The organism is Neotabrizicola shimadae, from assembly GCF_019623905.1.
In the GTDB taxonomy this organism is placed as follows: domain Bacteria; phylum Pseudomonadota; class Alphaproteobacteria; order Rhodobacterales; family Rhodobacteraceae; genus Neotabrizicola; species Neotabrizicola shimadae.
This window is the reverse complement of record NZ_CP069370.1, coordinates 1456112-1569086: the sequence shown is the minus strand read 5'-3', so window position 1 is coordinate 1569086 and position 112975 is coordinate 1456112. Positions and strand designations below refer to the sequence as shown.

The following is a 112975-nucleotide window of genomic DNA, read 5'->3' as shown; positions in this document are numbered from 1 at the left end:
GTCGGTCCTTGGTAGCCGCCAACTGCCGCGCACCGCAACCGTGCAAGACGCCAGCCCCTGCAAAGGTGGGCTGGCGATCATGCGCCGCCTTCGGTCAGGCGAACTGGCGGGCGAGCCATTTCTCCAGCCAGTGGATGTTGTAGTCCCCCGACAGGATGTCCGGTTCCTCCAGGAGCGCATTGAACAGCGGCACGGTCGTGTCGACCCCGTCCACGATCAGCTCGCCAAGTGCGCGCTTCAGCCGGGACAGAGCTTCAGGCCGGTCGCGGCCATGCACGATCAGCTTGCCGATCAGGCTGTCGTAATAGGGCGGGATCGAATAGCCGCCATACAGCGCCGAATCCATCCGTACCCCAAGGCCACCGGGGGCATGGAACACCCGCACCTTGCCGGGGCAGGGCGAGAAGGAGGGCAGCTTCTCGGCGTTGATGCGCACTTCTATGGCGTGGCCGTTGATCTCCAGCTCGTCCTGCGTGAACGACAGGTCCATACCAGAGGCCACGCGGATCTGCTCGCGCACAAGGTCCACGCCGAAGATGTACTCGGTCACCGGATGTTCCACCTGCAACCGGGTGTTCATCTCGATGAAATAGAACTTCCCATCCTCGTAAAGGAATTCGATCGTGCCGGCGCCGATGTAGTTGATCTTGGCCACCGCCTCGGCGCAGATCGTGCCGATTTCGGACCGCATCTTCGGCGTGATCGCCGGGCCGGGCGCTTCCTCGAACACCTTCTGGTGGCGGCGCTGCAGCGAACAGTCGCGCTCTCCCAGGTGCACGGCCTTGCCCTTGCCGTCGCCGAACACCTGAATCTCGATGTGCCGCGGCTTCTGCAGGTATTTCTCGATATAGACTTCGTCGTTGCCAAAGGCGGCCTTGGCCTCGCTGCGCGCGGTGCGGAAGGCGATCTCCAGTTCCTTGGCGTCTTTCGCCACCTTCATGCCGCGCCCGCCGCCGCCGGCGGTGGCCTTGATGATGACCGGATAGCCGATCTCGGCCGCCACGACTTGCGCCGTCTCGTAATCCGGCACGCCACCGTCCGACCCCGGCACCACCGGAATGCCAAGCGCCTTGGCGGTTTCCTTGGCGGTGATCTTGTCGCCCATGATGCGGATATGCTCCGCATTCGGGCCGATGAAGGTGATGCCGTGGTCTTCCAGAGCCTGCGCGAAGCTCGCGTTCTCGCTCAGGAAGCCATAGCCAGGGTGCACGGCCTGTGCCCCGGTGATCTCGCAGGCCGAAATGATGGCCGCCTTGTTCAGATAGCTCTGCGACGAAGGCGCAGGTCCGATGCAGACGCTTTCATCCGCCATGCGCACATGCATCGCATCGGCATCGGCAGTGGAATGGACGGCGACGGACTTGATCCCCATTTCGCGGCAGGCGCGAATCACGCGCAGCGCGATCTCGCCGCGGTTGGCGATCAGGACCTTGTCGAAGATGGGCGTGGTCGGCTTGGGCGTGCTCATGGCGGCGCGCCCTCACTCGATGATCATCAGGGGGGCACCGTATTCCACGGGCGTGCCATCCTCCACCAGGATGCGGCGCACCGTGCCCGCGCGCGGCGCGGGGATGTGGTTCATCGTCTTCATCGCCTCGATGATCAGCACGGTCTGGCCTTCGGCCACCGTTGCGCCCACCGTCACGAAGGGCGTGGCGCCGGGTTCGGCGGCCAGGTAGCAGGTGCCGACCATGGGCGAGGTCACGGCACCGGGATGCTGCGCGGGATCTTCCGGCGCGGCAGGCGCCGCGGCCGAATGGGATGCCGCAGGTGCTGCGGCAATCGCCGGGGCAGGGGCCGCAGCATAGCTCGCCGGGGCGGCAACCGTGACCACCGTGGATTGCTTCACCACTTTCACGTCCAGCGAGTCGTTCTCGCCGTACTCGCGTTTCACCGACAACTCGGTCAGCTCGTTCCGGTTCAGAAGCTCGGCCAGCGCCGAGATGAAGGCGACATCCGCGTCGGTGGAATGCTTGCTCATGGACTTCCTCTGCTGGCCTGCCTGGGTGGCCTTATCCTGTGGCGCATCAAGGCGCCTTGACCGCGAACCTATAGGCCAAGGCGCGTCCGGTGGGAAGCGGGGAGTCGCCCGATCCGGACGGAACCGCGGCCGAGGACAAGCGACCCCGGCAACAGCCCGTCGCTCCCGCGGGCAAGTTCCGGCGAACCATGCAATCGCCGAAGGCAAACCTCTGACCTGGCCGGCCGGGTCAGACAGAGATGGTCTGCCGAAACGGCGTTGCAGATCGCCGTCCGGACGTGGACCACCAGCCGCCAGCCCATACTCACGCCGGGCTGGACGGCCCGTACCGAAGCCGAGGCACACAAAACCAGCCAGGTTTCGCGGCGCACCGTCACCGAGATCATCTCGACTGCCGTTCCGGCGCCCCGGAAGCGTCCGCTCACTCTTCAGGCCGTCCGCCGCTTTTCTGTGCGATCACGGAACTTATATACCACCATGATCCGTGGCCAGCTTCCCTTCGGCCTGCATCAGATGCCGCTGCATCGCCCGCATCCGTGTGGCCGTCGGTTTGGTCATCGCCGGAAGCAGCTTTTCGATGATTGCCGCATTCTCGGCGGGCGTATTCATCCTTCGGAAAGGCAGGGGAGGGATGATGACCTTGGCGGGCTTCGTCATTCCAAGGCCGCTCGAAAGCCATTCCACATCTTCGGCGAACCGGGCGCTCAGACGCTCCTGCATCGCCTCGGGGAAGAAGGATTCCGCGCGCTTGATCTTGGATTCATGAATGACGGTTTCGACCGCCTTGACGACATTGCGGTAGGTTTCGTCGTCAATCTTGCGCCGGGTCAACTGGCGCAGAAACAGAACCGTCGCTTCATTCGGCGTCGGGCGGGAGTGGAACTCTTGCTCAATCGTGTTTGGAATGCCGATCAGATCGAAGAAGCCGCCAAGAACAGTGTGACCGTTGTTCCAAAGATCCTTCATCCAGAACGGCTTGACCTCACCGGGCTGGACCGTGTCGATCAGACTCTTGATGATCCTCTCGAAGCCGCCATTCATGTAGCGCTTTGCAACATGGAAGGCTTGCGCAGGGATGGAAAGGCGCTCCACCCCCAGAACACCCGTCGCATACAGGCTGTGCAGAAGCTCTTCTGGATGGCGAAGGCCGAATGCGAGGGTGCGCTCCATGCCGTCGAACAAGGAAAGGAGCTCGTAGAGATTCATGTCTTCGTGCTGGAAGAAGACCGTTTCGGCCGAAATAATGATGGTATGCTCGGGTCCGTCCCGAAACTCCTTGATAAGCGACTTCCACTCGGCAAGATTGCTGTCCAGTTTCTCCCGTTCTTGGAAAGTGGGGTGCAGCCGCTTCTGAAATGACCAGAAAAGCGGCAGGTGAGAGATCATGCTGTGTTCGAAAACGTCGCCCTGCTGATCTTCGGTATACAGCTTGTTGCGGCGCCCCGGATAAGCTGGCGTCCTGAATACGGGATAGAAAATCCCTTCCTTCCGAAGTTCGTGACGGCGTCTCACACAGGCGACCTGCAACGATGTCGTTGCGGTTTTTGGCGCTCCGACGTGAAATACGACCCGTTTTTTCATATGTGGAAATCCCTGAAGCATAGTTGTGCGGACCCTAGGGGCTGGCCTGTGCAGTGTCAACTTGGGGCCGCCCGCGCCAGCAGCGCACCGCAGGCGGCCGCGGTGCCCGCAAATTGGGCAGAGGTCCACGGGGCCGCGACCTTCGGCGACCGTCAGATAATTTACCACTTGATAAAATTTCGGCCTGTGTCAGCCTCTTTCCAACAACAAGGACCAAGGGAGGTCTGACCCATGACGAACAGCCCGCTGACGCCGGGGATCGTGCCCGCGCGTCTGCCAGCCGAAACCCTGGCCGGGAACTTCAGCGACCACGAACCGCCCTTCGATGCCCATGAGGCGCGGGTGGCGGCGGATCGCTGCTATTTCTGCTTCGACGCGCCCTGCATGACGGCCTGCCCCACGACCATCGACATCCCGCTCTTCATCCGCCAGATCGCCACGGGCACGCCCGAGGCGGCGGCAAGGACGATCCTCAGCCAGAACATCCTGGGCGGCATGTGTGCCCGCGTCTGCCCGACCGAGACGCTGTGCGAAGAGGCCTGCGTTCGCGAAGCGGCCGAAGGCAAGCCGGTCGAGATCGGGCGCCTGCAACGCTATGCCACCGACACGCTTATGGCAGAGGGCGTACATCCCTTCACCCGCGCCGCATCCACCGGAAAGTCGGTCGCCGTGGTGGGGGCCGGTCCCGCGGGCCTTGCCTGCGCGCACCGTCTGGCGATGCACGGCCACGATGTCGTGGTCTACGATGCCCGGCCCAAGGCGGGCGGCCTCAACGAGTACGGCATCGCCGCCTACAAGGCCGCGGGCAGCTTTGCCCAGGACGAGGTGGCCTGGCTTCTCAAGATCGGCGGCATCCGCATCGAGCCCGGTCGCGCGCTTGGCCGCGACATCACGCTCGACGGGCTGAAAGCTGCACATGACGCCGTGTTCCTGGGCCTTGGCCTTGCCGGCGTCAACGCGCTGCGCGCCGAGGGCGAGGACCGCGCCGGCGTCCAGGACGCGGTGGAGTTCATCGCGGGCCTGCGCCAGTCCGACAAGTCGCAGGTCGCCGTGGGCCGCGACGTGGTGGTGGTCGGCGGCGGCATGACGGCGGTGGACGCCGCCGTGCAGTCGAAACTCCTTGGCGCCGAGAACGTCACCATCGTGTACCGCCGCGGGCAAGGGAAGATGTCGGCGTCCGGATACGAACAGGAACATGCCGCCACCGCCGGGGTGAAGATCGTGACCGGCGCCGCGCCCATTGCCGTCCATGGCAACGGCTCGGTCGCCGAGGTCGAGTTCGGCTATGTCATCGACGCCCCCGACGGCCTGCGTCCCACGGGCGAGACGTTCCGGCTCAAGGCCGACCAGGTGTTCCGCGCCATCGGTCAGCGCCTTCAGGGCGTGCCCGAAGGCCTGGCGCTCGATGGCGGCAAGATCGCCGTCACCGGGCCGGGCCGCACCTCGCTTTCCGGCGTCTGGGCCGGCGGCGACTGTGCCGCCGGCGGCGATGACCTGACCGTCACCGCGGTCAAGGAAGGCCGCGACGCCGCCGAAGACATCCACCGGGCGCTGACGGCGGCGTGAATGGCCCAGACCGCCCGGCCTTTACCTTCCCGCTCCGCAACCCCAGATGGGGCCAAGGCGGCAGGAGAACACAGTGGACGGCATCGCAGATTGGGTCATCGGCTTCCTTCAGGATTACGGAGCCTTCGCGCCCCTGATCATGCTGATCTTCGCGGCGGCCGAGACGACGGCCTTCCTGTCGATCCTCATCCCCTCCACCGCGGTCCTCGCCGCCGTGGGCGCGCTGACGGCAACGGGCGCCATCGCCTTCGGGCCGCTCTGGGTCGGGGCCTCGGCCGGGGCGCTGATCGGTTCGACCTTCTCCTGGTGGCTGGGGCACCGCTACGGCGGCCATGTGCTGGGTCTCTACCCCTTGCGAGATCACCCCGAACTGGTGGAGCGTACGCGCGCGGCCTTCGCGAAATACGGCCCCGCCACGGTGTTCATTGGCCATTTTGTCGGCCCGCTGCGCCCCGTGGTCTTCCTCTTCGCGGGGATGAGCGGGATGCGCTTCGCCCGCTTCCAGCTCTACAACGTCGCCGGTGCCCTCGCCTGGGCCTGGGCGATCCCAAAGCTCGGCCAGGTCGGGGGCGATCTCCTCGGCTGGCTCTGGCAGTTCCTGCCCTTCTGACCCTTCCGCCCGCCCGGCCAAAGACCGGCGCCAGCCCTTTCGGAGGATGACATGGCGAACCTTTCCTCGAACTTCATCGGCATCAAGTCGCCCAACCCGTTCTGGCTCGCCTCGGCGCCGCCCACGGACAAGAAATACAACGTCGAACGCGCCTTCGAGGCCGGCTGGGGCGGCGTGGTCTGGAAGACGCTTGGCGCCGAAGGCCCGCCCATCGTCAATGTCTCGGGCCCGCGCTATGGCGCGATCTGGGGCGCTGACCGCCGCCTTCTGGGCCTGAACAACATCGAACTCATCACCGACCGCCCGCTCGAGGTGAACCTTCAGGAAATCAAGGAGGTCAAGCGCAAGTGGCGCGACCGCGCCCTTGTCATCAGCCTGATGGTCCCCTGCGACGAGGAAAGCTGGAAGGACATTCTCAAGCGCATCGAGGATACCGAGGCCGACGGCGTCGAACTCAACTTCGGCTGCCCGCATGGCATGGCCGAACGCGGCATGGGCTCGGCCGTGGGCCAGGTGCCCGAATACATCGAGATGGTCACCCGCTGGGTCAAGCAGTACAGCCGGATGCCCTGCATCGTGAAGCTGACCCCCAACGTCACCTCGATCCTGCCGCCCGCCATGGCGGCGCACCGGGGTGGGGCGGATGCGGTCAGCCTCATCAACACGGTGAAATCCATCACCAATGTCGATCTCGACCATTTCTCGCCCTTCCCGATGATCGACGGACGCGGCTCGCACGGCGGCTATTGCGGCCCGGCGGTGAAGCCCATCGCGCTGAACATGGTGGCCGAAATCGCCCGCCATCCCGAAACCCACGGCATGCCCATCAGCGGCATCGGCGGCGTCACCACCTGGCGCGACGCAGCCGAATTCATGGCACTTGGCGCGGGCAACGTGCAGGTCTGCACGGCCGCCATGACCTATGGCTTCAAGATCGTTCAGGAAATGATCTCGGGCCTGTCGCAGTACCTCGATGAAAAGCAGATGTCGCTCGACAGCCTGATCGGCCGCGCTGTGCCGAACTTCGTGGAATGGCAGCACCTGAACCTGAACTATGTCACCAAGGCACAGATCGACCAGGACGCCTGCATCAAATGCGGCCGCTGCTATGCGGCTTGCGAGGATACCAGCCACCAGGCCATAGCCATGGGACCGGGCCGCACCTTTGCCGTGAAAGACGAGGAATGCGTGGCCTGCAACCTCTGCGTCAACGTCTGCCCGGTGGAAGACTGCATCACCATGGTGGAACTGCCCAAGGGCCAGGTCGATCCGCGCACCGGACGCAAGGTTGGCGATTACGCCGACTGGACGACGCACCCCAACAACCCGATGGCGGCGCAGGCGGCCGAATAGGGCCACCCCTTCCGCTAAACCTCAAGGCCGGGGCGCGCCGCCCCGGCCAGACCGCCGCCGATGATCGCAAAGGCGCTCGCCAGGGCCTCACAGATACCAGTCATATTCCCGCGGCAGCACATCGGCGAGGAAGGCCTCGAACTCCGACCGCTTGATCGCCGCATAGGCCGCCGGATAGCGCGCGCCCAGATACTCGGCCATCAGCGCCGATCCCTCCAGCCGGTCCAGCCCCGTCCACAGTTTCAGCGGCATCGCCGGATCCGCCTCTTCCCCGGCATTGCCGGTGGAGGGCGGCGAGGGCTCCAGCCCCTGCGCCAGCCCGTGATGCACCCCCGCCAGGATCGCCGCCATCACGAGGTAGGGGTTCGCCTCCGCCCCCGCGATGCGATGCTCGATCCGCCGCGCTGCCCCGCCCCCCGCCGGCACGCGAAAGCTTACCGAGCGGTTGTTGAACCCCCAGGAGGTGTTCACCGGCACGAACTGGTTCGGCGCAAAGCGGCGATAGGCGTTCAGGTTCGGCGCAAAGATCGCCATGGCGTCATAGGTCGTGGCTTGCAGACCCGCGATGGCATGGCCCAGCATCCGGTCGCCTTGCGCCGTCCGCTCGTCAAAGACGTTGCGGCCCTCGGCATCTACCAGGCTCAGATGTACATGCAGCCCCGATCCCGACTGGTCGGCAAAGGGCTTTGACATGAAGGTCGCCTCCAGCCCGTGCCGGCCCGCCACGCCTTTCACGATCCGCCGCAGCATCAGCGCATGGTCGCAGGCCAGGACCGGATCATCCACATGGCCGAGGTTCACCTCGAACTGCGCCCCGCCATATTCCGCCGTCGCCGCCCCCGCCGGCACGCCCTGCGCGATGCAGGCCGCGTCGATCTCGGCCAGGATCGCCGCCCATTCGTCCAGCTTGTCGAAGGCCAGTACCCGCGGCGCCTCCGGCGCGCGCCCCGACCGCGCCGGCCGCGCCGGCGACACCCGGCCATGCGCATCCCGCGCCGGGTCCACCAGGTAGAACTCCAGCTCGCAAGCCACCACCGGCCGCAGGCCCAACGCGCCAAACCGCGCCACCACGCCCGCGAGGATCGCCCGCGGATCGAACCACCACCCCGCCTCGCCCTCCGGCGGGGCCGGGGCGATCAGCACCTGCGCCGTGTCCGCCGCCCAGGGCACCGGCACCAGCGTGCCCGGCACCGGGTAGGACGTTGCATCCGGATCGCCATCCGAGAACCCGATCCCGTTCACATCCCAGCAGGCGCCAAGCGCATCCAGCGTGGTGATGCCCGCGCAGAAGGCCACGCCCGAGGACCAGATCTTGCCTGCATCCCGCACCGGATAACGCTTGCCGATCGCCGTGCCGCACAGGTCGAACAGCACGGCATCGACAAACCTCGTGGCTGGGTGCGCCGCAAGATAGGCCGCCAGCTCGGCGGGCAGGGCGTCTTTCGAAGCAGCAGTCATGACAAAGCCTGTTGGAACATCGTCCAACAGGCTAGGTCAGGCCGCGCGGCCCCGCAAGGCGTTTGATCAAATCCCGCAAGCGCCTCAGAAGAACGCCTGCAACCCCGTCACCGCCCGCCCCAGGATCAGCGCATGAACGTCATGCGTGCCCTCATAGGTGTTCACCGTCTCCAGGTTCACCATGTGGCGCATGACCTGGAAATCCTCCTGGATGCCGTTGCCGCCATGCATGTCGCGCGCCCACCGCGCGATCTCCAGCGCCTTGCCGCAGTTGTTGCGCTTGATGATGGAAATCATCTCCGGCGCCGCATTGGCCTCGTCCAGCAGACGCCCCACCCGCAGGCAGGCCTGCAACCCCAGCGAGATCTCGGTCAGCATGTTGGCCAGCTTCAGCTGGTACAGCTGCGTCTGCGCCAAGGGCCGGCCGAACTGCTTGCGGTCCAGCCCATAGCCCCGCGCCGCATGCATGCAGAACTCGGCCGCCCCCATCACGCCCCAGGCAATGCCATAGCGCGCCCGGTTCAAACAGCCGAACGGCCCCTTCAGCCCCTCGACATTCGGCAGCAGGGCATCCTCGCCCACTTCCACATTGTCCAGCACGATCTCGCCGGTCACCGAGGCGCGGAGTGAGAGCTTGCCCCCCACCTTCGGTGCCGACAGACCTTTCGTGCCCTTCTCAAGCACGAAACCCTTGATCTTGCCGCCATGCGCTTCCGACTTCGCCCAGACCACGAAGACATCGGCGATGGGCGCGTTGGAAATCCACATCTTCGTGCCCGTAAGCACATAGCCGCCCGCGGTCTTCTTCGCCGTGGTCTTCATGCCGGCCGGGTCAGAGCCCGCATCCGGCTCGGTCAGGCCAAAGCAGCCGATCCATTCGCCCGCCGCCAGCTTCGGCAGGTACTTCTTGCGCTGCTCTTCCGTGCCATAGGCATAGATCGGATACATCACCAGGCTGGACTGCACCGACATCATGCTGCGATAGCCCGAATCCACCCGCTCCACTTCCCGGGCGATCAGACCATAGGCCACGTAAGACGACCCCAGCCCGCCGTACTCCTCGGGGATGGTCGCGCCCAGAAGGCCCATCTCGCCCATCTCGGCAAAGATCGCCGGGTCGGTCTTTTCTTCGCGATAGGCAGCGATCACGCGCGACTGCAGCTTTTCCTGCGCATAGGCGCGGGCCGCATCGCGCAGCATCCGCTCTTCCTCGGTCAGTTGGTCGTTCAGGCGGAACGGGTCTTCCCAGTCGAACCGGCCCAGATCGGGGGCATCCTTGGGCTTCAGCTTGGTCATGTCACGCTCTCCGGAAGGGCAGGGGATCAGGCCGCATGTTGCACGGAATTGCTCATGCAGCTATCGACTTCTTCTCTCAGGTTGATGAGTGTTCCTCATGATCTCGCCCCGCCGCCTCTTGCCCTCCACCCCCGCGCTCCTGGCATTGGAGGCGCTCGACCGCCTCGGCACCGCCTCGGCCGCCGCCGCGGAGCTGAACCTTACGCAGGGCGCCATCTCGCGCCAGTTGCAGGCGCTCGAAGGCCAGTTGGGCACGCCCCTCGCCCGGCGCGAAAAGCAGCGCCTCATCCTTACCCCCGCCGCGCAGGATTATGCCGCCGAGGTCCGCGCCGCGCTGACCCAGATCGCCCGCGCCGGCCAGCGGCTCACGCAGAACCCGGACGGCGGGCGGCTCGCGCTCGCCATCCTGCCCGCCTTTGGCGTCCATTGGCTCGCCCCACGGCTGGCCGATTTCGCGGCCCGCCACCCCGAGGTCTCGCTCACCCTTTCCACGCGGCTGCGCCCCTTCGATTTCGCCGACGAGGATTTCGACGCCGCCATCCATTTCGGCCGCGCCGATTGGCCGGGGGCCGAACACCTGCACCTCCTGGCCGAGGATGTGCAGGCCGTGGCCGCCCCCGCGCTGCTCGCCGACCCGCCGCAGACACCGGCGGACCTGCTGACCTGCCCGCTTCTCCAGATCGAAAGCCGCCTCAGCGGATGGAGCCGCTGGTTCGATGCCCACGGCCTGCCGGGCCAGCGCGTGACCGGCATGGTCTTCGACCAGTTCGCCACCATGAAGGAAGCCGCAATCCACGGCCTCGGCCTTGCGCTGCTGCCCAGCTTCCTCATTGGACCGGAACTGGCCGATGGCCGCCTCGTCCCGGCCTGGGGAGCGGCCGTGCCGGGGCAGGGCAGCTACTGGCTCGTCTGGCCCGATACCCGCAAACCCCGCCCCCCGCTCACCGCCTTCCGCGACTGGCTGGCAGAGCAGACGGCCTGACACGGCCCGGCTTGTCGCCACAGGCGCGTCAGACCGGCTAGGCGGCCCAGACCTGCCGTCCGTCCATCCAGGTTTCCAGAACCCGGATGTCCTTGATCTTCTCCACAGGCACCCGGCGCGGATCGGCCTCCAGAATCACCAGATCGGCCAGCTTGCCCGCTTCCAGGCTTCCGACCTCGTGGTCCGAGCCCAGTTGCCAGGCCGCTTCCCGCGTGACGGCCGCAATCGCCTCGTCCACCGAAATCCGCTCGGACGGGTTCAGCACGAATCCCGGCTCCGCCCATGTCTCGCGCGTCACGGCCATCTGGATCATGTGCAGCGGATCGGGGTCCGTCACCATGAAATCGGAATGCAGGGACAGGCTCAGCCCCGCCGCCTTCACGCTGGCCGCCCGGCACAGGTGCATCACCCGGTCCGGCCCGAAGACCCGGTCGCGCATCCAGACACCCCAGTAGTAGACATGGCCGATCAACATGCTGGCCGAAACGCCCAGATCCTGCATCCGTGCGATCTGGTCGTCGTGCAGCATCGAACAATGTTCGATCCGCGCGCGCACGGCCCCCATGTCGGCGCCGCTCGCCTGCACCGCCGCCAGCGCATCCAGCACGGTGTCGATGCCGGCATCGCCATTGCCATGAATGGCCAGCGGCCAGCCCTTGCCTGCCCGCTCCACTGCCTCTTCCGCCATGTCGGCGGGCGTCATGTAGGCCACACCGACACTGTCGGTCCCGACATAGGGTTCGCGTTGCAGCCCGGTAAATCCCTGGTTCGACCCGTCCGCCACCAACTTGTATCCGGCGATCCTCGCAAGCGCGTCGCCCTGGCCCGGCCTTACCCCCGCGGCATCCCATGCCGCGCCGCCGATCGTGTAGAAGGGATAGGCCCGCACACGCGCCGCCAGGCGGCCCGAAGCCCCCGCCGCGAACAGGATCTGCGCATCCTCAGGCGATTGCGTCAGCGATCCCAGCGACAACTCGCTCACCGTGGTCAGCCCCAGACGGCTCCAGCCCTGCAACATCGCGATCAGCGCCTCGACCGGCTGTAGGCGGCTCATCTGCGGTGCGGCCGAGGCAATCTGCAGGAAGGCCACATTGTTCTTCATCACGCCGGTCAGGGCGCCGCTGTCGTCGCGCACGAATTCCGCGCCGGGCGGGTTCTCGATGTCTTCCGGGATGCCCGCCGCACGGAAGGCCGCGCGGTTGGCATAGGCCAGATGCCCCGAGGAATTCATCACGAAGACCGGCACCGTCGCCGACACCTTGTCGAGTTCCTCGAACGAAAGCGCATCCGGCCCTGCCTGCAAGGCAGGATCATAGTTTCGCGCCAGCACCCAGTCGCCTTCGGGCGTGGCGGCCACACGCTCGGCCAGATGCGTCAGCACATCCGCCGCCGTGGCGAAATAGGGCGCGCCGACATTGGCCATGATCGCATCGACCGCCGACCCGGCGATCACATGGGCATGAGGCTCCACAAAGCCCGGCAGCACGACGTGGCCCTTCAGGTCGATCTCCTCGGCGCCCGGCCCCGCAGCCGCGCGCGCCTCCTCCAGCGTCCCCACGGCCAGTATCGCGTTGCCCCGGATCGCCAGAGCCTCGGCCACGCTGAACCGGGCGTCCACCGTCAGGATCGTGCCGCCGTGAAAGAGCCGCACCGGCGGCTCTTCTGCCACCACATGCCCCGGCATGGCCATCAGCCCGCCTGCCAGCGCCGATCCGGCCAGAAAGCCCCGGCGGCTGACGCCGGCAGGCTCTTGCCACTCGGGCGACCCGGCCCTGCGCGCCGCCTTCAGGAACCCATCGAACGCCCCGCCGCAACAGGGGCAGGCGTGAAACGCGCCGGCCATGCAGTCCTCCCCCTCATCCCCGCGGTCGCAGAGTTGCGCAGGGCGTCGATTCCGGCAAGCGCGGTCGCAGACCCGGACAAGTGTTAAGTCCAAGTTAAATCGAACCAGTAACCCATTGATTTCATGGTTTTGGTTCAAGCGTCCGAGCTCGGACGCCCCCCTCAGGCCCGCTGCAGCTTCACCGCCTCGGTCCGGGCCAGACGCAGGAAATGGGCCATGTAGGGCCGGGCGGCATCCTCGACCCGAGTGGCCGCATAGAGCCGCTTGGTCACCGGCCCCGGCCCCAGCGGCCGGGTGGCATAGTCCGGGTTCCCCTTGACCTCCCGCAGCACCCAGTCCGGCAGCACCGACACCCCCCGGTTCGACCCCACCAGCATCAGGATCACCGCCGTCAGCTCGGCCGTCCGCTGCGCCCGCGGCTCCACCCTGGCCGGGGTCAGCAGTTCCGTGAACACATCCAGCCGGTCCCGCCCCACCGGATAGGTGATCAGCACCTGGTCCCGAAAGTCCTCCGCCCCGATCACCGCCTTCTGGGCCAGCGGATTGTCCTTCGAGGCCACGAAGGTCGGGTGGTAGTCGAAGAGCGGGTTGAAGGTCAGCCCCACCAGGTCCACCGGGTTGGATGAGATCACCAGGTCCACCTCCTCGCGGTCCAGCGCGGGAAGCGCATCGAAGGCCAGCCCGGCCCGGATATCCACATCCACCTCCGGCCAGGCATGGCGGAACTGCTCCAGCACCGGGAACAGCCAGTCGAAACAGGCGTGGCATTCCAGCGTGATGTGCAGCCGCCCGGTCTTGCCCGACCGCAGTGCCCGGAATTCCTCCTCCAGCGCGTCGATCTCCGGCAGGATCCGCTCCGCCGCCCGCAGCATCCTCAACCCCGCCGCCGACAGCCGCATCGGACGCGCGCGGCGCACGAACAACTCCACCCCCGCCTGATCCTCGATCCCCTTCACCTGATGCGACAACGCCGACTGCGTGGTGTTCAGTATCTCCGCCGCCCGCGCCAGCCCGCCGGAGTGGTGGATGGCCCGAATGGTGCGGAGGTGGCGGAGGTCGATATACATGAGCCAGGCCTCAAGTTGATCTTGAAGATTATGAATTGGTCTCACGTCGCATGCCATGGCACAAGAGGCGCAACAACGGAGAAGACCATGGCTCTGAAGCGCATCTCGTATGAATTCTTCCCGCCGCAGTCGCTGGACGCCTCGTTCCGGCTTTGGGAGACGGTGCAGGCGCTGGCGCCAATGCGGCCGGATTTCGTGAGCGTGACCTATGGTGCGGGCGGCACCACCCGGAAGCTGACGCATGAGGCGGTGGCGACGATCCGCCGGAACTACGGGCTGAACGTGGCGGCCCATCTGACTTGTGTGGGAGCCTCCAAGGCCGAGACGCTGGCCATCGCCGACAGCTATGCTGCGGCCGGGGTGACCGAGATCGTGGCGCTGCGCGGCGATCCGCCCAAGGAGGCTGGCCGGTTCGTGCCGCATGCCGAGGGCTTTGCCAATTCGGTGGAGTTGGTCGAGGCGCTCAGCCCCCGCTTCAAGGTGCGGGTCGGCGCCTATCCCGAACGCCACCCCGAGGCGGCCGATGCCAGGGCCGATGTGCGCTGGCTGAAGCGGAAGCTGGAGGCCGGGGCGGTTTCGGCCATCACCCAGTTCTTCTTCGAGGCCGAGACCTTCCTTCGGTTCCGCGACCTCTGCGCGAAGGAGGGCATCACCGCCCCCATCGTGCCGGGCATCCTGCCGATCCAGTCCTGGGAGGGGGTGAAGCGGTTTGCCCTGCGCTGCGGGACCTCGGTGCCGGGACGGCTGGACGAGGGGTTCCAGATCGCGGCCCGCGACGGGCGCGAGGAGCTTCTGGCCCTGACCCAGTGCACCACCCTCTGCGACCGCCTCATCTCGGAGGGGGTGGAGGACCTGCACTTCTATACCCTGAACCGGCCCCACCTGACCCGCGAGGTCTGCCGTGCCCTGGGCGTGGCGCCCGAGGTGGCGCTGGAAAAGGTGGCCTGACTTCCGGCGGCGGGACGGCTCTCCCTGGGCCGCACCGGCGCGAAACTGAGGGGGGCTCTGCCCCCCTTTTCTTTACGGTCCCGATGGGGCGTCCGAGCTCGGACGCTTCGTCGAGTTGAATGATTGCAATGGGTTGCGCGGTCGTCTTAACTTGGACTTAAGAATTGTCCGAGTTGTACGCGCCATGAGGCCAGCAGTCCACGGGCGCCCTTGGGATCGCCGTCCAGGTCGGCCCGGCCTCGGCGCCCCTCGCAGGCGCGGAGGCTATGGACCCTTATCGCGATGGCTTCCAGGTTGCAGCGGCGGGGTTGGACGCGTCCGGGTTCGGAATCCGGGTGAACCATGCCCAGGCAATGGGTCATGCGCGGGAGTTACCGTGTCGGCAAGGAATGGGGGCCCGGCATGTCATCATGGCCGGCCATGTCCGGGCGCCGAAAATCCCTCCGGCCCCTTTGCGATGGTTGCGCCGGCAAGAGCAAACACCGGTTCAGCGTCGGGGGAGTGAGTTCACGCTGCCGTCGTTTCTGGTGGGACGTCGTTTGAGGTGGGAGTCGGGATGAACCCCGACCTAAGGCTTGCTGAAGCTCCGTCACGAAACCCATGGGCCGGGAAGTGGTGGGTTTCACCCACCCTTGTCTCTTGCCGTTTTGCGATAATGTGGCTGGCAGACGAGACCCCGACCCACCCTTGGGCCTTTGAGCCCGTCGCGTAGCTTGGGGCTCGTCTGCCGACCGACTTCAAACCTGAACAGTTGCATGGGAGGGCCGCACCACCGGCCGATCCCGCAGATCAAGGACAGGCCCCATGACCTTGCCACAAGACTGCATCGGCGTCGATATCGCCAAGGACTGGATCGACGTCTTCCACCTCTCCACTGGCCACCGTGAGCGGATTGCCACGACAAAACAGGCGCTTGCCCGCTTTGCCAAGACGGCTGGGGACGCGCTCGTGGTACTGGAGGCCTCCGGCGGTTACGAGCGTCCGGTCACCGAGGCGCTGGCCAAGGCGGACGTGGACTTTGCCCGCGTCAACCCCCGCCAGGCGCGCGAGTTTGCGCGTGCGAAGGGCCGCCTGGCCAAGACCGACCGTGTCGATGCCGAGGTGCTGGCGCAGATGGGCAAGGCGCTGGAGCTGGCGCCGACCCCGCCCGCCGATCCCGACCGGCAGCGGCTGGCCGATCTGGTGGCACGGCGCGAGGTGCTGGTCGGCATGATCCGGGCCGAGAAGAACCGCGCGGGCACCACCCGCGACACCTGGCTCTCGCGGGAAATCGCGTTGTCTGTCCGCGTGTTGCAGGATCATCTTTCCGCTGTCGAGGAGCAGATCGCCGTCCTTGTCGAGACCCGCGACCGGCTGGCCGTGCAGGCCCGACGCCTGCGCTCGGTGCCCGGCATCGGGCCGGCCGTGGCCGCGGTCCTGCTGGCGCGCCTGCCCGAACTCGGCAGCCTCGAGGCCCGGCAGATCGCCGCCTTGGCCGGGCTGGCCCCCCATGCCTGCGATTCCGGCCTGTCGCGCGGCAAGCGCCACATCTGGGGCGGCCGCGCCGGCGTCCGCCGCGCGCTCTACCTCGCAGGCTTCGTTGCGTCCCGCTACGATCCCGTCCTCAAGGCCTTCCGACAACGCCTCCAAGACGCCGGAAAACCCACCAAGGTCGCCCTCACCGCCTGTGCCCGGAAGCTCCTCACCATCCTCAACGCGATGATGCGCGACGGGAGGGACTACGGGAAACAGGCGGGCTGAAAGACAGTTGCTACGCTCGCTCAATGCCCTTCGAAGGCGCAGAGGCAGTGGACCTCCATCCCCATGGCTTCCAGCTTGCGGCGGCCGCCGAGGTCGGGGAGGTCGATGACGAAGGCGCAGCCCACGACCTCGCCACCGAGGCGTTCGATCAGGCGGATGCCGGCCTCGGCGGTGCCGCCGGTGGCAAGGAGGTCATCGACGAGAAGCACCTTCTCTCCGGGCAGTAGGGCATCGTCGTGCACCTCCATCACCGCCTCGCCATATTCCAGCGTGTAGCCCTGCGCGATGGTGCGGCCGGGCAGCTTGCCCTTCTTGCGGATCGGCACGAAGCCGGTGGAGAGCTGGTGCGCCACCGCGCCGCCCAGGATGAAGCCCCGCGCTTCCAGCCCCGCCACCTTGTCGATGCGCATCCCGGCATAGGGGTTCAGAAGCTGGTCGATCGCCATGCGGAACCCGCGCGCATCGGCGAAGAGCGTGGTCACATCGCGGAACAGGATCCCCTCATGCGGGAAATCCACGATGGTGCGGATGTAGTCCTTGACGGTCTTGGACATGGAAACCTCGGGCGGTCGGGGGAAAAGGTCAGGGGAGGACGCGGCCAGCCACGGCATCCAACTTCGCCAGAAGCTCGGGGTCGCGCTTGTCGGGGGCGGTCATGATCGCGGTGTCGAGCGCGCGGTCGCAGCCGTGGGGGCAGGGGGCGCGGTCCTGGCCGAGGAGGGCGGGCAGGCGGGCGACGAGGCCGCGGGCGTGGCCGGCGTTTTGCGTCAGGGTGCGGATGACCATCGCCACGTCCACGCTGTCGTGGTCGGGGTGCCAGCAGTCGTAATCCGTGACCATGGCCACGCAGGCATAGCAAAGCTCGGCCTCGCGGGCGAGCTTTGCCTCTGGCATCCCGGTCATGCCGATCACGTCGGCACCCCAGGAGCGGTAGAGGCGGCTTTCGGCAAGGGTGGAGAATTGCGGGCCTTCCATCGCCACATAGGTCGCGCCGCGATGGACCGTCACGCCCTGGGCCAGGGCGGCCTCGGCGCAGGTGTCGGAGAGGCGGGGGCAAGTGGGATGGGCAAAGCCCACATGGCCCACCAGACCGGGGCCGAAGAAGGATTTCTCCCGCGCGAAGGTGCGGTCGATGTACTGGTCGACCAGGACGAAATCGCCGGGCCGGTAGTCCTCGCGCAGCGAGCCCACGGCGGAGACGGCCACCACATCGGTGCAGCCGAGCCGCTTCAGCGCGTCGATGTTGGCGCGGTAGTTGATGGAGGAGGGCGTCTGGACATGGCCGCGGCCATGGCGTGGCAGGAAGGCCATCGGCACACCGTCGAGCCGGCCCACCAGAAGCTCGTCCGAGGGCTGGCCCCAGGGGGTTTCGACCTGGACCCAGGAGGCGCCTTCCAGCCCCTCGATCTGGTACAGGCCCGATCCGCCGATCACCCCGATCATGGTCTGCATGGACGTCTCCTTCCGGTTGCGCGGCAGATTAGGCCGCGCGTCACGGGGACCGCAAGCGCGACAGTCCGTTCCCGGCATCGCGATTGCGCTTTGGCTGGCGGGTTCCTAGGGTGGCGCCGGATCGCAAGGGGTTTGAATGGGCCGGCTACTTCGTGCCTTCCGGGGGCAGGGTCTGTTTGAGCGCGCGATGCGCGGATCGGCGGTGACGGCCATCGCCTTCGTGCTGGCGCAGGTGCTGCGGCTGGCGTCGAACCTGATCCTGACGCGGTTGCTGGCGCCCGAGGCCTTTGGCCTGATGGCGCTGGTGTCGATGGTTCTGATCGGGCTGGCGCTGTTTTCGGACATGGGCATCGGGCCGTCCATCGCGCAGCACAAGCGGGGCGACGATCCTGATTACCTGAACACGGCCTGGACGATCGGGGTGATCCGGGGCGCGCTTCTGTTCGTGGTGGCCTCGGCGCTGGCTTGGCCGGCGGCCTGGTTCTATGACGCGCCGCAGCTTGTCTATCTGTTGCCGGTGGGGGCGTTCGGGCTGCTGATCGGGGGCTTCACGCCGACACGGGTGGACAGCGCCAACCGCCACCTGATGCTGGAGCGGGTGGTGTTCCTGGACCTTTTCGTGCAGGTGGCCACCCTTGCCGCGATGATCCTGGTGGCCTGGGCGACCGGATCGGTCTGGGCGCTGGTCATCGGCGGGCTGCTGACGCCGATGCTGCGAATTCCGCTGGTGCTGCGGTTCCTGCCGGGCGAGGTCAACCGCTTCCGGTGGGAGCGCGCGGCGGCGCATGACCTGATCCATTTCGGCAAGTGGATTTTCCTGTCCACCGTGGGCGGATTCTTCCTGCTGCAGGGCGACCGGGCTATTCTGGGGGCGCATCTGACGCTGAGCGAGTTGGGCGTCTACAACATCGGCGCTTTCCTGGCGACCTTTCCCATCCTTCTGGGCCAGGCGGTCACGGGGCGCGTGCTGATCCCGCTGTATCGCGAGGCGCGCGAGCCTGTGGGCGGGGATGCCGTGCGGGCGCGGATGCGGCGGCTGCGCTATGGCTTGACGGCGGTGCTGGTGGCGCTGCTGGCGGTCTTTGCCTTTGGCGGCGTGCCCATCGTGGGGCTTTTGTACAGCCCGGCCTATCAGGAGGCGGGCGCCATCGCGGTGGCGCTGTCCTGCGTGCTGATGCCCCAGGCGATTGGCCTGAGCTATGACCAGGCGGCGCTGGCCGCGGGGGATTCGCGGCGGTTCTTCCTGGTCACCTTCGCACGGGCGGTGTTGCAGACGGGGCTGTTCCTGATCGGGGCGAGCCTGGGCGGGCTGGCGGGCGCGCTGATCGGACAGGCGGTGGCGATCCTTCTGGCGCATCCTTTCCTGGTCTGGCTGGCCTGGCGCAATGGCGTCTGGGATGCACGCCATGACGCCCTGTTCTTCGTTGTCGTGCTGGTCCTGATCGTGCTGGCGATGGGGTTGAACGCTGAGGCTTTGTCGAGCCTCTGGCTGGATCACGCCTGACGGTCGTCGGGCCGGAGCCTTTCGAACACTTCCCGCACCACGGTGTAGTCGCGATAGCCCATGCGGGCGACGGGGCGGAAGCGGGTCACGTCGAAGCGGCCGTCCACCAGGCAATCGTCGCGCAGGTGGATGCCCGTCACCTCGCCGATCACCAGCACGTTGTCACGGCCAAGGAGCATGACCTCCTGCACCAGCCGGCATTCGAGGACAGCCGGCGCGCCTTCGACGCGGGGGCAGGGAATGGTGACGCAGGGCACGCGGCGGACGCCGGCGCGGTCGAACTCGTCCACCTCGCGCGGGAGTTGCTCGGACGTGGCGTTCATCGCGTCCAGCATCACCTCTTCCACGATGTTCACGGCGAAAAAGCCGGTATCCAGCACGTTGCGCAGGGAATCCTTCACCCCGGTCGAGGCGAAGGTGACCTGCGGCGGGGTGTAGGCGGCGGCGTTGAAGAAGGAATAGGGGGCGAGGTTGTCGCCGAAGGGGCCGGTCGAGGAGATCCAGCCGATGGGGCGCGGCGTGACGATGGCGTTGAACGGGTTGTGGCGCAGCCCGTGTCCTTCGGACGGTCGGTAGAACATCTTTGTCCCTCGCGGTTTGAACCTGACCTAGGGCCATGCTACCCGGCGCGCCAGAGGGATTCGCGCAGGCAGGGTCATGGCCTACAGGCTGGAGGAAGAGACCGAGGCCGACTGGTGGGAGGTGGAGGCGCTTTACGACCTCTGCTTCGCGCCGGGCCGAACCGCGCTGTCCTCGTACCGGCTGCGCGACGGTGTGCCGCCGGTGAAGGACCTGTGCACCGTGGCGCGCGACAGCGATGGAACCCTGGCCGGGGTGATCCGCTACTGGCCGGTGCAGGTTGGCGGCAAGCCCGTGCTTCTGCTGGGGCCGGTGGCGGTGCACCCGACGCGGCAGGGCGAGGGGCTGGGGGCCCTTCTGATCCACGAGACGCTGGCCGAGGCGCGGCGGCTTGGCTGGGAGCGGGTGATGCTGGTGGGCGACGCGCCCTATTACCGCCGCTTCGGTTTCCGCAAGCTGGACGCGGTGGAGATGCCCCCGCCCACCAACCCCGAGCGGGTGCTTGGCATGGAAATCCAGCGTGGCGCCTGGGACGGTGTGGCGGGCCGGGTGGAGAAGGCGGGCTGAAGCCGGGGACTTGTGCAGGGGCGGGGGTCTTCCCATTTGCTTGGGATGGAACAGACCGTGCTTGCCACTACGCCTGCGCTTCCCGTGCCCTTTGCTGACCCCGCTCCGGAAATCGCGGCGCTGGCCGAGGCGTGGCGGCGCGCGAACGGACCCGTGATGTCGCTGGCGAACCGGCTTGGCGGCGATCTGGAGAAGGCGCAAGGCGCCCTGCCGGTGGCTTTGCGCAACCGGATCGACCGCATCACCGCAAGTGCTTTGGAAACGGCGATGTCGGCGGCTGCCGTGGGCGACCGCGCGCCGCGCCTTGGCCGCCGCGGCCCGATGGCGGCGGTGCTGGTCAGTGGGGCGGCGGGCGGGGCCGGGGGTCTTGCCACAGCGATTGCCGAACTGCCGGTCACGGTGACGGTGCTGCTGCACGCCATCCGGAGCGAGGCACGGGCGGCAGGCTATGACCCCGACGATCCGGCGATCCGGGCCGAATGTCTGAAGGCCTTTGCCGCCGGGAGCCCCTTGGCGGCGGATGACGGGGTCAACACCTCGTTCCTTTCGGCGCGCCTGACCCTGACGGGGCCCGCGCTGCAGAAGGTCATTGCCACGGTCGCGCCGCGTCTAGGCATCAGCCTGGGCCAGAAGCTTGCCGCGCAGTCGGTGCCGGTGCTGGGGGCGCTGGCCGGTGCGGCGCTGAACGCGGCGTATCTGAACTACTACCGCGAGATCGCCCGCATCCGCTTTGCGCTTCTCCGCCTGTCCGAGGCTCATGGCGCGGCGCCGGTTCTGGCGGCCTTTGGCCAAGCTGCGGCTCGCCCGGCGGTGGCCCGCGCCTGAGCGGAGGGGCTGGCGAGGCCGGTTCGATCCGGGCTGGTTATCCCTGACGCCAGAGGCCCAGGGCGGAGAGGCGGGCGCGCTTCTTGTCTTGGTGGCGGTCCATCCGCATCAGGATGTCGCGCAGGAAGGACACGGCTTCGGCCTGGTGTGCGCCCTTGTTCAGCATGACGCATTCGGCGCGCTGGCTCATGGCGGCGTCGGTGATCTCGGCCCGGCTGGCCTGGCCTTCCTTGACCATGCCTTCCAGCACCTGCGTCGCCCAGACGACCGGCACCTGCGCTGCCTCGCAAAGCCAGAGCACCTCTTCCTGGATTTCCGACAGACGGTCGAAGCCGATCTCGACCGCGAGATCGCCACGCGCGATCATCACGCCGACGGGGACGCGGCCGCCGGCCTCGACGATCAGGTCGGGCAGGTTGCGCAGGGCAAGCGGGGTCTCGATCTTCAGAAGCACCGCCGGAAGCCGCAGGCCGCCGGCGCGTTCTTCCATCGCGTCGATCAGGCCGCGCACATCCGCGGGCGTCTGGACGAAGGAGAAGGCCACGATGTCTGCCAGCGGCACAACCACGTCCAGCGCCGCGCGGTCCTCGGCCGTGAGCGCGGGCACGTCGAGGTCGATCCCCGGCAGGTTGACGCCCTTGCCGGGCTTCAGGCGCAGGCCGGCATCTGGCGCGCGGGTCACCACAAGCTCGGCCGCGCCGCCGCGCCGCGCCGTGACCTCGGCCCAAAGCTTGCCGTCATCCAGCGAAACGAGCGCCCCGATCCCGAGCGCCTGGACCAGAGCGGGGTCGCTGAGCTGGGCGGCCGGAAGCTTGCCGGGCAGGTCGCGGGGCGAGAGCACAAGCGCGAAGCGGTCGCCCTGTCCAAGGCGGAGCTTTTCCGGGCCCCAGACCCGGGCCACGCGAAACTTTGGTCCGCCAAGATCCATCGAGATCGGCAGTCTGCGCCCCAGTCGCGCGCCGGTGTCGCGGATGTGGCGGATCATCTCGCGCCATTCGCCGGGGCCGTCATGGGCGCAGTTGATGCGGAAACAGTCGGCACCGGCCGCTGCCAGATCAGCGATCCGGCCGGAGGTGAGAGCGGTTTCACCGGCCAGCGTCACCATGATGCGCGTCTCGGGTCCGGTGCCCTCGGGGCGGTCGCCGAAGAGGCGGGAGCGGCGTTCCGCCAGCAGCGCGGCACCGCCAGAAATTGCCGAGGGGTCGGGGAACACCGCCTCGGGCTCGCCCGCGATCAGCGACAGGGCCGCGATCACCGCGTCGAGCGAAGGGCGGACATGGCCGTCAAGCCGGCCAAGCGAGGACAGGCCAAGCTGGCCAAGGGCAGGCTGGACCGGGGTGAGGTCGGTCTCGCGCAGGGCGAGCCAGTCCGCCAGATTCTCGACCGAGGACAGGAATTCGGTGCGGCGGACAAGCGGCGCCCAGTCCGACATGCGGCGCGTGGCGCGGTGCGCGATTTCGGCGCGCAGTTCTGTCAGCCGGTCCAGAAGCTGGCGGGCGGCAATGTCCTGGCCTTCGGTCATGCGGACCACGGCTGCGATCTGCCGGCCAGCCTCTTGCGAGCGTTCGGCGCTGGTGCCGTCCATCGGCGCTCTCCTCATGTTGCGCCGCGCCTAGCAGGGAATCACGACAGTCTCGTGTCAGCCTTGCCCTTGCGCCCCCCCGCCCCTCCGCATAAAGGAACGCCCGATGTTCGGGGCCGTGGGGGGTATCCATGCCGCTTCTGGTGATGAAATTCGGCGGCACTTCGGTGGCCGACCTTTCGCGCATCGAGAATGCCGCGAATAAGGTCCGGAAAGAGGTGGAGCGCGGCTATGACGTGATCGTCATCGTCAGCGCCATGTCGGGCAAGACCAACGAGCTGGTGGGCTGGGTCGAGGGCACCTCGAAGCTGTATGACGCGCGCGAATACGATGCTGTCGTGGCGAGCGGGGAAAATGTGACCGCCGGGTTGATGGCGCTGCGCCTGCAGGAGATGGGCGTGCCCGCCCGGTCCTGGCAGGGCTGGCAGGTGCCGATCAACACCACTTCGGCGCATGGCTCGGCGCGGTTCGTGTCGATCCCGCGCGACAACATCGACGCCAAGTTCGCCGAGGGCTTCAAGGTCGCGGTGGTGGCGGGCTTCCAGGGCGTGTCGGCCGAGGGCCGCATCACCACGCTCGGCCGGGGCGGCAGCGACACCACCGCCGTGGCCTTTGCCGCCGCCTTCGGCGCCGAACGCTGCGACATCTACACCGACGTTGACGGCGTCTATACCACCGACCCGCGCATCACTGACAAGGCGCGCAAGCTGGACAAGATCGCCTTCGAGGAGATGCTGGAACTGGCCTCTCTGGGTGCCAAGGTGCTGCAGACGCGGTCGGTCGAACTGGCGATGCGCTACAAGGTGCGGCTGCGCGTGCTGTCCTCGTTCGAGGACACCGACGAGACTTCTGGAACGCTGGTCTGCGACGAGGATGAAATCATGGAATCGAAAGTGGTCTCTGGCGTCGCCTATTCGCGCGACGAGGCGAAGATGACTCTGATCGCCGTGGCCGACCGGCCGGGCGTGGCAGCTGCGATCTTTGGGCCGCTGGCCGATGCGGGCGTGAACGTGGACATGATCGTCCAGAACATCTCGGACCATGCCGGCAAGGATGGCGGGCCTGTCACCGACATGACCTTCTCTTGCCCGACGAACCAGGTGGCCCGTGCCCAGAAGGCGATGGAGGACGCGCGCGCCGCGGGCCTGATCGCCTATGAGGGTCATGTGGTGGACAGCGACGTGGCCAAGGTCTCGGTCGTGGGCATCGGGATGCGCAGCCATGCGGGCGTGGCCGCGACGATGTTCAAGGCGCTGGCGGCCGAGAACGTGAACATCAAGGTCATCGCCACGTCCGAGATCAAGATCTCGGTTCTGATCGACCGCAAGTACATGGAACTGGCGGTGCAGGCGCTGCACGACGCCTTCGGCCTCGACAAGGTGTCGTGAGCCGGGCCGGCGCACGCCGGGCCGAGATCCTGGATCGGCTGGCCGATTTCGTGCTGGCCGAGGGGCTTGTGTCTGCAAGCCTGCGCCCGCTGGCGCAGGCGGCTGGCCTGAGCGACCGGATGCTCCTTTATTACTTTGCCGACAAGTCCGCTGTGCTGTCTGCAACGCTGGAAACCGTGGTCGCCCGCCTGACCCTGGGCATGGAGCGGTTGCCGGCGGAGCCGCGCCCGGCGGAGGCGCTGTGGCGAGACCTGCTGGCCTTCTCGATGGACCCCGAGGTCTGGCCCTATCTTCGGCTTTGGCTGGAGATCGCCGTGCTGGCTGCCCGGGGCGATCCGTTCTGGCGCGCCCGGGGCGAGGCGATCGGGCTGGGGTTCCTGGACTGGGTGGTGGCGCGGCTTGACGGCCCCTCGGTGGAGGCGCGGCGGATCGAGGCGGCGCGGTTGCTCGCGCGGCTGGATGGCGTGGTGGTGCTTCGGGCGGTCGGGCTGGACGGTGCGGTGCCGGGCGCCTTTACCGAGCTTCCCGGAGCTGGCTGATCAGCGCCAGGACAAGACCCACGGCGCCGCCCCACAGGATGAAGGCGGCGGCGTGCAACTGGCCTTCGGTGTCGGGGGCGTAGATCCAGGGCATCCAGCCGAAGACGATCCCGTCCAGCACGAGCGCGGCTGCCGTCACCACGCCGACCGCGGCAAGGATTCCGCCGCGCGAGACATGGGCGAGACGTCTGGTCAGCCAGATTGCCGGCAGCGTGCCGGGCACGAGGAGCGCATAGGACAGCGCGCGCCATGTGCCGCTCAGCGCTCCGAGGGGCTCGATGATCCTCACGATGACCACCCCGGTCAGCCAGAAGCCGGCGCCGAGAAGGATGAGAAGGCCAAGCTGGCCTGCGGAGGCGGGGGTTGATGTGCGGGTGGGCAAGGGAATCTCCGTAGCGGGTGCTACACGACCCTAAGCCGAATGTAGCGGGCGCTACAAGTCTTGCGGGGGGCGGATGGCCCGACCATCCTGGTGTTCCTCTCAGGAGAACCGTGGCGACGAAATCCAGGGTCAGCGGGCCATTCGCGGCCCGCTGAAGGCTTTGGGTCCGCTCAGGCGTGGGGCGCCTTGTAGGCACCGGTGGCCTTGCCCGCCATCTCCATGGCGGCCATCGCATCGGCCGAGGTCATGAGCTTCACCGTGGATGATTTCGAGACCGTCCCGGCCGAGGCGACCGCCGCCGCGCCGGCCATCATCATCTTGTCGTCGGGGCCTTCGATCAGGCAGATGACATCGTATTCCCCGAAGGCAAAGAAGAGGTGATGCAGCTTCCCGCCAAGTGCCTCGATAAGCTTGCGGGCGGCGGCTTCCCGATCGCTTGGAGTGGCGACCATCGACCTCACTGCTTCCCTAGAATAGCTGATTTGATAGAGATAGAACGACATGTTCCGTCCTTTCGCTGATCAGGGCCCCCGCCAAAGCGGCGTTGGCCCGATGAGCATGCGCCTGTTTGCCACGTCCGTCGATCATTCAGACTCAGGGCCGCCCGGGCTGGCCGAACCTGTCCCCGCCGCAAGGGCCATGCCGCGCTGCGGGGCTGCGGCTTGGCCCTTGGCGTCATCGGGCTGCCTTTCCGAGCCTTGCGGCACCGGTCCACACGACGCTTATCCTGAAGGCACCTGTCATCCACCCTCGCTTGCCCGGTCGTCCGGGGCTGCGGCCATGGCCTAAACCGTTGTCACTTCCTTCCCGGTTGTGGTCTAAGGGGCGCAAAGGGGACAGGACGGAATGGGCGAACGGACCGAAAGCGATAGCCGCAAGTTGTTGCGCCGCCTGCGCGACACGCTGGCCCAGCCCGGTCAGGGCCAGGAACGGCTGGACCGCATCGTCCGGCTGATCGCCGATTCTATCGGCACCGAGGTGTGCTCGATCTACCTGTTCCGTGACGGCGAAACGCTGGAGCTGTGCGCGACCGAGGGCTTGCGTGCGGAATCGGTGCACCAGACCCGCATGAAGATCGGCGAGGGGCTGGTGGGTCGCGTGGCGCGGACCGGCCTGCCGGTCAACACGGCCAATGCGCCGCAGGAAAAGGGCTTCCGTTACATGCCCGAGACGGGGGAGGAGCTCTATTCCTCGTTCCTGGGCGTGCCGGTGCAGCGCGTGGGCGAGAAGCTGGGTGTGCTGGTGGTGCAGTCGCGCCAGGCGCGGCTGTTCTCGGACGACGAAATCTATGCGCTGGAAGTCGTGGCCATGGTTCTGGCCGAGATGACAGAGTTGGGCGCGTTTTCGGGCGACAATGGCGCGGTGCGCCACCTGCATCGTCAGCCGGTGATGTTCCGCGGCGGCACCGGGCAGGAGGGCACGGCCGAAGGCCATGTCTGGCTGCACGAGCCGCGCGTGGTGGTCACGAACCCGGTGGCCGACGACCCGCTGACCGAGATCGAGCGCATCCGCGATGCCGTGGGCAAGCTGCGGGTTTCGGTAGATGACCTGTTGTCCGTCGAAAGCCTGGACAAGGACCAGAAGCAGGTTCTGGAGGCGTATCGCATGTTCGCCCATTCGCGCGGCTGGCTGCGCCGGATGGAGGAAGACATCGCCCGCGGCCTTTCGGCCGAGGCGGCGGTGGAGAAAGAGCAATCGGCGGCGCGTGCCCGGCTGGAGCAGGTGCCCGATGCCTATCTGCGCGACCGGCTGCACGATCTGGACGATCTGGCGAACCGCCTGCTTCGCATCCTGACGGGGCAGGGGCACGACACCGGCGCGCAGATGCCGGACGACCCGATCCTGATCGCGCGCAACATCGGCCCGGCGGAATTGCTGGACTATGGCCGCAAGCTGCGCGGCGTGGTGCTGGAGGAAGGTTCGGTCGGCAGCCATGCCGCCATCGTGGCGCGTGCGCTGGCCATTCCGCTGGTGATCCATGCCGGCAACATCACCACCGAGGCGCTGAACGGCGATCATGTGCTGGTCGATGGCGACCAGGGCATCGTCCACCTGCGTCCCGAGGATTCGGTCGCGCGCGCCTTCCGCGACAAGATCGCCATGCAGGCCGAGGCGCAGAAGCGCTATGCCAGCCTGCGCGGCCTGCCGGCGCAGGCGATGTGCGGCACGACGGTTGGGCTGCACATGAACGCGGGCCTGATGGCGGATCTGCCGAGCCTGGAAGGCTCGGGCGCCGAGGGGGTTGGCCTCTTCCGCACCGAATTGCAGTTCCTGGTCCGCAACCAGATGCCCCGCCGGGCAGAGCTTGCCGCGATCTATGCCCGCGTGATGGATGCGGCCCGCGGCCGCCGCGTGGCCTTCCGCACGCTGGACATCGGGTCCGACAAGGTGCTGCCCTACATGAAGCCGCAGGACGAGCCGAACCCGGCCATGGGCTGGCGCGCGATCCGTGTGGGCCTCGACAAACCCGGCGTGCTGCGGATGCAGTTGCAGGCGCTGATCCGCGCGGCGGACGGCCGGCCGCTGAGCGTGATGTTCCCCTTCATCGCCGAACGGGCCGAGTTCGCCTCGGCTCGGGCGACGGTTCTGAACGAGTTGGACCGCGAGCGCGCGCTTGGCCGCAGGGTGCCCGAGAAGGTGGAAATCGGCGCCATGCTGGAAACGCCGAGCCTGGCCTTCGCGCCCGACAGCTTTTTCCGCGAGGCGGATTTCGTGTCGATCGGTGGCAATGACCTGAAGCAGTTCTTCTTCGCCGCCGACCGCGAGAACGAAAGGGTCCGCCGGCGGTATGACACGTTGAACGTGTCGTTCCTGACCTTCCTGGAACAGATCGTCGCGCGTTGCGCCGCAGCGGGCACGCCGCTGTCCTTCTGCGGCGAGGATGCCGGGCGGCCCATCGAGGCGGTGGCCTTTGCCGCCATGGGCCTCAGGATGCTGTCGATGCGGCCGGCCTCCATCGGCCCGGTCAAGGCGCTGATCCGCCAGGTCGATCTGCGCGAGGTGCGTGCCGTGATCGACCGCGCCCGCGCCGAGGGGGCCGAAACCGTGCGCCCGGCCCTGATGGACTGGCTGAGCCGGCAGGGCGGCTGAGCCGTCAGTCCAGACGGAAGTTCACCGGGCGCAGCGGTTCGGGCGCGGGCTCGCCCAGATGTGGGGCCAGCGAGATCTCGGCAGACCGGCAGATGGCGTCCAGCGCCAGTGCGTTCGGTGTGGCGCCGAAGGGATGCGCCAGTTCCTCGGTCACTTCGGCCAGGCCGAAGAACACATAGGCGATGATCGCGGCGAAGAGCGGGGTCAGCCAGCCGGCGGGCTCCAAGAGCGCGAGCGGCACAAGCAGGCAGTAGAGATAGCTCGTCCGGTACACGAGCAGGGAATAGACGTAAGGCAGGGGTGTGCCGGCGATGCGTTCGCAGCCGGCCTGCTGCAGGGCGAGGCTGTCCAGACGTGCCGACAGGGCCCGCGCGCCGAACCCGTCCAGCGTGCCTGCCGACCGCGCATTCGCCAGCCCGGCGGTTATGGCATCCAGCGCGGCGCAGGGCGGGTGCGGGGCGGTGGCGAGCGCGGCATTGTCACCCAGGGCTCGGGCGGCGGCGGCGTCCACCGGCAGGCGGCGCAGGTTCAGGCGGTGCAGGTGCAGGAGGGCCAGTGCCAGCCGAAGCTGCTGGTGCCGCTGCTGCGTATCCGGCAGGAACATTTCCAGCGCGCGCGCATAGCTGCGCAGGTCGGCCAGAAGCCCGCCCCAAAGCTTGCGCGCCTCCCACCAGCGGTCATAGGCGGCGTTGTTGCGGAAACCCAGGAACAGCGACAGCGCGATGCCAAAGACGGCAAAGGGCGTGGCGCTGAGGTGGGGCAGGGGCTGGACATGGCGGTCCAGCCAGACCAGTGCCGCGGCCAGTGCCGTCACCAGCGCCAGTTCGCCCGCGATATGCGGCAGCACAGAGCCCCGCACCGCAAACAGAAGCTGGAGAGGGCCGGGCTTTTCGCGGACGATCACTTCAGCGCACGCCACCCGATGTCGGACCGGCAGAAGCCTTCGGGCCAGCGGATATGGTCGATCATCGCATAGGCGCGGTTGCGGGCGTCGGACAGCGTGTCGCCGCGCGCGGTGACGTTCAGGACGCGGCCGCCGGTGGCGGTGATCTCGCCCTCGTTCAACGCGGTGCCGGCGTGGAACACCATGTGGCGGCTGTCTTCGGGGCAGCGGTCCAGCCCGCGGATGACCGTGCCCTTGGCATAGGCTCCGGGATAGCCCCTGGCCGCCATCACCACGGTCAGTGCATGGTCGTCGGCCCAGTCGATGCGCGCCTCGGCCAGCCGGCCCTCGGCGCAGGCCAGAAGCGCATCCAGCGCCTGCGCGCCAAGGCGCATCATCAGCACCTGGCATTCCGGATCGCCGAAGCGGACGTTGTATTCCACCAGCCGCGCGCGGCCATTCTCGATCATCAGCCCGGCGTACAGCACGCCCTGGAACGGCGTGCCGCGCGCCGCCATCTCGCGCACGGTGGGCAGGACGATCTGATCCAGCGCCTGTTGCTGGATCGCGGGCGTCAGAACCGGGGCGGGGGAATAGGCGCCCATCCCGCCCGTGTTCGGGCCGGTGTCGCCGTCGCCCACGCGCTTGTGGTCCTGCGCGGTGCCAATGGGCAGAACGTTGACGCCATCGGTCAGCACGAAGAAGCTCGCTTCCTCGCCCGACATGAATTCCTCGATCACCACTTCGGCACCGGCTGCGCCGAAAGCGCCGCCCAGCATGTCGTCCACCGCGGCCAGCGCCTCGTCCAGCGTCATGGCCACGACCACGCCCTTGCCGGCGGCCAGGCCATCGGCCTTCACCACGATGGGCGCGCCTTGGGCACGGATGTGGTCCTTTGCCGGCCCGGCCTCGGTGAACCGGGCGTAGCCAGCGGTCGGTGCGCCGCAGGCATCGCAGATTTCCTTGGTGAAGGCCTTCGACGCCTCCAGCCGCGCGGCGGCGGCCGAGGGCCCGAAGGTCAGGATGCCCGCCGCCCGCGCGGCATCGGCCACGCCCGCCGCCAGGGGCGCCTCTGGCCCGACGATCAGGAATTCGATGGCCTGTTCGGCGCAGAACTCCACCACCGCGGCGCCATCCATGATGTCGAGGTCGGCACATTCCGCCACGCCGGCGATGCCCGCATTGCCCGGCGCCACGATCAGCCGGTCGCATTTCGGGTTCTGCGCCACGGCCCAGGCCAGGGCATGTTCGCGCCCGCCGGAGCCGAGGATGAGGATGTTCATGGGCTGCCCCCGCTGCTGATACGGTCTCGCGAGGCGCATACCCGCCGCGACCGCCCGGCACAAGCAAGCAGAGCGGCCAGATGCTGACGGGCAGGGGCGAGGGCCTGCCGAAAAACGAAACGGGGGGCGCGAGGCCCCCCGAAACCTTCCCCGCGGGGAAGGTTCACTTCAGCGCGGCGGTGACGATGACCTCGACCTTGTAGTCCGGCGCGGCCAGCTTCGCCTCGCCGGTGGCGCGGGCGGGCGTGTGGCCCTGGGGCACCCAGGCGTCCCAGACGGCGTTCATATCGGCAAAGGTTGCGATGTCAGCCAGCCAGATCTGCGCCGACAGGATGCGGGTCTTGTCGGTGCCGGCCTCGGCCAGGATACGGTCCACCTCGGCCAGGCATTGCCGGGTCTGGTCGGCGACCGAGTCGCCGGGGTTGCCCACCTGGCCCGCCACCCAGACGATGCCGTTGTAGCAGACCGCCTCGCTCATGCGGGCGCCGGTGCCGATACGCTTGATGTCGCTGTTCATGGTTGTCCCTCTCGCTTTCGGATGCGGCCTCCCTATCGGGTCCGACGGTCAAGGGGAAGGGAGGGGGATGGAGCGGGTGAAGGGAATCGAACCCTCGTATTCAGCTTGGGAAGCTGCTGCTCTGCCATTGAGCTACACCCGCGATGACCTTCACATAGCTGCCCCTTGGCCGGGGTTCAAGCATCAAGAAACGGCTGGCAGGACGCGGGTCGAAAGGACGAGGGGCCCTGCCGTTCGCCTGAGGGGCGGCGCAGCAGGGCCCCACCCGGACGGGGGGACACTCATCCGGGATGGCGCGTCACATGGCCAGTTACATGGCCAGTCACATGGCCGGCAGCAGCACGGTGTCGATGACGTGGATCACGCCGTTCGACTGCACGACATCGGCGATGGTGACGGTGGCCACGTTGCCCTGGCCGTCCTTGATCTTGACGGCGCCGTCTTCGACCATGGCGGTGAACTCGCAGCCGCCCACCGTCTTGATGACATGCGCGCCGCCGTCATCGGCCACCATCTTCTGCACGTCCGCCGCGAGCGCCTTGGTCGGCACGACATGGCAGGTCAGGATCCTGGTCAATTGGTCCTTGTTTTCGGGCATCAGCAGGGTTTCGACCGTTCCCGCCGGCAGCTTGGCGAAGGCGTCGTTCGTGGGCGCGAAAACGGTGAAGGGGCCGGGGCCGGACAGCGTTTCCACGAGGCCCGCGGCCTGGACGGCGGCAACCAGCGTGGTGTGGTCGGCCGAGTTCACGGCGTTCTCGACGATGGTCTTGGTGTCATACATCGGCGCGCCGCCGACCATCGGATTGTCCACGGCAAGTGCGGGCAGGGCGGTCAGCGACAGCAGGGCAGCGGCGAGGCGAAGGGTTTTCATCGGTCTTGCTCTCTGATGGCGACAACGGGACCATCCCGCTGTCCTGCCCGGAGCTACGAGACGCGCCGATGGAAGTTGCAGCGATCACGCATCCGTGATCAGGACCGGATCTCGGCAGTGGCCAGCACCGGCCCGGTGGGGGCACCGGTGGGCGAACCGCCGGCCGGTTCCAGGCTGATCGCCAGGACCCAGCCTTCCGGCGGAATCGGATAGTCGATTTCCAGCGGCGCATCCCCCAGAAGGCCAAGCGAGACCGGCGCCTGGTCGGGCGCGATGATCCACAGCTCGTGCACCTCGGCCGCGGGGGCTGCTGCGCCTTCGGACCGGCGCACGACCAGCCGGGTGCCGTCAAACCGCGCCTCGTACTGGAAAGCGGCGTTGGCTGCGACGATCTCTGTCACCAGTGCCGGTTGACCGATCGGCAGGGCAAGGGAGACCAGCACCACAAGCGCGGCGGCAGAGGCCGCGCCGGAGAGCCAGCCGAGCCAGCCAAAACGCCTGGGCTTGGGGGGCGGGGCAGGGAAGAGCCGCGCCTCTATCGCCGGCAGCAGGTCGGGAGCCGGGGCCTCGGCGTAATCGTCGTTCAGGGCGGCGAAACGGTCCTCCCAGGCACGGACCGCAGCCGCGAAGGCCGGGTCCTGGCCGATGCGGCGCGCGGCGGCCGTGCGGTCCTCCAGCGGCAGCGTGCCAAGGACATATTCCGCGGCGGTCTGGTCGTCGTCTTCGTGCAGTGGCGTGGTCATTGATCCATGCACTCCCGCAATCGCGACAGGCCGCGGCGAAGCCAGCTGCGCAGGGTATTCAGCGGAATGGCGTGACGCTCGGACAGTTCAGAGTAGGACAGGCCTTCCAGATAGGCGCCGCGCAGTGCCGTGGCCCGCGCCGGTTCCAGCGTATCGAGGCAATGGTTCAGCCGCGCCACTTCCGACCGCGCGACGATGCGCCCCTCGGCCGAGGCCACCGCGGCATGAAGCGTGTCGTCATAGCTGTCGGGCGCGGTGTCGGGGCGCTGGCGCAGGCGGTCGATGGCGTGGTTGCGCGCCACCGAGATCAGCCATGTCATGCCCCGGCCCCGCGCCTCGTCGAAGCGATGGGCGCGCAGCCAGACGCGGGTGTAGACTTCCTGCAAGGCATCCTCCGCCTCGGACCGTTCGCCGAGGATACGCAGAAGCACGCCCATAAGTTTCGCCGAGGTCGCGCGATAGAGCTCGCGTAGGGCAGACCGGTCGCCGGCGGCGCAGCGCTGCAGCAGGTCTGCGACCGGATCGTTCATGCCGCCAAGCTAGACGCGGCCCCGGCGAAATCAAGCATCAACCGCGCCGCCGCCGCCGTCCGCCATCGCCGCCGCCGCCGGTGTTGAACGACACGTCGGGCAGCGTCACCACCGTGGCCAGGTTCGGGAAGGGCTCGACTGCGTTCGGGATCGCGCTGGCGTTCACGAAATGCTCCTGGAAGCGCGGCTCGATGGCGGTTTCGACCTTGTGGATGTGCCGCACCACTTCCTCGATCTGGTTGCGGGCGGCCACGTTGCACAGCGCGATCCGCGCCCCGGTGCCAGCCGCGTTGCCGGCACTGACGACCTTCTCAAGCGGCACGTCCGGGATCATGCCCAGGATCATCGCGTGTTTCGGGCTGATGTGCGCGCCGAAGGCGCCGGCCAGCGTCACACGATCCACCGTGTCCACGCCCATCTCGTCCATCAGGAGCCGCGCCCCGGCGTAAAGCGCGGACTTCGCCAGCTGGATCGCGCGGATATCGCCCTGCGTCACCAGGATGCGTGGCCCGCCCTCGGCGCTCGCGTCGTGCAGGAGGTAGGAAAACGTCCGCCCCTCGGGCAGGCAGCGGGCGGTTCCCACCTGGTCCGGCCCGCCGATCAGCCCGCCCGCATCCAGGATGCCGGCGGCGCGCATTTCGGCCACCACCTCGATGATGCCCGATCCGCAGATGCCGGTGACGCCGGTGGCTTTCGTCGCCTCGGCAAAGCCGGGATCGTCGGACCAGAGGTCGCTGCCGATGACGCGGAAGCGCGGCTCTTTCGTTACTGGGTCGATTTCCACTCGCTCGATGGCGCCCGGCGCCGCGCGCTGGCCGCTGGAGATCTGCGCACCCTCGAAAGCGGGGCCGGTGGGCGAGGAACAGGCGAGCACCCGTGTTTCGTTGCCCAGAAGGATCTCGGCATTGGTGCCGACATCAACAACCAGAACCATGTCCTTGGACTTGTTCGGTTCTTCGGAAAGCGCCACCGCGGCGCAATCCGCGCCCACATGGCCTGCGATGCAGGGCAGCACATAGGTCCGCGCCGCCGGGTTGATCGCCGTCAGGTCCAGGTCGCGCGCGGGGAAGGAAAGCGAGGACGAGGTCGCCAGCGCAAAGGGCGCCTGGCCCAGTTCCACCGGGTCGATGCCCAGAAGCAGGTGGTGCATCACCGGGTTGCAGACAAAGACCGTCTCGTAGATCTGTTCAGGCGGAACCTGAGCTTCGGTCGCCAGGGCCTTGGCCAGCGTGTTCATTGCCTCGCGCACGGCGCGCGTCATCTCGACATCGCCGCCGGGGTTCATCATGGCATAGCTGACCCGGCTCATCAGGTCTTCGCCAAAGCGGATCTGCGGGTTCATCAGGCCCGAAGACGCCAGCACCCGACCGTCGCGCAGGTCGCACAGATGCGCGGCGATGGTGGTGGAGCCAAGGTCGATGGCCAGCCCCAGAAGCGGGCGTTCGTCAAAGCCGGGGAAGATGTCCAGAAGCCGGTGGCGGGCATCGTGGTTGCACTTGTTCAGGACGACCGTGACCTTCCATTCACCCTTGCGCAGCACCGGTTGCAGCCGGCGCAGCAGGGTGAGGTCGGCTTCTACGTCCTCGATCTGCCACTGGTCCTTCAGCGCCTGCGCCAGCCGTTCGAAATCGCCCGAAGGTTCGTGCATGTCGGGCTCGGCCACCTCGACGTAAACGGCGCGCGTGGCCGGGTCCATCTCGATCACCCGGTCGGTGGCCGACTTGCGGATCACCTGCTTGTGGACCTGGCTTTCCGGCGGCACGTCGATCACGACATCGCCCATCACCTTGGCCTGGCAGCCCAGGCGGCGCCCATCGATCAGCCCACGGATGCGCTTGTAGCGGTCCTCGACCGCGTTCCACTCCGACAGGGCGTCGGCGGCGACAGTCAGGCCGTGCTTCGGAAACTCGCCATAGCCGGGCGTGATCTGGCACTTGGAACAGATGCCGCGCCCGCCGCAGACGGAATCAAGGTCCACCCCCAGTTGGCGGGCGGCCTGCAGCACGGGTGTGCCCAAGGGGAACCGCCCCCGCTTGCCCGAGGGGGTGAAGATCACCAGTGCATCGTCAGTCATGGGTCTGCTCCTGTCGCGCCCTTGGTTCTAGGGCGCGCGGAGCCGGGATGACAGACCGATTCCGGCGGTTTCGCGTCAGCCTGCGGCGTCCAGCCAGCCCAGGATGGCCTCGCGGTCTGCATCCAGCAGGGGAGCAGGGCCGCGGGCCTGCCGGTCTGGCAGGGTGGACATCTTGATCGGGTTGCCCGCCGCCTTGAAGGACGGCCCGCCCTCGCGCTGTTCCACCGGCACCACCATGTTCCGTGCCTTGACCTGAGGATCCTCGATCGCCTCGGCCATGTTCTGCACCCGCGCCGTGGGCACGCCTGCCGATTCCATAAGCGCGATCCAGTGGTCGCGCGGCTTTTCCAGCGTGATCGCCTCGATCAGCCGTTTCAGCATGTGGACGTTCTCGCACCGGGCGCCGTTGCTGGCAAAGCGCGGGTCCGTAACCCAATCCGGGCAACCAAGCCCCTGCGCCAGTTTTGCGAACAGCGCATCGTTGCCCGCCGCGATGACAAAGAAGCCGTCGCTGGCGCGATAGGTCGAAAAGGGCGTGATGGAGGGATGCCGCGCGCCGGTCGGGCCGGGCGGCACCCCTGTCGCGGTGGTGGTGGCCAGCGAGTGCTCCTGGATTGCCAGCTGCGAATCCAGCATGGCGATATCGACCTTCGCGCCCTCGCCGGTGCGCCCGCGCTGCACAAGTGCCGCGAGGATTCCCTGCGCCAGATACATGCCGGCCACGATGTCGCCCACGCTTGCTCCCACGCGCACCGGAGGCCCGCCTTCCGGCCCTGTGATCGACATCACGCCGCCCCGCGCCTGCACCACCATGTCATAGGCGGGTTTTCCCGCCTCTGGCCCGGTATGGCCGAAGCCCGACACCGCACCGTAGATCAGCCGGGGATGGGTCTTGCGCAAATCCTCGAAGCCATAGCCCAGGCGCTCCATCACGCCGGGGCGGTAGTTTTCCAGCACCACGTCGGCCCGATCCAGCAGCCGCTCGAATATGGCACGGTCCGCAGGCGCCTTCAGGTCCAGCGCGATGGACTGCTTGCCCGCGTTCAGCGCCGCGAAATAGGCGCTTTCCCCCTGCTTGAAGGGCGGGAACTCGCGCGTGTCGTCGCCCAGAACCGGGCGTTCGATCTTGATCACGCGCGCCCCCAGGTCGCCCAGGATGGTCGAGCAGAAGGGTCCGGCCAGCACATGGGTCAGGTCAAGCACGATGATGCCGTCGAGGGGGGTGGTCATGTCGATCTCCATAATGGGTGGATGCAGGGCATCCCGCTCATGTTCCCGGACGCCCGCCTTGAAGCCACGCTGCCCAAGGTTCCGCCGCTTGTCACGTTGGCCCCCGCAGGAAGCTTGCCAGATGGCACGGCTGCGGTAGAGCTTGTGGCATGAGGGATTCTCCGACCCCGAAGCCCCTTCCGCCCGGTGCGAACAGCCCGGCCAGCCCCCGCGGCGAGCGGCCGGGGCTGGATCAGGTCACTGCCGACCACCGCGCCGAGATCGTCGAGCGGCTGTACGAGGTCGCGCTGGACCCGATCCGGCTGGAAGATCTGATGGAGGTCTGGGAGGGCCGGCTTGGCCCGATGCGCGTGGGGCCGGTCGACGCCGCCGTCCTGCTGGACGATCCCGAGATCGAGGCCCATGCCCGCCGGGCCTCGGTGTTCCTCGACCGGTTCGAGGCGACACGGGGCGAGGCTGGCTGGAACTCGGTGCTGCAGGACTATCCGCGCACCGCCGCCTTCATCACCGATGGCGGCGCCTTCATCACCGCGGCCAACCCGCCCGCCGCCACCGCCTTCGGCCTGCGCGAGGACAGTTCGCTGAACGACCTGCCCTTCGGCCCGGACGAGGTGAGCGAACTTCGCGATGCGATCCGCCGCTGCACCCAGGGGCGCGACGAACGGCCCGTGCTGTTGCGCCTGCGCTCGGCCCGGACCGACAGCCCGGTGATCCTGCGCGTGTCGCCCTTGCAGGGCGCGCGGGGCCGGCCGATGGCCCTGGTGACCTCGACCGAACTGGTCTGGCCCGAGGGTTTTGAAGACGTGGCCCAGGACGCTTTCGGTCTGACTGCCGCCGAGGTGGAAATCGTGCGCGGTCTGACGCTTGGCCAGCAGGTGCGCGAGATCGCCGAAAGTCGGGGCCGGTCGGCGGACACGGTGCGCACCCAGTTGAAGTCGATCCACGCCAAGACCGAAACACACGGCCAGGCGGAACTTGTGCGTCTGGTCCTTGGGCTGATGGATGTGGCGGCGGTGCAGGGCGAGGGGACCTCGACCCCCGCGCCCCGAGGCGGGCTGGAGCCGCGGCCCTTCCAGTCGATCACGCTTGCCGATGGCCGCCGGCTGGAATGGATCGAGTTCGGCGCGCCCGACGGTGCGCCCGTGCTGTTCACCCATCTCGACTATGGTTTGATCCGCTGGCCCGCCCCGGCCGAGGCCGCGGCCCGCGCCATCGGCCTGCGCATCGTGGTGCCGGTGCGGGCGGGCTATGGGCGGTCGGACCTTCATGCCCGCGGCACCGATCATCTGACGGGCGTGACGCTGGACTACGCCGCCGTGCTGGACCACCTGCGCCTGCGCGACGTGGCCGTCATCGCCCTGGGCGCCGACCTGCGCTTTGCCGTCAACCTGTCGATCCTGCGCCCCGACCTGGTGACCGGCATCCTGGGCTGCGCCGCGCAACTGCCCCTGCGCACGGCCGCGCAGTACGAACGCATGGACAAGTGGCAACGCTTCATCCTCGCCAATGCCCGCTACGCGCCCAAGGTCCTGCCCTTCCTGGTTCAGGCCGGTTTCTCGCTGGCCCGCCGGCTTGGCAAGGAAGCCTTCTTCACCCAGGTGAACGGCGGGTCTGTCGCCGACATGGAAACCTTCGCCCGACCCGACGTGCGCGATGCCATGCTGGAAGGCTCGGAGGTTTGCATGACCCGCAAGTGGTCGGCGCACGAGGCCTTCACCCGCGAGGCGATCGGTTCCGAGCGCGACTGGAGCGGCGTGCTGCGCAACTGTCGGGTTCCGGTGATTCTCTTGCAAGGCGACCAGGACCCCCAGACCCCGGTGAAAACCATCGAGGAACTGGCGCCCGAATACCCAAACCTGCGCATCCGCTTCATTCCGAACGCCGGACAACTGCTGTTCTTCGCCCACTGGCGTCTGGCGCTGGTCGAGGTTCAACGCTTCGTTGTGCGCGAAGCCAGGAATCCTGCGCGTATACCCTGATTGGGGTATGCGCGGCCCCGAAGGCCGACGTAGGGTCGCCTCACTTAGTGACACTTTGTTCTAACCGACTGTTCTTCAAAATCCTTTTCCCCCAAAGAGGCAGACACGGCAGGGCGTCCCCCCTGCCGTGTCTGTCATTTCAGCCTGACGCTTCGCTTTCCTTGATGCGGATCAAATGGTGCAGCAGGAAAGCGTGATAACGGCGGCGTGATAGCAAGGGGACAGCCAGATGACAGAGATTTCCGCCGCGACCGACACGTCCGTTTCCGCCCCCGAACCGCAGGCGAATGGCGCGGCGGTCGATGCCATGCCGGCGATGCCCCCGGCGGAACCCGCCGGCCCCCGCCGCTTTCCGGCCGCGGGCGAGGACCAGATCCGCGAAGCCTTCGAATCCGGCCGCTATCCCTATGCCCGGCCGATGGGCACGCGGCCTTACGAGGCCGAAAAGCTGAAACTGCAGGCCGAGCTTCTGAAGGTGCAGATCTGGGCGCAAGAGACCGGGCAGAAATTCGTGATCCTGATGGAAGGTCGCGATGCCGCCGGCAAGGGCGGCACGATCAAGCGGTTCATGGAACATCTGAACCCGCGCTATGCACGCACTGTCGCCCTGACCAAACCTTCGGACGTGGAAAAGGGGCAGTGGTTCTTCCAGCGCTACATCGCGCATCTGCCCACGGCGGGCGAAATGGTGTTCTACGACCGTTCCTGGTACAACCGCGCCGGGGTGGAACGGGTGATGGGCTTCTGCTCTCCGTCCGAGTACCTGGAGTTCATGCGCCAGGCACCCGAGTTCGAACGGATGCTCGTCCGCTCGGGCATCCGGCTTTACAAGTACTGGTTCTCGGTCACGCGCGACGAACAGCGCCGCCGCTTCATCGCGCGCGAAACCGATCCGCTGAAGATGTGGAAACTCAGCCCCATCGACAAGGCGAGCCTCGATAAGTGGGATGACTACACCGAGGCGAAAGAGGCGATGTTCTTCTACACCGACACCGCCGATGCGCCCTGGACCATCGTGAAATCCAACGACAAGAAGCGCGCCCGGCTGAACTGCATGAGGCATTTCCTGGCCTCGGTGGACTATCCCGGAAAGGATTGGGAGGTGATCGGCCATCCCGATCCGCTGATCGTGGGCCGGGCCAGCCAGGTGTTGCAGGGCGCGGGCCATATCCTGGACACGGCGATGCATCCGGCCCTGCGGTCATAAGCGGCGTTCACATCCTGCCTGCCGGGCGGGCAGGGTGCCTTGAAATGATGCGGAAATAGCTCGCGCGGCGGATTTCCGGACTTGCCGCCGCCCGCTGCCCGGTCTAAGGCAGGGCCATGACGACATCGCTGTCCCTTCCCGCCCACGCGCGTGCGACGCTCGTGCTGGGTCTGCCGCTGATCGGCAGCCATCTCGCGCAGATGGCGCTGCATGTCACGGATACCGTGATCATGGGCTGGTATGGCGTGACCGAACTGGCGGCGCTGGTCCTGGGGACCACCACCTTTTTCGTGGTCTTCATCCTTGGCTCGGGCTTCGCCCAGGCCGTGATGCCTCTGGTGGCCGCTGCCCGCGGCAGCGGCGACGAGACGCGCATCCGCCGCGACACCCGCATGGGGCTGTGGCTGTCCATCCTCTACGGGATCCTGGTCTATCCGGTGTTCTGGTTTTCGGGCCCGATCCTGCTGGCACTTGGACAAAAGCCCGAAGTCGCGATGCATGGCCAGGATTTCCTGCGGATCGCCGGGCTTGGCATGGTGCCGGCGCTTCTGATCATGGCATTCAAGAGCTTCCTCGCCGCGCTGGAGCGTACCCAGGTCGTGCTGTGGAGCACGCTGGCCGGCGTCTTCGTCAATGCCGTGCTGTGCTGGGTGCTGGTCTTCGGCCGGTGGGGCGCCCCCGAGCTTGGGGTCGAAGGCGCGGCGCTGGCCTCTCTGGCGGTTCAGACGCTGAACTTCCTGATCCTGGCCGTCTATGCCGTGACCCAGCCGCAGCTGCGCAAGCTGCGACTGCTGACGCGGTTCTGGCGGGCCGATCCGCCCGCGCTGAAGGCGGTGTTCCGCCTTGGCTGGCCGATCGGCGTGACCGGGCTGGCGGAAAGCGGGCTGTTCTCGGCCGCCTCGGTGATGATGGGCTGGATCGGCACGGTGGAACTTGCAGCCCACGGCATCGCGATGGAAGCGGCCGCGCTGACCTTCATGCTTCACCTTGGCCTGTCCAACGCGGCGACGGTGAGGCTGGGGCAGTCCGACGGGGCCGGGGATGCGCGGGCGCTGCGCGACGGGGCCAAGGCGGCGCTTCTGTTGTCGCTGGCGGTGGCAGCGGTGGTGATTACCGTCTTCCTCACATGGCCGGAGCAGATCATCGGTGTCTTTACCGACCGGACAAAGCCGGAAAGCGCGCAGATCATCGCCTATGGCACGACGCTGCTGGCGATGGCGGCGCTCTTCCAGCTGGGCGACGCGATGCAAGTCATGGCGCTTGGCTTCCTGCGGGCCCTGCAGGACACGAAGGTGCCGATGATCCTTGCGGCGATCAGCTACTGGGTGATCGGCATCCCTTCGGCCTATGTGCTGGCCTTCCCGATGGGCTTCGGTGGCATCGGGCTGTGGTTGGGGCTGACCATCGGTCTGGCCGCCGCCTCGGTCAGCCTGATGATCCGGTTCTGGACCCATGCGCCGAAGGTTGCCGCCGGGTCCGGCCTCGCACCGGCCTGAGCCGGCCTATTCCGCCGCCTCGCCCTTCATCAGCCGTTCCGACTTGCGCCGCACCAGCACGGTGCGCAGGTCGTGCATTGCCAGCAGCAGCGCGTCCGTCACCTCTTCCAGCTCGTCGTCCCCGGCCTTCGACTGCGCCCATTGCGCCGTCAGGTTCAGGTGATCGACCGTGCGCAGGATGTCGTCGATGTCGCGCCGCGCCAGCAGCGCCACCCGCGCCTCCAGCCAAGCGCGGATCGCCGCAACTTCCTCGTCGCTCAGCTTGCGGTCGCCATGCGGGCGGATGTTGCCGTTCTTGACGTTGACGGTGGCGATCTCGTCCATCTCGATGCGGCGGTTGCGGTTCTCCGTATCCACCCGGAAAACCGCCGCGCCGTTGTCGCGGATGCGGAAATAGAACTCCGGCAGATCGCCCGACATCGTCTCTCCGACCTTGCGCCTCAGATCAGCTCGGCGCAGAACCGCTGGATGCGCGCGCAGGCCTCTGCCAGCACCGCATCGGAGGTAGCGTAGCTGACGCGGAAGTTCGGCGAAAGCCCGAAGGCCGCCCCGAACACCACCGCCACGCCGGTTTCCTCCAGCAGAGCCGTGGCAAAGATCTCGTCATTGGTGATGACCGTGCCTTTGGGCGTGGCCTTGCCGATCAGCCCCGAGATGTCGGGATAGACGTAAAACGCCCCCTCGGGGCGCGGGCAGGTGATGCCCTTGGCCTGGTTCAGCATGGAAACCACCAGATCACGCCGCGCCTGGAACAGCTTGCGGTTGGGCGCCAGAAAGTCCTGCGGCCCCGTCAGCGCCTCCAGCGCGGCATACTGGCTGACCGAGCAGGGGTTGGAGGTCGACTGCGACTGGATCGTCCCCATCGCCTTGATCAGCGCCACCGGCCCCGCGCCATAGCCAATGCGCCAGCCGGTCATCGCATAGGACTTGCTGACGCCGTTGGTGGTCAGCGTTCGGTCATAAAGGCCCGGCTCGATTTCGGCCGGGGTGACAAAACGGAAGTCGTCGAACACCAGATGCTCGTACATATCGTCCGACAGGATCCAGACATGGGGATGCCGCATCAGCACATCGGTCAGCTTCTTCAACTCGTCACGCGAATAGCCCGCGCCCGTCGGGTTCGACGGCGAGTTGAAGATGAACCACTTGGTCTTCGGGGTGATCGCCGCCTCCAGCTGCTCGGCGGTGATCTTGAAGGCGTTTTCCAGCGTGGCCACCACCGGCACCGGCGTGCCGCCGGCCAGCATCACCATGTCGGGATAGCTCACCCAGTACGGCGCCGGAATGATGACCTCGTCGCCGGGGTTCAGCGTGGCCATCAGCGCGTTGTACAAGACCTGCTTGCCGCCCGTGCCCACCGTCACCTGTGCCGCGGTATAGGTCAGCCCGTTCTCGCGAAGGAACTTGGCGCAGATCGCCTGCTTCAGCTCGGGGATGCCGTCCACTGCGGTGTATTTGGTCTTGCCCTCGTCGATGGCACGCTTGGCGGCATCCTTGATGTTCTGCGGCGTGTCGAAGTCCGGCTCGCCCGCGCCCAGGCCAATCACGTCGCGCCCCTCGGCCTTCAGCTGGGCCGCCTTGGTCGTCACCGCGATGGTGGGCGAGGGTTTCACGCGGGCAAGCGTATCGGACAGGAAGGGCATCGCGGTCTCCATCGCCGGACAGGGTCCGGTCAGTTGCATCGGCTGCCCGGTCTTAGGGGGGCCGCCGCGCCGGATCAAGCGGGCAGGCTGCGGCGCCATGCCCACCGGCAAGGGCGGGCCGATGCCTTGCGCGTCCGACCGGTTTCGGCGAAGGGAAGGCCACATGACCGGAAGGAGAGGCGCGATGGCGGGCGAAACACCTGAAGCGCGGCTGAAGCGGATGCGGATGCGGTCCTGGCGGCGCGGGACCAAGGAGATGGACCTGATCCTCGGCCCCTATGCCGATGCGCAACTGGCTGGCATGGCGCCCGAAACGCTGGACCTTTACGACTCGCTTCTGGAAGAGAACGATCAGGACCTTCTGCCCTGGGTCATGGGCCAGCGCCCGGCGCCGGATCGCTTTGCAACCCTGCTGGCCGAGATCGCAGGCTTCGCCCGCGCCCGGCTGGCCTCCGGCAGTGGTCAGTAGATATACCGGATCTGCTCCGTCCAGAACCGTTCCAGCCGCTTCAGGAGCTGGTTCGCATCCTCCATCGCTAAGATGTCCACCAGACCGCGCTTCATCAGGGCCTCTGACTGGCGGGCAAAAAGCTGCGCCAGCGTCACGCGCATCCGCCGGCCCTTTTCCGTCAGCCGCACTCGCACTGACCGGCGATCCACTTCCGACCGCTGGTGGTGCATGTAGCCCAGATCGACCAGCTTCTTCAGGTTGTAGCTGACGTTCGAGCCCTGGTAATAGCCGCGGCTCTTCAACTCGCCCGCGGAAACCTCGTTCTCGCCGATGTTGAACAGCAAGAGCGCCTGCACCGGGTTGATCTCATAGACGTCCAGCCGCTCGAACTCGTCCTTGATCACGTCCAGAAGCAGGCGGTGCAGCCGCTCGATCAGGGACAGGTTTTCCAGATAGCCGACAAGATAGGCCTTGTCCGACCCGTCCAGCAGCGGCGCTTCGGGGGGGGCTGTGGAAAGCATGGAACCTCCGGAGATGGATGACAGGGGCAGAGTCGGGCAAAACTTGAAACAAAGCGTGAATCATCGCAGGTGCCTTCACCTTGATCCCGCCGGCGCGCTTGGGTAGGAAGCGGCTCCCATCCGGCATAGCGAGAACCCCATGTCCGACCTGACCGATGCCGCCGCCGTCACCGCAGACGAGCTGCGCCAGTTCATCGAGCGCTTTGAACAGCTGGAAGCCGAAAAGAAGGATGTGGCCGACCAGCAGAAGGAACTGATGGCCGAAGCCAAGGGCCGCGGCTACGACACCAAGGTGATGCGCAAGATTGTCGCCATCCGCAAGCGCAAGCCCGACGATCTGGCCGAGGAAGAGGCGATCCTCGAGGTCTACAAATCCGCCCTCGGCATGGCCTGACAGGCCGTTCCGTTTCAGGCGCTCAGGCTTCCAGGAAGGTGACCCCAGGCATGGCGGCAATCGCCGCCGCGTCGGCCTCATAGGTCCGCGTCATGCGTTCCACCGCGTCCTCCGTCCAGCCCGGCAGATCGACCTCCATGTCGATCATGTCGGGGACGGCGAACTTGTCCAGAAACGCCGAGACGATGCGCCGGCGCTGCTGCACGGTCGCAGGCGGGTGCGTTTCCAGATAGCTTTGCATCCGCGTCAGCCCGTCATCGGTCATCAGCCGGCGCAACAGCTCGTTCAGGTCAGCCATCCGCGTGCCCGGCCGGTGGCCCGATACGGCCTGGATCACCTCTGGCCAGATCAGCGGCGTGTCCTCATCGCACCAGACGGTCAGCGGGACGCCCGGGTTCTGGGTCAGGATATCGCGGATCGTGTCCGACCAGTGCAGGTCCTCGGGTTGTGTTCCGTCCAGAAACGCCTCGAAGCTGCTGTCCTTTCGCCGCAGGAACAGGTCGGGCAGGAAGGTCGCCGGGTTGCGGATCGCCAGGTGAAACTCGGCCTCGATCTGGGGAAAGATCTGGGTAAAGGCCCGGATCCGCTCGCCGGCCGACGGATAAAGCATCCCCCTCACCACCCATTTCGGAAAGCTCAGGAAGTTCTCCCAGGACAGCACCAGCCGGTCGGCCTGATCCTCGTCCATGATCTGGTCCAGCACGATCGCCTGGGTTTCCAGCGAGGCGGGCTGCCCCTTCAGGGCGATGGCCGTGTCGCGCAGAAGATTGCGATATCGGGCCGGGTCGGGCACCACGATGCTTTGTTCGGCAAGGACACCCCTGTTCTTCAACATGCAGCGAAGCAGGCGCTCATTGTCGGTGCAGTGGGCGCCAAGGTGGTAGACGATCCGCATTTCTGGTCCGTTTCTTGCCTGCCGCGGACTATAAAGGCTTTTCTGGACAGGGAAACGGCTTTCCTGTAGCGCCTTCGCCATGGCCGAGCAAAACAGTCAAGTTCCCCTCGCCGCCCGTATGCCGCGCCCGGATGGCTGGATGTTCGGGTCGCTGGTCATCGGCGCCGTCGTCCTGGCGCCGATGCTGTCGGTCCTGTGGCTCGCGCTCACGCCGTCCGAAAACATCTGGCCCCACCTGATGGCCACGGTCCTGCCGCGCTATCTGCGCACCACGTTCGAGATGATGCTGGGCGTCGGTCTCCTGACCGCGGTGGTGGGCACGGGCACGGCCTGGCTGGTCTCGATGTACGACTTCCCGGGCCGGCGCTGGATGTCCACCGCGCTGCTGTTTCCGATGGCGATCCCGGCCTATGTCGGGGCTTATGCGCTGGTGGATTTCCTGGATTATGCCGGGCCGCTGCAAACCGCGCTGCGCGCCACCTTCGGCTGGACCTCGGCGCGCGACTACTGGTTTCCCTCCGCGCGCTCCACCGGCTTTGCCATCCTTGTCCTGGCGGCCGCGTTTTACCCCTACGTCTACCTTCTGGCCCGCGCCGCCTTCCGCGAACAGTCGGGCTGCGCCTACGAGGTGGCCCGCGCGCTTGGCTGCGGGCCCTGGGGCGTGTTCCGCCGCGTGGGCCTGCCACTGGCACGCCCCGCCATCGCGGTCGGCGTGACGCTGGTGCTGATGGAGACGGTGGCCGACTATGGCACGGTCAGCTACTTCTCGGTCCAGACCCTGACGACGGGCGTGTTCTCGACCTGGCTGAACGGCGGCAATGCCGGTGGTGCGGCGCAGATCGCGGGGGTCATCCTGTTCCTCGTCTTCGCGCTGGTCGGGGTCGAGCGCTTGTCGCGCCGCAACGCCCGCTTTCACCGTCTCAGCCGCTCCGCCCGTCCGGTCGAGCCGCACCGGCTGACCGGACCCGGCGCCTGGGGCGCCAGCCTCGCCTGCTTCCTGCCCTTCGCCGCGGGGTTCCTGCTGCCCGTGGGCGTGATGGGCTGGCACGCCCTTCGCAATCCCCAGGTCTGGCTGGCCCCCGGCCTTGGCCAGGCGCTGATCAGCACGCTGACCGTGGGCGGTTCGGCCGCCGTCATCACGGTCGCGGCGGCCCTGTTCCTCGTCTATGGCGTCCGCCTGTCGGGCAGCGCGCTCGTGCGGCTCGCGCTGCCCGCCACGACGCTGGGCTATGCCATGCCCGGCGCGGTGCTGGCCGTGGGCATCCTGATCCCACTCGCCGCGCTGGACCACCGTTTCGCCGACCTGGTGCTGTCGCTCACCGGCCACGACCCCGGCCTTGTGATGACCGGCACCGCCGGCGCCCTCGTGCTGGCCTATGTCGTGCGCTTCTTCGGCATCGCGCAGGGCACGGTCGATGCGGCCTTCGGGCGCGTCTCGCCCAACCTACCGCTCGCCGCCCGCTCGCTTGGCCGCACGCGCGGCGGGGCGCTTTCAGCCATCTACCTGCCGCTCATGCGCGGATCGGTCGCCACCGCCTTGCTCATGGTCTTCGTGGACTGCGTGAAGGAACTGCCCGCCACGTTGCTTCTGCGCCCCTTCAACTTCAACACCCTCTCCACCCGCACCTTCGAACTGGCCAGCCTGGAAAAACTGGGCGAGGCCGCGCCGGCCGCGCTTCTGGTCATGGCCGTGGGTCTGGCGGCGGTGGCCGTCATCGCCCGCACCGGCCGGCATTAGGGCCGGCACTAGGGCCGGCACTGACCCCTAGCGCCGCAGCGGTGCCAGCGGCACCGGGATCGCCCGCGCCCCAGTCAGCACGGCCAGGCCCCCCGGCGCCATCAGCCCCGCCAGGGCCGGATCGTCGGGCCGCATTCCCCCGGTATAGGCGCCGAAAGCCGGCAGGATCGCCCGCGCCCCGTCGATCAGGAAGGCCCGGTGGCTGCGCCCGGCCAGCACCACCTTGGGGTGGAAATGCCCCGCCAGCTCGCCCACGGCGCCCGCCTGCGGGATATGCCGCAACACCAGCGGCCCAAGCCCCACCTCGGCCCGGTGGGAGCCACCAATCTCGACCGGCCCCGCATCGTGGTTGCCCTCGATCCAGACCCAGTCGCGCCCCGCCATCAGCCGCGCCAGCCACAGCCGTTCGGCCTCGTCCAGGCTGCCCACGGCAGCCAGGTCGTCGAAACTGTCGCCCAGGCAGATCACGCGGGCCGGTCGCGTGGCCTCGATCTCGCCATCCAGCCGCGCCAGCGTCTCGCGCGTCTCATAGGGCGGCAACAGCGCGCCCCCGCGCCGCGCCAGCCGCTCCGACCGGCCCAGATGCAGGTCGCTCACCACCAGAAGCCGCGATTCCTCGTGCCACAGCGCCCCCGAAGCACGGGCTTCAAGCGCCACGCCAAGCAGGCGGAACGGATGATGTGTGCTCATCCCAACCCCGCCTCGGCCATCAGCCGCTCGGCCGTGGCCGCCACCAGCCGCTCGCGGCCCGCACCCTCCACCGGCACCTTGCCGGGTTCCAGGAACAGGGGCGCCGCCAGCGGAGTCAGGCGGGACAGGCGCAACAGGTCGATCCGCCCGCCGGTGCGCGCCAGCATGTCCTCGACCCGCCCAAAGTCCACCAGCCCCCGCAGCGCCTCTTCCCGCGTGATCTGCAGCATCAGATGGCCGGGGTCATGCCGGCGCAACGTGTCGTACAGGATGTCCGACGAAAAGCTCGCCTGCCGCCCGGTCTTGCGCCGCCCCTGGTTGTTTCGCTCGATGAGCCCCGCAATGATGGCCGAATTCCGGAACGTTCGCTTCATAACCGCATTGCCAGCCAGCCAATGCTCCAGCCCCTCGCGAAGCGTCGTGGCATCGAACAGGGGGGCCGCGTCCACCACCGGCTCCAGCCCCCAGATCAGCGTGGCATAATCGGTGGCAACAAAGCCTAGGGGCGCCAGCCCCATCGCTTCCATCTGCTTGGTGATCAGCAGGCCAAGCGTTTGCTGGCCGTTGCGGCCCGCAAAGCCGTATATGCACAGATGTTCATATCCGTCATGCGGAAAACTCTCGCACAGAAGCCGGTCGGGCGAAGGCAGGCGCGACAGCTCGCGCTGCAAGGCCAGCCAGCGCGCGGTATGGGCGGGCAACTCGGGCCAGCGCTCCTGCTGCAACATCCCCATGATGCGATGGGTCAGCAGGGTCGAGGTCGAGAACTTCGTGCCGTTGAACACCGCGACCTTCGGCGCGCGGCCCGGTGCGCGGCTCACCTCCACCGTCAATTCGCGCAATCCGTCAAAGCGCACCACCTCACCGCCAATCAGGAAAGTGTCGCCGGGGGTAAGGGTTGCGGCGAAATCCTCTTCCACTTCGCCAAGCGGAAGGCCGCGCCCGCGCAGCCGCACCGACAGCGTCTCGGTGCCGACGATGGTGCCCAGGTTCTGCCGGATCACGCTTGCCGCGCGCGGATCGCGCAGGTGCCAGTGCCCCCCGGTCTGCTTCAGCCGCTGCCAGCGGTCATAGGCGCGCAGGGCATAGCCGCCAGTCGCCGCGAAATCCAGGCAGGCGTCGAACTCCGCCCTTGTGAGGTCGCTGTAGGGTCCGGCGCCAAGCACTTCAAGATAAAGCTCTTCCGCCAGGAACGGCCCGGCGCAGGCGCGGGCCAGGATATGCTGGCACAGCACGTCGCGGGGGCCGCGCCCGCGCGGCTCGCCGTCCAGATCCCTCTCGCGCACCGCCGCCAGTGCCGCCTGGCATTCCACCACTTCCCAACGGTTAGCGGGCAGGATCAGCGCCTTGGAGGGCGCGTTGTAGCGGTGGTTGGCGCGTCCGATGCGCTGCACCAAGCGCTTCACGTTCTTCGGCGCGCCCACCTGAATCACCAGATCCACGTCGCCCCAGTCGATGCCCAGATCCAGAGTGCCGGTGCAGACCACGGCGCGCAGCGCGCCCTCGGCCATCGCCGCCTCGACCTTCTGGCGCTGTTCGCGCGCCAGGCTGCCGTGGTGGATGGCGACAGGCAGGTTGTCCTCATTGGCCAGCCACAGGTCGCGGAAGAACAGCTCCGCCTGCGCCCGCGTGTTGTGAAAGATCAGCGTCGTCCGGTGGCGCCGGATCTCCTCCAGGATCGCGGGAATGGCATAACGCCCGCCACCGCCCGCCCAGGGCGGCGCCTCGTCGGTGTCCAGCATGGTGATGTCGGGGTCGGGGCCGGGATCGGCCACCAGCACGCCGCATCCCGCCGGGGCCAGATAGCGCGCCAGTGCCGGAGGGTCCTCGACCGTGGCCGACAGGCCCACCACCCGCAGCCCCGGCGCCAGCGCCTTCAGGCGCGAAATCCCCAGCATCAACTGGTCGCCGCGCTTCGATTCCGCCAGAGCGTGCAATTCGTCCACCACCGCGCGACGCAAACCGCCAAAGAGCCGCGGCGCATCCTCGTAACTCAGCATCAAGGCCAGGCTTTCCGGCGTCGTCAGCAGGATATGCGGCGGGTCCGCCCGCTGCCGCCGCCGCGTGTGGGTCGAGGTGTCGCCGGTCCGGTCCTCGATGCGGATCTTCAGCCCCGCGCCTTCGACCGGGCGGCCAAGGTTGCGCCGGATATCCGCCGTCAGCGCCTTCAGGGGAGAGACATAAAGCGTGTGCAATCCCGCCGCCGGGGTCTCTCCCAGTTCCGCAAGGCTGGGCAGAAACCCGGCCAGAGTCTTGCCCCCGCCCGTGGGCGCGATCAGCAGCGTCGCCGCCTCATCGGTCCGGGACAGCATCTCCATCTGGTGCGGGTGAAGGGTCCAGCCCTGTACGGCAAACCAGTCTGTCAGGCGGGGGGGAAGCGCGGGCATGGGCCGAAGGATAGGGCGGCCGGGTCCGGTGGGAAAGGGGCAGGGGAAAGGGCGCGCTTGACCCTGCCGGTCGCCCCCCGCAAGGTCACGCCGCAATCGGGGAGGGGTGGAATGGCAAGGATCGTCATCATCGGCGGCGCGGGGCATGTGGGCACCTACCTTGTGCCGCGTCTTGTCGAGGCTGGTCACCAGGTGGTCAACGTCACGCGCGGCCTGTCGCGCCCCTGGCTGCCTCATGCGGCCTGGGCTCAGGTGGAAACCGTGGTGATGGACCGCACCGCCGAAGAAGCTGCAGGCCGTTTCGGTGCCGCCATCGCGGGCCTGACTCCCGACATCGTCATCGACATGATCTGCTTCACCCCCGAAAGCGCCGCCCATCTGGCTGATGCGCTGGAGGGCAGGGTGCAGCATTTCCTGCATGTGGGCACCATCTGGGTGCACGGGACCCTGACCACGGTTCCCGCGCGCGAGGAAGACCCGCGCAGCCCCTTCGGCCAATATGGCATCGACAAGTCGCGCATCGAGGACATGCTTCTGGACCGCGCCCGCCGCGGCCGCCTGCCCGCCACCGTGGTGCGCCCCGGCCATATCGTCGGGCCGGGTTGGGCGCCCCTGAACCCGGCCGGCCATTTCAACCCGCAGGTCATCCGAGACATCCGTGACGGCAAGACCCTGGCCCTGCCGAACTTCGGGCTGGAAACCGTGCACCATGTCCATGCCGAAGACGTGGCACAGGTCCTGGCCCTGGCCATCGACAACCGCTCAGCCTCGGTGGGAGAGGCGTTCAACGCCGTCTCGCCCGCCGCGGTCACGCTGCGCGGCTATGCCGAGGCGATGTTCCGCTGGTTCGGCCATGCCCCCGCGCTGACCTTCCAGCCCTTCGACGACTGGAAAGAGGGTGTTGCTCCCGAGGATGCCCAGGCCACCTTGGACCACATCATCCGCAGTCCCAGCCACTCCATCGCCAAGGCCGAACGCCTGCTGGGTTACCGCCCGCGCTGGACCAGCCTTCAGGCCGTTCAGGACAGCGTGGCGCACCTCCTGTCCTAAGCGTCGGTTTCCGGCTTGCCGCCGCCCGCACGGCGGCGTAGGGGCTTGGTTCATGCGGATCCTGTTTCTTGGCGATGTGATGGGCCGCGCCGGTCGCACGGCGCTGGCTGAACGGCTGCCGGCCCTGCGCGCGGCCTGGGGCCTCGATTTCGTGGTGGTCAACGGCGAAAACGCCAGCTCCGGCGTGGGCCTCACCGCCGAACACGCCCGCCTGATCCTGCAGGCCGGGGCCGATTGCATTACGCTTGGCGACCATGCCTTCGACCAGAAGGACATGCTGTCCTTCATCGAGACCGAGCCGCGCATCCTACGCCCGCTGAACTTCTCCAAGGTCGCCCCCGGCCGGGGGGCCCGCGTGTTCGAGGCAACGCAGGGCCGCCGCGTGCTGGTCACGCAGGTCCTGGGCCAGGTCTTCATGAAGCGCCCCTTCGACGACCCGTTCTCCGCCGTCGAAGCCGTGCTCAAGACCCACCCGCTCGGCGGCGCCGTTCAGGCCACCGTGGTGGACGTCCATGCCGAGGCGACAAGCGAAAAGATGGGCATGGGCCACTGGTGCGACGGCCAGGCGAGCCTGGTGGTCGGCACCCACACCCATGTCCCCACTTCCGACGCGATGATCCTGAAGGGCGGCACCGCCTACCAGACAGATGCCGGCATGTGCGGCGACTACGACAGCGTCATCGGCATGGAGAAGATGGAGCCCCTGCGCCGCTTCATCACCGGCATGTCCAAGACCCGGTTCGAACCCGCCGAGGGCCCTGCCACCCTGTCGGGCGTCTATGTGGAAACCGACGACCGCACCGGCCGCGCCACCCGTGTGCGCATGATCCGCCAGGGCGGCCGCCTGGAAGAGGCCGCGCCATGATCAGCCGCCGCAGGGCGGTGGCAGCGCTCCTCTGGCTTGGGTTCGGCTGGGGCCTCTCGCATCCCCTGGGCAAGATCGCCACCGAAACCGGCCACCCGCCCTTCGGCCTGATCTTCTGGCAACTCGTGATCTGCGTCCTCGTCCTCGGCACCATCGCGCTGGTGCGCCGCAAGCCGCTGCCGCTCGACGCCACCTCGCTGCGCTTCTACACGCTGGTCGCGATCCTTGGCACGCTGGTCCCGAACTTCACCTTCTACCTCTCGGTCAGCCGCCTGCCCGCCGGCATCATGTCCATCGTCATCTCGATGGTGCCGCTGATCTCCTTTCCCATCGCGCTCATGGTCGGCAACGACCGCTTCGCCTGGGGGCGGCTGGTCGGTCTGCTGCTCGGCCTTGCCGGCGTCGCGCTCATCGCCCTGCCCAAGTCCAGCCTGCCCGATCCCGCCATGGCCGCCTTCCTGCCGCTCGCGCTGATCGGACCGCTCTTCTATGCGATGGAGGCGAACTATGTCGCCTGGAGCGGGCGGGCCAGCGCCGACCCGCTCTCGGCCATGCTGGGCGCCTCGCTGGTGGGCATGGCGCTCTGCCTGCCGCTCACCCTCGCCTTCGGCCAGTGGATCAGCCCGCTGCAGCCCTGGGGCCGGCCGGAATGGGCGCTCATCGTGTCATCGGCGATGCACGCGCTCCTCTACACCTCCTATGTCTGGCTCGCCGCTGCCGCGGGCGCGGTCTTCGCCGCGCAATCCTCCTACCTCGTCACGGCCAGCGGCATGGTCTCGGCCATGGTGCTTCTGGGCGAACGCTTTTCGCCGCTCGTCTGGGCGGCCATGGCGGTGATGCTGGCGGGCGTCGCGCTGGTGCAGCCAAGGCCACGCCCCTCGACCGCCGCGACTGCCTGATTCTTGTGCAACAGAACGAATCTCGCGCAGCCGGGCATCAAGACGGTTTGAATCTTCCATAATCCCGTCTAGAAGCGTCGTGATTTTCCCCGGACGGAGTCCCCGATGCTTGGCCTCGACATTCCCCAGACCTGGCAGGCGATCATCGCCCTTCTGATCCTCGCGGGGATGTTCGTCATGTTCCTGAAAGAGATCTACCCGGTTGAGGTCGTGGCCATCGGCGGGGCCGTGCTGATGCTGATTCTGGGCATCCTGCCCATGGAAGACGTGCCCTCGGTCCTGTCCAACAACGCGCCATGGACCATCGCGGCCATGTTCATCATCGTGGGCGCCCTGGTGCGCACCGGGGCGCTGGAAATCGTCACCTCGGCGGTGTCGCGCAATGCCGAAAGGGCACCGGCCCGCACCCTTACCGCTCTCGGGTTCGGCGTCACCGGGGCCTCGGCCTTCTTGAACAATACGCCGCTCGTCGTGGTGATGATGCCGGTCTTCGTGCGCCTCGGCAAACAGCTGGGCATCGCGGCCTCGAAGCTCCTGATCCCGCTCAGCTACATGACCATTCTCGGCGGCACGATCACGCTGGTCGGCACCTCGACCAACCTTGTCGTCGATGGCGTGGCGCGCAAGCAGGGGCTGGAACCCTTCGGCATCTTCGAAATGACGCCCATCGGCATCGTCGTGGCCATCGCGGGCCTGATCTACATCGCCACCTTCGCCAACCGTCTGCTTCCGGTGCGCGAGTCGATGTCGTCACTGTTGTCAGACCGCAAGGGCATGAAGTTCTTCACCGAGGTGGCCATCCCCGAGGGGTCCTCCCTCATCGGGCGCAAGGTGCAAGAGGTCGAACTGTTCAAGCGCGGCAATGCACGGGTGATCGACGTGCTGCGCGGCGATACCTCGCTGCGGCGGGGCGACATGGCGGCCGTGGTGCTGGAACCCGGCGACCGCGTCGTGCTGCGGACGGCCATGTCCGAAATTCTGGGTCTCAAGGACCACAAGGATCTGGACATGCGAGAGGTGGACAAGCTCTCCTCGGTCCAGACTGCCACGGTCGAGGTGCTCATTTCGCCCGGCTGCCGCATGATCGGCCGCACATTGGGCGAAATGCGTCTTCGCCGCAGGTACGGCATCTATGTGCTGGCGGCGCACCGTCGCAACCAGAACATCGGCCGGCAGCTCGACGACCTTCTGGTGCAGGTCGGCGACACCCTCCTTCTCGAAGGCGCGATGGAAGACATCCAGCGGCTCGCCGCCGACATGGAGCTTGTCGACATCTCGCACCCGACAGAACGGGCCTACCGGCGCAAACACGCCCCCATCGTCATCGCCGTGCTGGTGGCTGTGGTCGGGCTCGCGGCCCTGAATGTCGCACCGATCCAGTATCTCGCCTTCGCCGGGGTCGGCATCGTTCTGGTGACACGCTGCATCGACAGTGATGAGGCGCTGGCCTCGGTGGATGGAAGCCTGATGGCCCTCCTGTTCGGGATGCTGGGGGTGGGCGCGGGTCTTGAACATTCCGGCGCGGTCGAGATGGTGGTCGGCTGGCTTGCTCCCTGGCTTCAGGGGCTGGCACCCTGGATTCTGGTCTTCGCCGTATATGCGCTGACCTCCTTCCTGACCGAGATCGTCTCGAACAACGCGGTGGCGGTGATCTGCACCCCGATCATCATCCAGTTGGCACACACGCTTGGCGTGGACCCCCGGCCCCTCGTCGTGGTCGTGATGATCGGCGCTTCGGCCAGCTTTGCCACGCCCATCGGCTACCAGACCAACACGCTTGTCTATGGACCCGGCGGCTACAATTTCCAGGATTTCCTGCGTTTCGGCGTGCCGTTGAACGTGATCTCGGCGATCGTGGTCACCATCTTCGTGCCGCTTCTGTACAACTTCTGACCGGTATCGCCGGATGCTTCCCGCATCACCCGGCTCCGTGGCGCCCCCGCGGGCACAATGCGCCTCCCTCTCCCCTTGCGGGAGAGGGATGGGGTGAGGGGGCACCCGCATGGCACGCGCGCAGGGGGCCGGGGTTGCGGCCCCCCATGGCGCGCGTGTATAGGACGCCATCACCGAAAAGGGACTTGGGGAAAAGGTCATGGCAGGCCATTCGAAATGGGCGAACATCCAGCACCGCAAGGGCAAGCAGGATTCGATGCGCTCGAAGATGTTCTCGAAGCTGTCGAAGGAAATCACCGTCGCGGCCAAGATGGGGATGCCCGACCCGGACATGAACCCGCGCCTGCGTCTGGCGGTAAAGGCGGCCAAGGCCCAATCCATGCCCAAGGACGTGATCGACCGCGCGATCAAGAAATCGCAGATGGGCGACGCGGCCGATTACACCGAAATCCGCTATGAAGGCTACGGCGCCGGCGGCATCGCCATCATCGTCGAGGCGCTGACCGACAACCTGAACCGCACTGCCTCCAACGTGCGCTCCTATTTCTCCAAGGCCGGCGGCAACCTTGGCCAGACCGGGTCGGTCAGCCATTCCTTCGACCGGATGGGCGAAATCTCCTATCCCGCCTCGGCCGGATCGGCCGATGACGTGATGATGGCCGCGCTCGAGGCCGGGGCGGACGACGTGGAATCCGACGAGGAAGGCCACTGGATCTATTGCGCGGTCGAGAACCTCTCCGAAGTCTCGGACGCGCTGGAAAAGGCGCTTGGCGAGTCGACCGAGTCCAAGCTCGTCTGGCGCCCCCAGTCGCGGACCGAGGTGGACCTCGACACCGCACAAAAGTTGATGCGCCTCATCGACCTTCTGGAAGAAGACGATGACGTGCAGGCCGTGACCCACAACTTCGACGTGCCCGAAGACGTGGCGGCCCAGCTCGGCTGATCCGGCGGCCCTCGGACAAGTGTTAAGTCCAAGTTAAAGCGGACTTGTAACGTATTGATTTTGCAGGACTGGAGGGGGCGTCCGAGCTCGGACGCCCTGGGCCTGGGGGCAGGGCATGACCGGCGAGCGCGACTTGAAGCGGCTGATCGAGGGCATGAGGCCCCTGCTCGACCCCCTTGACTGGGCCTATGCCCTGGCCCCCGCCGGCACGGTGGTCCCCGAAGCCTGGGCCACAATCCGCGAGGCCGAGGGGGTCACGGTCATCGCCCCCTGGTCCGAGCTTCAGGGCAGGGGCTGGCCACTCTCCGGCCCCTGGGCCCGCATCACCCTGACCATCCACTCCTCCCTCGACGCCGTCGGCCTGACCGCCGCCGTCTCCGACGCCCTCGCCCAGGCCGGCATCCCCGCCAACCTCATTGCCGGCTGGCATCACGACCATATCTTCCTCCCCAGGGACCACGCCGACGCAGCCATGGCGGCCCTGCAGACCCTGGCCGGCCCCGCGTGACGGGGGCCGGTCCAGGCCATAGGTCGCGCCAAGGGGGGGCAGCATGACCGCCACGACCGACCGCCCCATAGCGGGGATTGCCTGGAGCCTGGTCGCCGGTCTGCTCACCGTGGCGACCAATGCCCTGATCCACGCCGTCGGCCCCGCCGTCCCGGCCGTGCAGGCCGCCTTCATCCGCTTCGCCCTCGGCGCCCTGGTCCTCGCGCCGGTCCTGGTCCTGGTGGTCCGCCGCGGCTTGCCCGAAGGGGTGGCCCGCCCGCTGGCCCTGCGCGCCGTGGTCCACGCCCTCGCCGTGGCCGCCTGGTTCTACGCGCTGGCCCGGCTGACCCCCGCGGAATCCACCGCCATCGGCTACCTCTTCCCGGTGGCCATGATGGCCGGCGGCGTGATCTTCCTTGGCGAACGCCTGACGCGGGTGCGCCTCTGGGCCGTGATCATCGCCCTGGCGGGGGCTGTCGTGATCCTGCGCCCCGGCTTCGCCCCGATCTCGGCCGCGCACCTGTCCATGGTCGCCGCCGCCCTGATCTTCGCCGTCAGCTACCTGATCGCCAAGGTGCTGGTCCGCCGGCTCGAGCCCATGGTCGTCGTGGCCCTTCTGTCCGCCAGCGTGGCGCTGTGTCTTCTGCCCTTTGCGGCGCTGGCCTGGATACCCGTCGGCGGCCGCGACCTTGCCCTCATTGCCGCCTCGGCCGCCACCGCCACGATCGGCCAGCTGTGCATGACCCGTGCCCTGAAGCTTGCCCCCGTGGCCGTCCTGCAACCCGTCGCGTTTTTCCAGATCATCTGGGCGACGGCGGCGACGGTCATGATATTCGATGAACCGGTGAACGCTGCCGTGCTGGTGGGTGCCGCGATGATCGTCGCGGCCGTTGCCTGGGCGGCGCGGGTCGAGGCACAAGCGAGGTCGTGATGGGTGAACGTGTTCTGGTGACGGGCGGCGCAGGCTACATCGGCAGTCACGCCTGCAAAGCGCTGAAGCGGGCCGGGTTCGAGCCGGTCACCTTTGACAACCTGAATACCGGTTGGGCCGAAGCGGTGAAGTTCGGCCCCTTCGTCCAAGGCGACCTGATGGACCGCGCGGCCATCGACGCGGCGCTGGCCGAATGGAAGCCAGTAGCCGTCATGCACTTTGCGGCCCTGTCGCTTGTGGGCGAGTCGATGAAGGACCCGGCCAAGTACTGGCGGGTCAACGTGAATGGCGGGCTGAACCTGATCGAGGCCACGGTGGCCGCCGGCATACGCAACTTTGTCTTCTCTTCCACCTGTGCGACCTTCGGCGATCAGGATGGCGTGGTGCTCAACGAGGATACGCCCCAGAAGCCGATCAATGCCTATGGCGCCTCGAAGAAGGCGATCGAGGACATTCTCTTCAATTTCCGGGATGCCTTTGGCCTGAACCACGTGATCTTCCGGTACTTCAATGTGGCGGGCGCCGATCCGGAAGGCGAAGTGGGCGAACAGCACGAGCCCGAGACACATCTGATCCCGATCCTGCTGGATGCGATCGACGGCAAGCGCCCGGCACTGACCGTGTTCGGCACCGATTACCCCACGCCGGACGGCACCTGCATCCGCGACTATGTGCATGTCATGGATCTGGTCGAGGCTCATGTGCTGGGTCTGCGCTGGCTTCTGGAGGGCAAGGGAAGCCGCGTGTTCAACCTGGGCACCGGCAAGGGCTTCTCGGTGCGTGAGGTGATCGACCAAGCGCGGCTGGTGACCAACCGCGAAGTGCCGGTGGTCTTTGGCGACCGACGTCCTGGAGATGCGACGGCGCTAGTGTCCGGCTCGGCGCGGGCAGTGGAGGATCTGGGCTGGATGCCAGAGCGCTCCACCATGCCGCAGATGATCCGGGATGCGTGGGGATGGACCAGGCAACCTCGGTTCACTGAGTGAGCATCGACCTGTAACCGGTTGATCCGGTTACATGACTGCGCCGATTTGCCAGGGCACGAACTCTGCTCCGCCAAAGCCGAGTTCTTCGGACTTGGTCTTCTTGCCGGATGCGACAGCGACGATCTCTTCCAGGATCTCGCGGCCCTTGGCTTCAATGCTGACCCCGTCGAGGATGTCGCCGCAGTTGATGTCCATGTCTTCCTTCATGCGGCCATACATCTCGGAGTTGGTAGCGAGCTTGATGCAAGGCGAGGGCTTGTAGCCCGAGACGGAACCCCGGCCGGTGGTGAACACGATCATCGTGGCGCCCGAGGCGATCTGGCCGGTCACAGAGGCCGGATCGTAGCCGGGGCTGTCCATGTAGGTGAATCCGCGTTCGGTAATGGGCTCGGCAAACTTGTAGACCTGGGTCAGCGGTGCGGTGCCCCCCTTGGCGACGGCGCCAAGCGACTTTTCGAGGATGGTGGTCAGGCCACCCCGCTTGTTGCCGGGCGAGGGATTGTTGTCCATCTCGCCGTCGTTGCGTGCGGTGTAATCCTCCCACCAGCGGATCCGCTCCAAGAGGCGCTCGCCCACTTCACGGCTGACGGCGCGACGCGTGAGAAGATGCTCGGCACCATAGATTTCGGGCGTTTCGGAAAGGATCGTGGTGCCTCCCATGCGGACCAGCAGATCGGAGGCGTGGCCAAGCGCCGGGTTTGCCGTGATGCCAGAGTACCCATCGGAGCCGCCGCACTGCAGGCCCACCACCAGGTGGGAAACCGGGGCAGGGGCGCGTACAGCTTTTCCTGCGATTTCAGCCATTTCGCGCAGGGTCTTCAGGGCTCGGTCAATGGTGGCACGGGTGCCGCCTTCGCCCTGGATCGTCATGTAGCGGAAGTTGCCGTCCGGGCGCAGACGTCCCTGGCCGACGAGGTCCGGAACCTGCATGACCTCACAACCCAGGCCAACCAGCAGGATGCCGCCGAAGTTCGGATTGCGGGCATACCCCTTCAAAGTGCGCATCAGGGTCTGGTAGCCTTCATTCGTGCCCGACATGCCGCAACCGGTGCCGTGGACAATGGGAACGATGCCATCGAGGCCCGGCATGGCATTCAACTCGGCGTCTTTCTCGGCAGCTTCGGCAATGAAGCGCGCGACCGAACCCGAGCAGTTCACCGAGGTCAGGATGCCCAGGTAGTTCCGCGTGCCGACCGAGCCATCGGGGCGGTGATAGCCCATGAAACTCATGGGCTCCAACGGCGGCAGGGGCCGGCTTTCGCTGCCGATGGCATAATCGGTGGAATGGGGACCCATGCCCAGGTTGTGGCTGTGAACATGGGCACCGGCGGCAATGTCCTCGGTCGCCTGGCCGATGATCTGGCCGTAGCGGATGATGTTCTCGCCCTTCGCAATGGCGCGCAGGGCGATCTTGTGGCCACGGGGGACCGCGCCTGGAAGTGTCATGCCACCGGCGCTTGCCCCCTTGGAAAGATCGGAAAGCGCAATGGCGACGTTGTCGCTGTCGTGCAGCCGGATGATGCCTTCGGCCATGGATCCTCTCTGCTTTGGCTTGCCCCTGGCGGGTGCCTTCGCTAGCATGTTAGCATGTTACCCGAGGCTGAGTTGTCGCCACAAGACCAAAGCGCCGAAACCCGGCTGCTGTCTCTGGACCGGTTTCAGGGCTCGCTTGGACAACGCGTGTACCAGTGCCTGCGGACCGCGATCCTTGCGCTGACCTACCGTCCCGGCGAGATCCTTCGGAAGCCCGAGATTTGCGCCGCCTTGGGCGTATCGCGCAGCCCTGTTTCGGATGCGGTGGCGAGGTTGGCTGCCGAAGGGCTTGTCGAGGTTGTACCGCAGGCAGGCACCTTCGTGGCGCGGTTCTCGATGGAGGAGATCCGCGAGGGGGCTTTCATCCGCGAGGCGATCGAGGTAGCGGCGGCCGAACGGGTTGCAGAAACGATCACCGAGTCCCAACTGGTGCTTCTTCGCCGCAATCTTGTGGTGCAGGCGGCGCTATTGAAGGATGGCGACACGGCCGGCTTTCACAAGACCGATGCCGAGATGCACGAGCTGATCCTGGGATTCACCGGGCTCCGGCATCTGGCGCAGGTGTCGGACACGGTTTGGCTTCACGTCAACCGCGCGCGGCGGCTGATCCTGCCGGTGCCGGGCCGGCCGGCGCAGACGCTGGACGAACACCGCGCTATCCTTGCGGCGCTGGAGGCGCACGACCCGGTGGCGGCGCGGGCAGCGGTGCAGCGCCACCTGCGGCAGTTGCTGCACTACCTGGAACCGCTGGAGCGGGAGCGGCCCGAATTGTTCGGGCCGCGCTGAAGTCAATTGCCCAGAATGCCCGGCAGGCGCAGACCGTGTTCGCGCGCGCAGTCCAGCGCAATGTCATAGCCCGCATCGGCGTGGCGCATGACCCCTGTGGCCGGGTCGTTCCAAAGCACACGTTCCAGCCGCCTTGCCGCTTCGGGCGTGCCGTCGGCCACGACGACCATGCCGGAATGCTGGCTGAAGCCCATCCCCACGCCACCGCCGTGGTGAAGCGAAACCCAGGTTGCGCCCGAGGCGCAGTTCAAAAGCGCGTTCAGAAGCGGCCAGTCGGACACGGCATCCGATCCGTCCTTCATCGCTTCGGTCTCGCGGTTGGGCGAGGCCACGGAGCCCGAGTCCAGATGGTCGCGACCGATGACGATGGGGGCCTTGAGTTCGCCCGAGGCGACCATCTCGTTGAACATGAGCCCGGCGCGGTGGCGGTCGCCGAGACCGATCCAGCAGATGCGCGCGGGCAGGCCCTGGAAAGCGATGCGTTCACGCGCCATGTCAAGCCAGCGATGCAGGTGCTTGTTTTCCGGGAAGAGTTTCTTCATCGCGGCGTCGGTCTTGGCGATATCCTCCGGGTCACCCGACAGTGCGCACCAGCGGAACGGGCCGATGCCCTTGCAGAACAGCGGCCGTATATAGGCGGGCACGAAGCCGGGGAAGGCGAAGGCGTTTTCGAGGCCCTCGTCCAGCGCGACCTGGCGGATATTATTGCCGTAGTCGAGCGTCGGCACGCCGGCGTTCCAGAAATCCACCATGGCCGCAACATGGGCCTTCATGCTGGCCCGGGCGGCGGCTTCCACTGCCTTCGGATCGGTCTCCTGCCTGGCGCGCCATTCGGCGACGGTCCAGCCGGCGGGGCAGTAGCCATGTAGCGGATCGTGGGCCGAGGTCTGGTCGGTCACGATGTCGGGCCGGCCATTCGGCACGCCTGCGCCACCCGCCTTCATGCGGGCGACCAGTTCGGGGAAGACCTCGGCGGCGTTGCCCACCAGGCCGACCGATTTGGCCTCACCCTTCGCCGTCCAGTCTGCGATGAGGGCCAGGGCTTCATCCAGCGTGTGAGCCTTGGCGTCCAGATACCGGGTGCGGATGCGGAAATCGACGCGGGTTTCGTCCACCTCGACAGCCAGGCAGCAGGCGCCGGCCATCACGGCAGCCAGCGGCTGCGCGCCGCCCATGCCGCCAAGCCCGCCGGTCAGGATCCACTTGCCGGTCAGATCGCCGGCATAGTGCTGGCGACCGGCTTCGGCAAAGGTCTCGTAGGTGCCCTGCACGATGCCCTGGGTGCCAATGTAGATCCAGGACCCCGCGGTCATCTGGCCGTACATCATCAGGCCCTGGCGATCGAGATGGTTGAAATGGTCCCAGGTTGCCCAGTGCGGCACGAGGTTGGAATTGGCGATCAGCACGCGGGGCGCGTCGGCATGGGTACGGAACACGCCCACCGGCTTGCCGGACTGCACCACCAGCGTCTCGTCGTCGTTCAGCGTCTTCAGCGCGGCGACGATGCGGTCGAAATCCTCCCAGGTGCGGGCGGCCCGGCCGATTCCGCCGTAGACGACCAATTCGTGCGGGTTTTCGGCCACGTCGGGATGCAGGTTGTTCATCAGCATCCGCATCGGTGCCTCTGTCAGCCAGCTCTTCGCGGTGATTTCGGGGCCGGTCGGCGGGAAGATGTCGCGCAGGTTGTGGCGGGGATTGGTCATGGGTCAGCCTCTGGGTGGGACAGAAAGGCCATGGGCGTTGCCCCGGGCCTCCGGAGTGTTTCAGCCAAGATGAAGCGCGGGCAGGGCGATGCCGGCAGCCCCGGCCAGTGCGCCATTGGCGACAAGCGCAGCCGCATGGGCCAGGTCAGGGGCAAGGAAGCGGTCTTCGGTGATGCGCGGAATGTCGGCGCGCAACCGCGCGAGGACGGATTGCAGCGGCACGGAAGTGGCGAGCGGCGCGCGGAACTCCACACCTTGCGCGGCGCACAGAGCCTCGACACCCAGGATGACGTTGAGGTTCTCGGTCATCCGGCCCAGTCGGCGGGCGCCGTGGGCGGCCATCGAGACGTGATCCTCCTGGTTGGCCGATGTGGGGGTGCTGTCGGTCACTGTGGCATGAGCGAGGTGCTTGTTCTCGCTCATCAGGGCGGCGGTCGTCACTTCGGCGATCATCAGACCGGAGTTGAGGCCGGGGTCGGGGGTGAGGAACGGCGGCAGGTCGAAGCTTAGCGTCGGGTCCACCATAAGCGCCACGCGGCGTTGCGCGATGGCGCCGATCTCGGCCACTGCCATGGCGATCATGTCGGCAGCGAAGCCTACCGGCTCGGCGTGGAAGTTGCCGCCCGAAACGATCTGGCCGTCGGCCAACACAAGGGGGTTGTCGGTGGCGGCATTGGCTTCCACCTCCAGCGTGCGGGCGGCCATGCGCAGCACGTCCATCGCTGCGCCGGTGACCTGCGGCTGGCAGCGGATGCAATAGGGGTCCTGCACCCGGCTGTCGCCCTCGCGATGGCTTTCGCGGATGACCGAGCCGTCCAGAAGGGCGCGCATCAGTGCGGCAGCCTCGATCTGGCCGGCATGGCCGCGCAGGGCATGGATCTGGGGATGCAGGGGGGCGGTCGAGCCCATGATGGCATCGGTCGACAGGGCCGAGATCACCAGCGCCGATTGCGCGGCGCGCCAGGCCTGGAACAGGCCCGCCAGCGCGTAAGCCGTGGAGAACTGGGTGCCGTTGATCAGCGCCAGACCCTCCTTGGGGCCGAGCGCGATGGGGGAAAGGCCTGCCATCGCCAGTGCATCGGCGGCGGGAAGGCGGGTGCCGTCGATCTCGACCAGCCCTTCGCCCAGCATGGCGGCGGTCATGTGGGCCAGTGGCGCGAGGTCTCCGCTTGCGCCGACCGAGCCCTGGGCCGGGATCACCGGGGTCACGCCGCAGGCCAGCATGTCCTGCAGAAGTTGCACCACCTCCCACCGCACGCCGGACGCGCCGCGACCAAGGGAGAGGAGCTTCAGCGCCATCATCAGCCGGGCGGTGGCGCGGGGCATCGGCTCGCCCACGCCGCAGGAATGGCTGAGGATCAGGTTGCGCTGCAGTGTGGCCGTGTCCTTCGCCGCGATCTTCAGCGAGGCGAGCTTGCCGAAGCCGGTGTTCACGCCATAGACCGGCGCCTCGCCCGCGGCGGCGGCGGCGATGCGGGCGGCGGCGGCCTCGATGGCGGGGCGGGAGGTGGGGGCAAGTTCCGCCGGGGCCTCGTCGCGCCAGAGGCGTTCCAGCTGGGCGAGGGTGGTTTCGCCGGGGATCAGGATTTCAGGCGTCAAGATGGCCTCCGAAGATGCGGGCGTGGAGGCGCGGGCCCCCGATGAGATAGCTGAGTTCCGAAGGGTGGTCTGCGTCCCAAAGGCAAAGGTCGGCGCGCAATCCGGCTGCGATGCGGCCCCGGTCGGTGAGGCCAAGCGCGCGAGCGGCATGGACGGTTGTGCCGAGGAGCGCCTCTTCCGGGGTCATGCGGAACAGGGTGCACGCCATGTTCATGGCCAGCGGCAAAGAGGCCAGCGGCGAAGTGCCCGGGTTGAGATCTGTTGCCACCGCCATGGGCACGCCCGCCGCACGCAGTTCAGCGGTCGGGGGCAACTTCGTCTCGCGCAGCGTGTAGAAGGCGCCCGGCAGAATCACCGCGACCGTTCCAGAGGCGGCCATCGCCGCGATACCATCTAGCCCGAGGTATTCCAGGTGGTCGGCAGACAGGGCGCCCATTCGGGCAGCAAGGGCCGCGCCATGAAGATTGGAGAGTTGTTCGGCATGGAGTTTAAGGGGCAGACCCAGTCCCTGCGCATAAGTGAACAGATGTTCCACGTCTTCTGGCGAGAATGCGATGCCTTCGCAGAAGGCGTCCACTGCATCCGCAAGGCCATCCGCCTTGGCTTGCCAAAGCGACGGAATCGCCACCTCGTCGATATAGGCCATCGCCCGGCCCTTGTATTCGGGCGGAATCGAATGGGCGGCAAGATGCGTGGTGCGTATCTCGACATCGCGCAGGCGGCCCAGACTGCGTGCGGCGCGGAGCAGCTTCAACTCGTCTGCCACGGTCAGGCCATAGCCCGACTTCACTTCGACCGTCGTCGCGCCCGAGGCGATAAGCGCGTCCAGGCGCGGCAGGGACTGCGCCACGATCTCGTCTTCTGTGGCAGCCCGGGTTGCCGAAACCGTGGAAAGGATTCCGCCTCCGGCACGGGCGATCTCTTCGTAGCTTGCGCCCTGAAGGCGCATCTCGAACTCGCGGGCGCGGCTGCCCGCATAGGTCACATGGGTATGGCAGTCGATCAGCCCAGGGGTGACCAGGCGGCCCTCGGCATCGTGATGAGACAGGTTGGATAGCCCCGCAGGCAGCGCGGCGATTGGGCCGGCCCAGAGGATTGCGTCACCCTCGATGACAACAGCGCCGCGCGGGACGAGGCCGTAGCCGCCCTCCATCGTCGCCAGCGTCGCATTGTGCAGGAGAATCGCCATGAGGCTTGCCTTTTGTCTGCGCTTGAGCGTAATATGTCTACACATAATAGCTCCTGTCAAGCGAGGTTCGTGATGCTGATCCATGCCGGGATGGCGCTTCTGCCCGAAGGATGGGCAAGAGACGTGGCGGTGGAACTTCGCGACGGGCGCATCCACCGCATCACACCGGATGCGGCAACTGCGGGGGAGCGGGTCGAAGTCCTGCTGCCCGCCCCTGTGAACCTGCACTCGCATGTCTTTCAGCGCGCCATGGCCGGGCTGACGGAGTTTCGCGGCGCGGGGCAGGACAGTTTCTGGACCTGGCGAAGCCTGATGTATCGGTTTCTCGACCGGCTGACGCCCGAGGATGTCGGGGCGATCGCCGCACAAGTGATGGTGGAAAGTGCCGAAGCCGGGTTCGCAGGTTTGGCCGAATTCCACTATCTGCACCACGCGCCAGGCGGCATGGCCTATGAAGACCCGGCGGAAATGGCGGGTCGTGTTGTGCTGGCGGCGCAGGAGACTGGGCTGGGGCTTACGCTCTTGCCGGTGATGTACCAGCGCGGCGGCTGTGACGGGCGGGCGCTTGCCGGGGGGCAGTTGCGCTTTGGCAATAGTACCGACCGTTTCGCGCGACTCTGGCTGGCGGCGGCCGCCCATCTGGCGGGGCTTGCTCCCGACGCGCGCATTGGCGTGGCGCCGCATTCGCTGCGCGCAGTGGACGAAGCCGGGCTGAAGGCCGCGCTGCAGATCGCGCCCGAGGGACCGATTCACATTCACGTCGCCGAGCAACTGGCTGAAGTTGCGGAGGTTCAGGCCCATCTGGGGGCTCGGCCGGTTGAGTGGCTCATGCACCGGATGCCGGTCGATCCCCGCTGGTGCCTGATCCATGCGACACAGATGGCCCCGCACGAGACGCTGGACCTTGCGGTCTCGGGCGCGGTGGCAGGGCTTTGCCCGATCACCGAGGCAAACTTAGGCGACGGGGTTTTCGATGCGCCACGGTATCTGGCCTCCAGTGGAGCCTTTGGTGTTGGATCGGACAGCAACGTGCTGATTTCGCTTCGGGAAGAGCTGAGGACGCTGGAGTATTCGCAACGGCTGGCCCGGCGGGGTCGGGCCGTTCTGGCCACCGACGGCCGCTCGACCGGACGTGTGTTGTGGGAGGGCGCGGCGCAGGGCGGTGCCAGGGCGGCGGGGCGTGCCTCTGGCGCCATTGCGGAAGGCCTGTGGGGCGACCTCGTTGCTTTGTCTTTGTCGGATGTGCCGGGACGGACGGGCGATGCGGTGCTGGACACTCTGCTGTTCACCAATGCGGGCCGGGTGGACGGACTTTGGTCGGCCGGACGGCACATCGTCCGTGACGGGCGCCACATTGCGCGCGAGCCCGTTGCGGCGCGGTTCCGCGCTGTGATGGCCCGGTTGGGAGCGGCGCTGTGATCCAGGGCTGGGAAGCGATCCGCGACGAGGCGCTTCGGCGCATCCGGACGAGGGAATGGTCACCGGGCGAGACCATCCCGAACGAGGAAGATCTGGCGCGGGAATTCGGCTGCGCCCGGGCCACGGTGAACCGTGCGCTGCGTGACTTGGCCGAGGCAGGTTTCCTGGAGCGCCGGCGCAAGGCCGGAACAAGGGTCACGGTCCTTCCGGTGCGCAAGGCCACGCTGGAGATACCCGTCATCCGCCGCGAGGTGGAAGCGCGGGGGGCCGTCCATTCGCACCGCGTGTTGTCGGCGAACCGGGTCGTGCCGCCACCCCCGGTCGCTTCGCGGCTGAACCACGCTGCGGAGTTGCTGTTGGTCGAGACACTGCATCTGGCCGACGGTCGCCCCTTCGCGCTTGAAACCCGTTGGCTGAACACGGCGATCCTGCCTCCCTTGCCCGATCCAGACCGCGTGTCCCTGAACGAATGGCTGGTCGGCAACGTTCCCTACGCCAGCGGCGATATCGAGTTCAGCGCGGAGGCGGCCGATTCGCGTGAGGCAGCCGCCCTTGGCCTTGTCGAGGGGGCGGCACTGTTCATCACCGAAAGACGCACGTTCGCGCCAGACGGTCCGATAACATTGGTTCGGCTGGCCCATGCGCCGGGATACCGGCTCAGAACCGAGGTCTGAAGGCACGGTCGGGATGCTCTTGCATCCGGGCTTGGATGCTATATATGCAAACATGTGAATGTATAGCCGCCTCCGGTCGCCAGGACCGGCAGCCAACCGGAGTCTGCCCATGCGACCTGCCTCGCACGCCCGTGCCGCCGTTTTCGGACTGGCCCTGACCGCCGCTTCCATTTTGCCCGCGTTCGCCGAGCCGCTGGCACCGATACCGGTGACCGAATGGAAGGCGGTCTATGGCCGCATCGAGGCGCGCGACCGCATACCGGCTCGCGCACGCCTTGGAGGAACCCTTGTTTCGGTGAGCGTGGTCGAAGGCGACACCGTGACCGAGGGCCAGGTCATCGCCGAGGTGGTGGACGAGAAGCTGGGCTTCCAGTTGAAGGCGACCGATGGCCAGCTTGACGCGTTGCAGGCTCAACTGGAAAACGCGAAGTCAGAACTGGCGCGTGGTGAAGAGCTTCTCTCGCGCGGCGTTGCCACTGCACAGCGGCTGGATGCGCTGCGGGCGCAGGTCGATGCTCTGACGGGCCAGATCGAGGCGACACGGGCACAGCGCCGGGTGATCGAACAGCAAGCCGCCGAAGGCTCGGTCCTGTCGCCCGTCGCCGGGCGGGTTCTGGACGTGCCGGTGGCGGCCGGAGCCGTGATCATGCCGGGAGAGCCGGTGGCCGAGATCGGCGGCGGCGGTGTGTTCCTTCGCCTCGCCGTCCCCGAGCGTCATGCCACCGCGCTGAAGGAAGGCGATACGATCGAAATCGAGGAAGCGGCGGGCAAGCGGGAGGGCAAGCTGGCCCGGATCTATCCCCTGATCGAGAACGGCCGCGTGGTGGCAGATGTCGAGGTGCAAAACCTTCCTGAAGGCTTCTTTGACGCCCGGGTGCTGGTGCGCCTGCCGGTCGGACAGCGGCTGGCACTGATGGTGCCGGCCGAAGCCATACATACGCAATCCGGGCTCGATTTCGTGGCGGTGCGTTCGGGAGACAAGACCGTGATGCGCGCCGTGGTGCCAGGCCAGCATCAGGAAGTCGACGGAAGGGCAATGGTCGAGATCATCTCGGGACTGGCCGCCGGTGACGACGTTCTGGAAGGGGCTAATCATGAGTGATCGTGAATCCGGCCCCGTCCTGCCGGTGCATGAGCAATCGCTTGGTATTGCCGGCCGTCTGACGCAGGCGTTCATCCAGTCGGCCCTGACACCGCTATTCATTCTTGCCGCGCTTGCAGCCGGCCTTGTTGCCCTGACCTCGCTGCCACGAGAAGAAGAGCCGCAAATCTCGGTGCCGCTGGTGGACATCACGATTCAGGCGCCGGGCCTGCGCGCGGAAGACGCGGTGAAGCTGGTCACAGAGCCGCTGGAGGTCATCGTCAAGGGCATCAACGATGTCGAGCATGTCTATTCGCAGACCAGCGACGATCAGGTGATGGTGACCGCCCGCTTTGTGGTGGGCACCGAGGCCGAAGACGCGATCCTGCGCGTGCATGACAAGGTGCGCGCAAACATGAGCAAGATTCCTGTCGGCATCCCCGAACCGCTGATCGTCGGACGCGGGATCGACGATGTGGCGATCCTCACGCTGACGCTGACGGCCGAGCCGGGTTCGGACGTGTCGGCCGGGGAATTGACCCGGATCGCGCGCGAACTTCAGGCCGAGGTCACGAAATCAGATGATGTGGGCCTCACCTACCTGGTGGGGGACGCCCAGGACGCAATCCGCATCGCGCCTGACCCCGACCGGCTGGCCCTGTACGGCGTTACGTTGCAGCAGTTGCAGGGCAAGGTCGCGCAGGCAAACCGCGCCTTCTCGACGGGGCTCTTGCGCGACAAGGGCGAAGAAGTGGCCCTTGTCGCGGGCGAGACGCTGGTAGCGCCGTCCCAGGTCATGAACCTGCTTCTGACCACACGCGACGGTCGTCCGGTCTATGTTTCGGATGTCTCTGAAGTGTCCTATGTGGCCGATACGTCGGATCATATCGTTGCCACGGTGACGCGCGGCGAGGCGGGGTTGGAACGGACCCCCGCGGTGACGCTGGCGGTGGCCAAGCGCGCCGGCGCCAATGCCGTGATCGTCGCCGAGGACGTGCTGCACCGGGTCGAGGCGCTGGAGGGTCGCGTGATCCCCGAGGGCGTCACCGTCACCGTGACGCGCGACTATGGCGAGACGGCGAACGAGAAGGCCAACGAGCTTCTGTTCCATCTGGGGTTGGCAACGGTCTCGATCATCGCCCTGGTCTGGCTGGCCATCGGCTGGCGCGAGGCGGTGGTGGTGGCCATCGTGATCCCGGTGACGATCCTTCTGACGCTCTTTGCCAGCTGGATCATGGGCTACACCCTGAACCGCGTCAGCCTCTTCGCGCTGATCTTCTCGATCGGCATCCTGGTCGATGACGCCATCGTGGTGATCGAGAACATCGCCCGCCACTGGGGCATGAACGACGGGCGCGACCGCGTGCGCGCGGCAGTTGATGCGGTGGCCGAGGTGGGCAACCCCACCATTGTGGCCACTCTGACTGTGGTGGCGGCGCTTCTGCCCATGCTGTTCGTCAGCGGCCTGATGGGCCCCTACATGTCGCCCATCCCCGCCAATGCGTCGGCGGCGATGATCTTCTCCTTCTTCGTGGCCGTCATCATAACGCCCTGGCTGATGGTGAAGATCGCGGGCCGGGCGAACATGGCGGCGCATGGCCATGACGACACCTACGGCGGCCATCCTGGCGGCACCCTGGGCAAGCTTTACGCCCGAGTGGCGCGGCCGGTGCTTCGGACCCGGTGGGGGGCGCTGACCTTCCTTCTTGGGGCGGCGGCGATCTCGTTCGGCTCGCTTGGGCTTGTCTACACCAAGGACGTCACGGTGAAGCTTCTGCCGTTCGACAACAAGTCGGAGCTTTCGGTGATGATCGACCTGCCCGAAGGCGCCTCGACCGAGGCGACCGACCGGGTGGCGCAGGATGTGGCCGCGGCGGTGCTGGACCTGCCGGAGGTGGTGGCGGTGCAGACTCATGCCGGAACGGCCGCGCCCTTCAACTTCAACGGCCTCGTGCGGCACTACTTCCTGCGCCAGCAGCCGCATATGGGCGAGGTGGCGCTGGTCCTGTCGCCCAAGACCGAACGCGAGCGGACGAGCCATGACATCGCGCTGGACATCCGCGAGCGGCTGAAGGCCATTCCGGTGCCGGAAGGCACCAGCCTGAAGACGGTAGAGCCGCCGCCCGGCCCACCGGTGATCGCCACTCTATTGGCCGAGATCTATGGGCCCGATGCCAAGACCCGCCGTGAGACTGCCGCCAAGGTGCGGCAGGCCTTCGAGAGCGTGCCCTTCGTGGTGGACGTGGACGACAGCTATGGCGTGCCGCCGCGCAAGCTCAGGGCCTCGATCTCGACCGACGATCTGGAGTTCTTCGGGGTCGAGGAGAAGGACGTGTTCGACACGCTGGCCATCCTGAACGGCGAGCAGGTCGTGGGCTACTCACACCGGGGCGAGGGGCGCTATCCCATCCCGCTGCAGATCGCTCGGGACAAGGGCGACCGGGTGCTGGACGAACGCTTCCTGTCCACGCCGATCCCGGCCAACGTGCTGCCGGGCGCGCGGGGGGTGGTGGAACTGGGCGATGTGATCCGGGTCACCGAGGAGCGGGCGAGCTTTCCGGTGTTCCGCCACAATGGCCGGGCGGCCGAGATGGTGACGGCGGAACTGGCCGGGAACTTCGAGGCGCCGCTCTACGGGATGCTTGCGGTGCAGGAGGCGCTGGACCGGATGGACTGGCCGGAAGGCACCAAGCCGGTGATCGCGTTGAACGGGCAGCCCACCGACGAGACGGGGGTGACGCTGCTCTGGGACGGGGAGTGGGAGGTGACTTGGGTCACGTTCCGAGACATGGGGGCGGCTTTTGGCGTGGCTCTGCTGGGGATCTATATCCTGGTGGTCGCCCAGTTCGGGTCGTTCAAGCTGCCGCTGGTGATCCTGACTCCGATCCCGCTGACCTTCCTGGGCATCATGCTGGGGCACTGGATGTTCCACGCGCCGTTCTCGGCGACCTCGATGATCGGGTTCATTGCCCTGGCGGGGATCATTGTCCGGAATTCGATCCTGCTGGTCGATTTCATCCGGGCCTCGGGGGAGAAGCGGCCGACGGTCGAGACGCTGATCGAGGCGGGGGCGATCCGGTTCAAGCCGATCCTTCTGACCGCCATCGCGGCGATGATCGGGGCGGTGGTGATCCTGGCGGACCCGATCTTCCAGGGGCTGGCGATCTCGCTTCTCTTCGGGCTTCTGTCCTCGACGGCGCTGACCGTGCTGGTGATCCCGGCGATCTATCGGGTGTTCCGGCCGGCGGCCTGAGGGCGTCCGAGCTCGGACGCTTGGTCGGACAAAGGAAAATCAATGGGTTGCGCGTCCGAATTAACTTGGACTTAAGACTTGGCCGGGGCAGGGGGTGAGGGCCTTCCTGCCCCGGTTTCACTCGACCAAGTCTCATTCGCTGTCGTCGGATCGCCCGCCCAGCTTGCGCAGAACGACGCGCAACAGGCGGCGGTGGACCGGGGCGATGCGGTGGCGGATGTGGAGCGCGGCATAGACCGGCTGGCGCATCACCGGGGCATCGGCCACGCGGGTGACGCGACCGGATTTCACCAGCTCGTCCGCCGTGCGTTCCAGCACATAGCCCGAGCCCCCCATCGCCATCAGGAGCGAGACGACCGAGCCGCTTTGCCCGACCGAGACCGGCGCGGCGGCGAGGTCGGGGGTGAGTTGCCGGTGCATTTCCTCGAAGGCGGGGGAGAAATGGGCAAAGATGAAGCGGGCGGGGGTGACTTCGGCCATCGTTCCGGCCTCGGTCGAGACCATGTGATAGGCGACATCGCCCAGGCTTTCGAAATGCAGGTCGGGGTGCGGCTTGGGCGAGAACATCACCGCGAAATCGAGCACGCCGGTCAGAAGGTCGGCGCACATCTGGTTGGAATAATCCGGCTCGATGTAGAAGGCGGTATCCGGCAGGGCGCGGCGGAAGCCCGCCACCCATTCGCCAAGATAGACGGCGGCAAGGTCGTTCTGGATGCCGAGCCGCACCAGATGGGCTGCTGCCTGCGGCACCTGGATGCGGCGGCGCGCTTCGTTCCATTCGTGGCGGAGCGCCCGGGCGTGCGGCTCGAACCGCTTGCCTTCCTGGGTGAGGTCCGTTCCGGCGCGCGAGCGGTCGAAGAGGCGCGAGCCGACGGCGGATTCGAGCGCGGCGAGGCGGGCCGAGACGGTGGACTGGGTGATGCCCAACCGTTCCGAGGTGCGGTGGAAGCTGCGTGTTTCGGCCAGGTCGAGGAAGGTGTCGAGGAGGTCGATCTGCATGGGAGGCGCGGTCCTTTGGCGGAGAGCGCCGGGGGGTTTCACACCCCCCGGACCCCCCGTGGGATATTTTGGAACGGAAGAAGCATGGGGCACGCCAGCTCTGATCGGTCTTTTCGATCAATAGCCGGGTTCTGTCCGAATTGAAAGCAACCCTTTGCGGCGCGATAGTGGCCGCGGAATTTCAGGGGGTGGGCATGGCTCTTCCGTCATCGGCGCGTGTTGTCATCATCGGCGGGGGGGCGGTCGGGGCCTCGGCGCTGTATCACCTGGCCAAGGCGGGCTGGACGGACTGCGTTCTGCTGGAAAAGAACGAACTGACCGCCGGATCGACCTGGCATGCGGCGGGGAACGTGCCGACCTTTTCCTCGTCCTGGTCGATCATGAACATGCAGCGCTATTCGGCCGAACTGTATCGTGGCCTGGGCGCGGCGGTGGACTATCCGATGAACTACCATGTCACCGGATCGGTGCGCCTGGGCCATACCAAGGAGCGGTTGCAGGAGTTCAAGCGCGTCGTGGGCATGGGGCGCTATCAGGGCATGGACCTGGATATCCTGGGGCCTGACGAGATTCGCTCGCGCTATCCCTTTGTTCAGACGCATGACCTGGTGGGCGCGCTGTATGACCCCTATGACGGCGACATCGACCCGGCGCAGTTGACCCAGGCCCTGGCCAAGGGCGCGCGGGCCATGGGGGCGCATATCGAACGCTTCTGCCCGGTGACGGGCGTTCGGCGCGAACGCGGCGAATGGGTGCTGAACACGCCGCAGGGCGAGATTCGCTGCGAGATCGTGGTGAATGCGGCGGGCTATTATGCGCGCGAGGTGGGCCGGATGTTCGGCCGCGACCTGCCGATGATGGTGATGAGCCACCAGTACATGCTGTTCGACACCATTCCCGAGCTGGAAGCCTGGACGAAGGAAGTGGGCCACAAGCTGCCGCTGCTGCGCGATGTGGATTCGTCCTACTACCTGCGGCAGGAGAAGAACGGCTTCAACCTGGGGCCGTATGAGGGCAATTGCCGCGCGCATTGGGCGACCCCCGACGATCCTTTCCCGCAGGATTTCAGTTTCCAGCTGTTCCCTGACGATCTGGAGCGGCTGGAATGGCATATCGCCGATGCCATGGCGCGGGTGCCCCTCCTGGAAAAGGCCGCACTGACCAAGGTCATCAACGGGCCGATCCCCTATGCGCCCGATGGCAACCCGCTGATCGGACCGATGCCGGGCGTGCCCAATGCCTTTGAGGCCTGCGTCTTCACCTTCGGCATCTGCCAGGCGGGCGGGGCGGGCAAGGTGCTGGCGGAATGGGTGACGGAGGGCGCGACCGAATGGGACATGTGGTCTTGCGATCCGCGCCGCTTCACCGGCTTCGAGGATGAAGATTACTGCGTGAAGAAGGGGATGGAGGTCTATGGCCACGAATATGCCATCCACTTCCCGCATCACGCCTGGCCGGAAGGCCGGATGAAGAAGCTTGGCGCCGTGCATGACCGCACGGCGGCCCTGGGCGCGCAGTTCGGGCCCTACAATGGCTGGGAGCGGGCGCTGTGGTATGCGCGGCCGGGCGACGATGTAAGCGAGGCGGCGCAGCGCACCTGGGACCGCGAAGGCCCCTGGTTTGGCGCGGTGAAGGCGGAATGCGAGGCGGTGCGCGATGCGGCGGGGATCCTGGACCTGCCGGGTTTCTCGCGCTTCCGCGTGACGGGGCCGGGGACGGTGGCCTGGCTGGGTGAGCAGATCACCGGCAAGGTGCCATCGGTCGACCGGCTTGGCCTGGCCTATTTCGCCGATGACAAGGGGCGGATCGTCACCGAGATGTCGGTGGCGCGCGTTGCCGAGGATGAGGTGGTGCTGATCACCGCCGCCACGGCGCAATCCCATGACAAGGAATGGCTGCTGCGGCATCTGGCACCGGGATTGGTTCTGGCGGACGAGACGCTGGACTGGTCCACCCAGATTCTGACCGGGCCGAAGTCGCGCGAGATCCTGGCCGCCGTGTCGGATGCGGATCTGGCGAAGGGTTGGCTGACCTGGCAGCGGGCCACGGTGGCCGGGCGACCCGCCGTTCTGATGCGGGTGAGCTTCGCGGGCGAACTTGGCTGGGAGATCCATTCGCGCGTGGCGGACACGCCGGCGATCTGGGATGCGGTGATGGCGGCGGGTGCACCCCTGGGGCTGAAACCCTTTGGCATGTTTGCGCTGAACAGCCTGCGCATCGAGAAGGGCTACCGTGCCTGGAAGGGTGATTTGTCCACCGACTACACGGTGTTGCAGGGCGGGCTGGAACGGTTTGTCGATTGGGCCAAGCCCGCCTTCCGGGGCAAGGCGGCGCTGGAGGCGGAAAAGCAGCGGGGTGTGATGAAGCGCTTCTGTACGCTGGTGATCGAGGCGGGCGAGCAGGACCCGCCCTACATGTCGACGATCTGGAACGGCGAGGAGGTCGTGGGCGAACTGACCTCTGGCTACTGGGGCCACCGGGTGGGCGCCTGCATTGGCCTGGGGATGCTGAAGGCCGGGCTGAATGTGCCGGGCACGAAGGTCGAGGTGGAGATCTTCGGGGTGAGATACCCGGCGGTGGTGCAGGCGGATCAGCCGCTGTGGGACGCGAAGAACGAGCGCATCCGCGCGTGAGGACGCGCGGGGCCGGAATGTTTGGGGAAAGACAATGAGCAGGATTCCGGATCGGGCGCGGGCCGTGGTGATCGGCGGGGGGGTGTCGGGCTGTTCGGTGGCCTATCACCTGGCCAAGGCCGGCTGGACCGATGTGGTGCTTCTGGAGCGCAAGCAGCTGACCTGCGGCACGACCTGGCACGCGGCGGGGCTGATCGGGCAGCTGCGCGGGTCGCAGAACATGACCCGGCTGGCGAAGTATTCGGCCGATCTTTACGTGAAGCTGGAAGCCGAGACGGGCGTGGCCACGGGGATGCGGCAGGTGGGGTCGATCTCGGTCGCGCTGACGAAGGAGCGGCACGAGGAGCTGTTGCGGCAGGCGACGGTGGCGCGGATCTTCGACGTGGAGGTCCACGAGATCTCGCCGGCCGAGGTGAAGGCGCGCTATCCGCATCTGGAGGTGGGTGATGTGGTGGGCGCGGTGGCGCTGCCGCTGGACGGGCAGTGCGACCCGGCCAACATCGCGATGGCGCTGGCCAAGGGCGCGCGGATGCGGGGGGCGGGGATCTTCGAGGGCGTGAAGGTGACGCGCGTCACCACCGCCGGGGGCCGCGTGAGCGGGGTGGATTACGAGGGCGCCGAGGGGCCGGGGCATATTGCGGCGGACGTGGTGATCAACTGCGGCGGCATGTGGGGGCGGGACCTGGCCGCGCAGAACGGCGTGACGCTGCCGCTTCATGCCTGCGAGCACTTCTACCTTGTCACGGAACCGATTGACGGGCTTTGTCAATTGCCGGTTCTTCGTGTGCCGGACGAATGTGCCTATTACAAGCAGGACGCGGGCAAGATGATGCTGGGGGCGTTTGAGCCCAAGGCCAAGCCCTGGGGGATGGAGGGCATCCGCGAGGATTTCTGCTTTGACACGCTGCCCGAGGATTTCGACCATTTCCAGCCGATCCTGGAAGCGGCGATGCACCGGATGCCGCTGTTCCAGTCGGCGGGGATCCATACCTTCTTCAACGGGCCGGAGAGCTTTACGCCCGACGACCGCTATTACCTGGGCGAGGCGCCCGAGGTGAAGGGCTACTGGATTGCGGCCGGCTACAACTCGATCGGGATCGTGTCTTCGGGCGGGGCCGGCATGGCGCTGGCGCATTGGATCACGGAAGGCGAGCCGCCGTTCGATCTGTGGGAAGTGGATATCCGGCGCGCGCAGCCGTTCCAGAAGAACCGCCGCTATCTGAAGGAAAGGGTTACGGAAACCCTGGGCCTGCTTTACGCCGACCACTTCCCCTATCGCCAGGTCGTCACCGCGCGGGGTGTGCGCCGGTCGCCCATTCACGAGCATCTGAAGGCGCGTGGCGCGGTGTTCGGCGAGGTGGCGGGATGGGAGCGGGCGAACTGGTTCGCGGACCCGGGGCAAGAGCGGGAATACCGCTACAGCTGGAAGCGGCAGAACTGGTTCGACAACCAGAAGGCCGAACACATGGCGGTGCGCACCGGCGTAGGCCTCTTCGACATGACCTCGTTCGGCAAGATCCGGGTCGAGGGGCCGGGTGCGCTGGCCTTCCTGAACCGGATTTCCTCGGCGCAGATGGACGTGGAGCCGGGGCGCATCGTCTACACCATGTTCCTGAACGAGCGCGGCGGGATCGAAGCCGACCTGACCGTGACGCGGCTGTCCGAGACCGCTTTCCTGGCCGTGGTGCCGGGGGCCACGCTGACGCGCAACCTTGCCTGGATGCGGGCGAACCTGGGCGATGATTTCGCGGTCATCACCGATGTCACGGCGGCGGAATCGGTGCTGTGCGTGATGGGGCCGAAATCGCGGGAGCTTTTGTCGAAAGTCTCGCCCAACGACTTTGGCAATGCCTCGCATCCCTTTGGCACGGCGCGGGAAATCGAGATCGGCCTGGGCTTGGCCCGGGCGCATCGCGTCACATATGTCGGCGAGCTTGGCTGGGAGCTTTACGTCAGCGCCGACCAGACGGCCCATGTCTTCGAGGCCCTGGAAGAGGCGGGCGCCGAGGTCGGGCTGAAGCTGTGCGGGCTGCACACGCTGGACAGCTGCCGGATCGAGAAGGCCTATCGCCACTGGGGCCATGACATCACCGACGAGGATCATGTGCTGGAAGCGGGCCTTGGCTTCACCGTAAGCCGCAAGAAGCCGGCGTTCCTTGGCCGTGAGGCGGTGCTGCGCAAGCAGGAGGCGGGCCTGAGCCGCCGCATGGTCCAGTTCCGGCTGGAGGACCCCGAGCCGCTTCTGTTCCATAATGAAGCGGTGGTGCGCGATGGCCGGATCGTGGGGCCGGTGACCAGCGGGAACTATGGCCATTTCCTCGGCGGTGCCGTCGGCATGGGCTATGTTCCGTGTGCGGGCCAGAGCGAGGCGGAGGTTCTGGGCTCGACCTACGAGATCGAAGTCGCGGGGGTTCGGCACAGGGCGGTGGCGTCGCTTGTGCCGATGCATGACCCGAAATCGGAGCGGGTGCGCGGGTGACGGGCGGCGAGGCGGGGGTTTTCCACCCCCGCACTCCCGGAGGATACTTGGGAACAGAAGAAAGAGATCTGGCTTGAAGCTTTCCGACCGTCACAAGGCCTTTGCGGCGCTGCATGAAAGCGGTTGCTTCGTCATCCCGAACCCCTGGGATGCCGGGTCGGCGCGCATGATGGCGGCCTTGGGGGCCAAGGCGCTGGCGACGTCCTCGGCGGCGCATGCCTTCACTTTGGGCCGGCCCGATATGGGCGGGGTCAGCCGCGACGAGGCGCTGGCCCATGCAGCGGACCTGATGGAAGCCACCGACCTGCCGGTATCCGGCGACTTCGAAGACGGCTTCGGTCCCGCGCCGGAAGATGTGGCCGAGACGGTGAGGCTGGCGGGCGAGGTGGGGCTTTCGGGCTGTTCCATTGAGGATACGGTGATGGCACCGGGCAGCCCGGCGCATGGGTTCGAGGCGGCGGTGGAGCGGGTGCGCGCCGGGGTGGCCGCGGCGCGCGCGCTTGGCCGGCCCTTCGTGTTCTGCGCGCGTGCCGATGGCGTGATGAACGGGGCCTATGACCTGGCCGAGGGTATCCGGCGCTTGCAGGCCTTCGAGGCGGCGGGGGCGGACCTTTTGTACCTGCCGGTCCCGCCGGGGCGCGCGGAACTGGCGCAGGTGCTGGCCGCGGTTCGCAAGCCGGTGAACGCGCTGGCGGCGGGTCCGCTGAAGGCGATGAGCGTGGCGGAGCTGGCGGCCATGGGGGTGCGGCGCATCTCGACCGGGAGCCAGATCGCGCGGGTGACCCATGCCGCGATCCGCGAGGCGATGACGGCGATGCTGGACGAGGGGTCTTTCGCGCCGCTGATGCGGGCCGCGGCGGGTGACGAGATCGACGCGCTGTTGCAGCGCGGTGCCGGGATGGAATGACAGGGTCCGGGCGCAATGCCACGGATTTCAACGGAAAACGGGAGATGACGATGGCTGGTGAAGCTCTGGAAGTTGGCGAAACCTGCGAACCGGCACGGGCCCGTCGGCCGGGCGGGCGGGCGGCGCGGGTGGCGATGCGCGCCGCGCCCCTGGCCGAGGATGTGCGCCCCGTGCGTCCGGGGATGCCGGGCGGGCAGTACAACCCGCTGAGCCAGGCCGGGATGGAGCAGATCCACCAATCCGCGCTGGAGGCGCTGGAGGTGATCGGCTTGTCCAATGCCCCGGCCTCGGGCGTGGAGATCCTGACCGGTGCCGGGGCGGTGCTGGGCGATGACGGGCGCATCCGCTTTCCGCGCGCGCTGGTCGAGGACATGCTGACCAAGGCCGCGCGCAACATCACGCTTCATGCGCGCGACCCGAAGCACGATCTGCATCTTTCCGGAACGAATGTTCACTTTGGGACCGCCGGGGCGGCGGTGCATGTGGTGGACCCGGTGACGCTGGAGTACCGCGATTCGACCGCGCAGGATCTGTATGACGCGGCGCGGCTGGTGGACAACCTGGACAACATCCATTTCTATCAGCGCACCATGGTCTGCCGCGATGTGGTGGACAACAAGGAGATGGATCTCAACACGCTTTATGCCTGCCTGGCGGGCACGAGGAAGCATGTGGGAACCTCGTTCTTTGACCCGAGCCATGTCGCGGATTGTTTCGACGTGCTGTATACGGTCGCAGGCAGCGAGGAAGCCTGGCGCGAGCGGCCTTTCGTGAGCAATTCCAACTGCTTCGTCGTGCCTCCCATGAAGTTTGCCGAAGAGTCCTGCAAGGTGATGGAGGATTGCGTCCGGCGGGGGATGCCGATGCTGTTGCTGTCTGCCGGGCAGGCGGGGGCGACGGCGCCGGCGCCGATTGCGCTGGCCATCGTGCAGGCCGTGGCGGAATGCCTGGCGGGCGTGGTCTATGTGAACGCGATCCGCCCCGGTGCACCGGCGATCTTTGGCACATGGCCTTTCGTGTCGGACCTGCGGACGGGAGCGATGTCGGGTGGCAGCGCCGAGCAGGCGCTGCTGACCGCGGGCTGTGCGCAGATGCACCGGTTCTATGGCCTGCCCGGCGGCGCGGCATCCGGGATTTCGGATTCGAAGCTGCCCGACATGCAGGCCGGCTGGGAGCAGGGCATCACGAATGCGCTGGCGGGGCTGGCCGGGCTGAACATGTGCTATGAGGCGGTGGGGATGCACGCCTCGCTTCTGGGGTTCTGCCTGGAGAGCCTTGTGTTGGGCGACGACCTCTTGGGCCAGGTGATGCGGCTGGTGCGGGGCATCGACGTGACCCCGGATTCGACCTCGATCGAGGCGATGAAGGAGGTCTGCCTGGGCGGGCCGGGGCATTACCTTGGGTCCGACCAGACGCTGAAGCTGATGCAGACCGAATACATCTATCCGAACGTGGGCAACCGGATGAGCCCGAAGGAATGGAACGAGGCGGGCAAGCCGATCCTTCTGGACAAGGCGATCGAGCGGAAGAACGAGATCCTGTCGCGGGCGGGTTGCGTGATCGAGCCGGAGATCGACCAGGCGATCCGGGCGCGGTTCAACATCTATTTCCGCTGAGGGGGTGGGGATGAAGTACGGCTATGTGGGGCTGGGGAACCTGGGCGGGCATATCGCTGCCAGCCTGATCCGGGCGGGGCATCAGGTGACGGTGTATGACCGCGACCCGGCGCTGGCGGCGCGGCACAGGGAGAAGGGGGCCAGGGTCGCGGGCAGCGCGGCAGAGGTGGCGGCGGCTTCGGACCATGTGTTCACCTGCCTTCCGTCGCCCGCGGTGTCCGAGGCGGTGCTAGCGCAGATGCTGCCCGAGATGAAGGCGGGCGCGACCTGGATCGAGAACTCGACGCTTGGCCGGGACGATGTGCTGCGGCTGGCGGGGCTGGCGCAGGTGGGCGAGGTGCGGATGCTGGAGGCGCCGGTCACCGGGGGCGTTCACCTGGCGGCTCGGGGAGAGATCACGGTGCTGGTGGGGGGCGAGCAGGACCTGTTCGACCTGCACCGGCCCGCGCTGGAGGCCATCGGGAACCGGCTGTTCCACATGGGCCCCCTGGGCAGCGCCTCGATCATCAAGGTCATCACCAACATGCTGGCCTTTATCCATCTGAAGGCCACGTCAGAGGCGTTGATGCTGGCCAAGCGGGGCGGGCTGGATCTGGGGCAGGCGTGGCATGCGATCCGGGCCTCGTCCGGCAATTCCTTTGTCCACGAGACCGAGGGGGCGCTGATCCTGAACGGGTCCTATGACATCGCCTTCTCGGTCGATCTGGCGCTGAAGGACCTGGGGTTTGCCTTGGGATTTGGCCGGGAGTTCGGGGTGCCGCTGGAGCTGGCCGCGATGACCGAGCAGACCTATGTGGCGGCACGGGCGGCCTATGGGGGGGCGGCGCAGTCGCCGATGATTGCCAAGCTCCTGGAGGACATGCTGGCGACGGACCTGCGGGCCGAGGGGTTCCCGGCGCGGCTGGAATGAGGCGTCCGAGCTCGGACGCCTTTCCGGTTGCAGCAATATCAAGGTGTTGCGTGGGCGTCTTAACTTGGACTTAAGGATTGTCCGAGGGGCCGCGCGGCCCCTTGGTCAATCCAGCGCGGCGTGCAGGGCGGTTGCGAGCGCCTCGGGGTCGGGCACCACGGCGAAGCTGGCGAGCATCGAAGGCTCGGCGAAGCCCTGCGCCACGACATGGTGCAGGAGGGCGACGAGCGGCTGCCAGTAGCCATTGGTGTCGAGCAGATAGATCGGCTTGCTGTGCAGGCCGATCTGCGCCCAGGTCAGAACCTCGAAAAACTCGTCCAGCGACCCTGCGCCGCCGGGCAGGACCACGACGGCGTCGGAATTCATGAACATCACCTTCTTGCGTTCGTGCATGTCCTCGGTGACGACGAAGGTGGACAGGTCGCGCCGGCCTTTCTCGCGCTTGAGAAGATGGACCGGAATCACGCCCATGGCGCTGGCGCCGGCGGATTCTGCGGCGCGGGCAACCTCGCCCATCAGGCCCACGTCGCCCGCCCCGTAGACGAGCCGCCAGCCGGCAGCGGCGATCGCCTGACCGGTGCCGCGCGCGGCTTGGGCATAGGCCGGATCGACGCCGCTGCGCGACCCGCAGAACACGCAGACGGAACGGAGTGTGGTCATGGGGCTTGCTCTTGCGAAATATGGTTGCTTTGAGCGCAGATATCGGGGTTTTGTGAAGCAACGGCAAGCGCCGGGGGGCAAAGGATGGCCGGCAAACGGCCCCGCCCTCACGAACGGCGACCGGGGGACGACGGGGGAACGATGGCCAGATGGTCAGAAATGGGATCGGGCGCGCGCGCGGGCCTGATTTCGGGGGGCGTGGCGGTGGCCGCGGTGGCGGGGGCGCTGGTCTGGTACGCGTCGCGACCCTTGCCCGAAGTGACGGAAGTTCCGGCGCAAAGCCAGGTGGCCGCGACGGCAGAGCCGGCTGCGACGCCCGCACCTGCAGCAGAGACGGAACCAAAGGCGGAGGCTGCGGCAGAGCCCGCGCCCGAGGCCCCGGCGGCGACACCCGCCGCGCCCGAACTGCCGACGGTGGATGTGGTGCGGATCGAGCCGGACGGCGCGGCGCTTGTGGCGGGCCAGGCGGCAGCGGAGGCGACCGTTGCCGTGCTGGTGGACGGGACGGAAGCCGTCAGCACCCAGGCGGATGGCTCGGGCAAGTTCGTGGCGATGTTCACGTTGCCACCTTCGCAGGCGGCGCGGCTTCTGACCCTGGTGATGCGGCTGGCCGATGGCACCGAGGTGCCGGGCAAGGAAAGCATCGCGGTCGCCCCGACCGAGGCGCCCGAAGTGGCTGTGGCGGCGGCAGAGCCCGCAGCGCCGATTGAACCCGCAGGTGAAGCTGAAGCAAAACCGGCAGAAGAGCCGGCCGCAGCGCCCGAGCCGGAGGCGCCGGCCGCCCTGCTGGTGACCGAGGATGAGGTGAAGGTGATCCAGGGCGGCGATGCCGCCGGAATCCCGCCCGAGGAGGTGGTGATCGATTCCATCGCCTACGAGGCCGAGGGGGCGGTGCGAATCTCGGGCCGGGGCATGGGCGGCGCGACAGTGCGTCTGTACCTGGACGATGCGTTCCTGGCCGAGACGCCGGTTGCCGCGGATGGGCAGTGGTCGGTGGTGCCCGAGGGGGTGAGCCCCGGCCTGCACCGGTTGCGCGCTGACCAGTTGGATGGCACGGGCAAGGTGATTTCGCGCTTCGAGACACCGTTCAAGCGCGAAGATCCGGCGGCGCTGGAGGCCGCGATGGCGGAACCTGCGGAACCGTCAGCGGAGCCTGCGCCGGAACCAGCGGCACCGGAATCGGCGGCGCCCGAACCGGCGGCGACTGAACCGGCGGCACCGGAGCCCGCAGCAGTTGCGCAGGTGCCCGAGGCGCCAGAGGAAGAGCCCCCGGCGGCGGTAGCCGAGGCGACGCAAGAGCCTGCCGTGCCAGCGGTTGCTGAACCGGCGGCGGCCCCGGCGGCGGAACCCGCTGCCCCTGCCGCCGCCGAACCGGCGACGCCCGTGGCGACGGCTGAAGCCGAGGCTGCGCCCCCGGCGCAGGAAATGGTGACGATCACCGTTCAGCCGGGCAACACCCTTTGGAAGATCGCCCGCGACAACTTTGGCGAAGGTGTTCTTTATGTTCAGCTCTTCGAGGCGAACAAGGACCAGATCCGCGACCCGGACCTGATCTATCCGGGCCAGGTGTTCACCGTTCCGGCGCTGAAGCCGTGATTTCGGTGGTCTGTGCGGCGGCCTGATCCCGTTCGGAGAGCGGGACTGACGCCTCGTCAGCGCAGCAGGCGCGGACCTTGGCGTTGCCGAAGCAGCAATCGTTCAGCAGATAGCCGATGGTGCGGCCGATGCCTTCGGCATCGACGGAATAGAACACGTTGCGCGCGACCTTGCGTGACCGGATCAGGCCCGCCTGTTCCATCTGGGCCAGGTGGAAGGACAGCCGCGAGGCGGACAGCCCAAGGCTGCGCGCAATCTCGCCCGCCGGCAAGCCTTCCTCGCCCCGCGGCATCAGGAGCCGCAAGAGATCGAGCCGCTGGTCGTTGGCCAGGGCGGAGAGCGCGGAGAGGGCTTGTCCTTTCTGCATCCTTCAAATACTCATGAACTGTTGAATCATCATTAGCCGCAAGCCGCGCGCGGATCAACCTTTCCTGCTGCGGCCAGCCAGAGGCGCCCCGGACATGAGCAATTCCTCGACAGACCCGCACGCTCCGCAGGCAGCGAGCGGATGGCAGACGATCCGGCGCGTGGCGCCCTATCTCTGGCCCGAGGGCGAGACCTGGGTGAAGCGGCGGGTCGTGATGTCGCTTCTGTTCCTGCTGGCGGCCAAGGTGATCTCTGTCTCGACGCCGTTCCTGTACAAGGAGGCGGTGGACGCGCTGGCGGGCGACGCGCCGGGGGTGGCGACGTTTCTGGCGCTTGGCGCGGTGGGTCTGACGGTGGCCTATGGGCTGGCGCGGCTTGGCGGGGTGCTGTTCGGCGAATTGCGCGATGCGGTCTTCGTCCGGGTGGGCCAGCGTGCCATGCGCAAGCTGGCGCTTGAGACCTTCGAGCACATCCACCGGCTGTCGATGCGCTATCACATCACGCGGCGCACCGGAGGCCTGAGCCGGGTCATCGAGCGTGGCGTGAAGGGCGTGGATTTCCTTCTGCGCTTCCTTCTTCTGTCCATCGGGCCCCTGATCCTGGAACTGACCATGGTTGCGGTCATCTTCGCCGTGGTCTTCGGCTGGACCTATTCGGCCGTCGTGGTGACGACGGTGGCGCTTTATGTGCTGTTCACCTTCCGCGTGACGGAATGGCGGGTGCAGATCCGGCGCGAGATGAACGACCAGGATACCGATGCCAACCAGAAGGCCATCGATTCGCTGCTGAATTACGAGACGGTGAAGTACTTCGGCGCTGAGGGCTGGGAGGCCGCGCGCTATGACCGGGCGATGCAACGCTATGAAGTGGCGGCGGTGCGCACGGGGCTTTCGCTGAGCTTCCTGAACGCAGGGCAGGCCTTCATCATCACCACAGGGCTGGTGATCGTGATGGTGATGGCGGCCTTTGGCGTGGAGGCCAAGACGCTGACCGTGGGCGATTTCGTGATGGTCAACGCCTATATGATCCAGATCACCATGCCGCTTGGCTTCCTGGGCACGGTGTACCGCGAAATCCGCCAGTCGCTGGTGGACATGGGCGAGATGTTCGGGCTTCTGTCGCAGCCGGCCGAGATCGTGGACAGGCCCGATGCGGCGGAGCTGAAAGTGGCGGGCGGGGCCATCGTCTTCGACGATGTGCGCTTTGCCTATGAGCCTTCGCGCCCGATCCTGAAGGGGATTTCGCTGGAGGTGGGCGCGGGGCAGCGGGTGGCCTTGGTGGGCCATTCGGGTTCCGGCAAATCGACCATCGGGCGGCTCTTGTTCCGGTTCTATGACGTGACGGGGGGCGCGATCCGCATCGACGGGCAGGATCTGCGCGAGGTGACGCAGGAGTCGCTGCACCGGGCCATCGGGGTGGTGCCGCAGGACACGGTGCTGTTCAACGACACGGTCTATTACAACATCGCCTATGGCCGGCCTGGCGCCACCCGCGAGGAGGTGGAGGCGGCGGCGCGGGCGGCGAAGATCCACGATTTCATCCTGTCGCTGCCCGAGGGGTATGAAACTACGGTGGGCGAACGGGGGCTGAAGCTTTCGGGTGGCGAGAAACAACGGGTGGGGATCGCGCGGACGCTGTTGAAGGACCCGCCGATCCTGGTGCTGGACGAGGCGACCTCGGCGCTGGACACCCAGACCGAGCGGGACATCCAGGAGTCCTTGCGCGAGATGGGGCAGGGGCGGACGGTGGTGACCATCGCGCACCGGCTGTCGACCATCGCGGACAGCGACCTGATCGTGGTGATGGAAGAGGGCCGCATCCTGGAGCGCGGCACGCACGAGGCGCTTCTGGAGGCGGGCGGGCGCTATGCCGCGATGTGGGCGCGGCAGTCGGCGGAAGAGGAAGAGGCGCTGGCGGCGGAGTGAGGCCGGCGGCGCCCGGCAGGGCTTGGCTTATCCGGGCCAAGCCGTGTAAGACGAGCGCGCGACGCCAAGGAGATGCCCGTGCATAACCCCGACAGCTTCATCGAGGAAGTGACCGAAGAGGTCCGGCGCGACCGGCTGTTTGCCGCCTTCCGCAAGTATGGCTGGATCGGCGGGCTGGTTGTGGTGGCCATCGTCGGCGGCACGGCCTGGATCGAGTGGACCGCCGCGCGTGAGGCGGCGCGGGCGGAAGCCTTTGGCGATGCGGTGCTGGATTCGCTGGACATGGGCGGCACCGAAGAGCGCCGCGCGGCGCTGTCCGCGATTCCCGCGGAGGGTAGCCAGAAGGCGGTGATCGACCTTCTGCTGGCCTCGGACCCGTCCGAGGACAAGGCGGCGACGCTGGCCGCGCTGGACCGGCTGATCGCCGATCAGACGCAGCCGCAAAGCCTGCGCGACCTTGCGGTGCTGCGCCGGGTGATCGTGGCGGGTGCCGAGATGCCGCTGGCGGACCGGCAGATGGCACTGGACGGCATTGCCCAGCCGGGCCGCGCCTTCCGCACCCTGGCCGAGGAACAGCTGGCCTATCTGCTGATCGAGGCGGGTGACACCGCAGCGGCGATCACCGCGCTTCAGGCGCTGACCGTGGACCAGGAGGCCTCGGCACCCTTGCGGTCGCGGGCGGGGCAGGTGATCACCGCGCTTGGCGGTGACCCCGCCGCGGATGCAGGCTGACGGCAGGATCTGGACAGATGGCAGCTTCGGGGCGGATGGCTTGGCATGACGGACGCCGCAACGCTTTGGCGGCATTGGTCGTGCTGGCAACGGTGGCGGGCTGCGCGGAAAAGGAGCTGATCCTTCCCGGCCCGCGCTATCCGCTGGACACCGATCTGGCGACGGTCGAGGTGGATGCTTCGGGGCAGGTCGCGCCACCCGCGCAGCCGGCGAACAGATCGGTGCCGATCTCGGTACCCGCGGGCGAAGCCAATGCGAGCTGGACGCAGCGCGGCGGCAACGTGCGCCATGTCTCGCCGGTTGGGCGTCTGTCGGCGCAGCCTGTCATGGTCTGGTCGGCGCCGATCGGCGAGGGCAACTCGCGCCGCGCCCGCATCCAGGCCTCGCCCGTGGCGGGCGACGGGCTGATCTTTGCCATGGATTCCGGCACGCAGCTTGTGGCGGTGAGCGCGGCGAGCGGGCAGGCGGTCTGGGCAAGGAACCTCGCGGCGGGGTTTGACCGGGGTGGCGGCCCGGCCGGGGCGGGCATGGCCTATGACCGCGGCCGGCTCTACGTTTCCACCGTGTCGGGCGAGTTGGTCGTGCTGGACGCCAGAACCGGCGGGACGGTCTGGACGAAGCGTTTGGACGTACCGGCCGCGGGCGCACCTGCCGTGGATGGCGACATGGTCTTTGTCGTGCTGCGCAACGGCACGGCGCTGGCGATGAGCACGGCGGATGGCAAGATCCTGTGGTCGGGCATGGGCTCGGCCAACCGGTCTGGGACAATGGGCGGCGGCGCGCCGGCCGTGGCCGGAGACCGGGTGCTGATTCCCTATGAAAGCGGCGATGTCTCGGCCTATCTGAAGCGGTCGGGCCACCAGCTTTGGGCCTCGGGCGTGGGCGGCCAACGGGTCGGTCGGCCCTATGCCTCGTTCTCGGAAGTGACGGCCGATCCGGTGATCCTGGGGGGCACGGCGATTGTCGGCACCTCGGGCGGGCGGACGGCGGCGCTGGACATGGAGACCGGCGAGGTGCGGTGGTCCGCCGGCGAGGGCGCGCTGAACCCGGTGATGCCGGTGGGCGGATCGCTGTTCCAGGTGACCGATGACGGGCATCTGGTGAGGATCAATGCTGGCGACGGCGCGGTGATCTGGTCGGTTCCGCTGCCCTATTTCGTTGAGCAGAAGCCGAAGAAGCAGCAGGCGATCTATGCCCATTACGGCCCCGTGGCCGCAGGCGGGCGGATCATCGTGGCATCTTCAGACGGCTACCTGCGCGTGTTCGACCCGCGCGACGGGCGACTTGTGACCACGGCGGTGATTCCGGGAGGCGCCTCCTCGGCCCCTATCCTGACCAATTCGATGCTTTACGTCATGGGCGGCGACGGGCAACTTCACGCTTTCCGCTGAGGCGCCGGCCATGTAAGGCATCCGCTTCGGGACCTGCGGGCCCCGGTGTTTGCGGAGGTGTTTGCCATGTCCTTCACGCTGGCCATTGTCGGGCGCCCGAATGTGGGCAAGTCGACCCTGTTCAACCGCCTGGTCGGGCGGCGGCTTGCGCTGGTCGATGACCAGCCCGGCGTCACGCGCGACCTGCGCGAGGGCGATGCGCGGCTGATGGACCTGCGCTTTACTGTGATCGACACGGCCGGGCTGGAAGATGTGACCGACGACAGCCTGCAGGGCCGGATGCGGCGCCTGACCGAGCGTGCGGTGGACATGGCCGACATCAGCCTGTTCCTGGTGGACGGCCGCGCCGGCCTGACCGCGACGGACCGGGTCTTTGCCGACATCCTGCGGCGCAAGGGCGGGAAGGTCATTCTGGCGGTGAACAAGGCGGAAGGCTCTGCCGCCGATGCGGGCGCGCTGGAAGCCTGGGAGTTGGGCCTGGGCGAGCCGGTGCGGATTTCGGCCGAACATGGCGAGGGGATGGAAGACCTCTATCACCTGCTGCGCCCGCTGGCCGCGGAATACGACGAGCGCGAGGCCGAGACCGCCCCGGCGGTGGAGGTGGACCTTTCCGAGGCCGAGGGCGAGGAAGAGGCCGATCCGCTGGCGCATCGCCCGACGGCGGCCAAGCCGTTGCAGATTGCCGTGATCGGCCGGCCCAATGCCGGGAAATCGACCCTGATCAACAAGATCCTCGGGACCGACCGTCTGCTGACCGGGCCGGAGGCGGGGATCACCCGCGACGCGATCTCGCTGCGGTCGGACTGGATGGGCACGCCGATCCGCATCTGGGACACGGCGGGGATGCGCAAGAAGGCGCGCGTCGTCGAGAAGCTGGAGAAGCTGTCGGTCGCCGACGGGTTGCGCGCCGTGCGCTTTGCCGAGGTGGTGGTGGTTCTGCTGGACGTGGAGATCCCGTTCGAGACCCAGGACCTGCGCATCGCCGATTTCGCCGAGACCGAGGGGCGCGCGGTCGTGGTGGCGGCGAACAAGTGGGACCTGGAGGACGAGAAGCAGGAAAAGCTCGCAGATCTGAAGGAGATGTTCGAGCGCCTGCTGCCGCAGCTGAAAGGCGCGCCGCTGGTCACGGTTTCGGCCAAGACGGGGCGGGGGCTGGACCGTCTGCACGATGCCATCGTGCGGGTGCATGACATCTGGAACAAGCGGATCACCACGGCCAAGCTGAACAGCTGGCTCGGGGCGATGACCGAGGCGCATCCGCCGCCCGCACCGGGGGGCCACCGCATCAAGCTGCGCTACATGACCCAGGTGAAGACCCGGCCCCCGGGTTTCGTGGTGATGTGCAGCCACCCCGACCTGATGCCCGACAGCTACAAGCGGTACCTCGTGAACGGGCTGCGCGAACATTTCGAGATGCCGGGCACGCCGATCCGGCTGACGTTCCGCAGCCAGGGCGACAAGAACCCCTGGAAGGAGCGCAAGTTCCACACGCCAAGCCGGTTGCGCAAGCACATCGACCGGAAGGGGTCGAAGGAGGATTGAGCGCAGCGCGGGCCTTGAGCCCGCGCTGACTTTGGGGGGCGTCGCTTTCGGGGAAAGCCTATGTCGCTTTTTGCCTTCAAGGGGCGGTTTCGGGGAGAGGCTGCGCGGGGCTTGGCGGCATAAGGGCCGGGAACAGCGCGGGAGAGAAGCGATGAGCGACACGGGCGGACGGCGGGCGCGGGGCGGCGGGGCGGCGCGGCGGGCGGAACGCAGCGCGGTGAGCTTTGAGACTGCGCGGTTCATCGAGCGCAACATCCCGAATTTCGAGGTGCTGACGGCCGAGGCCATCGAGATCATTGAGCACAATGCCGAGAAGGTGCTGGAAGAGATCGGCGTGAACTTCGTCGAGAACCCGGCGGCGCTGGAACGCTGGCGGCAGGCGGGCGCCGATGTGCGCGGCGAGCGGGTGCATATTCCGCGCGGGCTGGCGCGCAAGCTGTGTTCCACCGCGCCGAAGAGCTTTGTCCAGCACGCGCGCAACCCCGAGCGCAATGTGGACATCGGTGGGCGCAACCTGGTGCTGGCGCCGGTCTATGGCCCGCCCTTCGTGCGCGATGCCGATGGCGGGCGGCGCTATGCCACGATCGAGGATTTCCGCAACTTCGTGAAGCTCGGCTACATGTCCAAGTGGCTGCACCATTCGGGCGGCACGGTCTGCGAGCCCACGGATATCGCGGTGAACAAGCGCCACCTGGACATGCTGCTGGCGCATATGACGCTGTCGGACAAGCCCTACATGGGGTCGGTGACGGCGCCAGAACGGGCGGCGGATTCGGTTGCGATGTCGAAGATCCTGTTCGGCGACGATTTCGTGGACCAGAACACGGTGATGACGAGCCTCGTCAACATCAACTCGCCCATGACCTTCGACGGGATCATGATGGGCGCGCTGGAGGTCTATGCGGTGGCGAACCAGGCGGCCATCGTGTCGCCGTTCATCGTGGGCGGGGCCATGGCGCCGGTGACGGTGGCGGGGACGCTGACGCAGGTGCTGGCCGAGATTCTGGCGGGCGTCAGCTATTCGCAGCTGGTGCGGCCCGGTGCGCCGGTGATCGCCGGGGCCTTCGTGACCTCGATCGACATGAACTCGGGCGCGCCGACCTTCGGCACGCCGGAAGCGAGCCTCATCACCTATGGCGCGGGGCAGCTGGTGCGGCGGCTTGGGTTGCCCTATCGCTCGGCCGGCGCGTTCTGCGGGTCGAAGCTGCCGGATGCGCAGGCGGCCTATGAAAGCGCGAACAGCCTGAACATGGGGCTGCTGGCGGGCGTGAACTTCATGCTGCACGCTTGCGGCTGGCTGGAGGGCGGGCTGGTGTCCAGCTACGAGAAGTTCGTGATGGATGCCGACCAGTTGGGTGCGCTGCACGGTCTGGCCAGGGGCGTGAGCGTGGACGAGAATGCGCAGGCGCTGGATGCGATTGCCGAGGTGGGGCCGGGCGGGCATTACCTGGGTTGCGCGCATACCCAAGCGAATTTCAAGTCGGCGTTCTGGCGGTCGGATCTTCTGGACTACAAGCCCTTCGAGACCTGGGCCGACGAGGGTAGCCGGGACACCCAGGCGCTGGCGGGCGAGCGGGTGAAGAAGCTGCTGGCCGATTACCAGGCACCGGATCTGGACGAGGGCAAGCGCGAGGCGCTGGAAGCCTTTGTCGCCAAGCGCAAGGAAGAGATGCCCGACGCCTTCGTCTGAGATCGGCGGGACAGGTGCGCCGGGCCGGGCGGCAACGCCCGGCCCCTTGCGTTTCAGACCCGAGCGGCGGGCAGGAGGCGGGCTTCTGCAATGAGGGCCGACAGAACCTCGATGTGACGCATGGCCGAATAGGCGGCATCGCCGGCGCGGCGGGTTTCTTCAAGCCGCTCTTCCTCGGTCATCAGGCGCGGTACGGCGCGTTCGGGCGGAAGGGCATCGTCGATCAGCCGGCGCAGGTCGCGGTCGCGGCGATAGCTGGCCAGGCCATGCCGGGCCGCATTCACCAGAAGCCGCGGGCGGCGCAGGTCGGCAAGGGCACTGTGGGGGTGGGTCATCGGAGCCTCCATCTGGAACACGCCGATCCTGCAACAATACAACCTGGCGTTGCGTATTGGCCCGTTCGAGCGAACGCCGGCTTTGCCCAAGTTTAGGTTCTGGCAACAATTATGGCCGAAGCCGAGGAAGTTAACCGTCGGGTAACCAATGCAACCCACGGTGGAGGTGCCCCTGTGGATATGTGGATAACTTGCGGGGGCGTCAGGGACGAAGAGATGAGCGACACCGCATTGCCGCAGCGCCACAGACCCGACTGGTTGCCCGAGGGTGTGAGGCTGTATCTCGATCATGTGGCCTCTGGCCTGACGCTGCGGGAATTGGCGCGGCGGGAAGGGCGGGCGGCCTCGACCGTGTTGCGGCAGGTTCGCCGCACCGAAAGCCGCCGCGACGACCCGCTTCTGGATGAGGCGCTGTCCGCGCTGGCGCTACTGACTCTTGCCCCTGACCGAAAGGATGACCCCGCGATGTCAGCCCCGATCCGCATGGAACGGCTTGCCCTGGACGAAACCCTGATCAACCGCGAGGGCCGCCGCGTGCTGCGCCGGCTGGCCGAGCCTGGCACCCTGTTGGTGGTCGCCCCCGAGATGGAAAAGGCGGCGGTGCTGAAGTCGCTGCCCGATGGCACGACGCTTCGGTCGGGCGTGGTTGACCGCGCCGTGGCTCAGGCCTTTGCGGTGAAGGACTGGATCGGGGTGCGCCGGTCGGGCCGGGTGACGGCCTACGAGATCACAACGGCCGGTCGCGCCGCGCTGAAGCGGATGCTGGCCGACGAAGACCGGCCGGGCCTGGCCGAGGCGCCCGCCGCCTTTGGTCACCAGCACCGGGACTGGGAGGAACGTGCGGTTGCGGGCGAGGATGGGGTGACGCGCCTGCGGGTGAACAGCGCGGAAAGCCCGGTCGCCATCCTGGGACGCAAGAAGGACAAGGAGGGCAAGCCCTTTCTGGAGGCCGAGCTTGTGCGCGCGGCGGAACGGCTGCGCGAGGATTTCGAGGTGGCGCAGATGGGGCCGCGCGTGGCGCAGAACTGGGACCGGTTCCTGACGGCGGGGGACCGGGGCGGGTTCCGGTCGGATTCGGGCCTGGCCGAGGGGCCGCGCGGGGCGCGTGACCGGGTGGCCGCGGCGCTGCGCGACCTGGGGCCGGGGCTGGGCGATGTGGCACTGCGGGTCTGCTGCTTTCTGGAAGGTATCGAGACGGCCGAGCGGCGCATGGGATGGGCCGCGCGGTCGGGCAAGGTGGTGCTGCGCATCGCGCTGATGCGCTTGAAGCGGCACTACGACGAGACCTATGGCCGGTCCGGCCCGTTGATCGGCTGAAGGCTCAGGCCGCGCCGAGGGCCCGCGCCAGAAGCGTGGCCGAAACGACCCCCAGCCAGACGGCGGCGGCGCGGCGCAGGAGGATGACGCTGCGCGTGCCGCCGGTGCGCGCGGCGACCAGCGCGCCGCCTCCGGCCCACAGCATGGCGACGATGACCACCTGCGCGGCGAACTGGCCGAGGTTGGCGAGGATGCCCGTCACGGAAGGTGCCGGCAAGAGAACCAGACCGAAGATCAGCGCCTTGGGGTTGAGAAGCGTGGTCACGAACACATCGCGGGCCGTCACGCTGCCACTGCCCGAAGGGCCGGCGGAAGGCAGGCGCCAAAGGCGGATGGCGAGCCACGCCACCCACAGGCCGGCCGCCAGCGCGATGGCCGGGCGCGCCTCGGGGAACCGGGACAGAAGGGCGGCGCCCGCCAAGGTCAGCGGTACGACGGTGGCAAGGTATCCGGCAAGCTCGGCCGGGATCAGGCGCAGGACGCGGGGGAAGCCGCGTTCGGTCCCCGCCAGAAACAACAGCGTGTTGGTCGGCCCCGGCGTGAGCAGGAGCGCGAAGATCGCGGCGGCAAGTTCAGGCGGTCCCATCCCGTTGGGCTTTCTGGCTGGCGGCAAGTCATTGTGCAGCTGCAGCGAAGCAGAAACCCTGATGGGGATCAAGCGCGGTCGCGGGGAAAAAAAAGGCCGCGCCCGGTGGGGCGCGGCCAGAACAGGATGTGGCCGGATCAGTCGGCGCGGGTGATGCCCGCTGCATAGACAATGCCGGCAATGGCGCCGCCGAGGAGCGGGGCCACGATGAAGAGCCAGAGCTGCGAGATGGCCGCGCCGCCGGCAAAGAGCGCCGGACCGATGGAGCGCGCCGGGTTCACCGACACGCCGGTCACGTTGATGCCGACGAGGTGGATGCCGGTCAGCGTCAGGCCGATGGCGAGGCCGGCAAAGCCGACCGGGGCCGAGGCATGGGTCACGCCCAGGATCACGGTGACGAAGATGAAGGTCATCACCAGTTCGAACAGGAAGGCGGCCATCACGGAGTATTCGCCGCCATAACCCGCGCCCCAGCCATTGGTGCCCATGCCGCCCGTCCAGCCGGGCGAACCCGAGGCGATGAGGTACAGCACCAGGGCGCCGAGGATGGCGCCGACGATCTGCGCGATGGCGTAGCCGATGAAATCGCCCAGGCTCATCCGGCCGGCGGTGACCATGCCCAGCGAGACGGCGGGGTTCAGATGTGCGCCCGAGATGGCGCCGATGCCATAGGCGGCGGCAACGATCGAGATGCCGAAGGCCAGCGCGATGCCGGTGTAGCCGATGCCCACCGACACGCCGGCGCCGTTGAGCACGGCCTGGGCGATCACGGCAGAGCCGCAGCCGAAGAACACCAGTATGAAGGTGCCGAGGACTTCGGCGATCAGTTTCTTGGACATGATTTCTCCTGTATCTGTCCCGACGCGCCCTGCGGTTCCCGTCTTTCGGCGCATACCTGCCTTGCCCCCTGCGCTGCCGACTGGCGTTCCGCGTGAGGCAGGCGCATATTACACGGGAAAGTTTGAAACCGTGAGCGGTTTTTTGCCGATCCGAAAGGGACCCGATGCGCGACCTGAAGCTTCCCGATCAGCGCCACCCCGAAAAGGCGCACCGTCCCGATCAGGCGCAGCCGAAGAAGCCGGCCTGGATTAGGGTGAAGGCGCCGACGTCGGAGGGCTACAAGCAGACGCGCGACATCCTGAAGGCGAAGAAGCTGGTCACCGTCTGCGAAGAGGCCGGTTGCCCAAACGTCGGCGAGTGCTGGAGCCAGGGTCACGCCACCATGATGATCATGGGCGAGATCTGCACGCGGGGCTGCACCTTCTGCAATGTGGCGACCGGCAAGCCGCAGACGCTGGATGCCTTCGAGCCGGGGCGGGTGGCCCATGCGGTGGCCGAACTTGGGCTGAACCATGTCGTTGTCACTTCAGTGGACCGCGACGATCTGGAGGATGGGGGCGCCGAGCATTTCGCCCAGACCATCCGTGCCATCCGCCACCGCGCGCCGGGCACCACGATCGAGGTGCTGACGCCCGATTTCCTGAAATGCCCGCCCTCGGCGCTGGACACCGTGGTGGCCGCGCGGCCTGACGTCTTCAACCACAACCTTGAAACCGTGCCTGGGCTTTACCCCGAGGTGCGGCCCGGCGCGCGCTATTTCCACTCGCTGCGGCTGTTGCAGAAGGTGAAGGAGATGGACCCGACCATGTTCACCAAGTCGGGCATAATGGTGGGCCTGGGCGAGGACCGGCAGTCGGTCTTGCAGGTCATGGATGACATGCGCGCGGCGGATGTCGATTTCCTGACCATTGGCCAGTATCTGCAGCCCACGCCAAAGCATCACCGGGTGGACCGGTTCGTCACGCCCGAGGAGTTCGCCTCCTACGAGACGGCGGCTTATGGCAAGGGGTTCCTGATGGTCTCCGCCACGCCGCTGACCCGGTCATCCTACCATGCGGGCGACGATTTCGCGAAGCTGCGGGCGGCGCGGCTGGAAAAGCTGGGGCGCGGCTAAAGGCGCTTCACGTCCGGTAGGAACACGGCCAGCACGCCGATCAGCGGCAGGAACGAGCACAGGAAGAAGACGTGGCCGATCGAGGTCGCGTCTGCGATCTGCCCAAGCGCCGCGGCGCCAAGCGCGCCCATGCCGAAGGCCAGACCGAAGAACAGGCCCGCGACAAGCCCGACCTTCTTTGGCAGCAGGTCCTGCGCATAGACGATGATCGCCGGGAAGGCGGAAGCCAGCACCATGCCCGCCAGCGCCGAAACGGCGACCGAGGGCCAGAGCGGCAGGTGCGGCACCAGGAGCGCCAGGGGCGAGACGCCAAGGATCGACACCCAGATCACCCGCTTGCGGCCGATGCGGTCTCCGATCGGGCCGCCGATGATGGTGCCCACGGCGACAGCCAGCAGGAAAAGGAAGAGGAACAGCTGCGCCTGGGGCACAGAGACCTGGAAGCGGTCGATCAGCCAGAAGGTGTAGTAGCTGGAATAGGCCGCCATGTAGACGAACTTCGAAAAGGTCAGCGCGATCAGCACGCAAATGGCCAGCACAACCCGCGCCTGGGCCAGGTCATGACCCGCCCGCACGGCGCGGCCCGCATGCATCCGCCGCATCCCTTCGGCCGCGTACCAGCGGCCCACGACCCACAGCACCGTCATGCCCGCCAGGGCGACCAGGGCGAACCATCCGATGCTGCCCTGTCCGAAGGGGACCACGATGAAGGCGGCGAGCAGGGGCCCGATGGCCGAACCTGCGTTGCCGCCGACCTGGAACACGCTTTGCGCAAAGCCCGGACGCTTGCCCGCGGCCAGCCGCGCAATGCGGCTGGATTCGGGGTGAAAGACCGAAGAGCCCAGCCCCACCAGCGCCACCGCCACCAGCACGACCCAGAATGCCGCAGCCTTGGCCAGCAGCAAGAGCCCGAGGAGCGTGAAGCCCATGCCCGCGACCAGCGAGAAGGGCAGGGGCCGGCGGTCGGTGTAAAGCCCGACCACGGGCTGCAAGAGCGATGCCACGCCCTGGAAGACAAAGGTGATGAGCCCGATCTGCCCAAAGGTCAGGGCCAGTTCGTCCTTCAGGATCGGATAGATCGCCGGAATCAGCGATTGCATCAGGTCGTTCAGCATATGGCAGACGGCGATGGCGCCGATGATCGGCAGCACTGTCGCGTAGTGCGCCGGCTTGGACGCATCAGCGGATCGGTCGGACATGGAGGACTCGGGTTTTCCTGTGCCGCGCAGGACACGCCTGCGGGGCGGGAATGTCAATCCGCGAAGACCCTGTCCCGGGTTGCCCGACAGGCTGGGGAAGTGGACCGCGGGAAGCTCAGGCCGGGGCGATGAACGGCTGGCGGATCTCCTGGAAGACCTCCAGCGCCTCGGCCGCAGCGCAATGCGCGGACAGCGCGGGCAGGGCATGCCAGTCCACCAGGCCGGGATGCGCCTCGGAGGTGAAGCGCAGCACGGCAGCCACGGCGATGTCGGCGTGACCGATGTGGTCGCCAAACCACCAGGGGTGGCTGCGGCCCGCGCGATCTGCCTCCAGCGCGGTCAGCACGCCGCCGATCTGGCCTTCGCATCGCGTCATCCAGACCGGCGAGGTCACGTCATGCAGCCGCCGTTCATAGAACAGGCTCACCGCCTTGTCGGCCAGCCCGCAGGCCAGGGCCGCGATCCACAGCGCGCGGTGGCGGTCGGGCTCGGCACGCGGAAACAGCGGCTGGTGCATCTGCCCGTCCAGCCAGTCGAGGATCAGGTGGCTGTCGGTCAGCACCGCGCCATCGGGCAGGATCAGCGTCGGCACCCGCACCAGTGGGTTCAGCGGCCGGATCTTCTCGGCATCGCCGAAGACCGACCACGGACGATGTTCGAAAGGCATCCCGTACAGCCGCAGGGCGATGCCAACGCGGCGTACGAACGGGCTGTCGTATTGGCCAATGAGCGTGATCATGGCTGGGGCGGAACCTTCTTCAGATAGGCGGCAATGGCGCGCCGGTCGGCTTCGGGCAGGCGCGCCATGTTGTCCACCACATGGGCCATGTGCCCGCCGACCGAATCGAAATCCGGCGTGAAGCCCGAGGTGAGGTATTCCACGATCTCGTCCTCTGACCAGGTCAGCTTGCTCGGTGTGATGTTCGGCGTGCGGCCCTTGCCATCGGCATTGGGGGCCCCGGCCAGCCACAGCGACCGGTCCATCCCACCCATGATGTTGCGCGGGGTATGACATTCGCCGCAATGCGCCTGCGCCTCGACCAGATAGCGCCCGCGGGTTTCCTGCGCGGTCAGCGGGTCGGCCACCGTCCAGGCGGTCGAGATGTTGAACAGCTTCCAGACGCCAAGCGTGCCGCGGATGTTGAAGGGGAAGGCCAGCTCATGCGGCTGCGACGGCGTGGGGTCGGCCGGAAGCGTTGCAAGATAGGTGCGCAGGTCGGCCACGTCCTGCAGCGTCATCTTGTTGTAGCTGGCATAGGGCAGGGCAGGATAAAGATGCTCACCCTCGCGCCCCACGCCATGCATCAGCGCCGAGGCGAGGTCGGCCGTGGACCAGGCGCCGATGCCGTGATCGGGGTCGTTCGAAATGTTGGGCGCAACGAAGGTGCCGAACTGCGTGACAAATCGCTGGCCACCCTTCAGCACCAGTTGGTCATCGCCCTTGGCGCCATCGGCCATGTGGCACGAGGCGCAGCCGGTCGCCCAGAACACCATCTCGCCGCGCCGGACCTCTCCATTCAGGCCGGCCAACCGGGATTCGGGGATGGGATTCGGGCGGGCAAACCACCAAAGCGCGACCAGCGCGAGGATGCCGACGATAAGCATGAGGCGAAGGATGCGGGACATGCGGAAACCTCGTGGAATGCTTGCAAGCGGAGACTAGGGCCAAGGCGGGCCGAAGGAAACCGGGATCGCGGATCAGGAGGGAATCCGGCGCGGGACCCGGTTGACCGTCAGCCAGTCGGGCCAGCCCCAGATATGTTCCACAGCCACCAGCGACAGGCAGAGAAGCACGACCACAAGGATCACCGTCGCCATCCTGGCCGAGGGCGGGTTGCGCGCCCATTGCGACATGCGAAGAAGCCAGCCCATGCCGCGCTACTCGGTGAACCGGACCTTGCCGATATACGGCAGGTTCCTGTTGCGCTGCGCGAAGTCGATGCCGTAACCCACGACAAATTCATCGGGAATCTCGAAACCCGTCCAGGAGGCGCGGATCGGCACCTCGCGTCGCGACGGCTTGTCCAAAAGCGCGCAGACCTCCAGCCGGTGCGGCTGGCGCGACAGAAGCAGGTTCTTCACATGGCTGAGCGTGAAGCCCGTATCCACGATGTCCTCGACAACCAGCACGTCGCGCCCGCCGATCTCGCCGCGCAGATCCTTTAGGATGCGCACCTCGCGCGAGGACTGCATGGCGTTGCCGTAGGACGAGGCTTCGAGGAAATCCACCTCGACCGGCAGGTCGATCTCGCGCACGAGGTCGGCGATGAAGACGAAGGACCCGCGCAGCAGGCCCACGACGATCAACTTGTCGGTGCCGCGGTAGAAGGCGGTGATCTCGCGCGCCAGGTCCTCGACCCGCGCGGCGATCTGCTTGGCGCTGATCATCTGGTCGATGACATAGGGTCTTTGCGTCATGGCGTCCCCTTGATTTCCGCCCCAGTCCTAACCAATACCGGCAGGCAAGTCACGCCGACCGGATGCGCCCATGCCCAGCCATCATGAAAACCGGGTCATGCCCTACAGCGCCCAGCAGATGTACGATCTGGTGGCCGATGTGGCGCGCTATCCCGAGTTCCTGCCGTGGAACTCGGCCGCCCGCATCCGCTCGCGCGCGCCGATTGACGGCGGCGAGGTGATGGAGGCCGATCTGGTGATCAGCTTCAAGGTGTTCCGCGAACGTTTCGGCAGCCGGGTGACGCTGCTTCCGGCGCAGAAGCGGATCGAGACGATCTACATCGACGGGCCGTTCAAGCACATGAGGTCTCATTGGGCCTTCGCCGATCGGCCCGAGGGCGGCTGCGAGGTGGAGTTCCACGTCGATTTCGAATTCCGCAACGCGATCCTGCAGGGGATCATCGGGGTGGTGTTCAACGAGGCGATGCAGCGCGTTGTGCGCGCCTTCGAAAAACGGGCAGAGGATCTGTACGGCAAGCGAAGCTGAAGCGACGGAACCGCCCGTGTCGCGCGTAACAGGCGGACATGGTTGAAGGGTCCGCGATGCGCTTTCTGATCTTCCTTCTTTTCCTGTCGCTGCCCGCCCTTGCCGAGACAGTCGAACTGGACGGGCGCAGCTACCGCATCGACCTGCCGAAGGATCCGGCTGGCGCGCCTCTGATCGTGGTGCTGCACGGGGGCGGCGGCTCGCCCGACCAGATCGCCCGCAACACCGGCATCAGCGCCGCGGCGCTGCCCGAAGGCTATGCCGTGGCCTATCCGCGCGGGACGGGGAACCTGCCCACCTGGAACGGCGGCTACTGCTGTGGTGCCGCAGCGCGCAAGGGCGTGGACGACCTGGCCTTCCTGGATGCCGTGGTGGACGATGCCGTGGCGCGCTTCGGTCTGGATGGCAGCCGCATCTATGCCGCCGGAATGTCGAACGGGGCCATCATGGCCGAGACCTGGGCCGCCGCCCGGCCGGACCGGCTGACGGCGGTGGTGGCCGTCGCGGGCACGATGGATGCCGCCCATGTGCCCGTGCGGGGCAGGGTGCCGCTTCTCCTCATTCACGGCACGGCCGACACCCAGGTGCCCTATGACGGCGGCCGGGGGGAGAATTCTCTGACGCAGACCGATTTCGCCTCGGTCGCCGCAGTGCGCGACGCCTTCCTTGTGCCGTGGGGCCCTGTGGTTCATGCCCAGGCGCGCATCGACGATCCGGCGGTGGGCAATGCCGTCCGGGTGGATGACTACCACACGCCGCAGGGCGTTCTGGCGCTGCGGCTGATCACCGTCGAGGGCGGCGGCCATGACTGGCCCGGTAGCCGCCGGGCCAGCCGGGCGGGGCAGGGCGCGTCCACTTTTTCGGCCACGACAGAGATGTTGCGGTTTCTCGAACTTTTCCCCTGACCGGCCGCACAGCCCTTGTCCGCGCGCCCGCCGCACCCTAAGCCTCGGGGGCCAGGACACGAGGACATCATGAGCGACGACCGCACCACGCCCGCCGCCGCGTTGTTCTACGCCCTTGGCAGCGCCGTGCTGGTCACGCTGATCCTGTCGGTTGGCCGGTCGATCCTGATGCCGCTGGCCTTTGCCGTGGTGGCGGTCTTCATCCTGGGCACGCTGGCCGACCGCATGGCGCGCACACCGGGGCTGGGCCGCCTTCCGGCATGGGTCCGCCACACGCTGCTGCTGGCCGTGTTCCTTCTGTTCATCGCCCTGATCTTCTTCCAGATCCGTCTGGCCGTGGTGCAGGTCGCGGCCAACCTGCCGCTCTGGACCGCCAACTACCAGGCATTGCTGGCCGATCTGGACGCAAGGCTCGGCATCGAGGAAATGACCGGGGCCGACCTGTCCGGCCTGTTGGCCGGCTATCTGGACGTCCGCGCGCTGGCCATGGCCACGCTCGGCGCGGCGGGCAGTCTGGGCGGAATGCTGATTGGCGTTGCGCTTTACACAGGATTCCTGATGGTGGAACGCGACAGCCTGGTGAAGCGCGTCCACTTGGCCTTTCAAAGCCGGCCGGGGCTGGACCGCGCCCTGACCCTTGGCGCCGAGGCGAACGAACGCATCGGCGGCTATCTCGTCGTGAAGACGGCGATCAACATCATGCTGGGCATTCTCTGCTATGTGCCGCTGAAACTGATGGGGGTCGAGATGGCGGGCTTCTGGGCCATCGTGACCGGCATGGTGAACTATATCCCCTATCTCGGCACCTGGGTCGCGATCATCCTGCCGATCCTTGCCTTCATTGGCCAGGGCGCCGGCCTGCCCGAGGTGCTGACGCTGGCCGTCGCGCTGATCGCGCTGCAGGCCGTCATCGGCAACATCGTCGATCCGCGCCTGACCGGCCAGAAGGTCAATCTCAGCCCCCTGGTCGTGCTGATCGGGCTCGTTTACTGGACGATGGTCTGGGGCCTGCCCGGTGCAGTCCTGGCCGTTCCGCTGACCTCGATCGTGCTGGTGGTGCTGGCGCTTTTCCCCGGCGGGCGACCCATCGCCGTGCTTCTGTCGAATACGGGCGAGGTCTAGGCCAGCGCCGCAGCCAGAAGGGACAGCGCATGGGCCACGGTGGCGCGGCGCACTTCGCCGCGGCCGATGGCGCCAAACTCCACCGTCTCTGTCCGCGTTCCGCCCGCGGTCGCAAGTCCGAAACAGACCCGGCCCTCGGGCTTGAATTCGCTGCCGCCCGGCCCGGCGATGCCCGTGACCGAAACCGCAACCGATGCCGCAGACCGTGCCAGCGCGCCGGCCGCCATCTCGGCCGCCACCTCCTCGCTCACCGCGCCATGGGCGGCAAGCGTGGCAATCGACACCCCCAGCATCTCGACCTTTGCCGCGTTGGAGTAGGTGATGAAACCCCGGTCGAACACATCCGACGATCCGGCCACATCCGTCAGCGCCGCGCCGATCATGCCGCCGGTGCAGCTTTCCGCCGTGGCAATGGTCGCGCCCTTCGCGCGGGCCAGATTCAGAAGAGCGGCGGGCGTCATCGGAACAGCACGATGTGATAGAGCGCGGCCGCGGCGATCGAGGCGATGCCGGCGAACAGCCCGGCCCACAGATCATCCAGCATCACACCCGCCGGGTCGCCGCGCCGGTCGGCCCGGCCCACGAGCCATGGCTTCCAGATGTCGAACAGGCGGAAGAACAGGAAGGCCGCCACCGGCGCGGGCCAGGGCAGCCATCCCTCCCACCCGCGAAAGAAGAACCCCGCGGCGGGGAACAGGAAGGCCAGCCATTGCCCCGCCACCTCGTCAACGACGATCTCGCCGGGGTCGGCGCCGGGACGGTCGCGCAACTCCTGCGCACAGGCCCAGAAGCCAAGCGCGGTGACGGCAAGGGTCAGCACCGCCAGCGCCACGAATCCCAGATAGCGGTCCACCGCCCAGGCCAGCAGAATCGCGGCCAGCGAGCCCCAGGTGCCGGGCGCGGGCCGCAGGTAGCCGATGCCGAAGACCGTCGCGACCAGCCGGCTCATGCCGACACCAGCGTTGCGGTGGCGATGGCGGCGATGCCCTCCTCGCGCCCCGTGAACCCCAGCCGTTCCGAGGTGGTGGCCTTCACGCTCACCCGGTCCGGCGCCACGCCCAGAATCTCGGCCAGCCGCGCCTGCATGGCGGCGGCGTGGGGGCCGATCTTGGGCCGCTCGCAGATCAGCGTCACATCGGCATTGGCCAGCCGGTACCCGCGCGCGGCCGCAAGGCCAATGGCATGGGACAGGAAGATATGGCTTTCCGCGCCCTTCCACTGCGGGTCACTTGGCGGGAAGTGGCGGCCGATGTCGCCTTCAGCCAGCGCGCCATAGATCGCATCGGTCAGGGCATGCATCCCCACATCGGCATCGGAATGGCCCAGAAGGCCGCGCCCATGGGGCACCTTCACGCCGCACAGCCAGACATGGTCGCCTGCCGTGAAGGCATGCACGTCAAAGCCGTTCCCCACCCGCACATCCATGCGCGCCCCCTTCAGCAGCCGCTCGCCCCGGGCAAAGTCTCCGGGCAGCGTGATCTTCAAGTTGTCCTCGTCGCCCTCGACGATCACCACGTCAAGCCCCGCCGCCCGCGCCACCTCGACATCGTCGGCCGCCCCGCCCGGATGAGCGCGGTGCGCGGCCAGGATATCGTCAAGGCGAAATCCCTGCGGCGTCTGCGCCCGCCACAGGCCGGCCCGGTCCTGTGTTCCGGCCACCGAACCGCCTGCGCCGCGCCACAGCGCATCCGTCACCGGCAGGGCAGGGGCCGCGCCCGGCGCCGCCTCCAGTGCAGCCAGCACACGCCCGATGACAGCCGGGGTCACGAAGGGCCGCGCACCGTCATGGATCAGCACCCGGTCGATGCCGCGCCCCTCCAGAGCCTCCAGCGCCGCCCGGACCGAGGCATCCCGCGTGGCCCCGCCCTCCACGAGTTCGACCCCCAGGCTCAACCCCTCGGCCCGCGCGCGGTCGTCAGGGTGGATCACCAGTACGATACGCTCCACCAGCCCGGCAAAGGCCGCGACGGTCCGCGCGACCACAGGTTGATTGCCCAGCATCTGCCATTGCTTCGGAATCTCTCCGCCCGCCCGGGTGCCGCGTCCGGCAGCAACGATGACGACGGCGGTGGACATGAGCGACTCTCCCTGGCTGCCTCCGTCCTAGGCGAAGGTTGCCGCCGTGACAATTGCGCCGCTTGCACGGTCAAATCCGCTCAATATTTGTGCATGTGTTGCCTGGCGCTCATATAATCGTCGTGCTTCCCTGTTACACCCCGAACGAAAGGCGTTAGCTGGGCCAAAGCGCCCAAGGAACAGGCAGAGTGACCGGAACAGCCGCACAGATCGCCCTCGCTCCGCCCGTGCTTCTGGCCCCCATGGCCGGGATCACAGATCTGCCCCTGCGCCGGATCGTCTCGGGGTTCGGGGCAGGTCTCGTCGTGTCGGAAATGGTCGCCAGCGAAGAGGTCGTCCGCGCCCGCCCCGAGGCGCGCGCGCGGGCTGAACTCGGCTTTTCCGAACAGGCCACCGCCGTGCAACTCGTGGGCTGCGAGACGCGCTGGCTTGCCGAAGCCGCCCGCCTGGTCGAGGCGAACGGCGCCCGCATCATCGACATCAACATGGGTTGCCCCAACCGCCGCGTCACCAACGGCTGGTCCGGCTCGGCGCTGCTGCGCGACCTTGACCAGGCGCTTCGCCTGATCGAGGCGGTGGTGGGCGCGGTCAAGGTGCCCGTCACGCTGAAGACGCGGCTTGGCTGGGACGACGGGCTTCTGAACGCGCCGGACCTTGCCCGCCGCGCCGAACAGGCCGGCATCGCCATGGTCACCATCCACGGCCGCACGCGCTGCCAGTTCTATCGCGGCAGCGCGGACTGGTCGGCCATCCGCGCGGTGAAGGAAGCCGTGTCGATTCCGGTCATTGCCAATGGCGACATCACCGATTCCGCCACGGCCGGCCGCGCGCTGCGCCAATCGGGCGCCGATGGCGTGATGGTGGGCCGCGGCGTGAAGGGCGCGCCCTGGCGGCTGGCCCAGATCGCGCACGACCTGCACGGCACGCCGGCGCCCCGTGTGCCCGAAGGCGCCGCGCTGGCCGATCTGGTGGCCGGCCACTACGAGGCGATGCTGTCCTTCTATGGCGAGGAAATCGGGCTGCGCGTCGCGCGCAAGCACCTGGGCTGGTATCTCGACACATCGGGCGATGCCCACCTGCGCCCCGAGATCATGCAAAGCGAATCAAGCCGCACCGTGCTGCGCCTGATCCGCCACGCCTTCGACGGGCCGCCCCCCGAGCGGGAGGCCGCATGAGCCCGGCGACCTACCGCCAGCCCTATCAAACCCCCGGCGTCGTCTGGGCCTCGCTGCCCTTGCCCGCGCTGCTGATCGACCGAGACAGCATCATCCGCGAGGTCAACCCGGCGGGCGAGATATTCCTGAACGCCTCGGCCCGCACGCTGATGGGCCAGCCCGCCTTCGACCGCATCGCCATCGACGCCCCCATCGAAGAGGCGCTGGCGCGCGCCCGGTCCAACCAGTCGGCTCTGTTCATCAACGATGTCGACGTGACCAGCGGCGAACGACCTCCGGTGCAATGCACCGTGCAGCTCGCCCCCATGCACGACAACCCCGACATCGTGATGATGCTGATCTCCCCACGCGAGATCGCAGACCGCCTTGGCCGGTCGATGGGCGTGAAATCGGCCGCCAAATCGGCGATCGGCATGGCCGAGATGCTGGCACACGAAATCAAGAACCCGCTGGCCGGCATTTCCGGCGCGGCGCAGCTCCTCTCGATGAACCTCACCACCGAGGACCGCGAGATGACCGACCTCATCGTCGAGGAAACCCGCCGCATCGTGAAACTGCTGGAGCAGGTGGAACAGTTCGGCAACGTGCGCCCGCCCGACCGCCGCTCGATCAACCTGCACGACGCGCTGGACCGCGCCCGCCGCTCGGCCATGGTCGGCTTCGGCGCGCATATGACCATCATCGAGAATTACGACCCCTCGCTGCCCAACACACTGGCCGATCCCGACCAGCTGATGCAGGTCTTCCTGAACCTCATCAAGAACGCGTCCGAGGCCGCGGGTCCGGGCGGCGGCACGATCCGTCTGCGCAGCTTCTACGACCAGTCGCTGCGCCTGCGCCGCAAGGCCGGCGCGCCCGCGACCCTGCCCCTGAATGTCGAGATCATCGACGACGGCCCCGGCATCCCGCCCGAGATCGCCGCCGACATCTTCGAGCCCTTCGTTTCGGGCCGCGAGAATGGAACGGGCCTCGGCCTCGCGCTGGTGTCCAAGATCATCTCGGATCACGAGGGCTGGATCTCCGTGGATTCAGTGCCCGGCCGCACCGTGTTCCGCATCTCTTTGCCGATCGCCCCACGCGAACCGGCCTCGAAGTACAAGAAGGAGACTACCTGATGGACGGCACGGTTCTGGTCGCCGACGACGACCGCACGATCCGCACGGTGCTGACCCAGGCGCTGACCCGGGCGGGCTGCAAGGTCCATGCCACCTCGTCCCTGATGACGCTGATGCGCTGGATCGAGGAAGGGAAGGGCGATCTCGTCATCTCCGACGTCATCATGCCCGATGGCAACGGCCTCGATGCGCTGCCCCGCATCGGCAAGATGCGCCCCGGCCTGCCGGTCATCGTGATTTCGGCGCAGAACACCATCATGACGGCAATCCAGGCCGCCGAGGCCGAGGCATACGACTACTTGCCCAAACCCTTCGATCTGCCCGACCTGATGAAGCGTTCGGCCCGCGCCCTGGAACAGAAGCGCCGTGCGCCCAAGGCCGCCCCGGTGGTGGTGCGCGAAGAGGGGGACGACCTGCCGCTCGTTGGCCGTACCCCGGCGATGCAGGCGCTCTACCGCCTGGTCGCGCGCGTGATGAACACCGAACTGCCCGTTCTCGTCACCGGAGAATCCGGCACGGGCAAGTCGCTGATTGCCCGCGCCATCCACGATTTCTCCGACCGCCGCACCTTGCCCTTCGTGGTGGCCCAGGCCGTTGACCTGACCGGCGTGGACGGGCCGGCCACGCTCCTGTCGCGCGCCCGTGGCGGCAGCCTGGTGTTCGACGAGGTCGCAGACTACGACGCCGATGCCCAGGCCCGCATCGTCCGCATGCTGGACATGATGGGCGACAAGGCCCCGCGCATCATGGCCACCAGCCAGTCCGATCTTGGTGCGCGGATGGAATCCGGCCAGTTCCGCCAGGACCTGTTCTATCGTCTTTCCGGCGTCACCCTTCATGTGCCCAGCCTGCGCGAGCGTGTGGACGACATCCCCCTTCTGGCCGAGCACTTCCTCGCCCGTGGCGAGCGCGACTTCGGCTCGGTCCGGCGACTGTCGAACGAAGCGCGCGACCTGGTCCGCGCCTTCTCCTGGCCGGGCAACGTGCGCCAGCTCGAAAACACGCTGCGCCGCCTGATGGTCACCTCGTCCGAGGCCGAGATCACCCGCGCCGAAGTCGAGGCCGCGCTTGGCAGCCAGCCCCTGCCTGAACCCATGCGCGGCGGGGCGGTGGAAAGCGAAAAGCTGACTGCAAGCGTGGCCCGTCACCTGAAGCGTTACTTCGATCTGCACGGCGGCCAGCTGCCGCCTCCCGGCGTTTACCAGCGCGTGTTGCGGGAAGTTGAGCTTCCGCTGATCGAAATCGCGCTGGATGCCACCGCGGGGAACCAGGCCAAATGTGCCGACCTTCTGGGCATCAACCGCAATACCTTGCGCAAGAAGATCACCGATCTCGATATCCGCGTGACACGGCGGCGCAAGCTGATGTAAGCCTGCAACATCAAGCGTGACATTCCGGCGACGCGCCGGAATCGCTAAGGATGTGGCGACGGGGGCACATGGATGCCTCCGCGAAGCGGGGTTTGCGCGTGCAGGCTGCGATGGGCAGCAGAACATGGATGAGGCTGGTGCGCCTGCGGCGGCAGCGCCGGTTCCAGAACGCCATGACGCTCGGTCTGGCCCTTTTGGGCCCGATCCTGGCGATTGCAACCTATCTTGCGCTCGGCCCCTTCAACCAGGGCGCCGGCTCTCCGGTCCTGCGCATCATCCTGTTGACGGACGTGGTCTATGTTCTCGTCGTGGCGGCCCTGGTGCTCAGCCAGGTCGTGCGCATCGTGGCCGCCCGGCGCAGCCGGTCTGCCGGCTCGCGGCTCCACATGCGGCTTTCGGGCGTCTTTGCCATCGTCGCCCTGGTGCCCACCATCCTCGTTGCCGTCTTTGCCGTGCTGACCGTCAACGTCGGACTTGAAGGCTGGTTCTCCGACCGGGTGCGCAACGTCGTGGGCAACTCGCTCGAAGCCGCCCAGGCCTATGAGGATGAACACCGCCGCGGCCTGGTCGAGGATGCCAATGCGCTGGCCGCCTACCTGAACATCGCCAAGCAATCCTCCTTCTTCCTGCAGGACGACCAGCTTCGCCCCATCCTGACCGAGGGTCAGCAGAAGGTGCAGCGCGGGTTGAAGGAAGCCTACCTGATCGACGGCGCGGGCAACCTCAAGACCAGGGGCGAACGCAGCTACCTGTTCGATTACGAACGCCCCAGCGATGCCGAGATCGCCCGCGCGAAGGACGGCGAAACCGTCGTCATCCAGGACTGGACCAATGACGAGTTCCGCGCGCTGGTCCATCTCGATGCCTATGCCGACCGCTATCTCTACGTCTCGCGCTCGGTGGACGGCTCGATCCTGTCGCTGCTGGACGAAACCAAGGAAACCGTCGCGCTTTACCACCAGCTCGAGGCCGAGCGCGGGCGCCTCCTTTTCGAATTCGGCCTTCTCTACATCGGCTTCGCACTCATCCTGATCATGGCGGCCATCTGGCTGGGCCTGTGGTTCGCCGAACGGCTCAGCCGCCCGGTGGGCCGGCTGGCCTCCGCCGCGGAACGGGTGGGCGAGGGCAATCTCGACGTCCAGGTCACCGAGGAAGACGGCGACGACGAGATCGCCCTTCTCGGCCGCCTCTTCAACCGCATGACCCGCCAGCTGAAGGGCCAGCGCGATGCCCTGATGGAAAGCCACGACCAGACCGAGCTGCGTCGCCGGCTGTTCGATTCCGTGCTGTCGAACGTGGCCTCCGGCGTGATCGGTCTGGATGCCGAAGGCCGGATCGACTTCTACAATCCCGCGGCCGGACGGCTGCTGGATACCGGGCGCGAGGTGGTCGATCTTCCGCTTGCCGTGGCCGTGCCTGAGTTTTCGTCGCTGTTCGACAGCCTGCAGGATGGCCAGTCCGTCGCGCAGGAGGAAATCCGCCTCACCCGCAAGGGCCGGATGGAAAACCTTCTGGTCCGCATGAGCGAAAGGCGCAACGAAACCGGCGGCCGCGAAGGCTATGTCGTGGCCTTTGACGATGTGACCGACCTCGTCTCGGCGCAGCGCATGGCGGCCTGGGGCGATGTCGCCCGCCGCATCGCGCACGAGATCAAGAACCCGCTCACGCCCATCCAGCTTTCGGCCGAACGCATCCGCCGCAAGTTCCGTCCCATGGCGGGCGACCAGGCCGCCGACCTCGATCAGTACACCGAGGTCATCGTGCGCCAGACCAACGACCTGCGTCGCATCGTCGATGAATTCTCGAAGTTCGCGCGGATGCCCGAGCCCGACCGGCGTGAGGAGGACCTGGCCGCCCTGGTGCGGGGTGCGGCGCTCTTGCAGGAAAACGGCCAGCCCGACGTGCGCTTTATCACCAGCCTGCCCAAGGATCCGGTGATGGCGAACCTCGATCCCACCATGATCGGCCAGGCGCTGACCAACCTCATCAAGAACGCAGGGGAAGCCATTGACAGCCTTAAGGAAAAGGGCGCGCCGGAAGGCTTCTTCCCGGAAATCCGCATCGAGCTTCTGGCCGAACCCGACCGCGCGGTGATCCGCATCGCCGACAATGGCACCGGCCTGCCCGAAGACCGCTCGCGCCTCTTCGAACCCTATGTCACGACGCGGGCCAAGGGCACGGGCCTTGGCCTGCCCATCGTCAAGAAGATCATCGAGGAACACGGCGGCACGCTCGCCCTTCTCGATGCACCCGTATTCGAAGGCAATGCCCATGCCGGCGCCATGGCCGAGATCGTCCTGCCCCGGATGGTCAAGCCGCAGCGTGCGCGTGCAGGGCGGACAAAGGTGGCCCAGGCGGCCCAGGGGGAAGCATGAGCAGCATCCTGATCGTGGATGACGAGAAAGATATCCGTGACCTGATCGGCGACATCCTGTCGGATGAAGGCTATGCCGTCCGGCTGGCCGGCAATTCCGACGATTGCATCGCCGAAATCAACACGGAACCACCGGCGCTGATGATCCTCGACATCTGGCTGAAAGACAGCCGGATGGACGGGATCGACATCCTGAAAAAGGTCAAGCGCGACAATCCCGACATCCCCGTCGTCATCATCTCGGGTCACGGCAACATCGAAATCGCGGTCGCCGCCATCAAGCAGGGCGCCTACGACTTCATCGAGAAGCCGTTCAACATCGACCAGCTCATGGTCGTGGTCGGCCGCGCCATGGAAACCTCGCGGCTGCGGCGCGAGAATGTCGAACTGCGCCGCCGCGATGTGACCGCGGCCGAGATGCTGGGCTCCAGCCCCGGCTTCAAGGCGCTGAAATCCCAGCTGGAAAAGGTCACGAAGTCAAACGCCCGCGTCATGCTGACGGGCCCCGCCGGCTCGGGCAAGGAAATGGCCGCGCGCTTCATCCACGCCCATTCCAACCGCGCCGCCGCACCCTTCGTCACCGTGACGTCGGCCACCATCGAACCCGAGCGCATGGAAGAGGTGCTCTTCGGCCGCGAAACCGCGGATCGCGGGGTAGAGAAGGGCTTGCTGGAACAGGCCCACGGCGGGGTGATCTACTTCGACGAGGTGGCCGACATGCCCGTCGGCACCCAGTCCAAGATCCTGCGCGTGCTCACCGAACAACAGTTCACCCGGGCCGGCGGCGCCGACAAGGTCCGCGTTGACCTGCGCGTCATCTCCTCCACCACCCGCGACCTACGCGCCGAAATCGGCCTCGGCCGCTTCCGCCAGGAACTCTACGACCGGCTGAACGTCGTCCCCATCGCCGTGCCCTCGCTGGAAGAACGCCGCGAGGACATCCCTGAACTCACCCGCCATTTCATCGACCACTTCCACCGCACCCAGGGCCTGCCGCAGCGCAGCCTCACCACCGAGGCCGAGGCCATGCTGCAAACCATGTCCTGGCCTGGCAACGTCCGCCAGCTGCGCAACGTGATCGAGCGTATCCTGATCCTGGGCGACGGCACCGGTTCCATCGAGGCGCGCGAACTGCCGGGGCAGGAACCCACCGGCGAAGGCGGCGGCCGGCTCGTCCTGGGCGGCGCCATGGCCACCATGCCGCTGCGCGAGGCGCGCGAGGTGTTCGAGCGCGAATATCTCCTGACCCAGATCAACCGCTTCGGCGGCAACATCAGCCGAACCGCCAACTTCGTCGGCATGGAACGCTCGGCGCTCCACCGCAAGCTCAAGTCGCTTGGCGTGGTTTCCACCGGCAAGGGCAACGGCGGCGCGGCGGAGATCGAGGCCGAGGAAGAAGCCGACTGAACGCGCCCGATAATCCCGGTTGACGGTGCTGCCCCGCAAGGAGCAGCATCGCGCTGAAGTATTTTTCCATACCCATTTCAAGGAGACCGCCATGGCGGACCGCATTGCGCTTGTTCCCGGCCTTTCGGCGCCCGTTCCCGTGGGCGAAGTGCCCGATACCGGCGGCACCTTCGCCACGGCATCGACGCTGCCGCTCGACACCCCGTTCGATGGCACGCTTACCCCCGTCACCGACACCACCGATGTCTTCCGCATCACTGCCGCCCAGGCCGGTATCCTGCTGATCGACCTCACCGGTCTTGGCGCCAACATCTCCGTGCTCATCTACACCGCCAGCCAGCGCATCGTGACCGCCGCCTATGGCGGACAGACACAAGGCGCGCTTCAGGCCAGCTTCCTGGCCGAACCAGGCGCCAGCTACTACGTCGTCATCTCGCAAGGCGGCACCGGCACCGCCTATCACCTGAATGCCGGCTACTCGCCCTTCTCGGGCAGCGAGGCCGACGACAGCTTCACCGGCTCCGCCCAAGGCGAGATGATGGCGGGCTACGCCGGTGCCGACAGCCTCCATGGCCTTGGCGGCGACGACCGGCTCTACGGCGGCGAAGGCGACGATTCCCTCTTTGGCGGCGCGGGCAGCGACCGGCTGGAAGGGCAGGGCGGCCGGAACCTGCTGCGCGGTGGCATCGGGACCGATTTCCTTTATGCCGGCGCCGAAGGCGACACGCTCTTTGGTGGTGAAGGGAACGACTACCTCTATGGCGGCGGGGGCGACGACAGCCTGAACGGTGGCGACGGTGCCGATGTCCTTTCCGCCGGCCTGGGGAACGACAGCCTGTACGGCGGGACAGGGGCCGACTCACTCTACAGCTCGGACGGCAATGACAGCCTCTACGGCGGCGACGATGCCGACTACCTGACCGACGACCGCGGCCTGAACCAGCTTTTCGGCGGCGCGGGCAACGATTCCCTTACCGGCGGGCGCGACAATGACCAGCTTTTCGGGGGCACCGGTGCAGATGCGCTGTATGGCGGGCGCTACCACGACCAACTCGACGGCGGCGACGGCGACGATCGGCTCTATGGCGGCGCAGGGGCCGACTCGCTGTTCGGCGGGTCAGGCAATGACTTCCTGTCGGGCAATGGCGGCTATTACGTCGTCAACAGCGACGGGCTGAACCACCTCTATGGCGGGGCAGGGGCCGACACGCTGACCGGCGGGGAAGGGCGCGACATTCTGGATCTGGGCGCCGGCGACCAGGCCGAGGACGTGATCCTTGTGAACGACGCTGCCGCCAGCCGTACCGATGCCCGCATGGACGCCGTGCGCAACTTCGAACACGGCATCGACTATTTCGATTTCTACGCGCTCGATGCCAACACCGCCCTGCCTGGAAACCAGCGTTTCGCCTGGGGGGACACCACCGCCACCGCCAACGGCATCTGGTACAGGGCCTCCGGGCAGAATCTCGTGCTGTCCTTCGACACCGACGGCGATGCCCTGGCCGATGGCAGTTGGCGCATCGAGGGCATTTCGCTTCTGACCCGCGACGACTTCATCCTCTGACGTCCCGCCGGCGGCCTTGGCGATTGTCCCGGGTCGCGGTCGGTGCGATACAGGCGGCGCGGGCCACAGATCGGCCCGTGCAACGCCGGACAAGCGATGAAGGTCATCATCTGCGGCGCCGGACAGGTGGGCTGGCAGATCGCCCGCCACCTGTCGGGTGAAAGAAACGACGTCACCATCGTCGATTCCAATGCCGATCTGGTGCGCCGGGCCGCCGACACGCTGGATGTGCGCGGCGTCGCGGGCTTTGCCAGCTATCCCGACGTGCTGGAACGCGCAGGCGCCCGCGATGCCGACATGATCATCGCCGCCACCCATTCCGACGAGGTGAACATGGTCACCTGCCAGGTGGCCCATTCCATCTTCTCCGTCCCGCGCAAGATCGCCCGCTTGCGGGCGCAATCCTACCTCGATGCCATCTACTCCGATCTCTACCGCGCGGGGCACCTGCCCATCGACGTGGTCATCAGCCCGGAACGAGAGGTGGCAGAGGCCGCGCTGCAACGCCTCGCCGCCCCCGCCGCCTTCGACACCGAAAGCTTCATGGGCGGCCGCGCCCATCTTCTGGGCATCGCATTGACCGAGGATTGCCCGGTGCTCGGCACCCCCCTGCGCCAGTTGAACGAGCTGTTCTCCACCCTGCGCGCCATCGTGGTGGGCATCCGCCGCGGCGACCGGCTCTTCGCCCCCGATCCCGACGACATGCTGTTCGCCGAAGACCAGATCTACGTCTTCACCCATTCCGAAGACGTGGCGCGCTGCGTGGAAATCTTCGGCAAGCAGGCCCGCAAGCAGGAACGCGTCATCATCATCGGCGGTGGCAACGTGGGCCTTGCCGTGGCCCGCGCGCTGGAAAAGCGCACCGACCGCGTGCGCACCAAGATCATCGAAAAGGACCGTGCCCGCGCCGAACTGGCCGCCGACGGG

At 67.2% G+C, this 112975-nt stretch carries 99 protein-coding genes and 1 tRNA gene (1 of these 100 only partly in view); 54 read left to right on the top strand and 46 right to left on the bottom strand.

Annotation, left to right across the window (positions count from 1 at the left end):
* Nucleotides 1-94 precede the first annotated feature (94 nt).
* From accC to JO391_RS07535, 3 genes are all read right to left on the bottom strand, one after another.
* Nucleotides 95-1441, bottom strand: coding sequence for an acetyl-CoA carboxylase biotin carboxylase subunit (gene accC, locus JO391_RS07545; RefSeq protein ID WP_220664478.1), 1347 nt, complete (start codon nt 1439-1441; stop codon nt 95-97).
* Nucleotides 1442-1480: 39 nt separating this feature from the next.
* Nucleotides 1481-1981 carry an acetyl-CoA carboxylase biotin carboxyl carrier protein gene (gene accB, locus JO391_RS07540; protein WP_220663836.1) on the bottom strand — a complete coding sequence of 167 codons (501 nt, stop codon included), beginning with the start codon at nt 1979-1981 and terminating at the stop codon, nt 1481-1483.
* A gap of 465 nt (nt 1982-2446) precedes the next feature.
* Nucleotides 2447-3562, bottom strand: a complete 1116-nt coding sequence (locus JO391_RS07535; RefSeq protein ID WP_220663835.1) for a hypothetical protein — start codon at nt 3560-3562, stop codon at nt 2447-2449.
* 231 nt (nt 3563-3793) lie between these two features.
* On the opposite strand from JO391_RS07535, the gene JO391_RS07530 reads away from it, so the two are divergent.
* The 3 genes from JO391_RS07530 (at nt 3794) to preA (ending at nt 7091) form a co-directional block, all read left to right on the top strand.
* Complete coding sequence (locus tag JO391_RS07530) at nt 3794-5128, top strand: NAD(P)-dependent oxidoreductase (protein ID WP_220663834.1); 1335 nt, start codon at nt 3794-3796, stop codon at nt 5126-5128.
* Between the two features lie 73 nt (nt 5129-5201).
* A complete protein-coding gene (locus JO391_RS07525; protein ID WP_220663832.1) occupies nt 5202-5738 on the top strand; it encodes a DedA family protein in 537 nt (178 codons plus the stop codon).
* 51 nt (nt 5739-5789) lie between these two features.
* On the top strand, nt 5790-7091 hold the full coding sequence (gene preA, locus JO391_RS07520; RefSeq protein WP_220663830.1) for an NAD-dependent dihydropyrimidine dehydrogenase subunit PreA: 1302 nt from the start codon (nt 5790-5792) through the stop codon (nt 7089-7091).
* Nucleotides 7092-7178: 87 nt separating this feature from the next.
* Here preA and JO391_RS07515 read toward each other — a convergent pair whose 3' ends face one another.
* Entirely contained in the window at nt 7179-8549 is a 1371-nt protein-coding gene (locus JO391_RS07515; protein ID WP_220663828.1) for a glutamine synthetase family protein, read from the bottom strand.
* An 84-nt stretch (nt 8550-8633) separates the two neighbouring features.
* On the bottom strand, nt 8634-9845 hold the full coding sequence (locus tag JO391_RS07510; protein ID WP_220663827.1) for an acyl-CoA dehydrogenase: 1212 nt from the start codon (nt 9843-9845) through the stop codon (nt 8634-8636).
* 97 nt (nt 9846-9942) lie between these two features.
* Here JO391_RS07510 and JO391_RS07505 point away from each other — a divergent pair, with 97 nt between their 5' ends.
* The gene (locus JO391_RS07505; protein WP_220663826.1) at nt 9943-10827 is read left to right on the top strand and encodes a LysR substrate-binding domain-containing protein; all 885 of its coding nucleotides are present in this window, start codon (nt 9943-9945) and stop codon (nt 10825-10827) included.
* Nucleotides 10828-10864: 37 nt separating this feature from the next.
* Here JO391_RS07505 and JO391_RS07500 read toward each other — a convergent pair whose 3' ends face one another.
* Both JO391_RS07500 and JO391_RS07495 read right to left on the bottom strand, forming a co-directional pair.
* Nucleotides 10865-12670, bottom strand: a complete 1806-nt coding sequence (locus tag JO391_RS07500; RefSeq protein ID WP_220663825.1) for an amidohydrolase — start codon at nt 12668-12670, stop codon at nt 10865-10867.
* 161 nt (nt 12671-12831) lie between these two features.
* Nucleotides 12832-13737 carry a LysR family transcriptional regulator gene (locus JO391_RS07495; protein WP_220663824.1) on the bottom strand — a complete coding sequence of 302 codons (906 nt, stop codon included), beginning with the start codon at nt 13735-13737 and terminating at the stop codon, nt 12832-12834.
* An 87-nt stretch (nt 13738-13824) separates the two neighbouring features.
* Between JO391_RS07495 and metF the strand changes: the two genes are divergently transcribed.
* Nucleotides 13825-14685 (top strand): methylenetetrahydrofolate reductase [NAD(P)H], encoded by an 861-nt coding sequence (gene metF / locus JO391_RS07490; RefSeq protein ID WP_220663823.1) that lies wholly within the window; start codon nt 13825-13827, stop codon nt 14683-14685.
* Between the two features lie 810 nt (nt 14686-15495).
* Complete coding sequence (locus tag JO391_RS07485) at nt 15496-16425, top strand: IS110 family RNA-guided transposase (RefSeq protein ID WP_220664477.1); 930 nt, start codon at nt 15496-15498, stop codon at nt 16423-16425.
* Between the two features lie 20 nt (nt 16426-16445).
* Here the strand turns inward: JO391_RS07485 and JO391_RS07480 are convergent, their stop codons facing one another.
* Nucleotides 16446-16979 (bottom strand): adenine phosphoribosyltransferase, encoded by a 534-nt coding sequence (locus tag JO391_RS07480; protein WP_220663822.1) that lies wholly within the window; start codon nt 16977-16979, stop codon nt 16446-16448.
* Between the two features lie 28 nt (nt 16980-17007).
* Complete coding sequence (locus tag JO391_RS07475; protein WP_220663820.1) at nt 17008-17877, bottom strand: S-methyl-5'-thioadenosine phosphorylase; 870 nt, start codon at nt 17875-17877, stop codon at nt 17008-17010.
* A gap of 136 nt (nt 17878-18013) precedes the next feature.
* Here JO391_RS07475 and JO391_RS07470 point away from each other — a divergent pair, with 136 nt between their 5' ends.
* On the top strand, nt 18014-19381 hold the full coding sequence (locus tag JO391_RS07470; RefSeq protein ID WP_220663818.1) for an oligosaccharide flippase family protein: 1368 nt from the start codon (nt 18014-18016) through the stop codon (nt 19379-19381).
* Here the strand turns inward: JO391_RS07470 and JO391_RS07465 are convergent.
* Nucleotides 19372-19962, bottom strand: a complete 591-nt coding sequence (locus tag JO391_RS07465) for a flavin reductase family protein (RefSeq protein WP_220663816.1) — start codon at nt 19960-19962, stop codon at nt 19372-19374. The genes JO391_RS07470 and JO391_RS07465 overlap by 10 nt on opposite strands.
* Before the next feature lie 76 nt (nt 19963-20038).
* Here JO391_RS07465 and JO391_RS07460 point away from each other — a divergent pair, with 76 nt between their 5' ends.
* Entirely contained in the window at nt 20039-20527 is a 489-nt protein-coding gene (locus tag JO391_RS07460; RefSeq protein ID WP_220663813.1) for a GNAT family N-acetyltransferase, read from the top strand.
* A gap of 57 nt (nt 20528-20584) precedes the next feature.
* Nucleotides 20585-21352, top strand: coding sequence for an EcsC family protein (locus tag JO391_RS07455; RefSeq protein WP_259444850.1), 768 nt, complete (start codon nt 20585-20587; stop codon nt 21350-21352).
* Between the two features lie 37 nt (nt 21353-21389).
* Here the strand turns inward: JO391_RS07455 and JO391_RS07450 are convergent, their stop codons facing one another.
* Nucleotides 21390-22937 carry a pyruvate kinase gene (locus JO391_RS07450; RefSeq protein WP_259444849.1) on the bottom strand — a complete coding sequence of 516 codons (1548 nt, stop codon included), beginning with the start codon at nt 22935-22937 and terminating at the stop codon, nt 21390-21392.
* Nucleotides 22938-23065: 128 nt separating this feature from the next.
* On the opposite strand from JO391_RS07450, the gene JO391_RS07445 reads away from it, so the two are divergent.
* Nucleotides 23066-24322, top strand: coding sequence for an aspartate kinase (locus tag JO391_RS07445; protein ID WP_220663811.1), 1257 nt, complete (start codon nt 23066-23068; stop codon nt 24320-24322).
* Nucleotides 24319-24861 (top strand): TetR/AcrR family transcriptional regulator, encoded by a 543-nt coding sequence (locus JO391_RS07440; protein ID WP_220663810.1) that lies wholly within the window; start codon nt 24319-24321, stop codon nt 24859-24861. Before JO391_RS07445 ends, JO391_RS07440 begins: the two co-directional genes overlap by 4 nt.
* Here JO391_RS07440 and JO391_RS07435 read toward each other — a convergent pair.
* Entirely contained in the window at nt 24836-25243 is a 408-nt protein-coding gene (locus JO391_RS07435; RefSeq protein ID WP_220663809.1) for a hypothetical protein, read from the bottom strand. The two genes, JO391_RS07440 and JO391_RS07435, sit on opposite strands and share 26 nt — an antisense overlap.
* Nucleotides 25244-25413: 170 nt before the next feature.
* Complete coding sequence (locus JO391_RS07430) at nt 25414-25746, bottom strand: GYD domain-containing protein (protein ID WP_220663808.1); 333 nt, start codon at nt 25744-25746, stop codon at nt 25414-25416.
* Nucleotides 25747-26089: 343 nt separating this feature from the next.
* Here JO391_RS07430 and ptsP point away from each other — a divergent pair, with 343 nt between their 5' ends.
* Entirely contained in the window at nt 26090-28333 is a 2244-nt protein-coding gene (gene ptsP, locus JO391_RS07425; protein ID WP_220663806.1) for a phosphoenolpyruvate--protein phosphotransferase, read from the top strand.
* Between the two features lie 4 nt (nt 28334-28337).
* Here ptsP and JO391_RS07420 read toward each other — a convergent pair whose 3' ends face one another.
* From JO391_RS07420 to JO391_RS07380, 9 genes are all read right to left on the bottom strand, one after another.
* Nucleotides 28338-29237, bottom strand: coding sequence for a bestrophin family protein (locus JO391_RS07420; RefSeq protein WP_220663804.1), 900 nt, complete (start codon nt 29235-29237; stop codon nt 28338-28340).
* Nucleotides 29234-30499, bottom strand: coding sequence for a phosphoribosylamine--glycine ligase (gene purD, locus JO391_RS07415; protein ID WP_220663802.1), 1266 nt, complete (start codon nt 30497-30499; stop codon nt 29234-29236). Before purD ends, JO391_RS07420 begins: the two co-directional genes overlap by 4 nt.
* A gap of 163 nt (nt 30500-30662) precedes the next feature.
* On the bottom strand, nt 30663-31016 hold the full coding sequence (locus tag JO391_RS07410; protein ID WP_220663800.1) for a RidA family protein: 354 nt from the start codon (nt 31014-31016) through the stop codon (nt 30663-30665).
* Nucleotides 31017-31084: 68 nt separating this feature from the next.
* Nucleotides 31085-31158, bottom strand: a tRNA-Gly gene (locus tag JO391_RS07405).
* A gap of 180 nt (nt 31159-31338) precedes the next feature.
* The gene (locus JO391_RS07400; protein WP_220663798.1) at nt 31339-31887 is read right to left on the bottom strand and encodes a fasciclin domain-containing protein; all 549 of its coding nucleotides are present in this window, start codon (nt 31885-31887) and stop codon (nt 31339-31341) included.
* A gap of 98 nt (nt 31888-31985) precedes the next feature.
* Nucleotides 31986-32630 carry an anti-sigma factor gene (locus JO391_RS07395; protein WP_220663796.1) on the bottom strand — a complete coding sequence of 215 codons (645 nt, stop codon included), beginning with the start codon at nt 32628-32630 and terminating at the stop codon, nt 31986-31988.
* Nucleotides 32627-33160, bottom strand: coding sequence for a sigma-70 family RNA polymerase sigma factor (locus JO391_RS07390; RefSeq protein WP_220663794.1), 534 nt, complete (start codon nt 33158-33160; stop codon nt 32627-32629). Before JO391_RS07390 ends, JO391_RS07395 begins: the two co-directional genes overlap by 4 nt.
* 37 nt (nt 33161-33197) lie before the next feature.
* On the bottom strand, nt 33198-35234 hold the full coding sequence (locus JO391_RS07385) for an ASKHA domain-containing protein (RefSeq protein WP_220663792.1): 2037 nt from the start codon (nt 35232-35234) through the stop codon (nt 33198-33200).
* Between the two features lie 75 nt (nt 35235-35309).
* The gene (locus JO391_RS07380; protein ID WP_220663790.1) at nt 35310-36464 is read right to left on the bottom strand and encodes a CaiB/BaiF CoA transferase family protein; all 1155 of its coding nucleotides are present in this window, start codon (nt 36462-36464) and stop codon (nt 35310-35312) included.
* Between the two features lie 149 nt (nt 36465-36613).
* Here JO391_RS07380 and JO391_RS07375 point away from each other — a divergent pair, with 149 nt between their 5' ends.
* From JO391_RS07375 to JO391_RS07365, 3 genes are all read left to right on the top strand, one after another.
* Nucleotides 36614-38443: a bifunctional helix-turn-helix transcriptional regulator/alpha/beta hydrolase gene (locus JO391_RS07375; RefSeq protein WP_220663789.1), complete on the top strand. Its 1830-nt coding sequence runs from the start codon at nt 36614-36616 to the stop codon at nt 38441-38443.
* A gap of 229 nt (nt 38444-38672) precedes the next feature.
* Nucleotides 38673-39650: a polyphosphate kinase 2 gene (gene ppk2 / locus JO391_RS07370; protein ID WP_220663788.1), complete on the top strand. Its 978-nt coding sequence runs from the start codon at nt 38673-38675 to the stop codon at nt 39648-39650.
* A gap of 116 nt (nt 39651-39766) precedes the next feature.
* Nucleotides 39767-41146, top strand: a complete 1380-nt coding sequence (locus JO391_RS07365; protein ID WP_220663787.1) for an MATE family efflux transporter — start codon at nt 39767-39769, stop codon at nt 41144-41146.
* A 6-nt stretch (nt 41147-41152) separates the two neighbouring features.
* Here the strand turns inward: JO391_RS07365 and JO391_RS07360 are convergent, their stop codons facing one another.
* Nucleotides 41153-41566 (bottom strand): hypothetical protein, encoded by a 414-nt coding sequence (locus JO391_RS07360; protein WP_220663786.1) that lies wholly within the window; start codon nt 41564-41566, stop codon nt 41153-41155.
* Nucleotides 41567-41586: 20 nt separating this feature from the next.
* Nucleotides 41587-42789 carry a pyridoxal phosphate-dependent aminotransferase gene (locus JO391_RS07355; protein ID WP_220663785.1) on the bottom strand — a complete coding sequence of 401 codons (1203 nt, stop codon included), beginning with the start codon at nt 42787-42789 and terminating at the stop codon, nt 41587-41589.
* Between the two features lie 163 nt (nt 42790-42952).
* On the opposite strand from JO391_RS07355, the gene JO391_RS07350 reads away from it, so the two are divergent.
* Nucleotides 42953-43258, top strand: coding sequence for an FAD assembly factor SdhE (locus JO391_RS07350; RefSeq protein WP_259444848.1), 306 nt, complete (start codon nt 42953-42955; stop codon nt 43256-43258).
* Here JO391_RS07350 and JO391_RS07345 read toward each other — a convergent pair.
* Nucleotides 43252-43761 (bottom strand): MarR family winged helix-turn-helix transcriptional regulator, encoded by a 510-nt coding sequence (locus tag JO391_RS07345; RefSeq protein WP_220663784.1) that lies wholly within the window; start codon nt 43759-43761, stop codon nt 43252-43254. The two genes, JO391_RS07350 and JO391_RS07345, sit on opposite strands and share 7 nt — an antisense overlap.
* 139 nt (nt 43762-43900) lie before the next feature.
* Here JO391_RS07345 and JO391_RS07340 point away from each other — a divergent pair, with 139 nt between their 5' ends.
* A complete protein-coding gene (locus tag JO391_RS07340) occupies nt 43901-44155 on the top strand; it encodes a DUF2312 domain-containing protein (protein ID WP_220663782.1) in 255 nt (84 codons plus the stop codon).
* 22 nt (nt 44156-44177) lie between these two features.
* Here the strand turns inward: JO391_RS07340 and JO391_RS07335 are convergent, their stop codons facing one another.
* Nucleotides 44178-45050 (bottom strand): hypothetical protein, encoded by an 873-nt coding sequence (locus tag JO391_RS07335; protein WP_220663780.1) that lies wholly within the window; start codon nt 45048-45050, stop codon nt 44178-44180.
* Between the two features lie 79 nt (nt 45051-45129).
* On the opposite strand from JO391_RS07335, the gene JO391_RS07330 reads away from it, so the two are divergent.
* Nucleotides 45130-46788, top strand: a complete 1659-nt coding sequence (locus JO391_RS07330) for an ABC transporter permease (protein WP_220663778.1) — start codon at nt 45130-45132, stop codon at nt 46786-46788.
* A 27-nt stretch (nt 46789-46815) separates the two neighbouring features.
* On the opposite strand, the gene pdeM is transcribed toward JO391_RS07330, so the two are convergent.
* Both pdeM and JO391_RS07320 read right to left on the bottom strand, forming a co-directional pair.
* Entirely contained in the window at nt 46816-47478 is a 663-nt protein-coding gene (pdeM, locus tag JO391_RS07325; protein ID WP_220663776.1) for a ligase-associated DNA damage response endonuclease PdeM, read from the bottom strand.
* Nucleotides 47475-49865, bottom strand: coding sequence for a ligase-associated DNA damage response DEXH box helicase (locus JO391_RS07320; RefSeq protein ID WP_220663774.1), 2391 nt, complete (start codon nt 49863-49865; stop codon nt 47475-47477). The genes pdeM and JO391_RS07320 overlap by 4 nt, the downstream gene beginning before the upstream one ends.
* Nucleotides 49866-49976: 111 nt before the next feature.
* On the opposite strand from JO391_RS07320, the gene JO391_RS07315 reads away from it, so the two are divergent.
* The 8 genes from JO391_RS07315 (at nt 49977) to galE (ending at nt 57919) form a co-directional block, all read left to right on the top strand.
* On the top strand, nt 49977-50915 hold the full coding sequence (locus tag JO391_RS07315; protein WP_220663772.1) for an NAD-dependent epimerase/dehydratase family protein: 939 nt from the start codon (nt 49977-49979) through the stop codon (nt 50913-50915).
* 52 nt (nt 50916-50967) lie between these two features.
* Nucleotides 50968-51780 carry a TIGR00282 family metallophosphoesterase gene (locus JO391_RS07310; RefSeq protein ID WP_220663770.1) on the top strand — a complete coding sequence of 271 codons (813 nt, stop codon included), beginning with the start codon at nt 50968-50970 and terminating at the stop codon, nt 51778-51780.
* Complete coding sequence (locus JO391_RS07305; RefSeq protein ID WP_220663768.1) at nt 51777-52679, top strand: DMT family transporter; 903 nt, start codon at nt 51777-51779, stop codon at nt 52677-52679. The genes JO391_RS07310 and JO391_RS07305 overlap by 4 nt, the downstream gene beginning before the upstream one ends.
* A gap of 105 nt (nt 52680-52784) precedes the next feature.
* Nucleotides 52785-54572: an SLC13 family permease gene (locus JO391_RS07300; protein ID WP_220663766.1), complete on the top strand. Its 1788-nt coding sequence runs from the start codon at nt 52785-52787 to the stop codon at nt 54570-54572.
* 199 nt (nt 54573-54771) lie between these two features.
* Nucleotides 54772-55515 (top strand): YebC/PmpR family DNA-binding transcriptional regulator, encoded by a 744-nt coding sequence (locus tag JO391_RS07295; protein WP_220663764.1) that lies wholly within the window; start codon nt 54772-54774, stop codon nt 55513-55515.
* A 115-nt stretch (nt 55516-55630) separates the two neighbouring features.
* Nucleotides 55631-56023: an ACT domain-containing protein gene (locus JO391_RS07290; protein ID WP_220663762.1), complete on the top strand. Its 393-nt coding sequence runs from the start codon at nt 55631-55633 to the stop codon at nt 56021-56023.
* 43 nt (nt 56024-56066) lie between these two features.
* Nucleotides 56067-56933, top strand: coding sequence for a DMT family transporter (locus JO391_RS07285; protein WP_220663760.1), 867 nt, complete (start codon nt 56067-56069; stop codon nt 56931-56933).
* Nucleotides 56933-57919, top strand: coding sequence for a UDP-glucose 4-epimerase GalE (galE, locus tag JO391_RS07280; RefSeq protein ID WP_220663758.1), 987 nt, complete (start codon nt 56933-56935; stop codon nt 57917-57919). Before JO391_RS07285 ends, galE begins: the two co-directional genes overlap by 1 nt.
* 27 nt (nt 57920-57946) lie before the next feature.
* On the opposite strand, the gene JO391_RS07275 is transcribed toward galE, so the two are convergent.
* Nucleotides 57947-59452, bottom strand: a complete 1506-nt coding sequence (locus tag JO391_RS07275; protein ID WP_220663756.1) for a D-arabinonate dehydratase — start codon at nt 59450-59452, stop codon at nt 57947-57949.
* Between the two features lie 72 nt (nt 59453-59524).
* On the opposite strand from JO391_RS07275, the gene JO391_RS07270 reads away from it, so the two are divergent.
* Complete coding sequence (locus JO391_RS07270; protein WP_259444847.1) at nt 59525-60238, top strand: GntR family transcriptional regulator; 714 nt, start codon at nt 59525-59527, stop codon at nt 60236-60238.
* 2 nt (nt 60239-60240) lie between these two features.
* Here JO391_RS07270 and hutU read toward each other — a convergent pair whose 3' ends face one another.
* The 3 genes from hutU to hutI are packed head-to-tail and all read right to left on the bottom strand — an operon-like array spanning nt 60241 to nt 64729.
* Nucleotides 60241-61941 carry a urocanate hydratase gene (gene hutU, locus JO391_RS07265; RefSeq protein WP_220663752.1) on the bottom strand — a complete coding sequence of 567 codons (1701 nt, stop codon included), beginning with the start codon at nt 61939-61941 and terminating at the stop codon, nt 60241-60243.
* A gap of 60 nt (nt 61942-62001) precedes the next feature.
* Nucleotides 62002-63540 carry a histidine ammonia-lyase gene (gene hutH / locus JO391_RS07260; protein WP_259444846.1) on the bottom strand — a complete coding sequence of 513 codons (1539 nt, stop codon included), beginning with the start codon at nt 63538-63540 and terminating at the stop codon, nt 62002-62004.
* Nucleotides 63530-64729, bottom strand: coding sequence for an imidazolonepropionase (gene hutI, locus JO391_RS21430; RefSeq protein WP_259444845.1), 1200 nt, complete (start codon nt 64727-64729; stop codon nt 63530-63532). Before hutI ends, hutH begins: the two co-directional genes overlap by 11 nt.
* A 69-nt stretch (nt 64730-64798) precedes the next feature.
* On the opposite strand from hutI, the gene JO391_RS07255 reads away from it, so the two are divergent.
* The 4 genes from JO391_RS07255 (at nt 64799) to JO391_RS07240 (ending at nt 71156) form a co-directional block, all read left to right on the top strand.
* The gene (locus JO391_RS07255) at nt 64799-66148 is read left to right on the top strand and encodes a formimidoylglutamate deiminase (RefSeq protein WP_220663748.1); all 1350 of its coding nucleotides are present in this window, start codon (nt 64799-64801) and stop codon (nt 66146-66148) included.
* Complete coding sequence (gene hutC, locus JO391_RS07250; protein WP_220663746.1) at nt 66145-66822, top strand: histidine utilization transcriptional repressor HutC; 678 nt, start codon at nt 66145-66147, stop codon at nt 66820-66822. Before JO391_RS07255 ends, hutC begins: the two co-directional genes overlap by 4 nt.
* A 109-nt stretch (nt 66823-66931) precedes the next feature.
* On the top strand, nt 66932-67924 hold the full coding sequence (locus JO391_RS07245; protein ID WP_220663745.1) for an efflux RND transporter periplasmic adaptor subunit: 993 nt from the start codon (nt 66932-66934) through the stop codon (nt 67922-67924).
* Entirely contained in the window at nt 67917-71156 is a 3240-nt protein-coding gene (locus JO391_RS07240; RefSeq protein ID WP_220663744.1) for an efflux RND transporter permease subunit, read from the top strand. The genes JO391_RS07245 and JO391_RS07240 overlap by 8 nt, the downstream gene beginning before the upstream one ends.
* A gap of 132 nt (nt 71157-71288) precedes the next feature.
* Here JO391_RS07240 and JO391_RS07235 read toward each other — a convergent pair whose 3' ends face one another.
* Entirely contained in the window at nt 71289-72155 is an 867-nt protein-coding gene (locus JO391_RS07235; protein ID WP_220663743.1) for a LysR family transcriptional regulator, read from the bottom strand.
* Between the two features lie 194 nt (nt 72156-72349).
* On the opposite strand from JO391_RS07235, the gene JO391_RS07230 reads away from it, so the two are divergent.
* The 5 genes from JO391_RS07230 to JO391_RS07210 all read left to right on the top strand — a co-directional run bounded on the left by JO391_RS07230 (nt 72350) and on the right by JO391_RS07210 (nt 80700).
* Entirely contained in the window at nt 72350-74788 is a 2439-nt protein-coding gene (locus JO391_RS07230; RefSeq protein ID WP_220663742.1) for a GcvT family protein, read from the top strand.
* A gap of 34 nt (nt 74789-74822) precedes the next feature.
* Nucleotides 74823-77267 (top strand): GcvT family protein, encoded by a 2445-nt coding sequence (locus JO391_RS07225; RefSeq protein WP_220663741.1) that lies wholly within the window; start codon nt 74823-74825, stop codon nt 77265-77267.
* Nucleotides 77268-77340: 73 nt separating this feature from the next.
* Nucleotides 77341-78174: an isocitrate lyase/PEP mutase family protein gene (locus JO391_RS07220; protein WP_259444844.1), complete on the top strand. Its 834-nt coding sequence runs from the start codon at nt 77341-77343 to the stop codon at nt 78172-78174.
* Between the two features lie 50 nt (nt 78175-78224).
* Complete coding sequence (locus tag JO391_RS07215) at nt 78225-79790, top strand: trimethylamine methyltransferase family protein (protein WP_220663739.1); 1566 nt, start codon at nt 78225-78227, stop codon at nt 79788-79790.
* A 10-nt stretch (nt 79791-79800) separates the two neighbouring features.
* Nucleotides 79801-80700 (top strand): NAD(P)-dependent oxidoreductase, encoded by a 900-nt coding sequence (locus JO391_RS07210; RefSeq protein WP_220663737.1) that lies wholly within the window; start codon nt 79801-79803, stop codon nt 80698-80700.
* A gap of 105 nt (nt 80701-80805) precedes the next feature.
* Here the strand turns inward: JO391_RS07210 and JO391_RS07205 are convergent, their stop codons facing one another.
* Nucleotides 80806-81360 carry an LOG family protein gene (locus JO391_RS07205; protein ID WP_220663736.1) on the bottom strand — a complete coding sequence of 185 codons (555 nt, stop codon included), beginning with the start codon at nt 81358-81360 and terminating at the stop codon, nt 80806-80808.
* A gap of 141 nt (nt 81361-81501) precedes the next feature.
* Between JO391_RS07205 and JO391_RS07200 the strand changes: the two genes are divergently transcribed.
* Nucleotides 81502-82956, top strand: a complete 1455-nt coding sequence (locus JO391_RS07200) for a LysM peptidoglycan-binding domain-containing protein (RefSeq protein ID WP_259444843.1) — start codon at nt 81502-81504, stop codon at nt 82954-82956.
* Here the strand turns inward: JO391_RS07200 and JO391_RS07195 are convergent.
* Nucleotides 82931-83323: an ArsR/SmtB family transcription factor gene (locus JO391_RS07195; RefSeq protein WP_220663735.1), complete on the bottom strand. Its 393-nt coding sequence runs from the start codon at nt 83321-83323 to the stop codon at nt 82931-82933. The genes JO391_RS07200 and JO391_RS07195 overlap by 26 nt on opposite strands.
* 94 nt (nt 83324-83417) lie before the next feature.
* On the opposite strand from JO391_RS07195, the gene JO391_RS07190 reads away from it, so the two are divergent.
* The 5 genes from JO391_RS07190 (at nt 83418) to JO391_RS07170 (ending at nt 90602) form a co-directional block, all read left to right on the top strand.
* Nucleotides 83418-85247 (top strand): ABCB family ABC transporter ATP-binding protein/permease, encoded by a 1830-nt coding sequence (locus tag JO391_RS07190; RefSeq protein WP_220663734.1) that lies wholly within the window; start codon nt 83418-83420, stop codon nt 85245-85247.
* Between the two features lie 78 nt (nt 85248-85325).
* Nucleotides 85326-85979 carry a tetratricopeptide repeat protein gene (locus tag JO391_RS07185; protein WP_220663733.1) on the top strand — a complete coding sequence of 218 codons (654 nt, stop codon included), beginning with the start codon at nt 85326-85328 and terminating at the stop codon, nt 85977-85979.
* Nucleotides 85980-85996: 17 nt separating this feature from the next.
* Complete coding sequence (locus JO391_RS07180; RefSeq protein ID WP_220663732.1) at nt 85997-87370, top strand: outer membrane protein assembly factor BamB family protein; 1374 nt, start codon at nt 85997-85999, stop codon at nt 87368-87370.
* A 66-nt stretch (nt 87371-87436) separates the two neighbouring features.
* A complete protein-coding gene (gene der / locus JO391_RS07175; protein WP_220663731.1) occupies nt 87437-88912 on the top strand; it encodes a ribosome biogenesis GTPase Der in 1476 nt (491 codons plus the stop codon).
* Between the two features lie 151 nt (nt 88913-89063).
* Nucleotides 89064-90602 (top strand): trimethylamine methyltransferase family protein, encoded by a 1539-nt coding sequence (locus JO391_RS07170; protein ID WP_220663730.1) that lies wholly within the window; start codon nt 89064-89066, stop codon nt 90600-90602.
* A 53-nt stretch (nt 90603-90655) separates the two neighbouring features.
* Here JO391_RS07170 and JO391_RS07165 read toward each other — a convergent pair whose 3' ends face one another.
* On the bottom strand, nt 90656-90937 hold the full coding sequence (locus JO391_RS07165; RefSeq protein ID WP_220663729.1) for a DUF6477 family protein: 282 nt from the start codon (nt 90935-90937) through the stop codon (nt 90656-90658).
* Between the two features lie 216 nt (nt 90938-91153).
* Between JO391_RS07165 and JO391_RS07160 the strand changes: the two genes are divergently transcribed.
* On the top strand, nt 91154-92254 hold the full coding sequence (locus JO391_RS07160) for a DUF6456 domain-containing protein (protein ID WP_220663728.1): 1101 nt from the start codon (nt 91154-91156) through the stop codon (nt 92252-92254).
* Between the two features lie 4 nt (nt 92255-92258).
* Here JO391_RS07160 and JO391_RS07155 read toward each other — a convergent pair whose 3' ends face one another.
* Together JO391_RS07155 and aqpZ are read right to left on the bottom strand one after the other, a co-directional pair.
* Nucleotides 92259-92840 (bottom strand): LysE family translocator, encoded by a 582-nt coding sequence (locus tag JO391_RS07155; protein ID WP_220663725.1) that lies wholly within the window; start codon nt 92838-92840, stop codon nt 92259-92261.
* Between the two features lie 137 nt (nt 92841-92977).
* Nucleotides 92978-93679: an aquaporin Z gene (aqpZ, locus tag JO391_RS07150; protein WP_220663723.1), complete on the bottom strand. Its 702-nt coding sequence runs from the start codon at nt 93677-93679 to the stop codon at nt 92978-92980.
* A 164-nt stretch (nt 93680-93843) separates the two neighbouring features.
* Here aqpZ and lipA point away from each other — a divergent pair, with 164 nt between their 5' ends.
* Nucleotides 93844-94794 carry a lipoyl synthase gene (gene lipA, locus JO391_RS07145; RefSeq protein ID WP_220663721.1) on the top strand — a complete coding sequence of 317 codons (951 nt, stop codon included), beginning with the start codon at nt 93844-93846 and terminating at the stop codon, nt 94792-94794.
* Here lipA and JO391_RS07140 read toward each other — a convergent pair.
* The 5 genes from JO391_RS07140 to hpt all read right to left on the bottom strand — a co-directional run bounded on the left by JO391_RS07140 (nt 94791) and on the right by hpt (nt 98411).
* A complete protein-coding gene (locus JO391_RS07140) occupies nt 94791-95993 on the bottom strand; it encodes an MFS transporter (RefSeq protein ID WP_220663719.1) in 1203 nt (400 codons plus the stop codon). The two genes, lipA and JO391_RS07140, sit on opposite strands and share 4 nt — an antisense overlap.
* 115 nt (nt 95994-96108) lie before the next feature.
* A complete protein-coding gene (locus JO391_RS07135) occupies nt 96109-96732 on the bottom strand; it encodes a glutathione S-transferase family protein (protein WP_220663717.1) in 624 nt (207 codons plus the stop codon).
* Complete coding sequence (locus tag JO391_RS07130; protein ID WP_220663715.1) at nt 96729-97619, bottom strand: c-type cytochrome; 891 nt, start codon at nt 97617-97619, stop codon at nt 96729-96731. Before JO391_RS07130 ends, JO391_RS07135 begins: the two co-directional genes overlap by 4 nt.
* A gap of 72 nt (nt 97620-97691) precedes the next feature.
* Nucleotides 97692-97865: a hypothetical protein gene (locus JO391_RS07125; protein WP_220663713.1), complete on the bottom strand. Its 174-nt coding sequence runs from the start codon at nt 97863-97865 to the stop codon at nt 97692-97694.
* A 6-nt stretch (nt 97866-97871) separates the two neighbouring features.
* Nucleotides 97872-98411, bottom strand: a complete 540-nt coding sequence (gene hpt, locus JO391_RS07120; protein WP_220663712.1) for a hypoxanthine phosphoribosyltransferase — start codon at nt 98409-98411, stop codon at nt 97872-97874.
* Between the two features lie 70 nt (nt 98412-98481).
* Here hpt and JO391_RS07115 point away from each other — a divergent pair, with 70 nt between their 5' ends.
* The 3 genes from JO391_RS07115 (at nt 98482) to JO391_RS07105 (ending at nt 100964) form a co-directional block, all read left to right on the top strand.
* Nucleotides 98482-98937: a type II toxin-antitoxin system RatA family toxin gene (locus JO391_RS07115; protein ID WP_220663711.1), complete on the top strand. Its 456-nt coding sequence runs from the start codon at nt 98482-98484 to the stop codon at nt 98935-98937.
* 56 nt (nt 98938-98993) lie between these two features.
* Nucleotides 98994-99842 (top strand): CE1 family esterase, encoded by an 849-nt coding sequence (locus JO391_RS07110; RefSeq protein ID WP_220663710.1) that lies wholly within the window; start codon nt 98994-98996, stop codon nt 99840-99842.
* A 69-nt stretch (nt 99843-99911) separates the two neighbouring features.
* Nucleotides 99912-100964, top strand: coding sequence for an AI-2E family transporter (locus tag JO391_RS07105; protein ID WP_220663709.1), 1053 nt, complete (start codon nt 99912-99914; stop codon nt 100962-100964).
* Here JO391_RS07105 and JO391_RS07100 read toward each other — a convergent pair.
* Genes JO391_RS07100 through JO391_RS07090 form a run of 3 tightly spaced genes read right to left on the bottom strand, consistent with a single transcriptional unit; the run spans nt 100961 to nt 103040 of the window.
* Nucleotides 100961-101425 (bottom strand): CinA family protein, encoded by a 465-nt coding sequence (locus JO391_RS07100; protein WP_220663707.1) that lies wholly within the window; start codon nt 101423-101425, stop codon nt 100961-100963. The two genes, JO391_RS07105 and JO391_RS07100, sit on opposite strands and share 4 nt — an antisense overlap.
* Nucleotides 101422-101913, bottom strand: coding sequence for a phosphatidylglycerophosphatase A family protein (locus JO391_RS07095; RefSeq protein WP_220663705.1), 492 nt, complete (start codon nt 101911-101913; stop codon nt 101422-101424). The genes JO391_RS07100 and JO391_RS07095 overlap by 4 nt, the downstream gene beginning before the upstream one ends.
* Nucleotides 101910-103040: a bifunctional 2-C-methyl-D-erythritol 4-phosphate cytidylyltransferase/2-C-methyl-D-erythritol 2,4-cyclodiphosphate synthase gene (locus tag JO391_RS07090; RefSeq protein WP_220663703.1), complete on the bottom strand. Its 1131-nt coding sequence runs from the start codon at nt 103038-103040 to the stop codon at nt 101910-101912. The genes JO391_RS07095 and JO391_RS07090 overlap by 4 nt, the downstream gene beginning before the upstream one ends.
* A 242-nt stretch (nt 103041-103282) precedes the next feature.
* On the opposite strand from JO391_RS07090, the gene dusB reads away from it, so the two are divergent.
* From dusB to trkA, 7 genes are all read left to right on the top strand, one after another.
* Nucleotides 103283-104215, top strand: a complete 933-nt coding sequence (dusB, locus tag JO391_RS07085) for a tRNA dihydrouridine synthase DusB (protein ID WP_220664473.1) — start codon at nt 103283-103285, stop codon at nt 104213-104215.
* The gene (locus tag JO391_RS07080; RefSeq protein WP_220663701.1) at nt 104212-105330 is read left to right on the top strand and encodes a two-component system sensor histidine kinase NtrB; all 1119 of its coding nucleotides are present in this window, start codon (nt 104212-104214) and stop codon (nt 105328-105330) included. The genes dusB and JO391_RS07080 overlap by 4 nt, the downstream gene beginning before the upstream one ends.
* On the top strand, nt 105330-106700 hold the full coding sequence (locus JO391_RS07075) for a response regulator (protein ID WP_220663699.1): 1371 nt from the start codon (nt 105330-105332) through the stop codon (nt 106698-106700). Before JO391_RS07080 ends, JO391_RS07075 begins: the two co-directional genes overlap by 1 nt.
* A gap of 110 nt (nt 106701-106810) precedes the next feature.
* Complete coding sequence (locus JO391_RS07070) at nt 106811-109075, top strand: sensor histidine kinase NtrY-like (protein WP_220663697.1); 2265 nt, start codon at nt 106811-106813, stop codon at nt 109073-109075.
* On the top strand, nt 109072-110481 hold the full coding sequence (gene ntrX, locus JO391_RS07065) for a nitrogen assimilation response regulator NtrX (protein WP_220663695.1): 1410 nt from the start codon (nt 109072-109074) through the stop codon (nt 110479-110481). The genes JO391_RS07070 and ntrX overlap by 4 nt, the downstream gene beginning before the upstream one ends.
* A 91-nt stretch (nt 110482-110572) precedes the next feature.
* Entirely contained in the window at nt 110573-112048 is a 1476-nt protein-coding gene (locus JO391_RS07060) for a calcium-binding protein (protein ID WP_220663693.1), read from the top strand.
* Nucleotides 112049-112144: 96 nt separating this feature from the next.
* Nucleotides 112145-112975, top strand: the 5' portion of a protein-coding gene (trkA, locus tag JO391_RS07055; protein WP_220663691.1) for a Trk system potassium transporter TrkA. It continues 546 nt past the right edge of the window; only the first 831 of its 1377 coding nucleotides appear in the window; the start codon lies at nt 112145-112147; its stop codon lies off the right edge, out of view.

What these genes read in the sequence shown, in the direction of transcription:
- accB (WP_220663836.1), bottom strand. Translation starts at nt 1,981, where the DNA reads ATGAGCAAGCATTCCACCGACGCGGATGTCGCCTTCATCTCGGCGCTG.
- JO391_RS07535 (WP_220663835.1), bottom strand. Translation starts at nt 3,562, where the DNA reads ATGAAAAAACGGGTCGTATTTCACGTCGGAGCGCCAAAAACCGCAACG.
- JO391_RS07530 (WP_220663834.1), top strand. Translation starts at nt 3,794, where the DNA reads ATGACGAACAGCCCGCTGACGCCGGGGATCGTGCCCGCGCGTCTGCCA.
- preA (WP_220663830.1), top strand. Translation starts at nt 5,790, where the DNA reads ATGGCGAACCTTTCCTCGAACTTCATCGGCATCAAGTCGCCCAACCCG.
- JO391_RS07515 (WP_220663828.1), bottom strand. Translation starts at nt 8,549, where the DNA reads ATGACTGCTGCTTCGAAAGACGCCCTGCCCGCCGAGCTGGCGGCCTAT.
- JO391_RS07510 (WP_220663827.1), bottom strand. Translation starts at nt 9,845, where the DNA reads ATGACCAAGCTGAAGCCCAAGGATGCCCCCGATCTGGGCCGGTTCGAC.
- JO391_RS07505 (WP_220663826.1), top strand. Translation starts at nt 9,943, where the DNA reads ATGATCTCGCCCCGCCGCCTCTTGCCCTCCACCCCCGCGCTCCTGGCA.
- JO391_RS07500 (WP_220663825.1), bottom strand. Translation starts at nt 12,670, where the DNA reads ATGGCCGGCGCGTTTCACGCCTGCCCCTGTTGCGGCGGGGCGTTCGAT.
- JO391_RS07495 (WP_220663824.1), bottom strand. Translation starts at nt 13,737, where the DNA reads ATGTATATCGACCTCCGCCACCTCCGCACCATTCGGGCCATCCACCAC.
- metF (WP_220663823.1), top strand. Translation starts at nt 13,825, where the DNA reads ATGGCTCTGAAGCGCATCTCGTATGAATTCTTCCCGCCGCAGTCGCTG.
- JO391_RS07480 (WP_220663822.1), bottom strand. Translation starts at nt 16,979, where the DNA reads ATGTCCAAGACCGTCAAGGACTACATCCGCACCATCGTGGATTTCCCG.
- JO391_RS07475 (WP_220663820.1), bottom strand. Translation starts at nt 17,877, where the DNA reads ATGCAGACCATGATCGGGGTGATCGGCGGATCGGGCCTGTACCAGATC.
- JO391_RS07470 (WP_220663818.1), top strand. Translation starts at nt 18,014, where the DNA reads ATGGGCCGGCTACTTCGTGCCTTCCGGGGGCAGGGTCTGTTTGAGCGC.
- JO391_RS07465 (WP_220663816.1), bottom strand. Translation starts at nt 19,962, where the DNA reads ATGTTCTACCGACCGTCCGAAGGACACGGGCTGCGCCACAACCCGTTC.
- JO391_RS07460 (WP_220663813.1), top strand. Translation starts at nt 20,039, where the DNA reads ATGGCCTACAGGCTGGAGGAAGAGACCGAGGCCGACTGGTGGGAGGTG.
- JO391_RS07450 (WP_259444849.1), bottom strand. Translation starts at nt 22,937, where the DNA reads ATGGACGGCACCAGCGCCGAACGCTCGCAAGAGGCTGGCCGGCAGATC.
- JO391_RS07445 (WP_220663811.1), top strand. Translation starts at nt 23,066, where the DNA reads ATGCCGCTTCTGGTGATGAAATTCGGCGGCACTTCGGTGGCCGACCTT.
- JO391_RS07430 (WP_220663808.1), bottom strand. Translation starts at nt 25,746, where the DNA reads ATGTCGTTCTATCTCTATCAAATCAGCTATTCTAGGGAAGCAGTGAGG.
- ptsP (WP_220663806.1), top strand. Translation starts at nt 26,090, where the DNA reads ATGGGCGAACGGACCGAAAGCGATAGCCGCAAGTTGTTGCGCCGCCTG.
- purD (WP_220663802.1), bottom strand. Translation starts at nt 30,499, where the DNA reads ATGAACATCCTCATCCTCGGCTCCGGCGGGCGCGAACATGCCCTGGCC.
- JO391_RS07410 (WP_220663800.1), bottom strand. Translation starts at nt 31,016, where the DNA reads ATGAACAGCGACATCAAGCGTATCGGCACCGGCGCCCGCATGAGCGAG.
- JO391_RS07400 (WP_220663798.1), bottom strand. Translation starts at nt 31,887, where the DNA reads ATGAAAACCCTTCGCCTCGCCGCTGCCCTGCTGTCGCTGACCGCCCTG.
- JO391_RS07395 (WP_220663796.1), bottom strand. Translation starts at nt 32,630, where the DNA reads ATGACCACGCCACTGCACGAAGACGACGACCAGACCGCCGCGGAATAT.
- JO391_RS07390 (WP_220663794.1), bottom strand. Translation starts at nt 33,160, where the DNA reads ATGAACGATCCGGTCGCAGACCTGCTGCAGCGCTGCGCCGCCGGCGAC.
- JO391_RS07385 (WP_220663792.1), bottom strand. Translation starts at nt 35,234, where the DNA reads ATGACTGACGATGCACTGGTGATCTTCACCCCCTCGGGCAAGCGGGGG.
- JO391_RS07380 (WP_220663790.1), bottom strand. Translation starts at nt 36,464, where the DNA reads ATGACCACCCCCCTCGACGGCATCATCGTGCTTGACCTGACCCATGTG.
- JO391_RS07375 (WP_220663789.1), top strand. Translation starts at nt 36,614, where the DNA reads ATGAGGGATTCTCCGACCCCGAAGCCCCTTCCGCCCGGTGCGAACAGC.
- ppk2 (WP_220663788.1), top strand. Translation starts at nt 38,673, where the DNA reads ATGACAGAGATTTCCGCCGCGACCGACACGTCCGTTTCCGCCCCCGAA.
- JO391_RS07365 (WP_220663787.1), top strand. Translation starts at nt 39,767, where the DNA reads ATGACGACATCGCTGTCCCTTCCCGCCCACGCGCGTGCGACGCTCGTG.
- JO391_RS07360 (WP_220663786.1), bottom strand. Translation starts at nt 41,566, where the DNA reads ATGTCGGGCGATCTGCCGGAGTTCTATTTCCGCATCCGCGACAACGGC.
- JO391_RS07355 (WP_220663785.1), bottom strand. Translation starts at nt 42,789, where the DNA reads ATGCCCTTCCTGTCCGATACGCTTGCCCGCGTGAAACCCTCGCCCACC.
- JO391_RS07350 (WP_259444848.1), top strand. Translation starts at nt 42,953, where the DNA reads ATGACCGGAAGGAGAGGCGCGATGGCGGGCGAAACACCTGAAGCGCGG.
- JO391_RS07345 (WP_220663784.1), bottom strand. Translation starts at nt 43,761, where the DNA reads ATGCTTTCCACAGCCCCCCCCGAAGCGCCGCTGCTGGACGGGTCGGAC.
- JO391_RS07340 (WP_220663782.1), top strand. Translation starts at nt 43,901, where the DNA reads ATGTCCGACCTGACCGATGCCGCCGCCGTCACCGCAGACGAGCTGCGC.
- JO391_RS07335 (WP_220663780.1), bottom strand. Translation starts at nt 45,050, where the DNA reads ATGCGGATCGTCTACCACCTTGGCGCCCACTGCACCGACAATGAGCGC.
- JO391_RS07330 (WP_220663778.1), top strand. Translation starts at nt 45,130, where the DNA reads ATGGCCGAGCAAAACAGTCAAGTTCCCCTCGCCGCCCGTATGCCGCGC.
- pdeM (WP_220663776.1), bottom strand. Translation starts at nt 47,478, where the DNA reads ATGAGCACACATCATCCGTTCCGCCTGCTTGGCGTGGCGCTTGAAGCC.
- JO391_RS07320 (WP_220663774.1), bottom strand. Translation starts at nt 49,865, where the DNA reads ATGCCCGCGCTTCCCCCCCGCCTGACAGACTGGTTTGCCGTACAGGGC.
- JO391_RS07315 (WP_220663772.1), top strand. Translation starts at nt 49,977, where the DNA reads ATGGCAAGGATCGTCATCATCGGCGGCGCGGGGCATGTGGGCACCTAC.
- JO391_RS07310 (WP_220663770.1), top strand. Translation starts at nt 50,968, where the DNA reads ATGCGGATCCTGTTTCTTGGCGATGTGATGGGCCGCGCCGGTCGCACG.
- JO391_RS07305 (WP_220663768.1), top strand. Translation starts at nt 51,777, where the DNA reads ATGATCAGCCGCCGCAGGGCGGTGGCAGCGCTCCTCTGGCTTGGGTTC.
- JO391_RS07300 (WP_220663766.1), top strand. Translation starts at nt 52,785, where the DNA reads ATGCTTGGCCTCGACATTCCCCAGACCTGGCAGGCGATCATCGCCCTT.
- JO391_RS07295 (WP_220663764.1), top strand. Translation starts at nt 54,772, where the DNA reads ATGGCAGGCCATTCGAAATGGGCGAACATCCAGCACCGCAAGGGCAAG.
- JO391_RS07290 (WP_220663762.1), top strand. Translation starts at nt 55,631, where the DNA reads ATGACCGGCGAGCGCGACTTGAAGCGGCTGATCGAGGGCATGAGGCCC.
- JO391_RS07285 (WP_220663760.1), top strand. Translation starts at nt 56,067, where the DNA reads ATGACCGCCACGACCGACCGCCCCATAGCGGGGATTGCCTGGAGCCTG.
- galE (WP_220663758.1), top strand. Translation starts at nt 56,933, where the DNA reads ATGGGTGAACGTGTTCTGGTGACGGGCGGCGCAGGCTACATCGGCAGT.
- JO391_RS07275 (WP_220663756.1), bottom strand. Translation starts at nt 59,452, where the DNA reads ATGGCCGAAGGCATCATCCGGCTGCACGACAGCGACAACGTCGCCATT.
- hutU (WP_220663752.1), bottom strand. Translation starts at nt 61,941, where the DNA reads ATGACCAATCCCCGCCACAACCTGCGCGACATCTTCCCGCCGACCGGC.
- hutI (WP_259444845.1), bottom strand. Translation starts at nt 64,729, where the DNA reads ATGGCGATTCTCCTGCACAATGCGACGCTGGCGACGATGGAGGGCGGC.
- JO391_RS07245 (WP_220663745.1), top strand. Translation starts at nt 66,932, where the DNA reads ATGCGACCTGCCTCGCACGCCCGTGCCGCCGTTTTCGGACTGGCCCTG.
- JO391_RS07240 (WP_220663744.1), top strand. Translation starts at nt 67,917, where the DNA reads ATGAGTGATCGTGAATCCGGCCCCGTCCTGCCGGTGCATGAGCAATCG.
- JO391_RS07235 (WP_220663743.1), bottom strand. Translation starts at nt 72,155, where the DNA reads ATGCAGATCGACCTCCTCGACACCTTCCTCGACCTGGCCGAAACACGC.
- JO391_RS07230 (WP_220663742.1), top strand. Translation starts at nt 72,350, where the DNA reads ATGGCTCTTCCGTCATCGGCGCGTGTTGTCATCATCGGCGGGGGGGCG.
- JO391_RS07225 (WP_220663741.1), top strand. Translation starts at nt 74,823, where the DNA reads ATGAGCAGGATTCCGGATCGGGCGCGGGCCGTGGTGATCGGCGGGGGG.
- JO391_RS07215 (WP_220663739.1), top strand. Translation starts at nt 78,225, where the DNA reads ATGGCTGGTGAAGCTCTGGAAGTTGGCGAAACCTGCGAACCGGCACGG.
- JO391_RS07210 (WP_220663737.1), top strand. Translation starts at nt 79,801, where the DNA reads ATGAAGTACGGCTATGTGGGGCTGGGGAACCTGGGCGGGCATATCGCT.
- JO391_RS07205 (WP_220663736.1), bottom strand. Translation starts at nt 81,360, where the DNA reads ATGACCACACTCCGTTCCGTCTGCGTGTTCTGCGGGTCGCGCAGCGGC.
- JO391_RS07200 (WP_259444843.1), top strand. Translation starts at nt 81,502, where the DNA reads ATGGCCAGATGGTCAGAAATGGGATCGGGCGCGCGCGCGGGCCTGATT.
- JO391_RS07195 (WP_220663735.1), bottom strand. Translation starts at nt 83,323, where the DNA reads ATGCAGAAAGGACAAGCCCTCTCCGCGCTCTCCGCCCTGGCCAACGAC.
- JO391_RS07190 (WP_220663734.1), top strand. Translation starts at nt 83,418, where the DNA reads ATGAGCAATTCCTCGACAGACCCGCACGCTCCGCAGGCAGCGAGCGGA.
- JO391_RS07180 (WP_220663732.1), top strand. Translation starts at nt 85,997, where the DNA reads ATGGCAGCTTCGGGGCGGATGGCTTGGCATGACGGACGCCGCAACGCT.
- der (WP_220663731.1), top strand. Translation starts at nt 87,437, where the DNA reads ATGTCCTTCACGCTGGCCATTGTCGGGCGCCCGAATGTGGGCAAGTCG.
- JO391_RS07170 (WP_220663730.1), top strand. Translation starts at nt 89,064, where the DNA reads ATGAGCGACACGGGCGGACGGCGGGCGCGGGGCGGCGGGGCGGCGCGG.
- JO391_RS07165 (WP_220663729.1), bottom strand. Translation starts at nt 90,937, where the DNA reads ATGACCCACCCCCACAGTGCCCTTGCCGACCTGCGCCGCCCGCGGCTT.
- JO391_RS07160 (WP_220663728.1), top strand. Translation starts at nt 91,154, where the DNA reads ATGAGCGACACCGCATTGCCGCAGCGCCACAGACCCGACTGGTTGCCC.
- JO391_RS07155 (WP_220663725.1), bottom strand. Translation starts at nt 92,840, where the DNA reads ATGGGACCGCCTGAACTTGCCGCCGCGATCTTCGCGCTCCTGCTCACG.
- aqpZ (WP_220663723.1), bottom strand. Translation starts at nt 93,679, where the DNA reads ATGTCCAAGAAACTGATCGCCGAAGTCCTCGGCACCTTCATACTGGTG.
- lipA (WP_220663721.1), top strand. Translation starts at nt 93,844, where the DNA reads ATGCGCGACCTGAAGCTTCCCGATCAGCGCCACCCCGAAAAGGCGCAC.
- JO391_RS07140 (WP_220663719.1), bottom strand. Translation starts at nt 95,993, where the DNA reads ATGTCCGACCGATCCGCTGATGCGTCCAAGCCGGCGCACTACGCGACA.
- JO391_RS07135 (WP_220663717.1), bottom strand. Translation starts at nt 96,732, where the DNA reads ATGATCACGCTCATTGGCCAATACGACAGCCCGTTCGTACGCCGCGTT.
- JO391_RS07130 (WP_220663715.1), bottom strand. Translation starts at nt 97,619, where the DNA reads ATGTCCCGCATCCTTCGCCTCATGCTTATCGTCGGCATCCTCGCGCTG.
- JO391_RS07125 (WP_220663713.1), bottom strand. Translation starts at nt 97,865, where the DNA reads ATGGGCTGGCTTCTTCGCATGTCGCAATGGGCGCGCAACCCGCCCTCG.
- hpt (WP_220663712.1), bottom strand. Translation starts at nt 98,411, where the DNA reads ATGACGCAAAGACCCTATGTCATCGACCAGATGATCAGCGCCAAGCAG.
- JO391_RS07115 (WP_220663711.1), top strand. Translation starts at nt 98,482, where the DNA reads ATGCCCAGCCATCATGAAAACCGGGTCATGCCCTACAGCGCCCAGCAG.
- JO391_RS07110 (WP_220663710.1), top strand. Translation starts at nt 98,994, where the DNA reads ATGCGCTTTCTGATCTTCCTTCTTTTCCTGTCGCTGCCCGCCCTTGCC.
- JO391_RS07105 (WP_220663709.1), top strand. Translation starts at nt 99,912, where the DNA reads ATGAGCGACGACCGCACCACGCCCGCCGCCGCGTTGTTCTACGCCCTT.
- JO391_RS07100 (WP_220663707.1), bottom strand. Translation starts at nt 101,425, where the DNA reads ATGACGCCCGCCGCTCTTCTGAATCTGGCCCGCGCGAAGGGCGCGACC.
- JO391_RS07095 (WP_220663705.1), bottom strand. Translation starts at nt 101,913, where the DNA reads ATGAGCCGGCTGGTCGCGACGGTCTTCGGCATCGGCTACCTGCGGCCC.
- JO391_RS07090 (WP_220663703.1), bottom strand. Translation starts at nt 103,040, where the DNA reads ATGTCCACCGCCGTCGTCATCGTTGCTGCCGGACGCGGCACCCGGGCG.
- dusB (WP_220664473.1), top strand. Translation starts at nt 103,283, where the DNA reads ATGGCCGGGATCACAGATCTGCCCCTGCGCCGGATCGTCTCGGGGTTC.
- JO391_RS07080 (WP_220663701.1), top strand. Translation starts at nt 104,212, where the DNA reads ATGAGCCCGGCGACCTACCGCCAGCCCTATCAAACCCCCGGCGTCGTC.
- JO391_RS07075 (WP_220663699.1), top strand. Translation starts at nt 105,330, where the DNA reads ATGGACGGCACGGTTCTGGTCGCCGACGACGACCGCACGATCCGCACG.
- JO391_RS07070 (WP_220663697.1), top strand. Translation starts at nt 106,811, where the DNA reads ATGGGCAGCAGAACATGGATGAGGCTGGTGCGCCTGCGGCGGCAGCGC.
- ntrX (WP_220663695.1), top strand. Translation starts at nt 109,072, where the DNA reads ATGAGCAGCATCCTGATCGTGGATGACGAGAAAGATATCCGTGACCTG.
- JO391_RS07060 (WP_220663693.1), top strand. Translation starts at nt 110,573, where the DNA reads ATGGCGGACCGCATTGCGCTTGTTCCCGGCCTTTCGGCGCCCGTTCCC.